The following is a 115,343-nucleotide window of genomic DNA, read 5'->3' as shown; positions in this document are numbered from 1 at the left end:
GTAGGGGTAGTCGACGGCGTTGGCGATGTCCACCGCGTGCACCCAGCACTCGAAGGCCCGGTCGAGCAGCGAGTCCCGCATCGGCAGCGCGAAGTCGCCGTACGACACGGACAGCTCCCCGACGCCGTGCCCGGCGAAGGAGACCGTGCGGATCAGCGTGTGGCTCTGGTCGCGCCACGGCTCGCGGATCGCGCGCGTGGGCGGGTGGTGTGCGGCGCGCCAGTACGCCTCGGTGCGCTCCGACGGGTCGACCGGCGTGGGCGGGCCCGGCGGCTTGCCCGGGGCCTCCGCCACCAGCGGGTCGCCCAGGCCGAGCGCCGATCTGACCAGCCCGTCCACCGCCAGGAGGTGCCCGATGACCCCGGCCACCGTCGTCCGGCGGCCGACCTGCCGCTCCTGCTCGAACCACTTGAGCCGCACCGGCGCGTGCCAGTCCGCGTCACCGATGTCCCGCAGCAGCGCGTCGAGCCGCGCGGTCTCCGCGTCGTACGGGCCGGCCCAGTCGGGCACCGGGATGCGGGCGGGGCGGCGGCCCAGGCAGTTCTCCAGCACGCGCGAGCGCAGCAGCGGGTCGAGGTCCAGGTCCCGCTCGTGGTGGAGCAGCGCCACCGCGTCACGCAGCCGCAGCGCCTCGTCCGCGCACGGCGCGCACTCGGTCAGGTGGGCCTCGACGGCCGCCGTCTCCTCGACCGAGCAGGCCGCCAGCGCCCACGCGCCCAGCAGCGACTTGAGCACCGTGTGCGGCAGCGCCGGTGGCGACGAGGGCGACGACGGCGCCGGCCCGGGCTCCCGAGCGGGCCCCGTCTCCCGTGCGGGCTGCGCCTCCGGTACGGGCCCGGGCTCCCGAGCGGGCGGCGGAGGCAGCGGGTCGTAGTCGTCGGCGGCTCGGCGCGGTGCCGGTATGCGCGGCGCGCCCCGCACCTCGTCCTCCCCGTCGTCCCGGCTGCCGCCGTCCAGAGGCCCCGTCACAGCGCCCGCCCGTCCACCGGCCGGGTGTTCGCCGTGGAGAGCAACTGCAGCCCCAGGCGCAGCCGGCGCCGGGCCTCGTCCTCCGTCACGCCGAGGTCGGCGGCCGTCTGGCGGTAGTCCCGGCGCTGGAAGTACGCCAGCTCCAGCGCCTGGCGCAGCGGCGCCGGCATCGACTGCACGATGTAGTCCGCGCGGGCGGCCACGGCCGCGCGCCGCACCTTCTGCTCCAGCTCCTCCGGCGTGCCCTCGCCGCGCTCCGTGAACGCCGCCGCCTCCGCCTGCCGCAGCCGGTGCACGGCCTGGCTGCGGGTGAGCCGCGCTATCCACGAGCGCATGGAGCCCTCGCGGCGCGGGTCGTACGCGTCGGGGTTCTCCCACACGTAGCCGAAGACCTCGCGCGTCACCTGGTCGGCGGCGTCCTCGTCGGCGAGGACGCGGTGCGCGGTGTTGTGGACGAGCGAGGCGAACCGGTCGTACAGCTCACCCAGCGCGGCCGCCTCGCCGCGCGCGAGGCGCTGCTGCATCCTGCGGTCCCAGCGCGGTGGTGTGTCCTTCGCCATACGGAGCCCTCCCGGTCCGACTCCTTTCGAATGTAGTGGGCGCCACGGACAACGCACCCGCCTTTGCCCAGGAAACCGTCAGACCGTGCGAAGGGGGTTTCAGCGCGGGCGGGCTGGGCAGCAGCCCGCGAAAGGAAGCGACGCCTCCGGTTCGACGACGAAAGGTGCGGCGCGTGACGACGCTCACGGTGAACGAAGCCGAGCACGGCGCCTGGACCGTGTTGCACATCAGCGGCGAACTGGACCTGGTCTCCTCGCCCGTGATCCGCCGCCGTGTCCACGACGCCGTCGCCGCCGGCCGCCACGACGTCGTCCTGGACCTGTCCCAGGTGCTGTTCTGCGACTCCAGCGGCGTCGGCGTGCTCATCGCCGCCCGCCGCCTGCTGCACTCCTGCCGCGGCCGGCTGCGCCTGATACTCCCCGCGCAGGGCGCCGTCGACGGGTCCCACGTCAACCGGGTCCTCGCGGCCCTGGGCGTACGGCGGCTGTTCGCCGTGTACGCGGACGTCGACGCGGCCACCGCCGACGAGGCGGAGCCGCTCTCCGCGTGACGCCGCCCCCTTCGCGACGTACCCTCCCGGGCATGGACGCAGAGGACTTGTACCAGCGCCGGATCGCCGACCGGTTCGACGCCTTCGACCAGGACGGCAACGGGTATATCTCCCGCGAGGACTTCACCACCGCGGCCTCCCGGCTGCTCGACGCGTTCGGCACCCCGTTCCGCTCGGGCAAGGGCCAGGCGCTGTCGGTCGGGGCGGAGGCGTTCTGGCAGGGACTGGCCGGCATCGCCGACGTCGACGGCGACCAGCGGGTGACGCGGGCGGAGTTCGTCCACGGTGCCGTCAAGCGCCTGCGGGACAACCCGGACCGGTTCGCCGAGATCGCCCGGCCCTTCGTGTGCGCCGTGCTCGCGGTCGCCGACCGTGACGGCGACGGCCGCGCGGAGGTCGACGGGCTGGAGCGCGCCCTGCGGGTCCTCGGAGTCGAGCCGCACACCGCGGCGTTGACGGCGGAGTCGCTGGACGTGGACCGCAGCGGGAGCGTCGACCCGGAGGAGGCGGTCACGGCCTTCGCCCGCTACTTCGTCACGCCGGAGGGCTGACGGGCCGGGGGAGCGCGCGACGGTCACCGCCAGTGACCGCGCGCCGATACCGGGTTGTGTCCTCGCCGCACCCGTCACAACCCCGGGCCGCCCTCCCGCTCCGGTACGCTCGGTGAGATGCGAGTGGTGCACAGACCGGGGCGTTCCGGCGCCGATGCGCGCCCCTGTTCGACTACCCGCCGTGTGCGTCGCACAGTATGCCCTACCCGTACTCCTTCGCGCGGGAATATGCCCGAAGCGCTTGTTGCGGTGACTGTACGTCAACCATGCTGTCCCACAGGGAAATCACGTTCAGTGACGGCTGTTTCGGCTGTGGTCGCTGTGAGGCGCGAGGCGATGTGTCCGCCGGTTCGGATGGTGTGAGCGGTGCAGGTGCTTCAGGTTCAGTTGGAGATCGGACCCGATCCCGCGGAGGTGGGGCGCGCACGTAGATGGGCGCGGTCCCGGCTCGCCGGTTCCGGGATAGGGGAGGACGAGCCGCTGGCCGAGACGCTGGTGCTGCTCATCTCGGAGCTCGTCACCAACGCCGTCGTGCACACCGGCTGTCCGGCCGTGCTGCGCATGCTCTTCGGGGCCGGCTCCGCCGACGCCGGGACGGTACGGGTGGAGGTCGCCGACCGCAGCTCCTGCCCGCCGCGCCCCCGCCACGCCGACGGCGACGACACCAACGGGCGGGGCCTGGAACTGGTCGACGGCCTCGCCGACCGGTGGGGCTGGCAGGCCGAGGGGGCCGGCAAGCGCATCTGGTGCGAGGTCGACCGGGGCGCACCCGTGGTGACCCGAGGGGCGCGTGAGCCGGGGGCTTTCGAGCCTTCGTGCGCCGTCACACCCAGGCCCCGCACGGTGCACCCCTCGAATAGCCGTTGACGTCGCGTGGCCGCCTGATCACTCTGGGATCGGTGATACGCGGCGAGGGGACGCCGAGGACGTGACGACACCCGTGTCCTCGTCCTCGGCGAACGCGGATCGCCGCGGTGGCGGCCGCCGTGCCGTGCTCGGGGTGCGCACGAGTGCGCCGCCACCCTTCCCGGTTCCGTCTCCGCCCGTGCGGAACGTACGCCGGTAGACCGTCGGCGGGACGCCCAGCGCGGCCTGGAAGTGCTGGCGCAACGACTGGGCGGTGCCGAACCCGGCGTCCGTGGCCACCTGGTCGATGGAGAGGTTGGTCGACTCCAGCAGGTGGCGGGCGCGTTCGACGCGCTGCTGGGTGAGCCACTGGCCCGGGCTCACGCCGACCTCCTCGCGGAAGCGGCGCGTGAAGGTGCGGACGCTCATCGCCTCCCGCTCGGCGAGGTCGCGCAGTTGGACCGGCTCGTGGAGGTGGGCCAGCGCCCAGGCGCGCGCGTCGGTCGTCGTGGCCCGCTGCGCCGGTTCGGGCACCGGGCGCTGGATGTACTGCGCCTGGCCGCCGTCCCGGTGCGGCGGTACGACGGTGCGGCGCGCGACGTCGTTGGCGACGGCCGCGCCGTGGTCGCGGCGCACGATGTGCAGGCACAGATCGATACCGGCGGCCACCCCGGCGGAGGTCAGGACGTCGCCGTCGTCGATGAACAGCACGTCCGCGTCGACCCTGATCGTGGGGAAGAGCCGCTGGAAGTGGTCGGCGTGCGCCCAGTGGGTGGTGGCCGGCCGCCCGTCGAGGAACCCGGCGGCGGCGAGCACGTACCCCCCGGTGCAGATGGCGACGAGGCGGGTGCCGGGCCGGATGTGGGCGAGCGCGGCGGCCAGTTCACCGGAGAGCCTGCCCTCCTCGTAGACCGGGCCCAGTTCGTACGAGGCGGGGACGACGACGGTGTCGGCGGTGGCGAGCAGCTCGGGTCCGTGGGCGACGGATATGGCGAAGTCGGCATTGGTCTGCACGGGCGCGCCGGTGACACCGCACGTGATCGTCTCGTACAGGCGGTGGCCTTCGTCGGTCCTGGCGAGGCCGAAGATGCGGTGGGGAATGCCCAGTTCGAAGGGGAGGAGACCGTCGAGGGCGAGGACGACGACGCGGTGCCGCTGCGGAAGGGCCATGGCCCGATCATAGTGAAAGCTGTCATTCGGGCCAATGGTCGGCGCTTCAACGGCCCGGCAAGGTGGGTGACGTGACCCAGACAACGCCCGAACAGGCCGTAGCCCCCGACGCCCTTCCCCGTCCCGGCGTCCGTCCTCCTCGCCCGCCCCGCATCCACCGCGCGTGGTTCGTCGCCGCCGTCACCTTCGTGACGATCATCGGCGCGGCCGCCTTCGCCTCGCTGCCCGGCCTGCTGATCGAGCCGCTGCACCGGGAGTTCGACTGGTCGCGCGGCACGATCGGCTTCGCCGTCTCCGTCAACCTCGCGCTGTACGGCCTGACGGCGCCGTTCGCGGCCGCGCTGATGGACCGGTTCGGCATCCGCCGCGTCGTCGCCGTCGCGCTGAGCGTCATCGCGGCCGGCTCGCTGCTCACCGTGTGGATGACGGCGGCGTGGCAACTCGTGCTGTTCTGGGGCATCCTCGTCGGGCTCGGCAGTGGCTCCATGGCGCTCGCCTTCGCCGCGACCGTCACCAACCGGTGGTTCACGGCCCGGCGCGGCCTGGTGACGGGCGTCCTCACGGCGGCCGGAGCCTCCGGGCAGCTGGTCTTCCTGCCGCTGCTGTCCTGGCTGGTGGAGCACGAGGGCTGGCGGCCGGCCGCGGTCACGGTCGCGCTGTCCGCGCTCGCCGTCGTCCCCTTCGTCTGGCTGCTGCTGCGCGACCACCCGGCGGACGTGGGCCTCGCGCCGTACGGGGCACCGGAGTTCGTCGCCAAGCCCGCGCCCGTCCCGGGGGCGGCCCGCCGCGCCGTCACCATCCTCTTCTCGGCCGCCCGCACCGGCCCGTTCTGGCTGCTCGCCGGCACCTTCGCGATCTGCGGCGCCTCGACGAACGGCCTGATGAAGACGCACTTCGTCCCGGCGGCGCACGACCACGGCATGCCCATCACGGCCGCCGCCTCGCTGCTCGCGGTGATCGGCGTCTTCGACGTCGTCGGCACCATCGCCTCCGGCTGGTTCACCGACCGCTTCGAGGCGCGGCGGCTGCTGGCGGTGTACTACGCGCTGCGCGGTGTCTCGCTGCTGTTCCTGCCGATGCTGCTGGCGCCGTCCGTGCACCCGCCGATGGTGTTCTTCATCGTCTTCTACGGCCTGGACTGGGTGGCCACCGTGCCGCCGACGATCGCCCTGTGCCGTGAGCACTACGGCGACGACAGCGCCATCGTCTTCGGCTGGGTGCTCGCCTCCCACCAGGTCGGCGCGGCCCTGGTGGCCTTCGCGGGCGGCGCGGCGCGCGACGTCTTCGGCTCGTACGACGTGGTCTGGTACGCCTCGGGCGCCCTGTGCGCGGCGGCGGCCCTGATGTCCCTGGTGATCCGCCGCCGGAAGGTCCTCGCCGTCGCGTGAGGCGCCGCGATAACGGATCGCGGCCCCGGCCCCCTCGGCACAGAATGGGGTGCGTGACACGCACTTTCGACGACCTGGTGGCCGAGGCCGACACCGTATCGGTGGAGGGCTGGGACTTCTCCTGGCTGGACGGCCGGGCCACCGAGCAGCGCCCCTCGTGGGGGTACCAGCGGCTGATGAGCGAGCGGCTCGCCGACCCCGGCGTGGCCGCCGCGCTGGACATCCAGACCGGCGGCGGCGAGGTCCTCGCCGGGGCCGAGAGGTTCCCGCCCACGATGGCCGCCACCGAGTCGTGGCCGCCCAACATCATCAAGGCGACCCGTCTGCTCCACCCGCGCGGCGTGGTCGTCGTCGCGGATCCGGACGAGCCGCCGCTGCCGTTCGCGGACGGGGCGTTCGACCTGGTGACGAGCCGGCACCCGGCGACCGTGTGGTGGACGGAGATCGCGCGGGTGCTGCGGCCCGGCGGCTCGTACCTCGCGCAGCACGTCGGGCCCGCGAGCGTCTTCGAGCTGGTCGAGTTCTTCCTCGGCCCCCAGCCCGAGGAGATCCGCCGGGCCCGCCACCCCGACGACGAGAGCGCGGCCGCCCGCGCCGCCGGCCTGGAGATCGTCGACCTGCGCAGCGAGCGGCTGCGCACCGAGTTCCACGACATCGGCGCGGTCGTCTACTTCCTGCGCAAGGTCATCTGGATGGTCCCCGGCTTCACCGTCGAGGCCTACCGCGACAAGCTGCGCGAGCTGCACGAGCGCATCGAGGCGGAGGGACCGTTCGTCGCGCACTCCTCCCGGTTCCTGATCGAGGCGCGCAAGCCCGTCTGACCGTGGGGCGGCGGCGGGTTGACGTCAGAGTGCGGCGGTGGCGGCGGTGACCACGGTGATGGCCACCATTGCCGCCTGCATGTTCCGGATGGCCTCGCGGACGCCGTCGCCCGCCCACTGGCCCTCGGCGATCTCCGCCATGCGGGCCTCGACCTGCTTGCGCGGCAGCTCGGGGAAGGCCAGGCGGTGCAGGCGCGCCGCGTGGAGCAGGGCGACGAGGCCGCTGGTGCGGTCGTCCGGCTGCGCGCCCTCCAGGACCACGGACGCGAGGCGCTCGCGCAGCTCGCGCTCCACCGAGCCGTCGGCCTCCGGGTAGCGCCGCAGCGGGAAGAGCCCGAACGCCCGGTGCCGTTCCTCGACCACCAGGCCGCGCGCGCACAGGCTCTCCACCGTCGCCTGCGCCGCCTTCGACTGGTCCTTGGTCAGCCAGTCGGTGACCTTGCGCCCGCGGTTGCGCCGCGTCCACTCCGTGAGCAGCCGCAGGCGCCCGTCGAGCAGGGCGTCTCCCGTCGGCGTGGCGTCGGCCACGGTCAGCCGCCCGTCGGTCACGGTGACGCGCCCCGCCATGGCCAGCTCCAGCAGGATGCCGCCCGCGACCGCCCACGCGGCGGACGACCGTTCCTTCGGGGCACCCGACGCGTCGTCCAGCGACAGCAGCGTGATCTCCTCGCCCAGCGTGACGGCCATGCGTATCCCCCTCGGTCGTTGCGGTCATACATGTCGACGTCGGGGAGGACCGTGGGGTTGCGCCGCTCGGGACGGAACCTACGGCCAGAGCAGCTCTCGCTCCCATGCGGCCCCGGTCCGCCGGTAGCGGAGGCGTACGTGGCGGCGGCGGGCGTCGCCCTGGAAGAACTCGACCTCGTCGGGGTCGAGTACGTACAGCGTCCAGGTCTTCACGTCCGCGTCCGGTTCCGCCTCCGCCCGCGCCCAGGCCGCTTCGCCCGCCTCCGCAAGCGTGGCCGGGGAGTCCAGCACCTCGCTCTGGCGGCCCACCAGCGCGGCCGCCAGCGCTCCGGTCGTACGGGCGTGCAGGTCGGCGTACGCCTCCTCGGCGGGGGCGGGGGTCACGCGGCCGCGGACGCGGACCTGGCGGCCCTGGACCGGCCAGTAGAAGTGGACCGCGGCGTGCGGAGTGGCCGCCAGCTGGCGGCCCTTGGCGCTGGTGGAGTGGGAGGCGAAGTGCCAGCCGCGCTCGTCCGCGTCGTGCAGCATCACCGTCCGTACGTCGGGGTGCCCGTCGGCGTCGACGGTGGCCAGCGCCATCGTGTGCGGCTCGGTCTGCCCGGCGTCCGCCGCGGCCGTGAACCACGCGTGGAACAGCGGCAGCGGCGCCGTGGGCGCGGTGTCCGGGTCGAAGGCGGGCAGCTCGGTGTCCCACACGCGCAGCGAGCGGAGGGTTTCGTGGAAGCGCTCTGTCATGGGGACATCATCCGCGCCGGTGGGCGTCGCCCAGAGGAACGCCGGCGGCGGGCGGGCGCGAGGACCGGCCGCCGCCGGCGCGTGACAGGACGGGCGACGACAGGAAACGGGACGGGAGGGGTGTTACTTCGTGGGCTTCTTGCCGGTGACGCCGAGGTGCACCAACAGCGCGAGGTTGGGCTTGAGTTCGTTCTGCTTCACGCCCCAGGTCTGGAACGCCTTCTGGTGGGAGGCGACCGCCGCCAGCATCGCGACCAGGGCTCCCGCGATCGCCGCGGGGTTGACGTCCTTGTCGACCCGGCCCTTGGACTGGAGCTCCTTGACCGCGTCGGTGAGGGAGCTGGTGACCGAGCCGAGGATCTTCATGCGGAGCTTGTAGAACCGCTTGTCGCCCTCCGCGGCGCCGAGGTCCACCACCCGCAGTAGGGCGTCGTTCTTGCGCCAGAAGTCGAGGAACCCCTCGACCAGTTCCTCCGACGACTGCCATCCCGCCTTGCCGACCCAGGTGCGGCCGGAGGCGAGGTCGGAGAGGGCCCCGCCCTCCCTCGTCATCTCCTCCGCGATCTCGAGGACGGCGCCCTCGACGTCGGGGAAGTACTGATAGAAGGTCGCGGGGGACGTGCCCGCCTTCCGGGCCACGTCGATGACTTTGACGTCCCGGTACGGCGAGGAGCGGAGCATCTCGCTGAGGCAGTCGAGCAGCTTCTGCCGCGTCGCCTGGCCGCGTCGGCCGGCCACACGGCCGTCGACGGTGCGTACTTGTCCTGTCATGCCGTCAGCTTACCGAGGGGGGATCAGGGCGCTATTCGGCCGACTGCAAATGGGGTGCGGGGCTCTCGCGGGACCCTTCACGCACCGTCCGCGGGTGTCCTCGGGTAGCCGCGGAGAGCCCATATGGGCCTGTGGGCAGGGATTCTCCGCCGTGGGCGGCTCCGGGCCCGGTCGGGCCCGTCCTGACTGCCTCGAAGGGCGGTTTCCAGCCAAGTAAGATTATCAACAGGCTGTGGAAAACGTCCGTGGACAAGCGAGCGGTACCGGCGGCGCGCCGTTAACTTGACTGTGGGGCCCGACGAGGAAAGGGATCAGCTCCATGGCCGCATTCACAGAGGGCACGCCGTGCTGGGTGGACGTGCTGCTCCCCGACCTCGCAGCGGGCAAGCGCTTCTACGGCGAGCTCTTCGGCTGGACGTTCGACGGCGGCGACGAAGCCCACGGTGACTACACCAACGCCTACAGCGACGAAAAGCGCGTCGCCGGCCTCGCTCCCAAGCGGGACGGCCGGATGCCCACCGTCTGGGGCGTCTACTTCGCCACCCCCGACGCCGCGGCCACCAGCCGCCGCATCCTGGACGCGGGCGGCCGCATCGTGACGAACCCCGTGCCCGTCGGCGCGTACGGGACGATGGCGCTCGCCGTCGACCCCGGTGGCGCCGTCTTCGGCCTGTGGGAGGCCGGGACGCACAACGGCTTCGAGAAGCAGGGCGAGCCGAACTCCTTCTGCTGGACCGAGGTCTACACGCGCCAGAAGGACCCCGTCGACTCCTTCTACGAGACCGTCTTCGGCTTCCAGGTGCGAGACCTCGACGACGCCTCGATCGACTTCCGCGTCTGGTCCCCCGCCGGTACGCAGGCGAGCGACGAGAACGCCATCGGCGGGCGCAGCGTGATCACCGATGCCTTCCCGGCCGAGATGCCCGCCCACTTCCTCGTCTACTTCGCCGTCGAGGACTGCGACGACACGGCCGCGGCCGCCCAGCGCCTCGGCGGCCGCGTCACCGAGCAGCCGTTCGACACCCCGTACGGCAGGATCGCGGTCCTCGCCGACAACCAGGGAGCGGTCTTCGCCGTGCTCGCCGAGCCCAAGGCCGCCTGAAACCCTCACGGGGGTGTCCGGATCGAGGTGAGACACCCCGATCCGCCCCCGGGTTCGCAACCACCGCCTCGGACAGGAAGAATCAGGGGCGACGGGGCCGTACCTTGATGGCCCCTACGGGGAGGTGGCAGGCAAGTGGAGCAGCTCACGCAGCACGACCCGAGGCGGATCGGTCCCTTCGAGGTGCTGGGCCGGCTCGGTGCCGGCGGCATGGGCCTGGTCTATCTGGCGCGCTCGGCGTCGGGGCGGCGCGTGGCGATCAAGACCGTACGGACCGAGCTCGCCGAGGACCAGCTGTTCCGCGTCCGCTTCACGCGGGAGGTGGAGGCCGCGCGGGCGGTGTCCGGCTTCTACACGGCGGCCGTGGTGGACGCCGACCCGAGGGCGGCGGTGCCGTGGCTGGCCACGGCGTACGTCCCCGCACCCTCCCTCGAGGAGATAGTGAACGAGTGCGGGCCCCTGCCCGCTCCGGCCGTGCGCTGGCTGGCGGCGGGCATCGCCGAGGCCCTCCAGTCCATCCACGGCGCCGGTCTCGTCCACCGCGACCTCAAGCCGTCCAACGTGCTCGTCGTGGAGGACGGGCCGCGCGTCATCGACTTCGGCATCGCGTCCGGCGTCTCCAACACCCGGCTGACGATGACCAACGTCGCCGTGGGCACGCCTGCGTACATGTCACCCGAGCAGGCGAAGGACTCGCGTAGCGTGACGGGCGCGAGCGACGTCTTCTCGCTCGGCTCCACGCTGGTCTTCGCGGCGACCGGGCACGCGCCGTACCACGGGGCGAACCCGGTGGAGACGGTCTTCATGCTGCTGCGCGAGGGCCCGGACCTGGAGGGGCTGCCGGACGAGCTGCGGCCGTTGATCGAGTCCTGCATGCAGATGGAGGCCGCGCTGCGGCCCACGCCCGCCGACCTCCAGGCCCAGCTGGCGCCGCACCTCTTCGGCGGCAGCGACGACAGCGGTACGGCGTCGGCGTGGCTGCCCGCCCGGGCGACCGCGATGATCGAGGCCCGCCGGGGTGGCCGCCCGAGCACCCCGCCGCCCCCGGCCCCCGCACCACCCGCGCCGCCCGCACCGCAGGCGCCGCCCGCCCAGGCCCCCGCGCCCGGCCGGGACTGGGACGCGGCCTGGCGCGCCGACGGCGCCGACGGCCGCAGCGGTGGGGGCCGTGGCGCCGTCGATCCCCGTACGGGCCAGATGGCGCCGCCCGCGCGGCCGGCCGGGGCGGCCGCCGCTCCCGCCCCCGCCGCACCGGTGCAGCTCCCCGGCGCCCGGGTCCCCATCGGCCCCGGGCCACGGGTCTCCGACACGCGCACCGCGCTCGCCGCGGCGGGCTCCGCCGGGCCCTCGACCACCGGCTGGGTCCGCCCGCCCGGCGGCCTGACGAACGGCGCCGACCCCGCCCCGCCCAGCGGCCCGCCGCTCCCGTCGGCCCCGCCCGCGCAGGCCCCGCCGCCCGCGCCCGAGAACGCCGGGCCCGGCCACTGGCGCCCCTGGCGTTTCCGCATGTCGAACGACGTGTGGGGCACGCCCGTCGTCGACGGCGACCTGCTCTACGTCACCTCCTTCGAGGTGCACGCCCTGGACGTGGCGAGTGGCCGCCGCCAGTTCAAGACGCGGGACGTGGCCTGGTCCATGGCCGTGGCCGGAGGCCGCATCCACGCCTCCGACGGGCCGTCCCTGTACGCGCTCGACGCCCTCGACGGCAGCGAGCGGTGGCGGCTGATGACCGACGCCTGGGTGTACGCCCTCCGGGTCGACCGCGGCACGGTCGTCACCGCCACGCGCGGCGGCGGCGTCCAGGGCTGGGAGGCCTCCAACGGCGCGAAGCTGTGGGAGATCACCGGAGCCCAGACCGACTTCGAGACGCCCGAGGGCGGCCCGGCCCTCCACGGCGACACCGTCTACGTCTGGCAGGACGCCCGCCTGCGCGCGCTCGACGCCCGCACGGGCACCGAGCGCTGGTCGTACCCGATCGGCGACGCCGCCTCCTGCGGCGGCGTACCGGTGCGCGTCACCCCGGCGGAGGACGGATACGTCTACGTCGCCGCCGGGACCCGCGTGCTCTCCGTCGACACCATGTCCGGCCGCGTCCGCTGGCACTTCGAGGCCCCGGCGGTCTTCCTTTCGCCGCCCGCCTTCGCCCCGGGCCCGGCGGTCACCGGCGGCGGCGTGTACCTCGCCGACTACCTCGGCACGGTGTACGCGCTCGACGCCACGACCGGCAAGGACCGCTGGCGCATCGCCACCGAGTCCCGCCCGGCGACGGATCCCGTCCTCGTCGTGAACGGGAACATCCACGTCGGCAGCGGCAGCGCGGTCTACACGCTGGACGCGGTCACCGGCACCCCGAAGTGGCGCTTCGCGGCGGGCGGCAGCATCATCGGCAGCCCGGTCGTCGCCGACGGCCGCCTCCACTTCGGTTCGGCGGACCACGTCCTGTACACCCTGGACGCGAGCGGCGGCCAGCTGCGCTGGAAGCTCACCACGGGCGGCGAGATCACCGGCTCGCTGGTGGCGCGCGGCGGTGTCGTCTACGCGTGCAGCAAGGACCGGTGCGTGTACGCGCTGGACGCGGTGAAGGGCACGGCGACGGGGCGGAGCGCCACGCCCTAGGGGCGGTGCGGAGGTCCCGGCCCTTCGGGGCCGGGCTCGCCGTACCTGTCGCCGTACCTGTCGCCGTACCTGTCGTTGTGCCTGTCGTCGTACCCGTCGTCGTACCCGTCGTCGTGCGGGGGCGGGCCCTCGGCGTACGCCGTGCGGCGCCGGCGCGGACGGCCGGCCATCACCGCGGCGCCGAGCAGCAACAGCGCCCCGCCGACCAGGGCGACGACCACGCCCCAGCCCAGCCCGGCGCTGCCGGGGTCGTCGAACGCGAGCCCGTCCGCGACCTGCGCCTGCCGCACCATCCACAGGACGGTGAAGCCCAGGACGACGCACGCGGCCAGCCCGACCAGCACCCGCGACCGCAGCACGACCCCGACGAGCGCCACCAGCGCGCCGAAGGCGAGCGGCAGCAGGATCGAGACCCACAGCTCCGAGCGGCTGTCGCTGATGCCGCTGAAGAGGTCGGCGACGCGGAAATGGCGTCCGAGACGGCCGTCGTACCAGGCACGGAAGGGGCTCCAGACGGCGGCCGTCGCTCCGACGAGAGCGAGGACGCTGCCGATGACGTTGCGGATCATCGTCGGCCTCCTTGCGGTCAGGCTCTCGCCCCCGACGCTACGCCCGCCCCGGGGCCGCCGCCACAGGACGGGGAACGCCGAGGGGCCGGACCCGAAGGTCCGGCCCCTCATGTGTGCCCCGTCCGGCGACCGCGGCGGCTCCCCCTCCGCACCGCCGCGGCCGCACCTCGTGGGTGAAGGTCTACTTGGCCGGCGGCGCCGGCATGTGGTGGTCGCCCATGGTGGTGATGGTCTCGTCGGTGGTGACGGCGGGGTCCTTGGCCGGCGGGGCCGGCATGTGGTGGTCGCCCAGGGTCGTGACGGCGGGCTCCTTGGCCGGCGGCGCCGGCATGTGGTGGTCGCCCATGGTGGTGATGTCGTCGAGGTTCTTCTTCTCGGAACCGCTCATGTTGTTTCCCCCGTGGGATCGCTGTGCTGGTGTGAGCTGTCTTCTGCCCGGCGACTCCCCCGAGGGCCGCCGGACAGAAGATTAGGGGACCGCTTGCCCCCCCGAGCTGGAGGTCCCGGCGATCCGTCCGCTCCCCCGTCGCGACGGATCGACTGGTGACGAGCATGCCGGAGGGCGATAAACGGTTGATGAACGCCCTGATCGGAGCCTCAGGCGATGGTGAGGTCGGCGAGGAGGTCCCGGACCTCCTCGGCCTCCGGAGCGCCCGACTGCTCGTGCAGGGCGAGCGCTTCCCGCCAGCAGGCGCGCGCACGGTCCATCTGGCCGAGGCTGTCCAGCGCCTTCCCGAGCGTGGTCAGGACGTTGCCACGGGTGCGGTCGCCGCCCATGCAGCCGATGGCGAGCGCCTGCTCCGCGTGCTGGGCGGCCTGGGCCGCGCGTCGGGCCGACAGGTGGGCCTCCGCGATGCGGAAGTGGGTCGTCCCCGCCCACAACCGCTGCCGGTTCGTCTCGAAGCCGTGCAGCGCCTTGTCCAGCTCCGCCAGGGCTTCCGCATGGCGGCGCGCCCGGGTCAGCGCCATGCCCAGGGCGTACCGGGCGTTGGCCAGGCGGAGGGTGTGCCCTATCTGTTCGTAGAGGTCCGCGCCCTGCCGGGCGAGGGAGATCGCCTGCTCGACCCGCCCGTTGGAGAGCCGGATGCGGGAGAGGTTGCACAGGGCGCTGGCCTCGCCGGGCTGGTTGCCGTCGAGGCGGCACCTCTCCATCGCCTTGACCAGGTGCCCCTCGGCGTCCTCGTGGCGCCCCTGTATGGCGGCGATGATGCCCCGGTCGTTGTCGGCCCAGTACACCGGCGCCGGGTCCTGCGCCGCGAGCCCGAGGTGCGAGGCCTTCTCCGCCTCCCGGTCCGCCTCCTCGTACCGCCCCGCGACCAGGTGGACGTTGGTCATCGAGGTCCGGGCCCGCGCCTCGACGCGGGGGTCCCCGACGGCGACGGCGGCCTCCAGCGCGGCGCGGGCGGCGGTTTCGTACACCTTGGAGTTGGCGCCGGACTCCGCGAGGTCCTGGGCGGCCCAGAGGAGGTCCACCGCGGTGGAGAGCCGGGGCCCGGCCGTCGACTGGCGTGCGCACGCCAGCAGGCAGTTGGCCTCGGTGTACAGCCAGTCCAGCGCCTGGTGGCGGTCGGTGAACTCCAGGCCCGGGTAGGCGGCGGGCTTCAGGTGGTCCACCATGCGGTCGCCCGGCCGCTGCACGGCGTACACCCGCGCCGCCGTCGCCAGGTAGAAGTCCAGCAGCCGCGACATCGCGCTCTCCCGCTCCGACGGCGGCTGCTCGTCGCGTTCCGCGCACGAGCGCGCGTAGAGGCGTACGAGGTCGTGGAAGCGGTAGCGGCCCGGGGCGGCGGACTCCAGGAGGGAGGTGTCGACCAGGCACTCGAGGATGTCCTCGGCGTCGTGGAGGGGGAGGTCCAGGACCACCGCCGCGGCCGCGAGGGAGATGTCGGGGCCGTCGGCGAGCCCCAGAAGGCGGAAGGCGCGGGCCTGGGCGGGCTCCAGCTGGCCGTAGCCCAGCTCGAAGGTGGCCTTCACGGCGAGGTCGCCCGCCTGGAGCTCGTCCAGCCGGCGGCGCTCGTCGGCGAGCTTGGCCGCGAGGACCGAGACCGTCCACGTGCGGCGTGCCGCCAGGCGGGAGGCGGCGATGCGGATGGCGAGGGGCAGGAAGCCGCACGCGGCCACGACGTCGAGCGCCGCCTCGCGCTCCGCGTGCACCCGCTCCACCCCGACGATCTTCGTGAAGAGCTGGAGCGCCTCCTCCGGCGACATCACGTCGAGGTCCACGAGGTGCGCGCCTGCGAGGTCGACCATGCGGACGCGGCTGGTGACGAGGGCCGCGCAGCCGGCGGTACCGGGCAGCAGCGGCCGCACCTGGGCGGCGTCGCGCGCGTTGTCGAGGAGGACCAGCACCCGCCGCCCGGCGAGCGTGGAGCGGTAGAGGGCGGCGCGCTCCTCCGGCGTGTCCGGGATGGCGGAGTCCGGCGTGCCGAGGGCGCGCAGGAAGGCACCGAGCACGGTCTCGGGCTCGGCCGCCCGCGCGCCCGCGCCCTGCAGGTCGACGTACAGCTGGCCGTCCGGGAAGTGCGGCCGCGCCTCGTGCGCGACGTGCACGGCGAGGGTCGTCTTGCCGACGCCGCCGATGCCCGCGAGCGCCGACACGGCCATGACCGAGCCCTCGGCGGTCGCCAGCCGGTCGCCCAGCTCCCGTACGAACGCGGCCCGGCCGGTGAAGTCCGGCACCGTGGCGGGCAGCTGCGCCGGGCGGGACGGGGTGGGCACGGCGGGCGGCTGTTCGACGGGGCAGGCGAGCTCCTCGTCCGCGCACAGGATGCGCTGCTGGAGCCGCGACAGCTCGGGGCGCGGGTCCACGCCCAGCTCGTCGGCGAGGAGCCGGCGCGTGTCGGCGTACACGGCGAGCGCCTCCGCCTGCCGCCCGCTGCGGTACAGCGCCAGCATCAGCAGCTCCCGCAGCCGCTCGCGCAGCGGGTGCGCGGCGGTCAGGGCGGTCAGCTCGGAGACCGCCTCCGCGTGGTGCCCGCACTCCAGGTCCAGGTCCAGCCGGGTCTCCAGGAGCGTCAGCCGCCACTCCTCCAGGCGGGCGCGCTGCGTCTCGGCGTACGGGCCGGGTACGGAGGCGAGGGGCTCGCCGTCCCACAGGCCCAGCGACTTGTTGATGAGGACCCGCGCCTGGCCCCGCTCGCCGGCCGCCCGGGCCTTCTCGGCCTCGGCGGCGAGCTCCTGCGCGACGTTGAGGTCGAGGGCGTCGGAGCGGCCGCGGATGGCGTACCCGCCGGACTCGCTGACGAGCACGCCGTCCGGCAGCACCTTGCGCAGGCGCGAGGCGTACGTCCGCACCGCCGCGAGCGCCTGCGAGGGCGGTTCGTCGCCCCAGATGGCGTCGATCAGCTCGGCGGCCGTGGCGGTGCGGCCGTCGCGCAGCAGCAGCGCGGCGAACAGGGCCCGCTGCTGCGGCGACCCGGAGGGCAGGGGTTCTCCGTCGTACCAGGCGCGGACGGGTCCGAGCACGGCGAAGCGCAGGTCGCCGCGTGTGTCGGCGGGACCCGTACGCGGAGCGCGTCGCTGCTCCGGCACTCGCGGCCCGTCTTCACGGTCCATAGCTCCCCCTGCCCCGTACCGCTGGATTCGCCCTCGACAGTCTGCCTTGTCGATGGCGTATGCGTCAGCAGGGGGTGACGCTCTGCACAAGGTCGTGACAAGTCCTCCAGCCGGAGCCGGTCGGAGCCAGCCGGAGTCGCCCGGAGCCGGCGAGTCAGGCGGACGCGTCCCGCGCCCGCGCGCCGCGCGGCTTGGCGCGGAAGTGCATGCGCTCCCCCTGGCGGCCGAGCAGGCTGAGGATCTCCACGGGCCCGTCGCCGGTGGAGCCGAACCAGTGCGGCATCCGCGTGTCGAACTCCGCCGCCTCACCCGCGCCCAGGATCAGGTCGTGCTCGGCCAGCACCAGCCGGAGCCGCCCGGAGAGGACGTACAGCCACTCGTATCCCTCGTGCACGCGCGGTTCGGGCTCGCTCTTGTCGGGCGGGATCACGACCTTCAGCGCCTGGAGCGGCCCCGGCTGCCGGGTCAGCGGGACCACCACCTTGCCGTCGTGCGCGTGGCGCGGTGCGAGGCGGACGCGCGGGTCGCCGACCTCGGGGGCGCCGACGAGTTCGTCGAGCGGGACCTGGTGGGCCTGGGCGATGGGCAGCAGCAGCTCCAGGCTGGGGCGGCGCTGTCCGCTCTCCAGGCGGGACAGGGTGCTCTTGGAGATGCCGGTGGCCTCGGACAGTGCGGTGAGGGAGACGCCGCGCCGGGTACGCAGGCGCCTGAGGCGCGGCCCGACGTCGGCGAGGACGTCGGCGATGCCGGAGGACCGGTCGGCGGAGGACCGGTCGGCGGAGGACCGGTCGGCGGGGGTCCGGTCGGCGGAAGGCCGACGTTCGGGGGGCTGGGATGCCATGGGCCCACCTCACCGCGTTTTCCCTCGTACGGCAACGATCTTTGCCGGTTCGGCAACACCCACCGGCCGTCCATGGCGGCGGACGCGTCTGGCCGAAAGAAGGTTCCTCAACGGCCGAAAAAAGTCTTGGGAAATTTTGGAAAGGGGTAAAACGGACACAGCTGCGGTTCCCGTATATCGAACGGCCTTCGGGTCGCCTGTCAATCGGTCGGCCTCAGCCTGAGGGGTCTTTGAATCCTTGACGGTCAGGCGCCCGCTGCCTCGCAATGCAAGGCGAAGATCACGGATTCCGATCTTCCGGATGTGGAAACCGCAGCGCCTAACGTCCCTCCTATGACTCAGGTGGAAGCACAGCCCATGGCTGGAGACACGGTAAGGGGCGTCGCCGCGACCGGCGACCACGACATCAAGACGAAGGGCCTCAGCGGAAACTCCGTCGGCCTGGTGGGCAGCGCCGTCATCGGCATCTCGACGGTGGCCCCCGTCTACTGTCTGACCTCGACCCTCGGCACCACGGCCGGCGAGGTCGGCGTCCAGATGCCGGCCATCTTCCTGGCCGGGTTCCTCCCCATGCTCCTGGTCGCCTTCGCGTACCGCGAGCTCAACAAGGCGATGCCCGACTGCGGCACCTCCTTCACCTGGACCGTGAAGGCCTTCGGCCCCAAGATCGGCTGGATGTGCGGCTGGGGCCTGCTGATCGCGACGATCATCGTCCTCTCCAACCTCGCCGGCGTCGCCACCACGTACTTCTGGCTCCTGGCGGGCCACCTCACCGGTAGCGAACAGATCGCGGCACTGGACGGCAACAAGTACGCCCACATCGCCACCGTCCTCGTCCTGGTCGCCCTCGCGACCTGGGTCAGCTACCGCGGTATGACCGCGACGAAGGCCATCCAGTACGCCCTCGTGGGCCTCCAGATGGTGGTCCTGGTCGTCTTCGCCGTCCTGGCGTTCCAGAAGGCCGGCAGCGGGGCGTTCCCCAGCGGCGTGGACTTCTCCCTCTCCTGGCTGAACCCGTTCGGGATCGACTCCTTCGCCGCCTTCACCGCCGGCCTCTCCCTGTCGATCTTCATGTACTGGGGCTGGGACACCTGCCTCACCGCGAACGAGGAGACCGTCGGCAGCGCCAAGACCCCCGGTCGCGCCGCGATGATCTCGATGATCGTCCTCATCGGCTCGTACCTGATCGTCGGCGTCGCCGCCCAGATGGCCGTCGGCTCCGGCACCGAGGGCCTCGGCCTCGCCAACGAGGAGACCTCCGACAACGTCTTCGCCGCGCTCGCCGAGCCGGTCATGGGTTCCTGGTTCCTCGCCGGCGCGCTGTTCGTCGCCGTCCTGGCCTCGGCCGCCGCGAGCCTCCAGACCACCTTCATCCCGGTCGCCCGCACGGTCCTGTCGATGGCCACCTACGAGGCCATGCCCGCCTCCCTCGCCAAGGTCCACCCGAAGCACAAGGTCCCCGGCAAGGCCACCGTCATCGCGGGTGTCGGCACCGGCGTCTTCTACACGGTCATGACGCTGGTCAGCGAGAACGTCCTCACGGACACCATCTACGCCCTCGGCCTCATGATCTGCTTCTACTACTCGCTGACCGCCTTCGCCTGCGCGTGGTACTTCCGCAAGGAGCTCGGCAAGTCCGTCAAGGACACGCTCTACAAGGGCGTCCTGCCGCTCCTCGGCGGCCTGATGCTCGCCGGCGTCTTCGGCAAGACGCTGTACGACACGCTCGACCCGGCGTACGGCAGCGGCAGCTCCATCGCGGGCGTCGGCTCCGTCTTCGTCATCGGCGTCGGCCTGCTGCTCCTCGGCGCGGTCCTCATGCTGATCATGCAGCGCCGCAGCCCGGCCTTCTTCCGGGGCGAGGTCCTCACGAAGGAGACCCCGTCGCTGGTCGTCGCCGACTGACGACCCACATCAGCATCACGATCACCTGAGCCGGAAGGGCGGCCACCGTGGGACGGCACGGTGGCCGCCCTTCCGTATGCGCTTCATATGCGTAGGAACCGGGCGCGGGGCAAGGTGGACCGTATGTACGACCTCAACGACATCGCCGAGGAACACCTGAAGGCGGCCCACGCCGACGAGCACGGCCGCAGCTCCAACCTCATCCTCCGCGACCCGCCCCTGCGCCAGACCGTCATCGCGCTCACCGCGGGCACCACGCTCGACGAGCACAACCCGCCGCCCGCCTCCTCGCTCCAGGTACTGCGGGGCGTGGTGACGGTGACCGCCGCGTCCGGGGACACGGAGCTCACCATGGGGTCCCTCTACCTGCTGCCGCACGAGCGCCACGGGCTGCGGGCCGTGACGGACACGGCGGTGCTGCTCACGGCCGTGAACGACTGACCTCGCCGAGGAACACCGGGTTGGTGAAGGCCGCCAGCGCGCCCGGCAGCCCGCCCGGCGCACTCGTTCCCGCCCCCGCCCCCGGGTGGCGCACCTCCGCCCGTACGTAGGCGGCGTACGCGGCCGTCGTGGTCCACTCCACCGCGCCCGCCCCCGACGCGGGCAGCGGGGCCGTGTGCAGCAGGCCCTGGTCCGTGACGAAGCGGACGGTGCAGCCCGGCGCGCCCGACACCTCCAGGCGTACGGTCACCGGCGTGTCCGGTGACGCCACCCGCAGCCGCTCACCGATGCCGGCGTGCTCGCCGCGGCCGCCCGACGCCGAGAAGGCGAGCGAGACCGCCGCCGACTCCGCGACGTACGACCGCCCCGCCCGCAGCCCCGCCAGGATCGCCTCGCGCGACAGCTCCTCGGCGAGGACGACGGTCTGCGGCTCGCCCACCCGCTGCGGCTCGCGGTGCGCGTCGCTGCCGCCCATCGCCGGCAGCCAGTCGGCGCCGCCGGTCAGCATGGCGTCCCAGTCGGCGAGCGCGACCTCGTCCTCCGGCGTGTACGGACCGTTCCACACCTCCACCACGTCCGCCTCCGCGAAACCGTACTTCCAGGCGCAGCCGACGCAGGTCGCGTGCGGATGCGCCGGTACGACGAGACCGCCGGCGCGCCGGATGGCACGGGCGAAGCGTCCGAAGCGGTTGTCGCGGGCGCGGTAGCGCCAGTCGACGAAGGTGCCCGGGTCGGTGCCCACGGCCAGGACGTGGCCCGTCCGCGTCGTCACCTCCTCGCCGGTGAGGATCAGCAGGTCGTCGCCCCACAGGCCCTCCCAGGCCGCGTGCGCCGCGTGCGTGTTGTGCTCGGAGGTGTTGAGGAAGTCCAGCCCGGCGGCGCGCGCCGCGGCGGCGATCTCGGCCGGGGTGCGCCGGCCGTCCGAGTACACCGAGTGCAGGTGGCAGTCGCCCCGGTACCAGGACCGCCCGCGCCCCCGCGCCCGCTCCGGCGGGTACACCGGCCGCGGTGCCGGCCCCTCGGCGCCGTAGGCGATCCCCACCGTCACCGTGTAGCTCAGGCCCTGCGGCGCCACCGTGTACGGCCCGAGCGCGATGTGCCAGGTGCCCGCGCGGACGGGCCCCGCCAGGTACCCGGGCGTCGCCGCGTCCGCGCGGAGGAAGAACTCCGACCGGGCGCCGCCCGACCAGCCCCGGAAGCCGCGCCCGCCCAGCTCGGTGCCGCGCTCGTCGAACACGCCGATGTCCAGCGCGTTGCCCTGCGTCCCGGCGGGCACGGCGGGCCGGTCGTACGCGTACGAGACCCTCAGCTCCCGTACCCCGCTCGGCACCTCGACCGGCAGGTACACGTAGTCGGGTGACCCGGGCGGCAGCGTGCCGCGCACGACGACCTCGGTGCGCCCGCCCGCGAAGCTCACCCGCGGAACGGTGAGGAGACCCACGGCACCCGCCACGAACCCGCGCCTGTCCAGCATGCGACCACCCTCCCCGGACGCGGTGAACGCGTCGGCAACGTACGCCGACGGTCTCGGAAATCGCCGCCACACGCCATACGTTGGCCGTATGCGCATCGCGACCACGATCTTCCTGACCGATCAGTCGATCACCCCCGTCCGCCTCGCGCGCGAGCTGGAACAGCGCGGGTTCGCCGGCCTGTACCTGCCGGAGCACAGCCACATCCCCGTCGAGCGGACCACCCCGTATCCCTTCGGCGGCGTCCTGCCGCCCGAGTACGGACGGACCCTCGACGCCTTCGTGGCGCTCGGCCAGGCCGCCGCCGTCACCGAACGGCTCACCCTCGGCACCGGCATCACCCTGGTCGCCCAGCACGACCCCATCGACCTGGCCAAGCAGGTCGCCACCCTCGACCACCTCTCCGGAGGCCGCTTCACCCTGGGCGTCGGCCACGGCTGGAACCGCGAGGAGGCCGAGGACCACGGCGTCGTCTGGCGCACCCGGCGCGAGCGCGTCCGCGACTTCGTCGGCCTGATGCGCGCCCTGTGGGCCGAGGAACCGACCGCGTATGAGGGCGAGTTCGTCTCGGTGCGCGCCTCCTCGGCGTATCCGAAGCCGGCGGGTGGCGCCCCGCGTATCCTCCTCGGCGGCGCGGCGGGCCCCAAGCTCTTCGCGCACATGGCCGACTACGCCGACGGCTGGATCCCGATCGGCGGCCGTGGCCTCACCGAGACGCTCCCCGTGCTGCGCGGCGTCTGGGAGAAGGCGGGCCGCGACCCCGAGACCCTGCGCGTGGTCCCGTGCGGCATCAGCCCCACCCCGGGCAAGCTCGCGCACTTCGCGGACCTCGGCATCACCGAGGTGGTGCTCCAACTCCCCTCCGCCCCCGAGGCGGAGGTGCTGCGGGCGCTCGACGAGTACGCGCAGTACCTGTAGCGGTCCCCGTGCCCGTGGCCGTACCCGTGCCCGTGGCCGTGCTGCCTGCGGGAGCCGGGACTGCGCCGCGGGGGCGGCTCGTATGCTCGGGCCCATGACTGATGACCAGCCCGGACGCCCCGCCGACCACCCCACCAGCCGCCCCACGGAAAACGCCATGCGACGGGCGTTGCGACGAGCCAGGGACGGGGTCGCTCTGGACGCCGGGGAGGCCGCCGTGCTCCTCCAGGCGCGCGGCGCGGACCTGGAGGCGCTGGCCGCGTCCGCCGCGCGGGTGCGGGACGCGGGGCTCGCGGCGGCCGGGCGGCCCGGGGTCATCACGTACTCGAAGAGCGTGTTCATCCCGCTCACCCGGCTGTGCCGCGACAAGTGCCACTACTGCACCTTCGTGACCGTGCCGGGCAAGCTGCGGCGTGCGGGACACGGGATGTTCATGTCGCCGGACGAGGTGCTGGACATCGCCCGGCGCGGCGCCGAACTCGGCTGCAAGGAAGCCCTGATCACGCTCGGCGACAAGCCCGAGGACCGCTGGCCCGAGGCGCGCGAGTGGCTGGACGCGCACGGCTACGACGACACCCTCGCCTACGTACGGGCCATGGCGATCCGCATCCTGGAGGAGACCGGGCTGCTGCCGCATCTCAACCCCGGTGTCATGTCGTGGACCGACTTCCAGCGGCTCAAGCCGGTGGCGCCCTCCATGGGCATGATGCTGGAGACGACGGCGACCCGGCTCTGGTCGGAACCGGGCGGCCCGCACCACGGCTCGCCCGACAAGGAGCCGGCGGTGCGGCTGCGGGTGCTGGAGGACGCGGGGCGGTCGTCGGTGCCGTTCACCAGCGGGCTGCTCATCGGGATCGGCGAGACGTACGAGGAGCGGGCGGAGTCGCTGTTCGCGCTGCGCCGCGTCGCCCGCGCGTACCACGGCATCCAGGAGCTGATCATCCAGAACTTCCGCGCCAAGCCGGACACGGCGATGCGCGGCATGCCGGACGCCGAGCTCGACGACCTGGTCGCCACCATCGCCGTCGCCCGGCACATCATGGGCCCCTCCGCCTGCCTCCAGGCCCCGCCGAACCTGGTCGACGGCGAGTACGCGCGCCTCATCGGCGCCGGGATCGACGACTGGGGCGGCGTCTCCCCGGTCACCATCGACCACGTCAACCCCGAGCGGCCGTGGCCGCAGATCGACGCGCTCGCCGAGCACTCCGCGGCCGCCGGCTTCGAGCTGCGCGAACGCCTCTGCGTCTACCCCGAGTTCGTACGGCGAGGCGAGCCGTGGCTCGACCCCCGTGTACTGCCGCACGTACGGGCGCTGGCCGACCCGGAGACGGGCCTCGCGAACCCCGACGCACCGGTGCGCGGGCTGCCGTGGCAGGAACCCGACGAGGGCTTCACCGCGTCGGGCGAGGGCTCCGGCCGCACCGACCTGCACCGCACCATCGACACCGAGGGGCGTACCGGCGACCGCCGGGACGACTTCGACGAGGTGTACGGCGACTGGGAGGCCCTGCGCGAGGCCGCCGCGCCCGGCATGGTGCCGCAGCGCATCGACACCGACGTGCGCGAGGCCCTCGCGGTGGCCGCCGACGACCCGACGCGCCTCACCGACGACCAGGCGCTCGCGCTGCTGCACGCGGACGGGCCGGCGCTCGACGCGCTCTGCCGGATCGCGGACGACGTCCGCAAGGCGGCCGTCGGCGACGACGTCACCTACATCGTCACCCGCAACATCAACTTCACCAACGTCTGTTACACCGGCTGCCGCTTCTGCGCCTTCGCCCAGCGCCGCACCGACGCCGACGCGTACACCCTCTCCCTGGACCAGGTCGCCGACCGCGCCCAGCAGGCGTGGGACGTCGGCGCGGTCGAGGTCTGCATGCAGGGCGGCATCCACCCGGACCTGCCCGGCACGGCGTACTTCGACATCGCCCGCGCCGTGAAGGCCCGCGTCCCCGGCATGCACGTCCACGCCTTCTCGCCGATGGAGGTCGTCAACGGCGCGACCCGCACGGGCCTTTCGATCCGCGAGTGGCTGACCGCCGCCAAGGAGGCCGGTCTCGACTCGATCCCCGGCACCGCCGCCGAGATCCTCGACGACGAGGTCCGCTGGGTGCTGACGAAGGGCAAGCTGCCGACCGCCACCTGGATCGAGGTGATCACCACCGCGCACGAGCTGGGCATCCGGTCGTCGTCGACGATGATGTACGGCCACGTCGACCAGCCCCGCCACTGGCTGGGGCACCTGCGCACCCTCGCCCGCATCCAGCGGGAGACCGGCGGCTTCACGGAGTTCGTGACGCTCCCGTTCATCCACACCAACGCGCCCGTGTACCTCGCCGGCATCGCCCGCCCCGGCCCGACGGCCCGCGACAACCGCGCCGTCACCGCCATGGCGCGCCTCCTGCTCCACCCCCACATCCCGAACATCCAGACCAGCTGGGTGAAACTCGGGGCGGACGGCGCCGCCGAGATGCTCCGCTCCGGCGCCAACGACCTCGGCGGCACCCTCATGGAGGAGACCATCTCCCGCATGGCCGGCTCCTCCTACGGCTCGTACCGCTCCGTCAAGGACCTCACCGCCATCGCCGAGGCGGCCGGCCGCCCGGCCCGCCCCCGTACGACCCTGTACGGCGAGGTCCCCGAGGAACGGCGGCGCGCGGCGGCCGCGTCCGACGGACACCTGCCGGAGCTGCTGCCGGTGCTGACAGACTGACGGCATGAGGTCGGGAGCGGGGGGCGCGTGGCCGTCGATGCGCGAGCTGATCGAGCGGCGCAGGCGGGCGGGATTCGTCGGCAGGGAGCGCGAAAAGGCGTTGTTCCGCGAGAACTTCGCCACCGCGCCGGACGAGGAACGGCACCGGTTCCTCTTCCACGTCCGGGGCGACGCGGGCGTCGGCAAGACCCCCCTTGTTCGGGAACTCCTCGCCGTCGCCGAGGAGTTCGACGCCGTCACGGCCTATGTCGACGACGACGCCGACAGCGTGCCCGACGTGATGGCGGCGATCAGCGCGGCCTTCGCCCGGCAGGGGCACGCCCTGAAGGCGCTGGACCGGCAGCTGGCGACGTACCGGCAGCGCCGACACGAGGCGGAGCTGTCCGCGATGGAGGCGCAGCCGGACCCCGGCGTGCCGTCGCCGGGCAGCACCGCCGTGGCGCAGGCCGGGCTGATCGCCGCGGGCATGCTGCCGGTGGTCGGCGCCTTCACCGGGGCCGTCGACCCCGCGGCCGTCGCCCGCCGTGCCGACCGGATCAGGGCCGTGCTCGCCGCCCGCTTCCACGACCCCCAGGACGTCCAGCTGGTCCTCGACCCGCTCAAGGTCCTCACCCCGGTGCTGGTGGGCGAACTGGACCGGGTGGCCGCCGAGGTGCCCTGGCTGGCCCTGTTCTTCGATGCTTATGAAAGCACCGGACCCTTCCTCGACAGGTGGTTACGCGACCTCGCTCTGCGCGGCCGGTACGGGGAGCCGCCCGCGAACCTGGTCATCACGCTGGCCGGGCAGCCGCGCCTCGACCCGGCGTGCTGGGCGGACTGGACCCCTCTCGTCGAGGACATGCCGCTGGCGCCGTTCACCGAGTCCGAGACGCGGCGGCTGCTGTCGGGCAGGGGCATCGTCGACGAACCGGTCGTTCAGGACGTCCTGCGCTTGTCGGGCGGTCTTCCCGTCCTGGTGTCCACCCTGGCCGAGAACCCCGGCGAACCGGACGCGGCGGGTGCGACGGCCGTGGACCGCTTCCTGAAGTGGGAGCACGACCCCGAGCGCCGGGCCGTCGCGCTGGCCTGCGCGCTGCCGCGCCGGCTCGACGAGGACGTGTTCGCGGTCGTCACCGAACGGGACCAGGCCGCGGCTCCGGCGCTGTACGGCTGGCTGTGCACGCTGCCGTTCGTCTCCCGCCGCGACGGTTACGTCCACTACCACGACGTCGTACGCGGCCCCATGCTGCGGCTCCAGCGAACCGGCTCACCACGCCGCTGGCGCGAGGCGCACACGCGGCTCGCGGGCGCCTTCGCCGCGTGGGCGGCCGCGGCGGCCGACGGGATCGACGGCCACGAGCCGTGGGAGCACGAGCACTGGCGCGCCTTGAGGCTGGAGGAGCTGTACCACCGGCTGTGCGCCGATCCGCGGGGCGCGTTGCCCGGCGTCCTGCCGGACGGCATCACGGCGTACGACGACGGGGAGATGGCGGGCCGCCGCTGGACCAGGATGCTGGCGGAAGCGGCCGAGGTCACCGGGGAGGCGGTGATGCGCCGCTGGGCGGAGGAGTGCCTGGAGGCGCTCGCCGACCCCGGCCGGGGTGCCCCGGCGGTATGGGGGATGTTCCTCGCCCGGCCGGAGCTGGACGACGGCGACCGGGCCCGCGCTCTCGTCGCCCGGGCGCGGGAGTCACGGATGGCGGGGCGGTTCGAGGAGGCGCTCGCGGACTACGACCGCGCGCTGACGCTCGGACCGGCCTACGCCAAGGCCCACACGGGGCGGGCGATCCTGCACCGGGTCCTGGGCCGGTACGACGATGCCCTGAGGGACCACGACCGTGCCGTGGAGCTGGCGCTCCACCCGGCGAGGGCCCTGGCGCACCGGGGCGAGACGTACCGGCGCGACGGCCGGTACACGGAGGCGGTGGCGGACTTCGACCGGGCGCTGGAGCTCGATCCCCGGCAGGCCTGGCCGCGCGCGAGCCGCGCCCAGGCGAAGTACGCGCTCGGCCGGCCGGCCGAGGCCATGGAGGACCTCGAGATCGCGCTGAGCATCAACCCCGACTACCCGTGGGCCCTGGTCCGGCGCGGCCAGGTGCGACGTGCCCTCGGCGACCTGGACGGTGCCCTGGCCGATCTCGACCGGGTGGAGCGGATGACGCCCGACAACCCGTGGGTGGTGAGCGAGCGCGGCGAGGTGCTGCGGGCGCAGGGCCGCCACCAGGAGGCGATCGGCCTGTACACGCGGGCGCTGCGGCTCGACCCGGCGTACGCCCGGGCGCTCGGCAGCCGGGCCCTGGCGTACGAGGCGATCGGCCGCCGCGCCGACGCCCTGCGCGACCTCGACGACGCGCTGGCCCTGGAGCCCGGCTACACGTGGGCGGCGGAGCAGCGGGAGCGCATCCTGCGGGACCCCATCCTGTCCGGGGGTTCCGGGGGTTCCGGGGACGAAACGGCCACGTGACGCGCGCACCTCGGCCGTCCGGCATCCGTTCGATTACAGTGCTGCGCGCCGGACGCAGGTGACGACGCAGGCGACAGGGACGGAAGGGGCGCGAGGTGTGTGCAGCAGCCACGGCTGTCTGGGGCCGGGCCGAGCAGCAGGACTTCCGGGCCCGGGTGCGGGGGTGCCTGCTGGGGGCGGCCATCGGTGACGCCCTCGGGGCCGGGGTCTCCACGCTGTCCGTGGAGGCGATCCGCGCGGCCCACGGGGCGGACGGGCTCGCCGATCTGGCGCCCGCCTACGGGCGGCGCGGTGCCGTCACGTCGGCCACGCAGCTCACGCTGTTCACCGTCGACGGGCTCATACGGGCCCAGGTGCGCCGCGACACCGGCGCCTGGCACCCGCCGTCCGACGTGCACCGCGCCCATCTGCGGTGGGCGGCCACGCAGCGCGACTGGGGCCCGGACGAGCGGCGCAAGGACAACGGCTGGCTCGCCTGCGAGGAGTGGCTGTACGCGCGCCGCGACCCGGCGCGGGCGACGCTCACCGGGCTCGCCGACGAGGTCCTCGGCACGCTCGACCGGCCGAAGAACCCCGGCGCCCGGGACGCGGGGGCCGTCGTGCGCTCCGCGCCGTTCGGGCTGCTGGTCGGGTGGGAGCCGCAGCTGGTGTGCCAGCTGGCCGTCGAGTGCGCGGCGCAGACGCACGGGCACCCCGCCGCGTACCTGGCCGCCGGGGCGTTCGCCGTCATCGTGCACGGCCTCGCGCGCGGCGAGACCCTCGACGGGTCCGTGCAGCGGGCGATGGTCCAGCTCGCGCCCCGCCCCGGCCACGAGCCGGTCACCGAGGCGCTGAAGCACGCCCTCGGCGCCGTACGGCAGGGCATCCCCGGCCCGGCGAGGATCGCGTCGCTCGGCGACACCGACGGCGAGCACGCCGAGGACGCGCTGGCCATCGCCGTGTACTGCGCCCTGGTCAGCGAGGACGTACGGCACGGGTTGCGGCTCGCCGTGAACCACGACGGCCCGTCCGAGGCCACCGGGTCGCTGACCGGCGCGCTGCTGGGCGCCCTGCACGGCGAGACCGCCCTGCCGCCGACCTGGCTGGCCGAGCTGGAAGGGCGGCCGACGCTCCTGGAGATGGCGGACGACTTCGCCATGGAGATGACCCAGGGCCCGGCCCTGCACGGTCCGGGGGTGTCGTCGCCGGGCTGGCTGGCCCGCTATCCGAGGGGCTGACGCGCCGCGGTCGGGGCGGGGCTGCCGTCGTCGGAGTGGAGCCGGTCGAGCACCCGGTCCCGCTCCGGGGTGTCCTCCGGCTTGAGGAAGCCGATGAGGACGTACAGCACGAGTGAGGTCGCGAGCGGCGAGACGATCTGGATCTGGAGCTCGATGGAGTCGAGCCCGTAGTTCGTCAGCCAGAAGGCGAACAGGCCCGCCGCCCACGACACCAGCGCCGCCGTCGGCCCGGACCGGCGGAAGGCGCGCAGCAGGCCCAGCATGAACGGGATCGCGATCGGCCCCATCAGACCGGCCACCCACTTGATGACGACCGTGATGATGTCCTTGAACGTGGGGGAGTCGACCTGCGTGGCCACCGCCATCGACAGCGCGAGGAACGCGATCGTCGACCAGCGCGCCGCGAGCAGCCCGGCCCGGTGCGTCCAGCCGCGCGCCGTCTTCGACAGGGCGGGCGCGATGTCGCGGGTGAAGACGGCGGCGATGGCGTTGGCGTCGGAGGAGCACATGGCCATCGTGTGCGAGAAGAAGCCGACGATCACCAGCCCGAGCAGCCCGTGCGGCAGCAGCTGCGCGGTCATCAGCGCGTACGCGTCCGACGCGTCCGGCTTCTGGGGCGTGACCAGCAGCGGCGCGACCCACATCGGGAAGAAGAGGACCAGCGGCCACACCAGCCACAGCACGGCCGACAGCCGCCCCGAGCGGGTGGCCTCGCGGGCGGTGGGCGTGGCCATGTAGCGCTGGGCCTGGTTCCACATGCCGCCGCTGTACTCGAAGGTCTTGATGAAGAGGTACGCGAGGAGGAACGTCAGCGTGTACGGCCCGGCCGTCGGGGCCGTGTGCCCCTGGAGCTCGGGCCGGTCCCACACGGTCCACAGCGCGCTGAAGCCGCCGAGTTCCGCCATGACGGCGACGAGCATGGCGATGCCGGCGAAGAACTGGATGACGAACTGGCCCAGTTCGGTGAGGGCGTCGGCCCACAGCCCGCCGACCGTGCAGTAGACGCCGGTGATGACACCGGTGATGAGGATGCCCTGGTTGAGGGAGATCCCGGTGAAGACGGAGAGCAGCGTCGCGATCGCCGCCCACTTCGCGCCCACGTCCACGATCTTCAGCAGCACCCCAGACCAGGCGAGGGCCTGCTGCGTGGGCAGGTCGTAGCGGTTCTTGAGGTACTCGAGGGGCGACGCGACCCCGAGCCGCGAGCGCAGGCGGTTGAGGCGGGGCGCGAAGAGGTGCGCGCCGACGGCGATGCCGATCGCGATGGGGAAGGACCAGGTGACGTACGAGGTGACGCCGTAGGTGTACGCGATGCCCGCGTACCCGGTGAACATCACCGCGCTGTAGCCGGACATGTGGTGCGAGATGCCCGACAGCCACCACGGCATCTTGCCGCCGGCGGTGAAGAAGTCGCCGACGTCGTCCACGCGTTGGTGGGACCACAGGCCGATCGCGACCATCACGCCGAAGTAGCCGATGAGTACGGCCCAGTCCAGACTGTTCATGTGTCCCCTCCAGGGGTCCGCATCGTGAACGTCGAGGCGCTTCGCCGGTCGGTCGTCAGACAGCGGGAAACCCTGTGCGGGAGCGGCGACTTGGGGGATTGAACCGTTTGTTCGCCCGGAGGGTCAAGAGGTTCCGGGTCATGAGTGTGAACATCGGTCAGCGAGGCGGACGATTTTACTCGCTCTTGACCTGGCGGGCCGTTGTTGTGATCGCGAGGGCGGCCCCACGATGTGGGGGCGCTTCGTCGGCAGCGGGGAGGGGCGCCGGGTGCGGACATGACCGAGCCCCCTCGGCCGGGACGGCGGGCCAGTCGAGAGGGCTCATGCGGTGATGCGGTGATGCGGTGACGCCTGCGTACGGTGACGCGGTGACGCGGTGGTGCCGTGACGCGGTGGTGCGGTACGGCGAGGGGGGCTGCTCAGAGCGCGCCCGTGCTCACTTCCCTCACGAACGCGTTCCACGACTCCGGTACGAAGGTGATCGACGGGCCGGCCGGGACCTTCGAGTCCCGGACCGCGATCTCCTGGACCACCGGGGACTTCACCTCGACGCACGCGCCGTTGCCACCCGAGTACGAGGACTTCGTCCAGGTGTCCGTGGCGCCCTGAATAATTGCCATCTTCTTCGCTCCGGTTTCTGACCGCGATGGGTCGCGAGTCGGTCGTGCTGGCGTGATCGACGCTACTCGCCGGCCCCGGAGCGCGGGCCCGTCATTCACTCGACTGGATGGCATATTCCATGGAGGCTTCCCTTGAAGGCCGACAGGGGTGTACCTTGCCGGCCTTCTTGTAGGGGCCCCTGTACATCAGCGTGCGTAGTCCTTCATCACGTCGGTGATGAACTGCCGCGTCTGGTCGGCGTTCAGGGCCTGGGCGCGCAGGTGCTCGTACATCACGCTGTACCGCTGCACGTCGTTCGGCTTCTCCAGGTAGAGGTCACTGGTGACGCCCTCGATGTAGACGACGGACGAGTCCGAGGCGTCCGGGAACTCCAGGATCGCGTAGTGCCCGCTGATGCCCGGGTGCGCGCCCATGTCGAACGGCAGCACCTGCACGGTCACGTGGGGCTGCTGCGACTGCTCGACGAGGTGCTCCAGCTGCTCGATCATCAGCTGCTTGTCGCCGACCACGCGGCGCAGCGCCGCCTCGTCGATCACCGCCCACAGGCGCAGCGGCGGGTCGGCGTCCTTGATGCGGTCCTGGCGGCGGGCGCGGACGTTGACGCGCTTCTCGATGTCGGCCGGCGAACTCTCCGGCAGCGCGCCGGTGATCAGCGCCTCCGCGTACCGCCGTGTCTGCAGCAGACCCGGCACGACCTGCGGTTCGTACACGCGCAGGGAAGCGGCGTCGGTCTCCAGGCCGATGTACACGCTGTACGGGATGTCGCCGAAGGCGTGCCACCAGCCCTGCTGGCGCGAGTCCTTGGCCATTTGCATCAGCGAGTCCACGATGCGGTGGTCCTCGACCTCGTACACCCCGCACAGGTCGCGGACGTCGCGCTGACTGATGGAACGGCGGCCGTTCTCGAGGCGGCTGATCTTCGACTGTGAGACCAGCAGCCGTTCCGCCACCTCCTCCGCCGTCATGCCCTTGAGCTCACGCAGTCGCCGCAGCTCCTGGCCCAATCTGCGTCGCCTGACGGTGGGGTTGACGTTGGACGCCACGGAAACTGCACCTCCGGCTGCCTAGCTGTGACTTGGCGTAGCTCTGCGTATCTACGTCTCAGCAGACTGCCACCAAAGCGCCGGTCTCGCTGGAAAATGGCCAGACGTACGGCGAGCGCGAGCGCGCGGGACGGTCACCAGGGACTGTCCCGCGCGCTTTTGTGCGGCTCCCGAACGGGCTCTTCGAGTTCGTGCTGCGTGGTGCGTGGTGCGGGTGCGTGCTGCTACGCGCTCACGACGCGGGCCATGGCCCCGGTGGCGCGCGACCGCGGCTGCAACGGGACACCACCGCCCGGCGCCTGCCGGGTGGGGCCCCCCGCCGCGGGGGTGCCGCTACGGCGGGGCTGCGCGCCCGCGCCGTTCTGGACGTCCATGACGGCGTGCGCCACGAGTCCGCCCATGGGGTCGTGCCTGATCAGATCCCGCAGCCGGGAACGGGACGAGCGTCCTTCGTTGCCCGGGTACAGGTGCTTGCCGAGCCCGACCGCATGGGCCAGCGCGGCAAGCGCCGCGGTCCGCGGGTCCGGCGGCACACCGGTGCGGATCGCGCTGTCCAGCCGGGCCCTGATCTCCCGGCTGATCGCCGTCTCCGTCGCCTGATAGCGCGTCGTCGGCAGTACCCCGCACATCTGGCCCTCGACGGCATGCACCATGCCGCACCGTTCCAGATGCGAGAGATACGTCTGGCGGAGCCCCAGTCGGGGCCCGCCGATCCAGTGGACGGCGCGCACCGGGCTGCCGCGCCTGCGCAGCAACTCGAGCGCGGAGTCCAGGGTCGGATCTCCGGTCGGCCGTGGCATCACCACGGCGATACGATCCCCGTCAGGGGCTATCCGTCCCGCCAGAGCCAGCTCCACTAGCTGAGCTCCGGCGAGACCGAGGTCGAGCGACTGCGGCTGCGCTGTGGTACCCGTGGCCGGGTCCAGAGCGAGCAGCAGAAGCTCCTCCGGAAGTGTTCTGCGGCTCCTGCCCATCCATGCCTCCCCGCGTGGATGAATGACAGGGTGACCCCTCTCACATTGGTCTGTCGAGAGTGCCTGGGTGCTTCGTACGGGAACCGGTAGGTATGTCGTTCTCGTCTTGCACGGGGGCCAAGCGCTCACACAGGACACTGGTACATGGTTCGGACACGGCGTTTTTGAAGGAGGCACGGTGGCGGGCGAGTCCCCCGACAAGTCGGAGCAGCGGAAGCCGTCGGGGGAGACGGCGTCGGGCGCACGCGACCCGAGGGTGCAGATGCGCGGCGACGGGACGGTCGTCGACCAGCCGACAGCGGTCTTCAAGACGCTCCCGCGCGCGGCGGCGGTTCCGCGCCCGGACGCTGCTTTGGACGACGCCTCGGACGACGCCTCGGACGACGCCTCGAAGGAGCCCGTGGAAGCCGAGGAGTCCGACGAGGCCGAGGAGTCCGAGGCTTCCGGTGACGCCCGGCTGAAGGCCGCGGTGGAGGCATGGGTGTCGCGTGACGCCAATGCGGACGCGGACGCGGAGGGTGAGGGCGAGGGGGCGGAAAGTTCCGCCACGCCCGACGGCGGGGAGGCCGCACCGGACCAGGCCGAGGACGAGGGATCCGACGGCGAGGGATCCGACGGCGAGGCCGACGAGCCCGGCACCGACGAGCCCGGCACCGACGACGAGGCCGACGAAGACGACGAACGCGACGAAAGCGGCGAAGACGACAAGGGCGCGGAGGCCGCCGCTCCCGACGCCGTCACCGGCGATGCAGCTGCGAAGAAGACCGTTCCCGCCCCCGCGTCCGCGGAGAAGGACGAGAAGGGCGAGAAGGGCGAGAAGGGCGAGAAGGGCGAGAAGGGCGAGAAGGTTGAGGGGGACAAGGCTGCCGACGAGTCCGAGGCCGCGCCCGTCGACCAGCCCACCGCCGTCTTCAAGGCGATCCCCCGCAAGGCCGTGGACCAGCCGACCACCGCGCTGAAGGCGGTCGCGCCCAAGTCCGGCCCCGCGTCCGCTCCCGCGTCCGCTCCCGCTCCCGCGTCCGCCGCTCCCGAGCCGGCGGCCGAGCGGACCAGCAAGTTCGTACCGCTGCGGCCCGACATGAAGGAGCCGGGCGCGCCGGCCACGTCCGCGTCGAAGCCCGCGCCGAAGCCCGCACCGGAGCAGCAGGACAAGCAGGACAAGCCGGATACCCAGGACAAGCCGAAGGTCGCGGCGTCGGCGCCGGCGTCGGTCACCGCTCCGGCCTCCCTCACCGAGGCCGAGCGGACCAAGCAGCAGCCCCTCCCGCCCCGCCCGCCGCTGGACCTGCTCGCGGAGCTGACGAACACGCCGCCCCCGCCGCCGACCCCGGTGCGCACGCTCATCCGGCGCGTGAAGATCTGGACGCCGCTGGTCGCGCTCCTGCTGATCGTCTTTGCGATCGTGCAGCTCGTACGCCCGCTGCCCGCGCCCACCCTCACGCTCGCCGTCTCGCCCGCGTACACCTTCGAGGGCGGAAAGCTCACGATGCCGTGGCCCGGCGAGGGCCAGGGTGCCGTCGAGGTCGACGGCGTCGGCATGATCGGCACGTACGGCGCGAGCAAGCCCGCGCCCATCGCGAGCGTCGCGAAGACGATGACGGCGTACGTGATCCTCAAGGAACACCCGATCACCGGCAAGCAGACGGGCCCGCAGATCGAGGTCGACGCGACGGCCGAGAAGGAGGGCAGTCACGACGACGAGTCGAAGGTGACGGTGAAGAAGGGGGAGAAGTACACCGAGAAGCAGATGCTTCAGATGCTCATGATCCCCTCGGCGAACAACATCGCCCGCCAGCTCGCCCGCTGGGACTCCGGTTCGGAGGCCGAGTTCGTCAAGAAGATGAACGACGCGGCCAAGGACCTTGGCATGACCAACACCACGTACACGGACCCGAGTGGCCTGAACTCCACCACCGTGTCCACGGCGGTCGACCAGATCAAGCTCGCCAAGGCGGCCATGCAGAACGACGTCTTCCGCGAGATCGTGAACTCCCCGAACGCCACCATCGAGGGCTCCGTGGGACGGATGGAGAACAACAACACCATCCTCCTCAAGCCCGGCGTGAGCGGCGTCAAGACCGGCTCCTCCACCCCCGCCGGCGGCAACCTGCTCTGGGCCGCCAACGCGCTCGTGGACGGCAAGGAGCGCCGGATCGTCGGCATGGTGATGGGCGCGCAGAACGCCGTCACGCTGCACGACAAGCTGACGCTCGCCATCGAGAAGTACAGCTACGACCTCATCAAGGCGGCGCAGGACGGCATCACCTCGGCCACCATCGTCAAGAAGGGCGAAGTGGTCGGCCACGTCGACGACGGCCTCGGCGGCCGTACGCCGGTCGTCGCCACCAAGGACCTGAAGCCGGTCGGCTGGCCGGGCCTGAAGGTGGACCTGAAGCTGGCGGCCGGCGGCACGCCGCTCCCGCACTCGGCGAAGGAGGGCACCGTGGTCGGTGAGCTCTCCGTCGGCGAGGGCACGGGCAAGGTCGCCGTTCCGGTGGCGCTTGAGCGGGACCTGGTGGAGCCGGGCGTCGGCGACAAGCTGGTCCGGCTCGGCTGAGGTGCGCCGCCCGGCCCCGTACGCGCACGCACATGTGCACGTGCACGCGTACGGGGACGGGGGCCGTCCGAGGACGTGTGCCTCGGTATCGTGTGGGCCATGCCCGGGCCGGGCCCGGGGTGCAGACGGAGAGAGCCGCGGTGACCACCACTGAGCCGACGCGCGCGGAGGCGGGCGACGCCCCGACCAGCCGAGTCGCCCCCCGCCGAGACGCCCCCACCGGACCGCGTGACAGGGCACCTGTGAGCGACGGCACCGGCGGCGCACGCCTCGCGCACCGCCTCCGCCGCCACCCCGTCGCCCTCGCGACGGCCCTCGCCGCGCTCACCCACATCGTCTGGTTCCTGCTCTTCGCGAACAGCGGCGGCGACCTGGCGGCCCAGGACGCGTGGGCCGAGTTCGTCGGGCGCCACCCCGACTCGGCGTACAACCTCGCCTGGTACGGCGGCATGCACCCGGTCTCGTACAGCGTGGTCTCGCCGTACCTGATGTCGGTGCTCGGTGTACGGACGACGATGATGGCGGCCGGCACCGCGTCGGCCGCGCTCACGGCGCTGATCCTCGTGCGGGTGCGGGCGGTGCGCAATCCGCTGGCGTGCGCGCTCGCCGCCGTGTTCGCGCTGCTGTGCAACGCGCTGTCGGGCCGGGTGACCTTCGGCCTCGGCATGATGTTCGCGCTCGGCGCGGTGGCGGCGGTCTTCTGCTGGCCGTACCGCTGGCGCCACAAGCGCTGGGCGAAGGCGGCGGTCGCCGCGCCGCTCGCCGGACTCGCGACCGCCGCCAGCCCGGTGGCCGGGCTCTTCCTCGGGGTGGCGGCCGCTGCGCTGTTCCTCAACAAGCGGCGCCCGGGGGCGTACGCGCTCGGCCTCGCGCCGGTCGCGGTCGTCGCGCTCTCCTCCTGGCTGTTCCCCTTCTCCGGTACGCAGCCGATGTCGTTGGCGTCGACGACGCTGCCATTCCTCTTCGGGGTGCTGGTCTTCGTCCTCGTACCGCGCGACTGGCGCACGGTCCGCACGGGCGCGGCGGTGTACGCGCTGGGCACGCTGCTCACCTGGCTCATCGACTCGCAGATCGGCTCCAACGTCTCGCGGCTGCCCATGCTGTTCGCGGGCGTGGTGCTGCTGGCGGCCCTGCCGTACACGGCGCCGCGCACGGTCCGGTGGTACGCGGTCGTCCTGGCGTTCATCGGCCTCAACGGCTGGATCGGCTTCAAGAGCGTGGACGACGTGGTCCGTACGGCTCCGGACGCGGCGTGGGCGAGGGAGGCGGCGCCGCTGATCAACCAGTTGCAGGTGCGGGGCGCGGAGAAGGCGCGCGTCGAGGTCGTACCGGCACGCAGCCACCGCGAGGCGTCCGCCCTCACGCCGTACATCAACCTCGCGCGGGGCTGGAACCGGCAGGCGGACATGGAGCGCAACCCGGTCTTCTACGACGACACGCTCAACTCCGTCACCTACCGGGACTGGCTGCACCGCTGGGCCGTGCACTACGTGGTGCTGCCCAAGGGCGAGCCGGACACCGGCGCCGAGCAGGAGGCGAAACTGGTGCGGGACGGGCAGCCGTACCTGAAGCAGGTGTGGGCGGACGACAACTGGCGGCTGTTCGCGGTCGAGGACCCGACGCCGCTGGCCGATCCGCCGGCGACGGTGGAGCGGGCGGGCGCCGGGGAGGTGACGATCCGGGTGACGTCGGAGGGGCGGGTGCTGATCCGGGTGCCGTACTCGCCCTGGCTCGCGCTCCTGGACGAGGAGGGGAAGAAGGTCGAGCCGCCGCAGGAGACGGAGGCGTCGAAACTGCGGGACGACGGCGTGAAGTCGTACGAGAACACCGCCGGCTGCCTGCTGAAGGCGGAGGAGGACGCCGAGGGCGACGAGTGGACGGAGCTCCTCGCGCCGAAGCCGGGCGTCTACCGCCTGGCGGCCCCGTACAAGCTCTTCCCCCGCGGCACTCCGTGCCCGGAAGAACTGCGCTGACTCTCCCGTTACCGTGGGTGACGCCTCATAGTGATCGGCTATGGCAAGCGAACGCACCATACGGACGGCGGTTGTTGTCGCGGCGGCGGCCTGCTGCCTCGCGGCCTGCGACCCGGCCGCCGAGGCCCCGCGGAACGACGGGTTCACCCCGCCCGAACGCAGCCTCCCGTCCCGCATAGCCCCCACCGGCGTGCCGGCGTACACGGAGTGGGCCGGCCCCGGCTGCACGACCGACACCGACTACCGCGAACACGGCCGCTTCGAGAACGGCGACGCGGCCTGGTACACGGTCCCGTCCGGCGGCCACCGCGACGACTCCTGCGACGGCCGCTTCACCGCCCTCCCCATGTCGGGCGGCCCCGACCGCGACGGCCCCTCCACCGTCACCTGGACCTGGCCGGTCGGCACCTCCTACGAGCGCTGCGCCCTGGCGGTGTTCATCCCCGACGGCCCGCGTGACATCGATGTCGCGGGCAACCCGACGATCTACCGCATCCTCGCGAACCCGGACGACGACCCGTCCTCCGCGTACGCCGTCTTCGGCATCCGCCAACCGCGCCACCGCGGCACGCTGGTCGAGGTCGGCACGTACGAGGTCCGCTCCTCGACCTTCACGGTGCTGCTGAGGGACCGGGGCCGCGACTGGGGCGACGCCTCCCTGGTGGGGGCGCACCACGCGGCGGGGCAGATGAAGCTGCGCTGCGAGGGGTGACGCCGCTGGCGTGTGACGCCGGGGCGGGTTGACGCGGTTCAGGCCGTGATCCTATGGTCCGCCTTGCGCGTGGTGTTCTGCCTGGCGCCGAAATTCGAGTAGGTGAGGGAAGTCGTGGGGTTGCTGCTCTCGTACCTGCTCCTTTTCCTTGTCCAATGCGGCTTGATGACGTTGCAGATTGCCGGCGCGTTTCTGCTCATGGTGAGTGCGGCTCTCTTTATCCGGCGCTCAGCTACTGCGCGGAAGCGTCGAGCCGACGGCCTTCCTCCGAAAGGGACGCCAGCGGCACCATATGTGCTGGGCGGCATCGGCATCGCCTTGCTGGTTCCTGCTTCGGTGGTGCTCTTCGCCGGGAGGCGGTCGGGGATTTTCGAGACCTGGGCGATATAGGCCGAAACCGTGGTGATCTGCCGGTCGCGCACCGCCCCCACTCTGGCCTGACAGTCAGTGAGAGCCGCGGCCCTTGACACCTTCCGTGCCTGCTTGCAGCCCACGCCATGCGGTCCGCAGCCCTGCGAGTTCGCTGCGCGGAAAGGGGCGGCGCCATTCCGGCTGATAGCCGTCTTCGCCCCAGTCGTACGCGACTCGGTCGAATGCGCGGATGACTGTGCGACACAGCGTGTCGAGTGACTGGCGACTAGACCATAGGACGACCTCCGATTCGGCCGGCGCCTGATGGTCATCAGCCGCCACGACCCAGATGTCCACCGCGGCGCCCTGGAGCGTCCAAGTGAAAGCCGGCGTCGCCATGAGTCCCCCGTAAGATCACGGAGCTTGGGCCCCACCCTAAGGGCTGGCTCCTAACCGTCGGCCTGGCCACTGAAGGGGTAGTCGGGATCTGGGCCCTCGTCGTAGCGTCGGGTGGTCCCGCAGGGAGCTCGGGGGTGGGTCGGCTCCCAGGTGGCTTCGCAAGCCCGGGCATCGCCAACGCGGTGCTTCTCGTCCCCGGCCGTGCGGCGGACTGTGTCGCGTCGCCCTGACTGACCCGGCTGTAGGTAAGTACGGGCGGTCGCCGGCAGAGTGACGTTCGATGCCACCCCCGTGATCCGCTTGTGCCCAACGGAATGCCGGTCTTCGTTGTGGGTTTCCACCTCCTGCCTCGAAGGACCGATCTGGTGATATGTAGTTGATCTGTCAGTTCCTCGGTCTAAAGTCCGTGGCAGGTCCACGGTGTGCGGCGTGACGCACTGCCGAGGCACGTGGGCGATCGATGCTCAGGGGGCATGTAGGTGCGGGTTTGGCAGGGGAACGTTGCCGTGTCGGTGGCCAAGGCGGTGCAGTCGTGACGATGAATCGTGCCGAGTGGGTCCCTGACGCGGCGTTGGTTCGCGAGGTCGACGCGATCTTCGAGCGGGCGATCAACTCATATCGTGCGAATTCGAACCTGATCGCTGAGCATGCCAATCAGGAGGAGTCCATCCGAGTCGGCGGTTACTCGAACCGCACGCTCCTGGAGCTGGTGCAGAACGCAGCCGACGCGATGTCGGGGACCGCCGAACACGAGGACGGAGCCGGCCGGGTCGAGATCGTCCTCGACCTCGACCACCACACGCTGTACTGCGCGAACGTGGGCAGACCCTTCTCGCGAAGCGGGCTCACCACGCTCGCTCACGCACACCTCAGTGGTAAGCGAGGCGACGAGATCGGACGGTTCGGGCTCGGGTTCAAGTCCGTGCTTGCGATCACCGATGCCCCGCAGGTCTTCAGCAGGTCGGTCTCCTTCGAGTTCAACTCCCCCAAGGCGAAGGAAACGATCGCGTCGATCGCCCCGGCGGCCAGGAGACTTCCGATCCTGAGGACCCTGACGCGGGTCGATGCCGAGGTCGAGTTCGACAAGGACCCCATCCTGGCCGAGCTGGCGGAATGGGCGGTGACGGTCGTCAAGCTGCCACGAGCGTCGAAGTTGGAGAGGCTCAGGAGGGAGATCGAGGAGTTCCGTTCCGAGTTCCTCCTCTTCGTCAACGCGGTGCGCGAGGTTCGGCTCCGGGTGATCGGCAAAGACGTGAACTTCGTGACGAGCCATGTGTCGCGTGACCTCGGCGACGGCAGGTTTCGGATCGAGCGTCCCGACGGCGACCATGACGAGTGGTACATCGAGAACGGGATGCACGCCCCCACCCCCGAGGCACGGGCCGAGGTCGGTGAAGCGGTGTCGCGTGACCGGATGAAGGTCACGGTCGCCGTGCCGGCACGCCTCGCCCAGTTGAGGCTCGGAGGATTCTGGTCGTACTTTCCGCTCCAGGACAGAACGTCGGCGTCCGCACTCTTCAACGCTCCCTGGAGCGTGAACGACGACCGCACCACGCTGCTCGAGAACACCTATAACCGCGAGATCCTCGTAACCCTCTCCAACATGTTCGTCGGCATGCTGCCGAAGGTCCCATCCGCCGACGACCCGGCTGTTCACCTGGAGTACATGCCGGCGCGTGGTCGTGAGGCCCACTCGTTCGGCGACGAGATCCTCTGCGCCCACGTCCCACAGATCGCGTCGAAGAAGGCGCTGATCCCGGACGCGACGGGCGTCATGCGGACGCCGCACGATCTTCGTCCTCTCGACTTCGCAGTCAACGGCGTGTCCGAGCGCAACCACGAAGAGTGGATCAAGTCGCCCAACACCGGCGACGACGTACCGCACTGGCGTTGCTACGCCAACAGTCAACGGGCGACTCGTCTGCGGCATCTCTTCATCCACAGCGTGTCCTCCACTTTCGCGGACCCACGACCCAAGGACGAGGCGAAGGCGTTGGAGGGCATCCCCAATCGGGGGATCCTGACGTGGTTGCGCGAGTGGGCGGAGGGCGCCGGCATGCCCTCCGCCGCGAAGGCGTTCGACTTCGTCGTGCTGAATCCCAGAATCGGCGGCATCAGGTCTGCAAAGGTCATACCGACGACCCGCGGAATGCGGGCCGTCGCAGACCATAATGAGGTCTTCCTCAAGCGCGTGGACGATGTCGACATCGAAGGGGCGGACTTCGTCCACCCCGACTTCCTGACGATCCCCGGCATCGAGAAGAAGCTCCGCGAGCAGGGGTTCCGGGACTTGGATCCGCTCGCGATCCTGCAAGCCAGGATGGCCAAGCTGTCCGCGACGTCGGGAGACGAGGAACTCACGAGGTTCTGGGACGCTGCGCTCGACGTCTCCGTTGCACAGGCTCAGAAGGTCGTTTCCCGCGATACGGCCGCCCGAATCAAGGTGCCGACGCGAGATGGCGGCTGGTCCACTCCCCGGCAGGTGCTTGACATCGACGGGGTCGGTGACGGCATTCCCCACCGAATGTTGGACCGTCCGAGATGCGTTCCTGCGGTCGCACATGAAGCGGGAGTCGTTCACGGTCCGGAACCCGCGTATTCGGTCGAGGACGAGGTCTGCTTCGAGGATTACAGGCGATATGTGACGGATCTGCTCAACAGAAGCCTCGGGCCCGGCGAGCGCCCCGTCGAGCGGCTCGAGTTCGACAGGAACGAAGGACCCGGCCCGTTCTCGGTCCTCTTCATGCTGAAAGAGGCGCAGGCCCCCGATCGAGTCCGCGAACAATGGACTCTCGAGCTGCTCCGCTTGGACCAGGGCGAGTACTGGACCTGCGAGGATATCGACACGGGGCAGGCCCACCGGGTCCCTTCCCCGGTTCGGTGGGCGACGGAGCAAGCCGGGTTGCTGAACTCGACCCGCGGCTACCGCGCTCCGGGGCGGGTCGTGTCCGCCTCACTCGTCGAGTTCGAGGGCCTGCTCCCTCTCTTCCGCGGACCGCGTCCTGTCGAAGACGCCTTGGCGCTACCGAAGGAACTGGACAAGGTCCCCGCCACCGTGCTGAGCGAGGCACTCGCGGCTGCAGACTTGATCCCCTCGCAGGTCAGGGACAGCACGCTGACGGTGTTCGTCCTCGCTGCCGCCAGGAACGCGTTCCCAGGTGGGCATCCGGCGCGCATCCCGGCCCGGGTGGGACGCGGCATCGAGGCTCAGCGACCTGACACGGTGTACTTGGCGACCACCGATGAAGAGCTCAAGGTCCTCCGTTCCAAACACAAGCCCTACCTGCGGGCGGATCAGGGTCAGGTGGTGCCGCTCGTCGAAGAGGTCGGATGCCGTCGGTTCGAGGACAGCTTCTCCTTCTCCATGTTGGTCGAGGGCCGGCAGGAGGGGGAGCGGGTCATCGACCTGTACACCGGGCTCCGTGCGATGTTCGTCGCGGACAAGGTCGTGAACGCGATCGTGGCGAGGGCCGTCCACATCGCAAAGCGCGTGACCACCGATGACGGCGTCGACGACGAGTCGCTCGACTCGCATGTGGACGGGCTTACACTCGTGGTCCGCGCGGACCTCGGCGAGCGACGTGTTCTCGAGATCGTCAACGACGCTTTCCGACTGGGACTGACGAACGCCGAGCTGAGTGAGGTCCTTCAGGCCGGTGTCGACCAGCGTCTGGAGGAACAACGCCAGGCCGCGCGCTCGGCACCCAGCGACGCAGAGCGTCTCGAAGTGTTCTTCGGTGACGACACGCTGAAGGAGAAGCTCCCCAAGGGCCTCTGGCAGGCGCTCGAAGAGCAGGACTTGGTGGACGGCTCGACGTCCGTCGCGGAACTCTTTTTGACCGTCCACGGCAGCGACGCGATCAAGCTGCTCAAAGACCAGTTCCAGCAGGAGGGGTACCCGGACGTTCCGACGCAGTGGGCGGGTGGAGCGCCTACGATCGCCTGGCTCCGAAAGATGGGATTCAGCGCCAAGTACGCTGGGCAGCGGGACCAGCGACAGGACGACGAGTTCGTCGTACCGGGTGCCGTGAAGCTCAACCCTCTGCACAACTTCCAGAAGCAGATCAGTCGGCAGCTGCGGGACGTCCTGACACTGCAGGAAGCGGACGGTCGAGCACTCAAGGGCATGGTCGAGCTTCCGACGGGGGCCGGGAAGACCCGCGTCGCCACCGAGACCATGCTGCGGCTCTTCATCGAGGGCCGCATGAGCGGGACGGTGCTCTGGATCGCTCAGTCGGCTGAACTCTGCGAACAGGCTGTGCAGACGTTCAGCACCGTCTGGCGTGGGCTCGGTGACGAACGTCCCTTGACGATCGGCCGACTCTGGGACAACAACACCGTTCACGAACCCGACACCGAGTGCAGTGTGGTCGTGGCCACCGATGCCAAACTCGACGACAGTGTGATCGACGTGCCCGCGTACGAGTGGCTCCGCGGCGCCTCCGCCGTCTTCATCGACGAGGCTCACCGTGCCGGCGGGTCGACCCGCTACACGCGGATCCTGAGGTGGCTCGGTGTCGACGGCCGAAACTGGGAACGGCCACTGGTGGGCCTCTCGGCTACGCCGTTCAAGGGGAGGGCCGACGACGACGAGCGGAACAGAGACCTGGCAGCGCGTTTCGGAAAACGCATCATCAGGGCCTTCGAAGGCAGCAGCGCCTATGAGGAACTGGCCAGGATCGGCGTCCTCGCCCGAGTCAAGCACGAGGTCCTGCCGGGCATCGACGTCGAACTGAAGCCGGGTGAACTCACACAGATCCAGTCCAAGCGCAAGCTGGAACCCCAGGTACTCGACCGCATCGGCAGCGACCAGGCGCGAATGAAGGCTCTCGTGAACCACATCCTGAGCCAGGATCCCGAGTGGCCCATCCTCGTGTTCACGCCGAACATCCTGTCCGCCCAGGTCCTCGCCGCGACGCTTCGTTGTCGACAGGTCGAAGCGGAAGCGGTCAGCGGTCAGACCGGACGGCAGCAGCGCCGCGACGTCATCGAAAGGTTCAAGGCGGGCCGAATCCGTGTCCTGGCCAACTGCGACCTGCTGATCCAAGGCTTTGACGCACCTGGTGTCCGGGCCCTGTACATCGCCAGGCCGACGTTCAGCCCCAGCGCTTACATCCAGATGGCGGGGCGCGGGCTGCGTGGCCCTGAGAACGGTGGCAGTGGGGAGTGCCTCATCGTGGACGTCGCCGACAATTTCGGGGCGGTCAACGACTTCCTCGGATATCGCGCGTACGAGGATTTCTGGCTGGAGCAGGGGTCGTGATCGTTATTCCGGACCTGGCCGAAATCGAGGCGACGACCACAAGCAACGCCGAACGTCGGGTCGCGCGGTTGCTGCAGTCTGTCGAAGGCCCAGGCGATGCGGTGGCCTTCCATTCCGTCAAGCTGCGGAGCCACGCGGTCAAGCAGCAGGGGGAGGCCGACTTCGTCGTTCTTTGGGACGGCGTCGTGATCGTCATAGAGGTCAAGGGCGGGGGCGTCAGGAAGTACGACGGTGTCTGGTACTCCATCGACCGCCACGGTGACTGGAAGAAGTTGCGCGAGTCACCGATGGACCAGGCGCAGTCGGCGATGTATGCGTTGAGGGACATCCTGCACACTGAGGGCGTCGGCTGGTTCGCCAGCGAGGCCGTCGCCGTCACGCCCGACATCGCGGCCCCTCCCGCCGCCGTCGAGTGGAGGGGCAGCCACTGGTGGGCCAAGGACCAGATGAGCATCGCCGCGATGACGAAAGCCCTGGAGCAGGTTGCCGGCGGGGCCAGGACCGCTCCCTCCGGGGTCAGGATCGCGAGGCCGGAGAACCTGCGGGCCCGTCTGTTCGGTGAGTTCACGCGTATGCCCGTCATCGATGCCCAGCGCGGGGCCGTCATCGAGGAGCAGAACCGAGCGACCGAGGGTCAGGCCCGGGTTCTGGCCGCACTCTCTCGTAATCCGAGGATGCTCGTCTTCGGTGGGGCGGGCACCGGGAAGTCCTTGGTGCTGGCCGAAGGCGCGAAGCAGGAGGCAAGCGAGGGAAAGTCGGTCCTCATCACCTTTCACTCGCCCGCTTTGGCCCGATTTTTCAGCCCGCGGATCGCGGGAAGAGGCATCGATCTCCTTCCGTTCTCGGAGCTGTCCGAGGGCAATCAGTACGACGTCGTCTTCGTCGACGAGGCGCAGGACCTCATGAACGCCGAGGGCATGGACAGGCTGGATGCCGTGATCCGCGGAGGTCGCGCAGGTGGTCGTTGGAGGATGTTCCTCGACCCCAACAACCAAGCGCGCGTGGACGGCGAGTTCGACCCGGACGTGTGTGAGTTGGTGCAGCAGGAGGCGCTCCAGTACGACCTCGACCGGAATGTTCGCAACACCCGGGCGATCGTCCACGTCGTGCAGGAGTACCTTGGCGCCGACATCGGTGATCCGGGCATCGTCCATGGCGACCGAGTGCAGTGGCGGTGGTCCGAGGGTGGAGCCGATATCGCAGCGGCCGAAGCCGTCGCGCGTGACCTCGTTGCGAACGGGGCACGCCGCGACGACATCTGGATCATCAGTGTCTCAGCGGATGCCGATCCGCGAAGGAGCAAGGCCGGTTTCCTGGTGATCAACCCGCGGTTCGCGAAGGGGCTGGAAGCGGAGCACGTCATCGTCTGCGAACTACCGCACGAATACGATGATCGGGGACTCGCCGCGTTCTACGTGGCCGTCACCAGGGCACGTGTGACGCTCCATGTGGTCGCGTCCAGGGAGGACAAGAAGCGGCTCCAGGACCTTCTTCGGAAGCAGGTTGGCAAGTGAATCTCACGGCGGCTCAGGAGAAGGCGCTTCAACACCTCCGCACGTCCTACGTCGGGCCTGAGGGTGGAGACGAGGAGGTCACGACGAACCTCCCGCACCGACAGTACGCCGTCGGCATGCTCTTCCCGGCAGAGGTCGGAACTCGTGAGACCGCCGGTGGAGAGAACGCGGATGAAGAGGTCTCCGCCGACGTCCCCCACGGGGATGTCGAGGAGGACGGCGCCGGGATCCCCCTGGCCGAGGACTGGCGGCCATCGTCGGTCGCCATCTCCTTCGTGACCGACGGGGACACCGTCTACGTCGACTTTTCGTGCGGCACGTACTCCGTCGTGGGCGGGGACGGACCGCCGAGGTGGCGCCGCACCCCGTTCTCCACCGACGATCTCGTTCTTCGTCGGGGAGAAGGGCCCGTCGTTCTGACCGTGGGAGAGGTTTCCGTCGAAGTCGGGGCGCGCTGGCGCGACTTCAAGGGCAATTCTCTGGTCACGGTGCACGTCCGGGTCCTCACCGAATCCACCGGGGACGACAAGCTGGACATCGCACGGACACTGTTCCAGGTCCGGTTGGTCGTCACTCCTCCCGTAAGTGATCGGTTCCTGGAATACGACACGACACGCTCCTTCGACGCCGATCTCGAAGCCGCGGAACTGCGTCTGCGGTACCGGAACCGGAAGGTCTTCGCGGTCGGTCACGGCATGGCTGCGGACTGGAGACTCTCCGACGGCCGTTGCACCAAGGTCTTCCTCGAACCCGTACCGGCCTTCGTCGTGCCTGCGATCGAGACCACGGGGTTCGACGCGGGGACGGCCGAGGCCAAGTCCTTGGAACTGATGCACCTCCAGCGGATCGACACCGATCCCGAGGCGGTGCTCCGGTCGCTGGACGCCTTTGTCGACGCGTTCGCCGGCTGGGTTTCCGAGCAGATGCGACGAGCCGAGGCGTTCGACGTCGACAGGGCCGTGGCGATCCGAATCACCGAGCGTTCTCAGACGGCAGTGGACAGGATGCGGGAAGGTGTGAACCTCCTCCGGGCGCCGGAAAGGCAGGACCTCCGAACGGCCTTTTCGCTCGGCATGGCCGCCATGCGCCTCCAGATGAGGCAGGCATCGATCAACCGCGGGACGTCGGAAGATCACGTGCAGGAGCCGCAATGGCGCCCGTTCCAGCTCGGTTTCCTGCTCGTCTCGTTGGCCTCCACCATCGATGCGACGCACAAGGACAGGGATCTCGTCGACCTCATCTGGTTTCCGACGGGTGGCGGGAAGACCGAGGCGTACCTCGGCCTCGCCGCGATCGAGATCTTCCGCCGGCGGCTTGCCCATGGCGTGACCGGTGGTGGTACCGCCGTGATCACCCGCTATACCTTGAGGCTCCTGACCTCTCAGCAGTTCCAGCGTGCTGCGGCGCTGATCTGCGCGACGGAGAGGCTACGGGCCACGGACAAGCGTGCGAAGGGGATGGCGCCGTTCTCGATCGGTCTGTGGGTGGGCAACGAAGTCACCCCCGCCACCCGGAAAGAGGCGCGGGATGCGCTCGAACGCCTTCAGAAGGCCGCACGGCCGGAGGAGGCGAACCAGTTTCAGGTCGAGAGCTGTCCGTGGTGCCTGACATCGTTGGTGCCGAAGGTCAAGGGCAAACCGCAGGACTACGGCATGCGGCTGGTCGGAAACGACGTGGTGCTTCATTGCGTCGACGAGTCGTGCGCGTTCAACGACGAACTTCCGCTTGTAGTCGTAGACGACGTCATCTACGAGGAGCCGCCTACGATCCTGCTCGCCACCGTCGACAAGTTCGCGCGCATCCAGTTCCAACCCAGGGCCGGCAAGCTGCTTGGTATCGGGACCGCGTTCAAGCAACCGTCCATGGTCATCCAGGATGAGCTGCACCTGCTCTCGGGGCCGCTCGGGACCACGGTCGCCGTATTCGACGCGGTCATCCAGCTCTTGCTGAGCCGGTCGGGCGCCAGTCCCAAGATCGTTGCCTCGACGGCGACGATCCGTGCTTCGGAGGAGCAGGTACAGGGGCTCTACGGGCGGGACGTCGCCCTCTACCCACCATCGGGACTCGACGACGACCGCACCTTCTTCTCCCGGCCGGTGGAGAGCGGAGAGGGCCGTCTCTACGTCGGTCTGATGCCGCAGTCGGTCTCGCAGCCGTCCGCCGTCATCTCGGCGGTCACTCCGATGGTGGAGATCCCGGAGACGCTCGCCGCCCACGCTCCGTCCGCCGCATCGCGAGATGCGTACTGGACGCTGGTCATGTACCACAACAGTCTTCGTGAGCTCGGCCGGACCGGACCGCTGCTGGTCGACGACGTCAACGGTCGTCTGGAGCCTCGCGCCGACCGGCTTGGTCTCCCACTGCGTCGGGTCACGGCGGAGAAGGTCCTGGAACTGACGAGTCGCCGCGGTGCCGAGGAGCTGCCGAACGATCTACGCGCGCTCCGAATCAGTGCCGACGAGTCACGGGACGCCGTCGACGTGGTCCTCTCGTCGAACATGCTCTCCGTCGGCATCGACATCCCCAGGCTCGCCCTCATGCTCATGGTGGGGCAGCCGAAGACCACGGCCGAGTACATCCAGGCCACCAGTCGTGTCGGACGTGGACACACGAAGGGCGTCGTCGTCACGCTCTTCAGGTCCAGTAGGGCCCGCGACAGGTCGCACTTCGAGACCTTCCGCGGCTACCACGAGGCGCTCTACCGCAGTGTGGAGCCCACGAGCGTGACGCCGTGGTCCCTGGCGTCACGTGACCGATCCCTGGCAGGCGCACTCGTCGCGTTGCTGAGGCAATCGTTCGTCCCGCTCGCCGAGAACGACACGGCGGACCGGTTCGACCTGGGGGACGACAGGCTCGGCCATGCGGTCGAGCGCCTGGTCGAGCGGTTCCTCGGGTACGTGACGCGTGCCGACCGCCTCGAAGCCGAGGAGACGAGTGACGCTGTCTGGAGCCTGCTAAGAGACTGGGACCGTCGGGCGGCACAAGCACGCGAGGCGGGTGCCCCCCTCTACTACCAGCGGTCTAAGAAGGATCAGGCGGCTCTGTTGAAGAAGTTCGGTCAGTCCGGCGAAGGGTGGCTCGTCGGAGATTCGATGAGGTCCGTGGAACCCAACGTCGCGGTGGAGGTCCAAGAGCCACAGGAGGAGGTGCACCGTGGAGAAGATCAGGCATGACCTGCGCCTCTCCGAGACGATCTCGCCCTTCGGTGTGGGCGCGATCGTCGACGTCCGAGGTGAATCCCTCATGGCGCCCGACACGTCCTGGTGGGACAAGAAGATCGCGCCGGAGATCAGCTGTGAGCGTCTGATGGCCCGCCTCGGGGCCGGTGTCCTGCGGCAACCGCCGACGCACGCGAGCCGTGCCGGGAGGGACACCCCTGCACTGCCGTACTGGCGCTTCCCCGCATGGCGGTTCTGCGAGCGCTGTGACAAGCTCTCGAAACTGACGGGGAAGAAGAAGGGCAAGTGGAGCAACACCTGCGGGTGCGGTGGCCTGCTGGTGCCGATGCGATACATCGCCGTCTGCGAAAAGGGCAGCCACGCTCAGGACATCAACTGGTTCCAGTGGGTGCATCGCGGGCGTGAGGCGAGTCTGAACGAAGCAGTCCGCTTCTGTCGTGATTACAAGTCGCTCAGGTTCAAGAAGCTCGCCGGCCGCGGTGAGGGCCTCGCGTCACTGATGGTGACGTGCCATGGGTGCGGGAACTCGCGCACCTTCGCGGAGCTGGTGGCCAAGGGGGCTCTGCAGCGGGACGGGATCCGTTGCGTAGGGCGGCAGCCCTGGGAACCGGAAGGCTCGGTCAGCAAGCCCTGCCCGCACCAGCTGGTCGCCGTGCAGCGTGGCGCTACGGGCAACTACATGGCCGAGAGGATCTCGGCTCTCGACATACCCGAAGAACGTCCGCGGTCTGTGGAAACGGCGGACAGGATCCGTGGCCACCTGTACTTCGAGAAGGTCGTGACGGACAACGGTGGACCGCAAGCCGAGATGGTGGCGGGATGGATCGCGAATGAGCTCGGGGTAACGCCGGAGACCGTCCTCGCCGTAGCGGCCGGAGAGGAAGCCACCGCTGACGAGATGCTGCTCGACCTCAAGGACGGTGAGTGGGCGGCGTTCCTGAAGAAGCTCGATGGCGGGCGCGACCGTACGGGAGGCGACTTCGTCGTCGACGGACGAAGTCCTGAAGGCATCGCGGGACCGGAGAGTCTGCTCGACAAGATCAGTGGCATCGGGCAGGTGCGCCGGGTCCGTGAGGTCCGTGCTCTCCGCGGATTCCGGCGCCATGATGCAGAAGCGGCTTTCATCAACGCCGACCTGGGGCCGGACCAGTGGCGTCGCCCCACGTATCCGGCGATCGAGCTGTTCGGTGAAGGGATCTTCCTGCGGTTCGACGAGCAGAGACTTGCCGAGTGGGAGGCGCAGCCGGAGGTACAGGCGCGCGCAGGCATCCTCAAAAAACGAAAGGGCGAGTCTCCCTGGGCCGATCGCCTTGACGTTCCCGAGCCCAGGTACGTCGCCCTGCACACGCTGGCACATCTGCTCATCCGCAGGCTGGCATTCGCAAGCGGATATGCCTCCGCCGCATTGCAGGAGCGGATCTATGCCAATTCGGACCGCACGGACAAGACCGCGGGGATCCTGATCTACACCGCCGCTGGAGACGCGCAGGGGACCCTCGGAGGGCTTGTCAGGCTCGGGTCACCCGACAAGTTGATCCCACTCCTGGTATCGGCTCTAGACGACGCCGATTTCTGTTCCAACGACCCGGTCTGCATCGAGAGTGACAGGCAGGGAGCCTCGCATCTGAACCTTTCGGCCTGTCACGGTTGCTCCCTGGTGAGCGAGACCTCCTGCGAAACCGGAAACCGCCTGCTGGATCGGCAGCTGGTCCTCGGTGGAAGTGACGTGAAGGGATTCCTGGACGACGTTCTGACGGAGGTCCGGCGCCCCGGATGACGACTCCCGGTCGACCGTTCCGCGATCCGGAGGAGCGGGCTGGGCTGAGGAACGGCCGTCTTCGGCCGTCGGTACGAAGTGGCCGCCCCCCCACGTCCTACCGACCACCACGGACAGGTACGTCTCGGCCGCATGCGATGCCGACGGACGTCAAGGCCGGCCTGGCCCCCGGCGACCGACTCCTCGCCTACGGCCATGGAGACAGCCGAATCATGCGGCGAAGGGAGGCGGACGCCCTGGACGACCTGCTCAACGGACGTCCGCTCTGAGTACACGGGCCGCCCGGTGTGCCTTCGACTCCTCCAGTCCAAGTCGCACGAGTGTCACCGCGTGCTCGACCGGTGTGTGCTCCCAGACGCGGACCACGAACCAGCCGTGCTCCACCAGGAGTCTGTCCGTCTCCTTGTCACGGCTCTTGTTGCCCTCGATCTTCGCAACCCAGAAGTCTCGGTTCGTCACCGGGACCGACCCGTGGGTAGGGCACCCGTGCCAGTAACAACCGTCCACGAACACCGCCACCTTATGCCTGGTGAAGAGAACGTCCGCGGTTCGGCGGAGCGTCGGCACCGGTCTGGTGGACACCCTGAAGCGCAGCCCTTCGCGATGCAACAAGGAGCGAAGCCGGCGCTCGGGCCCGGTATCGCGTCCCCGATTGGAACGCATCGAAGCCCGAGTGCCCTGCGACGAGGCCCAGGAGTCCCCGAGGTCGTCCTCCGCCAGTAGGCCGGCCTCCTCTGCCAGGCGCCAGGCCGCACGAAGGTTCGCAGCCCGGGTGGAGTGAACCACCTCGCCCAGGGGGTGTCGATGTCTCCGTCGGGCGACTGTCCACTGGAGCCTGGCACTGACACGTCCCGTTCTTCGGACCGGAGCCAGTACGACGGTGGCGGGCACCCGTTCTCCGTCGTCACCCGCGACAAACCGCTTGAAGGCTCCGCCGGCAGCCCTGTCCTGCTCACGTATACGCTCGACTCGAGTCATCCCAGCCCGGGGACGCCAAGCGCGGTCAGGTGGGTACTCGTGGGAGGTACGTCCCTTCCCCGGGGCGTCGACGCTTGCGCCGACCGTGCGTGTGCGGGCCACCCTTCGAGGTTAGTAGGCATGCACCCGGATGGAGCCGTGGGGGTGGCGCAATTAGGAGCCGGCGTAGAATGCCGCCGGGCTGTAGGGTGAATAGATTGCCCTGTAGCCGGCTGGCCGGCTACAGTGCGCCAATGAGCTACGTACCCCCCGAAGTCGGCGTCTCCTGGGAAGAGGTAGGCGGCGACACCTGCCTCCCTCCGCTACGGACGATCGATCTCTTCGCGGGCTGCGGAGGGCTGACGCAGGGGTTCGTAGACGCCCGGCACGATGGTCGAGCCGTTTATCGTCCTGTCGCCGCGGTCGAACTGGACCGAGCTGCAGCGGCGACCTATTCCGTTAATTTCGCCAAGGAATTCGGGGCGCACATTCACCAAGGGGACATCGCCGAGTGGGTCGATCGCCCCGGGTCGATCCCGGAAGCCGACATCGTCCTGGGGGGGCCACCGTGCCAGGGGTTCTCACGACTCGGCAACCAGGATCCGAATGACGAGCGGAACCAGCTCTGGCGCCACTATCTGAAAGTCGTTTCGACCGTTCGGCCGATGATGTTTGTCATGGAGAATGTCGACGCCTTCAGGAAGTCTCCGGAGTTCCGGCTCCTTCTTGACGAAACACGCGACGGGCGTACACTCTCCGATTACCTCATTTTCGATGATCTCCTCAACGCCGCTGATTACGGCGTGCCTCAGCGACGCCTCCGTACCTTCGCGATCGGGGTCCGAAAAGATCTGCTGATGGAGTCGGAGCCGGGGTCGATTCATCGAGTCGAGGAGCTGACGGACCTCGAACTGCAGGCGAAACTCTTTCCGGCTCCTTCGGGCGGCCCTCATCGGACCGTATGGCAGACGATCGCAGATCTCGTATTGCGAAAGCTTTCCCCGGAACTCCCCTTGCGGCGGAAGACTGTGAACGGAAAGAAAATTGCAGGACCCTTCTATATGGACGAGCTGCATCTTAGTCGGAATGGAATAAAACCGATTTCGCTCGCGCGCTACCGATCCATTCCCGAAGGGGGAAATCGGTTCGATATTCCCTTTGAGCTCCTCTCCAACTGCTGGAAGAACCACAAGACCGGCTCCGCGGATGTCATGGGCCGTCTCCATCGGGACAGGCCGTCGGTCACCATCCGTACGGAATTCTTCAAGCCGGAGAAGGGTCGCTACCTCCACCCGTGGCTGCATCGTCCCATCACTCATCTGGAGGCGGCCCGGCTGCAGGGTTTCCCAAAGACCTTTCAGTGGTGCGGGAGTAGGAGCGAGATCGCTCGACAGATCGGCAACGCCGTGCCCGTCGGACTGGGCCAGGCCATCGCCGAACACTTGGCCCCGCTGCTGCTCGCTCAAAGGGAACTACAAAAACGCCGCACCGCAAAGGTACCCCGCGTGCGCAAGGCGGGACGCAGGCTCTCCACAGTCGCTTAACCATAGGGGAAGGGCGCCTGTAAGAAGTGGCCCTGCGAGAGTTGCGTCCTGGGAGGCGGTGTACCGGTTCCCACCTGTTCAGAGTGCTTGTCCGGCGTCGGGACGAGGGGGCCGGATGAGGAAGGTTACCGGCTGATCTTCGAAGTGTGCTGTCGGAAACATTTCGTCCGAAGTTGGTCTCCAAAGCCGTGAGGTCGGCGGAGGGGATTAAGGCTGGCGGGAATGTCGGGTCTAAAGCGCTGGCGCATTGCGACCGAGGCTCACCATGTGGCCACCCGATAGAATCAAACACACCTTCGAAATGCGCCTCACCTGGAGTTTCTCCTCGGTTCGGGGCCAGCATCACCTGGTCTTCCCGCCAGCCTGCTCCGCGGTTGCCGCCGCCACCGTTTCCGTGGTGAGCAGGCGTACGCCGCCCAGGGCGCCGATCAGCGCGGCGTACATCCGAGCCGGCACGTGCCCGGTGCCGATGCCGTTGGAGGCGTGGTGAGTCGAACGATCCGAGCAGCCACTCCCCATGCCCAGGGAGCGGTGAGACCAGTCCCGTCCCGGACGGGGGCCGGCCACATCACCGCCGTCAGGCAACTCGTCGTGGACGGCCGGAAGATGAACGAGGACGACTTCGAGATCGACGCCGGGGCACGCACCACTGCGCTGGACTCCGACACAGTCCGGGCCCTGCGGCGGCACCCGGCGGTTCGTCGAACGGTACGAGGAGATCGGCCCGCCGCCCGTCCGGCTTCACGACCTGCGCCACGGGCCACTCCCCGATCACCATCACGGCCGACAGGTACACGAGCCCGCTGCCCGAGACGGACCGACCCGGCGATCGTCGAAGCTGCAGCACGGCTCGTGCCGCGCGCCCGCGCTACCTCCGTGAACGTCGCTTCCGAGGCGAATGCCGAGTCCGACGAAGCGGAGGTGCCCGGCCGGGATTCCGTCCCGGGTCGTGATGATCCGTTGGGGGAGATATCGGAGATCAACTCTCCGTTCGCTCACGCACAGGTCACGCAAACGGCCCCGGACGAGGGTCCGAGGCCGATCAGAACGCCCTCCTGGGGGGATAAACCCCAGGTGAGCGACGTAACGCGTTGTGCCCCCGGCAGGATTCGAACCTGCGACACCCGCTTTAGGAGAGCGGTGCTCTATCCCCTGAGCTACGGAGGCCTGATTCAGCAATGCGCCAGCGGACTGGCGTGCCGCGGTCAGTGTAGCGGGTGGGGGTACGCAGGCGAGGGGGTCACCCCGCCATCAGAGGGACGGCCGCCCGGCCGGCGGCAGGTCGCGGCTCACGGTCACCTGGCGCCGGCGTACGACCCTGCCAAAGGCTGGGACGCCACCTTGAACTGGCTCCAGACGCAGTGCGGACGATTCCCGTGACCGCCGCACCGCGCTCCGGCGCGATTCACCATGCTGCACGTCGCCTCGAACGGCTACATCATCGAGACGCAGGCCGCCGACACCAGCGAGCCCCGCTGGTTCTCCGCGCCCTGGAACCCGCCCACGTCGGTCGAGGGTGCCGAAGGCGACGCCGAGGCGGCGAGTCGAGGAAGATCCCGGACGTGGTCGCGGTCGAGCAGGACGGGCGGGAGTACGTACTCGCGTATGCGCACGGTCTGCGGGGCAAGGACGCGCTGCACGAGGGGGCGGAGGGGGTGCGGCTCGCCGTATACACCGCTGACGCCTCGGGAACCTCGGCCGAGCCGCTGCGCGAGATCGACGTTCCGGTCTCAGCAGGACCCGGAGAGGTACGTGTGGGGGTGACCGGGGGCGGGTCCTCGTCGCCTGGGGCGAGGTCTGTCCTCTCTCGGCCGCAGTGGTGCACGTGGCGACAGGGAAGGTCGATTCGAACGCGGACCCTGCTGCGCTGCCCTCGCCATGCCGTGACGTCGGCGGCGTGCGCCGGCACTCGAGCGATCGCGGCCACGCCGGACGGACCGCCGGCGGCCATGGGAACCGGAGGCTTCGGCTTTCCCTGATCGCGATGACGACGGCAACGTGAGGACTTCGCTTCGGCGAAACCGCTGGCCTGGGTACGTCAGGTGAGGTGCGAGCTCGGGCGTGGCGGACCGGAACCGACTGCCTCGTCCGGGACCGGATGCCCTGACTGTTCGTCACCACTCCGTCTCTGATAGTTGTTTCAGTGGGGTGCGGGCGCACATGCCCGTGGCGGTGTTCCCCGGCACCGCAGGGAGGACGTACATGAGCACCACCACTCGGGACGAGATCCTCGCCGGCGAGCAGAGGGCGGTGGATCACGCGTACGACTGCTACACCGCGGAACTGGCCGAACTGAGCGGCACTTCGGCCGCCACCGCCTCGGCGAGCGGTAAGGACGGCATCGCCAACCGGGCCGAGGCCGAGGCTCGCGCAGAGGCCTATGGGGGGCTCGGCGACGAAGCCCTGGTCTTCGCCCGCGTCGACGCTCCGGAGGATCCGGGGGGAGACCCTCGCCCGTGGTACATCGGCCGCCGCGGCGTGCACGACGCCTCGCACGAGCCGGTGGTCCTGCTGTGGACCAGTCCCCTGGCGAAGAAGTGGATCGAGGCCCGGCCCGAGAACCCGGGGGAGGTGGTCCTGCGTCGGCAGCTCCGCTGCGTGCAGCGGGTCGTCGAGGGCTACTTCGACGAGATCTCCCGGACGGCCTTCGTTCCCGCGCCCTTGGTCGTGCCCGAGCCCGAGCTCGCCGCCGTACCGGAGCCCCGTAAGGCTGCCGACGACATTGCGGCGGAGGAGACGGAGGCGCTCCCGGTCCCGGAGCGTACGTCGGGTCCCACGCCCGGTGACGTCGTACGGCGGCAGCGGCGGAAAGTGCTCCAGCCCGACGACTTCCTGCTGCGGGAGCTCCAGCGGTCGCGCGGCGGCCGGATGCGGGACATCGTCGAAACCATCCGCCGCGACCAGATGGAGCTGGTCACCGGTTCCCCCTCGGACATCCTCGTCGTGCAGGGCGGCCCCGGTACGGGCAAGTCGGCGGTCGGTCTCCACCGGGTGACCTGGCTCGTCAACAACGAACACTTCAAGGCCCAGGACATCCTCGTCATCGGCCCCCACCAGCGGTTCCTCGATTACGTCGGCCAGGTCCTCCCCACCCTCGGCACCCGGGACGTCAACGCCGTCCAGCTGGACCGCCTGTGGGAGGGCGAGATCCTCGGCACCGACTCGCCGAAGGCGCGCCTCGTGAAGTCGGACGAGCGCATGGCGGCCGTTCTGCGGCGCCGCGTCGAGAGCGACTACCGGCCGGAGGCCCTCGACGGCATCACCGTCGACCCCTCCTTCGAGGGCGATGAGCCCGCGGTCGTCGTCACCGCGGGCAGTACGACCCTTCGCGTGCCGAAATCCCAGATCCTCGCCCTCCTCGACCAGGCTCACGCCGGCGAGGGTCCCTTCCGGGAGCGGCGCGACCGTTTCCGAGGGCTCTTCGTCGACCGGCTCCTTCAGGAGCTCGCCGACATCGCGCCGCGCCGCGGGCAGGCCGGTACGATCCGCCGAGACCTGGAACGCAACCGCCGGGTCGAGCGCCTCGTCGAGCGTGTCTGGCCGTCTCCCGGCCCCCGGGAGGCCTTGCGCAGCCGCTACGACTCGGCCGACCTCCTGCGGGACTGCGCCGAGGGCATCCTCGACGAGGGCGAACAGGCGGCCTTGCTGCGGCCTCGCGCCGTCAGCGCCGACGCCGACCCGTGGACCCTCGACGACCACGTCTGCCTCGAAGAGCTCGGCGTGCTGATCAGCGGCGACACCCCGCCGAGGTACGGCCACATCGTCGTCGACGAGGCCCAGGACCTCACGCCCATGCAGGCCCGCTCCCTGCGGCGGCGATGTGCCGCCAGCGGCTCTATGACCGTCCTGGGTGACCTCGCGCAGGCGACGGGCGCCCACATCCCCGCGGGCTGGGACCAGCTCGGCATGCTCCTCTCCGACCACGGCGACTGGAGCGTCGCCCAGCTCAACACCAGCTACCGCGTTCCCGCCGAGATCATGGATTTCGTCGCCCCTCTCGCCCGAGTGATCGCCCCGTCCCTGCCGTACCCACGGGCCGTCCGTGAGGCGGGAGCGGACGCGGTACGGACCGTGGCGACCGAGCCGTGGAAGCTGCTCGATGACACCGTCACCCACGTGCTCCGGCTCATGGACACCAGTGACGGCAGCACCCCCCGCTCCGTCGCCGTCGTCGTTCCCGACGACTCGGACTGGCTGGACGCCATCAGCCGCCGGATCGCCGAGGACGGCGATATCGGCGACCGGAGCCGTGAGGCCGTATTCGTGCTGGCCGCAGCCCAGGTCAAGGGCATGGAGTACGACCACGTCCTGGTCGTCGAGCCCGCCACGATCGCCGACCGAGGTCCCGCCGGGCTACGCCAGTTGTACGTGGCCCTCACCCGCAGCACCCAGAGCCTCACCGTCCTCCACACCGCCTCTTTGCCGGCGGCGCTCACCGGTTCCGAGGCCGCCCAGACACCGGCGAGGCCCGCTGCCGGGCCGGAAGGCGACGGGGCCGAAAGGCTTCCCCGGATCGGGACCGACGTTCGGGTCGAGGTCGTGGACCGGGCTCCGGGCGGTCGCTACAAGGTCAAGCCGTTGTCGCCGGTGATCGACCGACCACTCGTACTCACCGTCCGCCACGGTTCGGTGCCCCCACGTCGGGGCGAGAAGCTGGACTGTTGGGTGTTCGTCAACGAGACGACCCAAACGGTGCTCACCGCAGACCAGCGCGGTCGGTCGCCCGTTTCGGAGAGGATGGCGGGGCGCTACCTCGCGGCACTGGACGTTCTCGGAGAACTGGCCAGCAGCGACGGCGATGTTCCCGACGCCCGCAGCCGTCTCTCCGAACTCCAGGGCATGGCCAACCGCGTCCTCCGACGGGACCAGGCCGACTGGGTCGACGTACTTCACCTGTTCGGCGATCCGGACAGAGAACGACTCGGAGTTCTCCGCGACCTCGCCGCGACGACCAACCGTGCGCTCAAGGAGGGCGGTTTCGACGCGGGCTCGCTCGCGGAGAGGCTGGCGGCTTCCGGCTGGGCCGACCGCCTCGCCGCAGCGCGGCTAGATCTCCAGGAGCGCTTCGGCACGGCGACGAAGCCGAACGTCGACGATGTGGTCCCCGTCGCCCCGACGCGACCCGATCAGAAGGAAGAAGTGCGGATGACCACCGCGGACACCACCGCCGCAACACCGGGCGCGACCACGAAGGACGGCCTCCTGCGCGCGCTGGAGACCGCCGCCGCGTCCGACCGCACGTGCAAGAAGCATGAAGCGGTTCGCCATGCGCTGAAGGCGTCACTCCTCTGGGCGGACCTCCATCCGACCGACTCGGCGGTCGTCGACGTCAGCTGCGTCACCCGGCACGGTCTCTTCCTCTACGAGGCCTTGGGCGCAGGCTGCTCCACCTATGCAGACCTGCGATCGGGCGCGACCCGCCTGCTCGAGATCAACCACACGCTGCCCGCGCCTGCCGACCGTCTCCACCTCGTTCTCGCCGAACCGCCCGCCGAGGATTGGTCCGTGGACACGATTCGCGACGTCTTCCGCGTCAACGTCATCTGGCGCAGCCCGACTGGCTGGGGAGGCGAGAACGTAGAGGAGGCCTTCGGTTCTCCGGGGTGAGTGATCACTCCTCGCCACGGTTCGGTTCGCTCCCGCGCCCGTGCGCGAACCGGTATGCGGGATTACGGCACTGTGCGGAGGCCTCGGCCCCTACGATCGAGGTATGGCGGATCCCTCGGACTACGAGCTGGCGGCATGACGTGACGTTCAACGGTTCAAGGGACGCCCCCTGTCACGGGTGATGAGGAGCGCCGGCGAACACGTGGCCACCGGCGCCGCGGAACTGGGCAAGCGCGCCACGAAGTACCTGGAGAACCACCCACGGGCCCAATCGGCGGTTTCGCGTGGGCAGGAGATCGCCGCCAAGGGTGCTCGCAAGGTCGGTGCCGGGGCCCGTGGAGCCGCCGATGCCCTCCCGGAGTGGAGCGGCACCGCCTTGCAGGCCGTCCGGCAGACGGTGGGCCGGGTCTCGCGAGCGGGACTCTCCTCCACACGCGTCGTGGCGCTCCACAAGAAGCGCGGCCACGACGTCGCATCGCTGTCCAATCTGCGCCGCCTCGACCTCGAGCAGATCGACGCTGTCCGTGGCCGAGCGGCGAGTTGGTATTACCCGGCCGCCGCAGCGCTCTCGGGAGCGGGTGCGGGGCTTGTGATCTCCGGAGGCCAACTGGCCGTCGCCGCCTCCGCCGGCGCCGCGGCCGCGCCTTCAGGCGGTGCGATCGTCGGCGCTTTCACCGCTGACGCCGCGGTCGTCCTCGGACTCGCGTCTCGCTCCGTCGGCCAGATCGCGCTGCTGTACGGCTACGACCCGGAAGAGCCCGCCGAGAAGCTCTTCGTGATGTCCGTCGTCAACGCCGGGTCGGCGACATCGGCGACCGCCAAGAGCGCTGCGATGGCCGACATCTCACGGCTCACCCAAGCGCTCGTCCGGGGCAGAACGTGGGACGTCCTGAACGAGGCGGTCGTCGCCAAGGTGTCGACGCGGTTCGCGAAGGCATTCGGTTTCCGCCTCACCAAGAAGGGACTTGGCAAGGCCGTGCCCGCGTTCGGCATCGTCGTCGGAGGCACCCTCAACTGGTCCACTCTGGAGGCGATCGTCGACGCCGCCGACACGGCGTACCGGCGGCGGTTCCTCCTTGAGAAGTACCCACATCTCGGTGACGGGGAAGAGTCCGGATCGTTCCCCGACGTCGTCCCGGAGAACCCGGACGAGGCCGACGGGGAGATCAGCCTGCTCGGCGAGCTCGCGGAGGCAGGCGGCCCCGACCTCCGCTGAATCGACGCCGTTCACCCGCCCGGCGCGGGTTGCAGAGGGTGTGGCAGGTCTACGACGTGTCGGTGGACCGGCGCCGCCCCGGGCGAGCTGCCTCGTAACTGCCCCTCGATGTACCGGTTTTGGGCAGGTGTGCTGTATAGGGTGACTGGCATGACAGTGGATCGGGCAGGGGTCGCGGAGGCTCAGTCGCACGTCGAAGCGGCATTGGGGATGCTGACGCTGTGCACCGACGCGGATGATCCGCTGGGGCAGGCGCAGATCAGTGGCCTTCGGTCCGTCCTCTGCCTGCTGCGGAGTCAGCAGAGTGCGCGCGGGGACGAGCGCCGGGACCTGCTGGAGACGTCGCGTGTCCGTGCGCGGGCGTCACTCACGGTGATCGGTTACGTCCTGAGCCAGGAGGCCGTCGGCGCGTGAGGGGCGCCCGGGGTCAGGCGAGGGCGGGTGCGTCGGCCTGTGTCGCTTAGGTGGCGCAGGATGACGCGGCCTCCTCCTCCTTGGCAAGGCAGTAGCCCAGCTGGAGGCGGCTGCTGGCGCCCATCTGCTTGCGGATGCGGGCCAGATGGGTGTGGTACGTCCGCGGGCTGACCCCGAGGCGGCGGGCGATCGCCGCGTCCGTCAGTCCTTCCACGAGCAGGCGTTTGATCATGTCGTGGATGGCCGGCATCACCTCGGTGGAGGCCTGCGTGGTCGGGGCCGGGGTGAACTGGACGGCGCGCTGCCAGTTCCGGTCGAAGACGTCGGCGAGGAAGCGGACCAGGGCCCTGTCGTGGACGACGATGGCCACGGTGCGGTCCTCCCGGGCGGGCAGCAGCGCCTGCTTGCGGTCGATGATGAAGAGGCGCTCGAAGAACTCGTCCAGGGTGCGGACCTCGCCGCCGGCCTCGGTCACGGCGGTGACGTAGGCCTTCGTCGGTTCGCTGAAGCGTGCCGAGTGCTGGTACAGCGTCTGCATGCGCACCCCCCGCCGCAGGTGCTCCTGGGCCAGGGGGAGGGCCGCCTCCAGGATGGCGGCGGACCGGCCACTGCCCGGCTGGGCGGTCAGGATCTCCTCCGTCGCCTCGCGGCTGGCCCGGTCGACGTACTCGCGGATCTCGTTCATGCCGTTCAGGTACTCCACCGGCTGCGGGGCGCGCTCGCGCTGCGCCGCGTACATCCGGATGACCGGCTCCAGCTCGCGCTCGACCTCGGCGGCGCGGAGCTCCGCCTGCCAGGCGCGGTTGCGCCAGACCGAGGTGAGACGGCCCTCCACGCGGCGGGGGTCGACCGCCTGCAGGATCGTTCCGTCGGGAGACGGCTCCAGGAGTCCGAGCTCGACGAGCTCGGCCACGCCCGGTGCGTCCGTGCCGGGCGTGAAGGTCGTTCCCTGGATCGTCCGGTCGAAAGCGTCAAGGGCTTCTGGGGATAGTTCCAGCCGTTGATTGTCCGCCTTCGACCACATATTTCCCCCTCAGTTTTATGCATTGCGATAACCGGACGTGGCCGGTTGGTGGTGATCCTAACGCGGCGACGCCTAGCCTCAAGGAGCTCGAAGTGGGCCGCAGTTGAGCAAAAGCCATGTATCGCGTAAAGGGTGTAAGGGGTAAGAAGATGGAGCACAAGAGTGGGCGAATCCGGCGTTCCGTTTCCCGCCGGGCGGGCGTGGTCACATCGGTCGCCGCGGCAGCGCTCCTCGTGGGTGCCGCTGGTGTCCAGGTGCTGTCCGATCTCGGCTGGGACGCTCCGGCTCCGCGTGACGTCGCCCTCGATCTCGGCTGGGACGCTCCAGCTCCGCGAGCCGCTGCCAAGGACCTCGGCTGGGACGCTCCGGCGCCGAGTGCCGCCGCCAAGGACCTCGGCTGGGACCTCCCGGCCCCGAGTGCCGTCGCTCGTGACCTCGGCTGGGACGCCCCGCCGGCCCGGCGCGCTTGACGGCCTGGCCGGGCGCGCGGCCGGGCCGCGCGCCGCTGTGCCCCATCTGAAAGGAGAACCGCATGGACACCGGCCACGAAGCCCCTCGGTTCGGTGACGTATTGCAGCGGTCGCGCAAACGCGTCGGGCTGACGCAGGAGCAGCTCGCGGGCCTGTCCACGGTCAGCGTCCGGGCCATCAGGGATCTGGAGCTGGGGCGGGCGCACCGCCCCCGGGGCCAGACGGTGCGGCTGCTCGCCGACGCCCTGCGGCTCAGCGGCGCCCCGCGCGTGCTCCTCGAGTCGGCCGCGGGACGGCCGGCGGAGGGCGGCACCCTGGTGCGGATGTACGAGGAAGAGGTAGCCGCGCCCCCTGCCCCGACCGGGCCGCTGTTCGGCAGGTCGGCCGAGCTGGACGTGATCGGCGAAGCCCTGCAGCGAGAGCGCATGGTGGCCCTGGTGGGGCTGGCCGGGACCGGCAAGACCCGACTGGCCCTCGAAGCGGTCCACCGCGCCGGCACCGGCGATCGGGGCCGGGTCCCCGCCGTGTGGATCCCCCGCTCGGGCGCCGCGCCCCGTACCGGCCCGGCTCTCGACCACTCGCGCGCCATGTTCACGTCCTGGGTGGTGGACCGCCTGCGCGGCGCGGGTCCTGTCGAGGAGCTCGCCGCCCTGATCGGCGACCGGCCCACCGTGCTGGTGGTCGACGCGTACGAGTCCTCCTCCATCCGGTTCGAGTCGCTGAGGCGGACGCTCGACCGGTGTCCCGGACTGCAGGTGCTCGTCACGTCCAGGGAGCCGCTCCCCTCTCCGGCCGTCCGGACCGTCCCCGTGCCGCCGCTGCCGCTCGCGGCGGCCGACGGCGCGGGCGGACCCCGCGGCGACGGCCGGGTGTCACCCGCCGCTGAACTGCTGCTGGCGCACCTGCGTTACGCGCGCCCGATGCTGACCCACACCGAGGCCACGCTGGACGCGGTGGCGGCGCTCTGCCGCACGCTGGACGGCATCCCCCTCGCACTCGACCTGGCCGCCGCCTGGTTCCCCGTCTACCTGCCCGAGCAGATGGTCCCCATGGCGCAGGAGGCCCCGCTCGACCTCCTGGAGCCGGTGCTCGGCAACGAACCCGGCGCCGAACCCGGCCTCTGCGCCCCGGTGGCGGAAGCGGTGTCGGGGCTGAGGCCCGGGGAGGCGGCGGTGCTGCGCGCGCTGTTGGGCCGGGACTCCTCCTGCCCCACCGGGCTGCTCGGCGAGCAGCTGGGGCTGCCCCTCGCCGAGACGACCCGGGCCTTGCACGCGCTGCTCCAGCGGGGGTTGATCAGGCAGGAGACAGCGCCCGACGGGGCGGCCTCCGTGGGGGTGCTGAATCTGGTCCGGCATGTCGTGGCGGCTTCACCCGGGCTGTGCGGGATCCCTGTTGCCACCCCTGTGTCCCAGGACCGCGCCCGGCCCTGACCGGGCCGTGGCCGGGCCCTTCTCCAGCTGCCGGTCTCCTGCCGAGCACCTGCCGACCAGTCGGCATGCCGGTCCCTAGGCTGATCGGCGTGTCCCTTTCCGCGGGTGCGGAACGAGTGAACGGAATCCCCGAACATGGCTGTTGCAGAAGTGTGTCCCGACGAGGGAGAGATAGCGTCCGTTCTTCCGTTCGGCGGTTCGTGCCCGCTGCCGGGTGACTGCGGGACGCTGCGGCGCACCGTTCTCCTTCCGGAGGAGTACGAGGACCGGGCGGCCGAACTGCTGCCTGCGGCGGCCTTGGTTCTCGGCCGGAAGTACAGCAACGGCACGGCCTTCCGCATCGGTGTCCGGCGGGCCTCCTGGTCCCCGGACGACGCGAGCGCCGCCCTCGCCGTCGCCATGCCCTCGACGATGACCGCGCAGCAGGTCCGTCAGGAGGTCGCGGACGCGCTCGTCGGCCTGACCGCCGCTCCCGCCGCCCGCCCGGCCGCCGCTCCCGTCTCCCGCCCGGCCGCCGTCCCGCCGGCCCTGCACTGCGTCGTGGACGGGCCCGCCGACGGCCGCCACGGATCCGATCTGTCCCTCTCGCTCGAGTCCCGGCCCGGACGGCGGACCGCACTGCACCTGGACGTCCACGAGCACGTCCACGGCGCCGCTTTCGCCGACCGCATGCTGGGCCACCTCGTCCACCTCATGGGCCGGCTGGACGCGGAGCCGGACGTGACGATCGCCGGCCTCCGGCTGCTCACCGACGACGAGCGGACCCGACTGTGCGCACTGGGCGGCGGCACCCGGCGGCAGCCGTACCCGCGCGAGAGCTCCGTCTACAGCCTCTTCGCCGAGCAGGCCGCCGCCCATCCCGACCGGGAGGCGGTCAGCCACGACGGCGGCACCCTGACCTACGGGGAGCTGCGGGAGCGGGCGCTGGCCCTGGCCGGAGTGCTGTACGCCCGAGGGGTGCGTCCGCACGACCGCGTCGCGTTCCTGTTGGACAAGACGCCCCGGCTGCTCGTGGCCGTCCTGGCCATCCTCCGCCTCGGCGCGGCCTACGTGCCCATCGCCGCCAACCTGCCCGCACAGCGGCGCGCGTACCTCCTCGCGGACAGCGGGGCCCGCCTGCTGCTCACCGAGGGCGCGACGCCCGCGGTGGACGTCCCCGTGCTCGACCTGGCGCAGCCGGACGCGATCCCGGGCGCCGCCGGGCAGGAGCTGCCGGAGCCGTCCACCGGCCCGCTGGACGCCGCGTACGTGATGTACACGTCCGGCACCACCGGTCGGCCCAAGGGGGTACTGGTCAACCAGCGCGCCGTCGTCCGCCTGGTCAGGAACACCGACTACGTGCATCTGTCGCCCGGCACACGGATCCTGCAGACGGGCGCCATCGCCTTCGACGCCACCACCTTCGAGTTCTGGGGAGCGCTGCTCAACGGCGGGACCGTCGCCCTGGTGCCGGGCGAGACGGTCCTCGACGCGGCGGGCCTCGGCGCCGCCCTCACCCGCCACCGGGCCGACACCCTCTTCCTGACCACGGCTCTGTTCCACCAGATCGTGGAGCAGGACCCCTCGGTCCTGGCGGGACGCCAGGTGCTCGTCGGCGGCGAGACCCTCTCCGCCCGGCACCTGGCCACGGCGATGGACGCCTGCCCCGGCAGCCGGTTCGTCCATGTCTACGGCCCCACGGAGAACACGACCTTCTCCGTGGCGCAGCCCCTCACCGAGCGCTACACGGGCAGGGTGCCGATCGGCCGGCCGATCGCCCATTCCACGGCGTACGTCCTGGACCGGGACGGCAACCCCCAGCCCCTCGGTGTGCCCGGAGAGCTGTACGTGGGCGGTGACGGACTCGGCGACGGGTACCTCAACCGCCCCGAGCTCAACGCCGCCGCCTTCGTACGGGGCGGGGCCGGGGAGGAGCCCGAGCGGCTCTACCGCACCGGCGACCTGGCCCTGTGGAACGAGGACGGGCGGCTGGAGTTCCTCGGGCGCACGGACCACCAGGTGAAGATCCGCGGCTACCGGATCGAACTCGCCGAGGTGGAGAGCCAGCTGGCCCGGCTGCCCGGGATCCGTGAGGCCGTCGTGCTGGTGCGCCGCCGTGGCACGGACCTGTCCGTGCTCAGCGCCTACGTCACGGCCAACGGCGCCGTGAGCGGCGAGGCGCTGCGCGCCGAGCTCCTCAAGGAGCTCCCCGACTACATGGTGCCCACGGAGTTCCGCCAGGTCGACGCGATGCCGCTGACCCGCAACCAGAAGATCGACCGCGTCGCGCTCGCCGGACTCGATCCCGTCGCCGACACGGCTGCGGCCGCGGCGTCGCGGCGCGCCCCGCGCACCGCGACGGAGGTGACGGTGGCCGGCGTCTTCGCGGAGGTGCTGGGGGTGCCCTCCGTGTCGCTGGACGACAACTTCTTCGACATCGGCGGTCACTCGCTGCTCGCGACCCGGCTCTGGAGCCGGCTCAGGTCCGCACTCGGCAGGGAGTTCCAGCTGCGGCAGATCCTCGACACCCCCACGGTCGGGGGCCTGGTGGCGAGCCTGGAACGGGACGAGGCGTCCGCGGTCGCCCGTCCGAAGCTGGTCCGCCGGTCGTCTTGACGGCTCTCTTTCTCGATTTGGAGTGGTAAGCGTGTTCCCGTTGTCGTTTGCGCAGCAGCGGTTGTGGTTCTTCAACCGGCTCGAGGGGCCGAGCCCGACGTACAACGTCCCGGTGGTGATCCGGATGACCGGGGCGCCGGACGTGGCCGCCCTGGAGGCGGCACTCACCGATGTCGGCGGACGGCACGAGAGCCTGCGGACCGTGTTCGGAGAAGCGGACGGCGAGCCGTACCAGCGCGTCCTGCCCGCCGCCGAGTACGGGCTGGTGCTGGAGCGGCGGGACGTCGACCGGGAGAAGGCCGACACCGTGCTGCGCGAGCTGGCGGAGCGGCCGTTCGACCTGGACGGTGCCGTCCCGCCGGTCCGGGCGCACCTGCTGCGGATCGCCGAGGACGAGCAGGTCCTGGCGCTGGTCCTGCACCACATCGTCTGCGACGGATGGTCGATGACCCCGCTGCTGCGTGACCTCGGCGAGGCGTACGCCGCGCGGACCGAGGGCCGCGCTCCGGTGTGGGAGCCGCTGCCGGTGCGGTACTCCGACTACACCCTGTGGCAGCGTGAGCTGCTGGGCGACGAGGACGACCCGCAGAGCCAGGTCCGCCGGCAGCTCCAGTACTGGCGCGACACCCTGGAGGGACTCCCGGACGAGCTGGACCTGCCCCTGGACCGGCCGCGCCCGGCGGCCGCGAGCTACCGGGGCGAGGAGATCGGCTTCCGGATCGCCCCGGAGACGCACGCCGGGCTCGCGGACATCGCCCGGCAGACCCGCAGCACCCTGTTCATGGTGGCGCAGTCCGCGGTCGCGGCCCTGCTGTCCCGCCTCGGCGCGGGCACGGACATCCCGCTCGGCACGGCCATCGCCGGCCGCACCGACAATGCGCTCGACGACCTCGTCGGCCTCTTCATCAACACCCAGGTGCTGCGCACCGACGTGTCCGGCCGGCCGACGTTCCGGGAACTGGTCGAGCGGGTACGGGAGTCCAGCCTGGAGGCCTACGCCCACCAGGACCTGCCCTTCGAGCGGATCGTGGAGGAGCTCAACCCGGTCCGCACCCGCTCCCGGCACCCCCTCTTCCAGGTCGGTCTCGAACTGCACGGCGGTTCGCTGGCGTTGGCCCTGCCCGGTGTGGACACCCGGGTGGAACTGTTCAAGATGGCGCTGTCGAAGTTCGACCTGTCCTTCGTCCTCGTGGAGCGGAAGGACGCGGACGGCACCCCGCTGGGGATCGACGGCACCCTCGAGTACGCGACGGACCTGTTCGACGGGGACACGGCGGCCGCGCTCGTGGAGCGGTTCGTCCGCTTCCTCGGGCAGCTGGCCGACGACCCGGACGGCGACCTCGCCACCGTCGACATCCTCACCCCGGGCGAGCGCGATCTGCTGCGGCGGTGGACCGAGACCGCCTCGGAACTGCCGGACAAGACCGTCGGCACGATCTTCGAGGAGCAGGCGGCCGCCACGCCCGACGCGCTCGCCCTGGTGGCCGGCGACACCCGGCTCACGTACGCCGAACTCAACCGCTGGGTCAACCGCTTCGCCCACCACCTGCTGGACCTCGGCGTCGCGGCCGACGACGTGGTGGCCGTCGCGCTGCCGCGGACCGCGGAGGCGATCGTCGCCTGGCTCGCGGTCGGCAAGGCGGGCGGCGTCTACACCCCGATCGACCCGCAGAGTCCGGCCGAGCGCATGCGTACGGTCCTCGCCGACGCCCGCCCCGCCGTGCTCGTCACCACCGAGGACATCGCGGCCGGCCTGCGCGCCACCGTGGAGCTGCCCGCCCTGGTCACCGAGCACCGGCAGCAGGACCGGCCGGAGCACGACCCGACCGACGCCGACCGGCCCGTTCCGCTCGGCCTCGACCACGCGGCGTACGTCATCTACACCTCCGGGTCCACCGGCCGCCCCAAGGGCGTGACGGTGCTCCACCGCGCCCTGACCAATCTGTGGCACTTCCACACCGGCGTCACGTTCCCGCGGCCCACGGGCCCCGGGGACCGCAGGAAGGTGTGCCTGTCGGCGTCGCTGGCCTTCGACACGTCCTGGGAGGGCGTGCTGGCCATGATCGCCGGCCATGAGCTGCACCTGCTGGACGAGCTGACCCGCCGCGACCCCGCCCGCATGGTCGACTACATCGTCCGCCACGGGGTCGCCCAGATCGATGTCACCCCGAGCTACGTGCAGCAGCTGCTCGCGGAGGGCCTGCTGGACGGCGACACCCCGCTGCGGACACTGATGCTCGGCGGTGAGGCCGTCGGCGAGACGCTGTGGAGCGAGCTGCGCACCGCCGCACCGCGGACGACCGTCTTCAACTACTACGGCCCGAGCGAGTTCTGCGTCGAGGCGTCCGGCTGCGCGCTGCCCGAGCACGAGACCGCCACCATCGGCCGCCCCGTCCACAACACCCGGGTGCACGTGCTGGACGAGCGGCTCAACCCGGTGCCGCCGGGCGTACTGGGCGAGCTGTACCTCGCCGGCGCGAACCTCGGCCGCGGCTACCTGGGACGTGCCGCGCTGACCGCCGAGCGGTTCGTCGCCGACCCGTACGGCGCGCCGGGCGAGCGCATGTACCGCAGCGGTGATCTGGCCCGCTGGACGACGGACGGCTTCCTGCGCTTCGCCGGACGCGCCGACGACCAGATCAAGCTGCGTGGTTTCCGCATCGAGCTGGGCGAGATCCAGACGGCCGTCGACGCGCACGCCGCGGTGGCCGAGTCCGCGGTGATCGTCCGCGAGGACGTCCCGGGTGACAAGCGCCTGGTGGCGTACGTCGTCCCGGAGAAGGGCCGCACGGTGGACGTGGCGGCGCTGCGCGCCGAACTGGCCCTGGTGCTGCCGGACTACATGCTGCCCGCCGCCTTCGTCCCCCTGGACGCACTGCCGCTGAACCGCAACGCCAAGCTCGACAAGCGCGCCCTGCCGGTTCCGGACTACGGATCGCTGTCGGCGGGCCGGGCCCCGGTCACCGAGCGGGAGAGGGCCGTCGCCGGGCTGTTCGCCGAGATCCTGAAGATGGAGTCGGTGTCCCTGGACGACAACTTCTTCGAGCTGGGCGGGCACTCCCTGCTCGCGACCCGCCTGGTCAACCGGATCCGGACCGTCCTCGGTGCCGAGGCCAACCTGATGAAGCTCTTCGACAACCCCACCGTCGCCGGCGTGGTGGCGAGCCTGGAGCAGGAGCCGGCCGCCGCGGTGGAGCGCCCCAAGCTGGTACGCCGCGCGGTGTGACGCCGACGGTCGCAGGGCGGGTGCCGCGCGGCGGCGCCCGCCCACCGTGCGCGCGGTCCACGTCAGTTCAGACAGGAGAGAGCAGTGACACCGGAGATCGACGACCATTTCGAGGCCCTCAAGGCGCAGTACGGGAGGGACTCGCTCGACCGGGTCGAGGAGATGCTGGAGCCGCGTCGCCGCAGCGACCTGCGCCATCCCCTCCAGCAGGCGGCCAAGTGGGTGCTGCCCGGGATCCCGCAGCAGCCGTGGCACGACCCGTACGCGTACCCGGAGCTGCTGCCCCTGGTCACGGCACTGGAGGAGAACCACGCACGGATCAAGGCGGAACAGGAGTACGCCTGGGCGCAGCGCCGGGCGAGCTTCTCGGACTACGAGCACTACCTGGTCCGCCAGCGGAACTGGCAGGCCCTGTACCTCTACCGCGACGGCGCGCTGGTGGCGGAGTCCGAGCCGCTGGCCCCGACGGCGTACCAGGTGCTCAAGGAGAACGCGGTCGACACGGGCGTGATCTGCCCGCTGCTGGAATCGCACTTCTCGACGCTGCTGCCCGGCGGCGCCATCAAGCCGCACTGCGACCTGTGGAACTTCAGCATCAACCTGCACCTCGCCATCGACATCCCCGAGGGCGCGGGCATCAGGGTGGCCGAGGAGACCCGGACATGGGAGGAGGGCAGGACCCTGCTCTTCGACTACTCCTTCGAGCACGAGGCGTGGAACCACGGGGACCGCACCCGGACCTGCCTGCTCGCCGACCTGTGGCACCCCGACACCACCGTGCCCGAGCGCGCGGCCCTGACCATGCTCATGACCGAGATCCAGAAGATGATGGCCGGCTGAACGCGGCCCTGCCACGATCCGTACACCCGTTTCCTCACAAGGGGCCCCTGTGACGTTGACCCTCTCCGCCAAGGCGGTGCTCGACCAGATCGACCTCGCCGATCCGCAGCTCTTCGCGGACCCGGGGCACCACCGGGTGTTCCGGCTCCTGCGCGACCACGCACCGCTGCACTGGAACCCCGAGCGGTCCGAGCCCGGCTTCTGGTCCGTCACGCGGTACGAGGACTGCCTCGCGGTGCAGAAGGACGGAGCCACCTTCAGCTCGGCCGGCACCAACACGCTGGGCGCGCAGCGCTGGACCGGGGACGAGGGTTCGGGCCGGATGCTCACCCACACCGACGGCCCCCGCCACACCGAGCTGCGGCGGGTGGTCAACCGCGCCTTCACGCCGCGCGCGGTCGCCGCGCTGGAGCCGTACATCCGCTCGGTGATCCGGCAGTCGCTCGACGAGGCCCTGGAGCAGGGCGAGGTCGACTTCGTCGACACCGTCGCGCTGCTGCCGGTCGCCTCGATCGCCGCGCTGCTCGGCGTACCGCGGGAGGACTGGGCGCTGCTGCTCCGCCTGACCACGGCCGCGTTCGGATCCGCCGACCAGGACCTGCAGACCTCGCCGAGCGCCCGCGCCAGTGCCGCCATGGCCCATGCGCAGCTGCTCCTGTACTGCCAGGACCTCATGAGCCAGCGCCGGGTCTCGCCGCGCGAGGACATCGTGACCTCCCTGGTGGAGGCGCAGGACGAGGGGCTGCTGGACGAGGAGGACGCCATGCTCTTCTTCGACCTGCTGCTGCTCGGGGGCAACGAGACCACCCGGCACGGCTCCGTCGGCGCGCTGATCGCCTTCATCGAGCACCCCGAGCAGTGGCAGCGGCTCCGCGAGGACCGCGGCCTGCTGAACACCGCGGTCGGGGAGGTCCTGCGGTACGTGTCGCCGAGCCAGCACGTGCTGCGACGGGCCGAGCGCGACGTGGAACTGCACGGCCGGCGGATCAAGGCCGGCGACGACGTGGCGATCTGGCACTTCTCCGCCAACCGGGACGAGCGCGTGTTCGCGGACCCCGACCGCTTCGACATCGGCCGGACCCACAACCCGCACCTGGCGCTGGGATCCGGTCCGCACTACTGCCTGGGGGCGTCCCTGGCCACCATGGAGCTGCGCCTGTTCCTCGACGAACTGTGCGAGCGGGTGGGCTCCGCCACCATGATCGAGCCGCCGGCGCGGCTCGCGTCCACGGTCATCAGCGGGTTCAAGCACCTGCGCGTCCAGCTGCTCCCCGCATGAGCACGCGAGGAACGGCGTCCGTGACCGCCGCCGACCCGGCCGCGCCCGCCGTCCCGTTGTGGCGCAGCAGGAACTTCCTCCTGCTCTGGGGCGGCCAGACCGTCGGCGAGCTGGGCGCGCGGATCTCCGGCGTCGCGGTGCCGCTGCTGGCGGCCACCACGCTGAACGCCTCCGTCTTCCAGATATCCCTGCTGTCCTTCCTCGGCTGGCTGCCGTACCTGCTCTTCTCGCTCCCCGCCGGGATCGTCGCCGACCGGGTCGACCAGCGGAAGCTGATGATCGTGTGCGACCTGGTGCGCATGGCGCTGATGCTGTCGCTGCCGCTGGCCGCCTTCGTCTGGGAGCTGAGGCTCTGGTACCTGTACCTGGTCGTCGGCGTCAGCGGTGTGTTCACCGTGCTGTTCAACGTGGCGTACAAGAGCATGCTGCCGAGGCTGGCCGGACCGGGGCAGTTGGTCGACGCCAACGCGAAGATCGTGATGAGTCAGGAGTTCGCCGAGCTGATCGGGCCGACCCTCAGCGGTCTGCTGATCGGTCTCGTCGGCACCGCGCGGACCTTCCTCGCCAACGGGGTGGCCTTCCTCGTCAGTGCCGTGACGCTCTTCCTGCTCAGGGAGGCGCCCAAGCCGCCGGCCGCGGAGCCGGCCGACGGCGGCGGGGAGAAGGTGCGGCTGCGGGCCGAGATGAGGGAGGGCCTCGCCTTCGTCCGCAGCCGCCCGATCCTGCTCGCCATCCTGGCCTGCACGGCCACCTCCAACTTCTTCGTCATCGCCAAGAGCTCCATCGAGGTCACGTTCCTCGTACGCGAGCTCCACGCCTCGTCGACGGCGGTCGGTCTCGTCTTCAGCGTGAGCGCCGTCGGCGGGCTGGCCGTGGGCGCCGTGGCGGGCCGGCTCTCCCGCCGGATCGGCACGGCCCGCATCATCTGGGTCGCCATGGCGGTACCGGGCCCGCTGTACGCGCTCATGCCCCTGGCCCGGCCGGGCTGGGGGCTGCTGCTGTACGGCTTCGGCCTCGCCGCGTTCTCCGCCAACGTGGGCCTCTACAACATCGCGGCGACCTCCTACCAGCAGCAGATCACTCCGTCCCACCTGCTCGGGCGGGTCAACGCGGCCTTCATGTGGATCTGCCTCGGCGTCATCCCGATCGGGGCGCTGTTCGGCGGAACCCTCGGGAGTGCGCTGGGCCTGCGCACCGCGCTGTGGATCTGTGTGCTGGGCACCTGGAGCGCCGCGCTCTTCGTCGTTTTCTCACCGCTGCGGACGATGCGGGACATGCCCGCGGAAGGGGCCTCATCCCCGTGAGCACCAAGACACTGCACGCCTGGTTCACCGACAGCGTCCGGCGGGTGCCCGACGCACCCGCACTGACCATCGCCGGGCGGAGCCTCACCTACGCCGAACTGGAGGCGGTCTCCCGGGACGTCGCCGGCCGTGTGTCGGCGGCGGCCCCCCGGGCGGGCCGCGTCGGGCTGCTGGCCTCGCGCAGCGTGGCGGCGTACGCGGGCTATCTCGGCACGCTGCTGGCGGGCGGTACGGTCGTGCCGCTCAACGAGGCCTATCCGGCCGAGCGCAACCGGCGGATCCTCGAACTCGCCGGTCTGGACGTCGTCCTGGCCGACACCGGACAGGACGCCTCGTTCGCCGACGGGACCGGCGTCCCCGTCGTCCACGTCGGCGCCGACGACGTGGCGCGGGCCGTGCGGGAAGGCGGCCCGGCGCACGCCCCCGCGGGAGAGCCGGGCGACCCCGACGACATCGCCTACATCCTGTTCACCTCGGGATCCACCGGCGTGCCCAAGGGCGTGCCGATCCGCCACCGCAATCTCGACGCCTTCCTCCGCCATCACATCGCCCGCTACGACGTGGGGCCCGGCTGCCGGCTCTCGCAGACCTTCGGCCTCACCTTCGACCCGTCGGTGTTCGACATGTTCGTCGCCTGGGGCGGCGGCGCCGCGCTCGTGGTGCCCACCCGCGAGGAGCTCCTCGACCCGGTCTCCTTCGTGGCCGACAACGCGCTCACCCACTGGTACTCCGTGCCGTCGCTCATCTCGCTCGTCCGGATGGGCGGCTCCCTGACGGCGGGCAGCATGCCCTCGCTGCGGCGGAGCCTGTTCGCCGGTGAGCAGCTGACCCTGGACCAGGCGCGGGCCTGGCGGGAGGCGGCACCGGGCAGCACGGTCGAGAACCTGTACGGGCCCACGGAGCTCTCCGTGACCGTGACGGCGTACGAACTGCCGGGCGACCCGGACGACTGGCCGGCCACGTCCAACGGGACGGTGCCCATAGGCACCGTCTACGGGCATCTCGACCACCGGATCGACCCGGGCACGGGCGAGCTCCAGGTACGGGGACCTCAGCGGTTCGCCGGCTACCTCGACCCGGCGGACAACCGGGGCCGCTTCGCCGAGCCCGGTCCCGGCCGGGAGCCGGAGGCGCCCAGCCCGGACGCCTGGTACCGCACCGGGGACCGGGTGGCGGTCGAGGACGGGCAACTCGTCCACCTCGGACGGCTCGACCAGCAGGTCAAGATCATGGGGCAACGGCTGGAGCTGGGGGACGTCGAGTCGGCCGTCCGTACCTGGGGCGGACTGGGGGACGTCGTGGTCGTCGCCGCCCCGGGGGCCTCGGGGGAGTACCGGCTCACCGCGGTGTACAGCGGCGAGGAGGTGCCGCCGGCGGAGATCCGCGCCCGTCTGCGGGCGCACCTGCCCTCCCACATGCTGCCCAAGCGTTTCGTCCACCGCCCCGCGCTGCCGCTCAATGCGAATGGGAAGTTCGACCGCAATGCGTGCAGCCTGTTCTGATCAGCCGTGGCCACGTGCGCCTCGGCGGAAGAGCGGAAAGCGCCTTGCAACTGCCTGCAAGCCACCCCCTGAGGTGCCTCTTGGGGGCGCGCTTTCTCCCTAGCCTTGAACTATTCAAGGTAGTTGCGAGAAAGGGAATGGCATGCCGAATCCGTTCGATGACGAAGAGGGAGTTTTCCTCGTCCTGGTGAACGACGAGGGCCAGCACTCCCTGTGGCCCGCGGCGCGTTCCGTACCGGCCGGCTGGCAGTCGGTGTTCGGGCCCGGATCCCGGCAGCGCTGCCTCGACCACGTCGAGGTGAACTGGACCGACCTGCGGCCGGCGAGCCTGGCCCGGTCGGCCGGGTGACCGAGGTGACGACAGCGATACCGCAGCGCATATTCGAGCGCTCCCGCGTCACCCCGCGCGACCAGGGTGCGTTCGTCGCCAAACTCGGCATCGCCGCGGCGATGGGCGCGGCCGGCGGCGCCCTCGTGCTGACGCAGAATCCTTACGGTGTCGTCGCGGGCGTCCTTATTCTGGGAATTCTCTATACGCACATGGTGGAGCTCCAGCACCAGTGCCTTCACCATTCCGCATTCCTGAAGGTCGGCCTGCACCGGACGGTGGGCCTCGTACTGGGCCTGCCCATGCTGGTCTCGTACAGCCATTACCGCATTCGGCATCTCCAGCACCACCGCTTCCTGGGCACCGATCAGGACACCGAGTTCTTCGGCTTCGACACCCGGCAGCCGCTGACCCCGGCCGTCATGCTCCGGGGCCTGTTCGACTACCAGCGGCTGGGCACGGTGGCCGCCGAGAGCTGGCGCAGCTGGCGCGGCACCTGGCAGTACGACAACGGCCAGGTCTCCGAACGGATCCGCCGCGACAGCATGGCCGAGTACCGGCTGATGGCCGTCCTGGCCGTCGCCGCGGTGGTGGCCTCCGTCGCGGGCCAGGGCGTGCTCGTGCTGGAGCTGTGGGTGGCGCCCCTGCTCCTCGTGGCGACTCCGATGCACTTCCTCGTCGAACTGCCCGAGCACATCAAGTGCGACAACGACACCACCGACGTGCTGCGCAACACCCGGTCGATCACCGGGAGCCGGTTCAGCACGTGGCTGACCAACGGGAACAACCTGCACGTCGAGCACCACGCCGCGATGACCGTGCCGATCAACCGGTTGCGCGAACGCCACGACGAGGTGAAGGAGTTCGCCGCGTTCGTCGACCACAGCTACTGGACCTTCTACCGCGCGGTGCTGCGCGAAGTGCTGGCCAACGCGCGGCGGCACCGCCGCACTCCGGCCGAGGGATAACGGCTCGGGGCACCGCAGCCCACCAGGCCAGGACCAGGACCACAGACCTCAATGAAAGGTAACGCAGCGATGCCCATTGCCCCCGCCAAGGAGGCGTACCCGGCGGACGCCCAGGAGCCCGTGGACCCGCGGGAGTCCCTGAGGACCGTGCGCTATCTGCCGTCCCTGTCGCTCGACGGGTACCGGAAGGACGTCGTCGCCGACAGCCCGCTCCTGCGCTCGGTGGTCGACTTCGGGCGGCCGGGGGCCGAGCTCGCGCTGTCGGTCCTGGAGCGGACGACCACGGAGTTCGACACCGACGAGACGGGCCGCGGCGATTCGTACCGTACGGCGCAGAGGGACGCGTCGGTCCGCTGGACGGGCGCCCGGCAACTGCTGGAGCTGTGTGCCCCGGCGGGACCGGCCGTGGTGCTGGACATCCTCGGCGGGGACGGAACGCTCGCCCGCGCAGCCGACGAGCTGGGCGGCGGCACCGCCTCGCGCATCACCCTGCTGACCTCGGACATCTCCGGGGAAATGATCAAAGAGGCGCTGGCGCAGGGCCTGCCCGCCGTGCGGCAGGCGGCCGACTTCCTCTTCGTGCGCGAGGAGTCGGTGGACGCGGTCCTCCTCGCCTACGGCACCCACCACATCGCACGCCAGGACCGCCCGGCCGCGGTGAGCGAGGCCCTGAGGGCGGTCCGGCCGGGCGGACGCGTCGTCCTCCACGACTTCGACGAGACCAGCCCGATGGCCCGGTTCTTCACGCAGGTGGTCCACCACCGGTCGCCCGGCGGGCACGACTACCCGCACTTCACGCGCGGCGAGCTCGTGCGGCTCTTCGCCGAGGCCGGCACGCCGGCGCGGGTCGTCGACGTGTACGACCCGCTGGTCGTACGGGCCGACTCCGTGGACGGCGCGCGCGAGGCCATGTGCTCCTACGTCGGCGGCATGTACGGGGTCTCCCGGTACTTCGAGGAGCTGGGCGGCGTCCAGGAGGCCTGGAGCCTGCTGGAGGAGGTCTTCGACCACACCGAGTACCTGGCGGGGCTGGGCCGCGCCGGGGACTTCCCCGCGGCTCCGCGGATCCGCGCCTCGAACGGCTCCTTCCTGGCCGAGGTGCCCCGCCTGTCCATCGTCGCCGTCGCGCAGAAGGCGGTCTGAGCCATGGGCCATTCGCATCTCCTGGACCTGCTCGCGGCCTCGCGCACGCTCGGTGACGAACGTCCGGCGATCGTCAGCGCCGACGGTGAACTGGGCTACGGGGCCCTGTGGCGCCGCGTGGACGAGACCGCCGCACTGCTGGCGCGGTCCGGCGTCGGGGCCGGCGACCACGTGGGGCTCTACTTCCCGCGGTCGGCGGACTATGTGACCTCCCTGCTGGCGGCCCTGACCGTGGGCGCGGTCGGTGTGCCGCTCGACCCGGAGTACCCGGCCGAGCGCATCGACCAGATCATCACCGCCGCCGACCCTCGGGTCATCCTGTGCGACGGCACGAGCCGGCACGGCGACCAACTGCTGCGGCCCGGCCGCTGGGTGGATGTCGGCGGGCCGGACGGCGGCGACGCCGGTGCCGGCGCCGATGCCGGTTCCGTGCCCGGTTCCGTACCCGGTTCCGGTTCCGTGTCCCGGCCCGCCGGTACGACCGCGCAGGATCCGGCCCTCATCCTCTTCACCTCCGGATCGACCGGGAAGCCCAAGGGCGTCGTGCTCCAGCACGGCGGCCTGACCAACCGCCTGGCCTGGGGCCACGAGAGGTACGGCATCGCCGCCTCCGACCGGGTCCTGCACAAGGCCTCGATCGCCTTCGACGCCTCCCTGCACGAGATCTTCTCGCCGCTCATCGCGGGCGGCACGCTGGTCATCGCCCCGCCGGGCCTGCAATTCGACAGCCGCGGCCTGATCCGGCTCATCCAGGACGCGGGCATCACCACGGCGCACTTCGTGCCGTCGATGCTCCGGCACGTGCTGGAGGAGGACGAACTGGAGTTCTGCGACGGTCTCCGCCGGGTCTTCTGCGGCGGCGAGGCACTGGACATGGACCTGGTCGGCCGCTTCCGCAAGGCGCTGCCGCTGTGCGACCTGTTCAACCAGTACGGCCCCACCGAGTGCTCGGTCAGTGTCACGTACTGGGACGCCTCCGAGGAGTTCCACGGCGCCATCGCGCCCATCGGCCGCGCGGTCGCCGGAGCAGAGCTCCACGTGCTGTCGGACGACATGACCCCGGTCGCCGACGGGGAGACGGGTGAGCTGTGGATCGGCGGCGTCCCGGTCTCGGCCGGCTACCTGGGCGACGCGGAGCAGACCCGGGAACGCTTCCTGCCCGACCCGTTCGGTCCGGCCGGCCGGATCTACCGCACCGGTGACCTGGTGCGCCGTGCCCCCGCCGGGTACCTGGAGTTCCGCGGGCGCATCGACGACCAGGTGAAGGTCCGGGGCATCCGGGTGGAGCCCGGCGAGGTCGGGGCCGCCCTGCGCCGCCATCCGATGGTGCAGGACGCGGCGGTCGTCGCCGTGCCCGACGAGGACAGCGGTGTGCGCCTGGTCGCCTACGTCGCCGCCAAGCGGAGCCATGCGCCCGTGGTCAACGGGCTCCAGCGCATCCAGCTGCCCGGCGGCCTGGCCATCGCCGCGCCCTCCGCCGACGAGGCGCTCTTCCTCCACCGCCAGATCTTCGAGGAGGACGAGTACTCCCGCTTCGGCGTCCACCTCACCGAGGGCGCCGTGGTCGTCGACGTCGGGGCGAACATCGGGCTGTTCTCCCTGTGGGCACACCGGCAGGCCGACGGGGTCCGGCTGCTCTCGGTGGAGCCCAATCCGGACGTCCTGCCCTTCCTCCGCTCCAACCTCGAACTGAACGCCGTGGCGGGCGAGGTCGTCCCGGTGGCGCTGACGGACCGGGTCGGAAGCGAGGAGCTGACCTCCTTCCCGCAGCTCACCTACCTGTCCGGGCTCGGAGCCGGCCGGGAGCGGGCCGCGGCCGGACTGGTCCGCTCGCACTACCGGAACACGGTCATCGGCGACGGCGACCTGGCGGAGGAGGAGCTGTCCTCCCTCCTCGTGTCCGCCGAGAACCGGCTCGCGGCCACCTCGCACACCGTGGCGACCACCACCCTGTCGGCGCTCTTCGACGAGCGGGGCATCGACCGTGTGGACCTCCTCAAGATCAACACCGAGGGGGCGGAGCTCGAAGTCCTCCGCGGCGTGCGCCCCGAGCACTGGTCCCGCGTCCGCCAGGTGTGCCTGGAGGTCGAGCGCGCCAGCGTCGTCGGAGAGGAGATCACCTCCCTCCTGACCGATGCGGGCTTCGAGGTGAACGAGGTCGACGACTGGTGTGTCGGGACCGACGCCGACGTCACCTACGTCTACGCGACCCGGGGGGCGGACCGCGCCACCCCGGCCCCCGTAACCCCGGCCCCCGTAACCGAGACGCCCATAGCCGAGGCGCCGGAGACGCTGCTGACCGCGCGCGCCGTACGGGCCTACCTGACGAACGCCCTGCCGCCCGCCATGCGCCCCGAGCAGATCGTCTTCCTGGAAGAGCTGCCCCGCCTGCCCAACGGCAAGGTCTCCAAGCACGGCCTCCCCGAGCCTCCCGCGCCGCACCGCTCCTCCGGGCCGGACACGGCGGGCACGGCCGGCACCGCGGACCGGCTGCGCGAGATCTGGCGCCGGATCCTCAAGGTCGACGCGGTCACGGACGACGACGACTTCATCGCCCTCGGCGGGCACTCCCTGATGGCGCTGCGCATCTGCGGCCGCGTCCGCGAGGAGACCGGCATCCGGATGGCGCCGGAGAGCTGCCTGCGTGCCGCCACCTTCGGGGCGTGGCTCGCCGAGGCGACCCGGCCGGCGGGCGTGTGACGCGATGACCCTCACGCTGCGGGCCCACGGACAGCTGTCGGACATGCAGCAGTCCATGCTCGCCCACGAATCCATCGGGGGCCTGCCCCTCTACAACATGCCGCTGTGCTTCGAGATCAGCGGGGCGGTCGACGCCGCGGCCCTCGAAGCGGCGCTGCACCACGTCGTCCGACGGCATCCGGTGCTCCGCTCCACGTACGCGGACGGCCGGGCCGTGCCGCTGCCGGACTCGGCGCCCCTCCCTCCGCTCGACACGGCCATCGAGCGCTGTCCGGAGGGCGGGATCCCGGCCTCCCTGTCCAGGCTCTGGGAACAGCCCATGGACCTGCGCACGCAGGCCCCGGTGCGGGCGAGGCTGGTGTCGGTGTCGCCGGAGCACCACTACCTCGGCCTCTGCGTGCACCATGTCGCCGGTGACAGCTGGTCCCTCGCACTGCTGCTGGAGGAGGTCGGCTCCGCCTACGGCGCCCTGCGCCGCGGCACCGGACCCGAGGCAGGTCCGGCGGCGCCGGACTTCTTCGCGTACGCGGCCGAAGAGCAGAGCCGGAGCTGGGACTCCACCTGGTGGCGGTCCCGGCTGGAGGGCGTACGGCCGCAGTCCCACCCGCGCACGGACCCGCCGGGCCCGGCCGAGCGGGGCACCCTCCTCGAAACGGACCTGGGGCTCGGCGCCGCCGAAACCCGTGGTGTGCGCGAACTGGCCCGCACCGCACGGGTGTCGCCGACCGCCGTGCTGCTGACCGCGGTCAGCGTGGCCGTCGCCGACACCGTGCCCGACGCCGGCGGCGCGGAGCGCACCTCCACGGTCGGGCTGCCGGCCGCGCTGCGGGACACGTACGCGCTCCAGTCGACCATGGGCCCCCTGCTCAACACCCTGCCCGTGCACGGCACATGGCGGGAAGGGGCGTCGAGCGCCGAGCTGGTCCGGGTGCACGCCGAGGCGATGACCGGGGCACTCGCCCACAAGGACGTCCCGTACTCGCGGGTGCTCAAGGCGTCCGGCGTGCGGCGCAGGCCCGGGTCCGCCCCCCTCTTCCTGCACGTGGTCAACGCCGACAACGAGGCGCCGCGACTGCGCCTCTCGGGGGTGCGCACCGTGCTGCGGCCCGTCACCCCGAAGTGGGCCATCTTCCCCGCGCAGTGGGAGTTCAGTTGGAAGGCGGTCGGGAACATCCGCGGAGTCCTCCAGGTCTCGGCGGACGTCTTCACCGCGGAACAGGCAACGGACTGCGTCGGCAGGTTCCGTTCGAGCCTCACGCGTCTGCTGGGCTCGGAAACGAAGGGTTTCTCGTGAGTTCGTCGCCCCCCACCGTATGCGCCCCCGTCGTCGAGGGCCCTCTCGAAGAGGTCCTGAGCGGCCTGTTCGCCGAGGTGCTCGACCTCCCGCGGGTCGGAGTCGACGAGGACTTCTTCGGCCTCGACGGCGACTCCCTGACCGCCATGCGGCTGATCAGCAGGATCCGGGCGGTGCTCGGACTGGAGCTGAACATCCGCACCATGTTCACCGCCCCGACGGTGCGCGGCGTCGCCCGCGCCCTGGCCGAGGCGGCGGCCGGGGCGCGCGAGGCGTCGCGGCCGGGCACCGGGCCGGTGAAGGCCGACCGCCCGGAGCGGGTCCCGCTGTCCTCCACCCAGGAGGGGCTCTGGTACCTGTCGCTGCTCCAGGGGCCCAGCCCCACGTACAACATGCCCCTCACCGTACGGCTGACGGGCAGCGTCGACGCCGCGGCGCTGGAGGCGGCACTCGGCGACGTGGTGGAGCGCCACGAGTCCCTGCGTACCGTGTACCCGGAAGACCTCGGGGTGCCCTACCAGAAGGTGCTGGCACCCGAGGAGGCACGGCCGGCGCTGCGCCGGGTGTCGTGCGAGCGGGCCGGCCTGGACGCGGCCGTGGCCGACGCGGCGCGGGACGTCTTCGACATCACCGCCGAGGCGCCCCTGCGGACGTGGCTGTTCACCGCCCGGGACGACCCCGCCGAGCACGCCCTGCTGCTGCTCATGCACCACATCGCCGGCGACGGCTGGTCCCTTCGCCCCCTGATGCGGGACCTCACCGAGGCGTACCGCGCCCGGCTCGAGGGGGCGGCCCCCGGGTGGGAGCCGCTGCCCGTGCAGTACGCGGACTACACCCTGTGGCAGCGCGACTCGCTGGGCGAGGAGAAGGACCCCGCGAGCCTCCTCTCGCGGCAGGTCGCCTACTGGCGGCGCGCACTCGACGGACTCCCGGAGCGCCTGGACCTGCCGGCGGACCGGCCGCGCCCGGCCGTCGCGAGCCACCACGGCGCCGCCGTGGACGTCGTCATCGGCCCCGCGGTGCACGAGCGGCTGGCGCGGCTGGCCCAGGCGCGCGGCGCCACCCTCTTCATGGTCCTCCAGGCGGCGCTGGCGCTGGTGCTGACCCGTTCCGGAGCCGGTGAGGACATACCGATCGGCACGCCGGTCGCGGGCCGCTCCGACGACTCCCTCGACGGCGTGGTCGGGTTCTTCGTGAACATGCTGGTCCTGCGGACGGACACCTCGGGGAACCCGACGTTCGGCGAGCTGCTGGAGCGGGTGCGCGTGACGGACCTGGAGGCGTACGCACACCAGGAGATCCCCTTCGACCGGCTGGTGGAGGCGCTGAACCCGAAGCGCTCGGCGGCCCATCACCCGCTGTTCCAGGTGGCCCTGGGCTTCGGCGGCCGCGGTTCGGCCGCCCTCCGGGCCCCGGGGCTCCGGGGCACCGCCGGGCTGGCGCCCACGCCCGTGGCCAAGTTCGACCTCGGCCTCTACCTGGACGAGGTGCCGGGCGACGACGGATCCCCGCAGGGCGTCGCCGGGGTGCTCGAGTACGCGACGGACCAGTTCGACCGGGCCACGGCCGAAGCGCTGGCAGCGGACCTGGTGCGGCTGCTGACGCGGGTCGCCGAGGACCCGGACGCCCCGGTGGGCACGGAGGGATAGGACCATGCAGCAGACCGGAACAACCCCCGTGCGCTACTACGCGGAACTCGGGTCATGGGTGATCGCCGACCGCGATGTCGCCCAGACCGCCCTCGGGCATCCCGGGCTCTCGTCACGCACCGCCGAGAACGGCATCTACCTCCCCGCCGACATGCGCGAGGAGTGCGGCGAGCTGCTCGACGTCATCGGACGGTGGTTCGTGCTGCTCGACGGCGAGGCGCACCTGACCGGCCGGCGCGCCGTCCAGCGCATGTTCTCGCCGGGCAGGATGCGCAGGATCCAGGAGGAGATCCGCGCCATCGTGGCCCAGGCCGTCGAGGAGTTCCCCCGGGACGGCACCGGTGACGCGGTCACCCGCCTGGCCAACGTGATCTCCGCGCGCACCATGGCCCACCTCCTGGGGCTCCGTGACGTGCACGTGGACCAGCTGCACGAGTGGGCCGCGGCCCTGGCCGACTTCCTGGCCGCCTCGTACCGCAGGGACTTCGCGGTGCGCGCGCAGCGGGCGCTGCGCGAGATGGGCCGGGCGCTGCGGAGCGTCGACGACGAGGACGGCATCTGGAACCTGGCCGTGGGCGACGACCAGGACCGCCTCGCCACCTGCTCGATGGTGCTCTTCGGAGGCCTGGAGACGACCGCCTCACTGATCGGCCTCTCGCTCTGGTACGTGCTGGAGAACGACCTGTCCGGCCTGGTCCGCGACCCCGCCGGAGCGGCGGAGACCGAGTCCCTCATCGAGCGGGTGCTGGAGCTGTACCCGCCGCTGGGCCACGTGGCGCGCACCGCCGTCACGGACGTGGAGATGGGCGGCTGCCCCATCGCCGCCGGTGACCTCGTCCTCGTGTCACTGAACGGGACCGACCCCTTCGCGGCCGCGGCGGCCCGACCGGACCGCCCGGCGGCCCACGCGCCGGGGGCCGAGCGGCCGGGCCATCTCGCCTTCGGGCACTCCCTGCACTACTGCATGGGCGCGACGCTCGCCCGGATGGAGGCGTCGATGCTCCTCGCCCTGTTCTGCGAGCGCTTCCCGACGGCCCGGGTCGGCGCCGTGAAGTGGAGCCGGAACCGCACCTACCGCGGTCTCGCCCACCTCCGTATCGAGCTTTGACAACATTCCGTGCTGGTGAAATGGGGAAGTCAGAAACAGTGGTCACCGTATACACGACCTTTCCGTCGGCGACCGATCGCTCCTCGTGGGAATTCCGTGAGCGTCTGACGCGGGAGGCCAAATGGGCCGAGGCGGCCGGCGTCCGGGGCATGCTCGTCTACAGCGACAACACGCTCCTCGACCCGTGGGCCGCCGCGCAGCTCCTCATCGAGAACACCGAGCGGTTCGTCCCGCTCGTGGCCGTCAACCCGGTGTACATGCACCCGTTCAGCGTCGCCCGGATGATCAGCAGCATCGGGTTCCTGTACGAGCGCGGTGTCGACCTGAACTACGTCACCGGAGGGTTCCACCGGCACCTGCGGGAGCTCGGCTGCGGCCTCGACCACGACCGGCGCTACGACCGGCTCACGGAGTACGTGGAGGTCGTCTCGCGGCTCCTGGACGGTGGCCGCCCGGTCACCTACGACGGGGAGTTCTTCCAGCTCGACCGCGCGGCCGTGACACCGCCGCTCGAACCGGCCCTGCGGCCGGGGGTGTTCGTCTCGGGCACCTCGGACGCCTGCCGCGCGGCCCAGCGGAGGCTCGGCGCCACCCGGCTGTCCTACCCGCGCGAGATCGGCGCGTACGGGGACGGGCAGCCGCTCGCCGGAAGCGGCATCCGCCTCGGCATCATCGCCCGTGACACCGCCGAGGAGGCCTGGGCCGTCGCCCACGCGCGGTTCCCCTCCGACCCCCTGGGCGAGGAGGTCCACGAGATCGCCGCCGAGACCGTCGAGTCGCAGTGGCACCTCAGCCTCTCCGAGGACGCGTTCCGCTCGCACACGCCCAAGGACGCCTACTGGCTCTACCCGTTCCGGGCGTACAAGACCTTCTGCCCGTACCTCGTCGGCACCTACGACCAGGTCGGCGAGCTGCTCGCGCGCTATCTGGCGCTCGGCGTCACGACCCTCATCCTCGACGAGATCACCGAAGAGGCGGACCTGCACCACTCGATGCGCGCGCTGCGCCACGCCCAGGGGGAGACCGCATGATCCCGCTGTCCCACGCCCAGCGCAGGCTGTGGTTCATCGACCAGCTCGAAGGGCCGAGCGCCACCTACAACATCCCGGTGGTCCTCCGGCTCTCCGGCGACCTGGACACGGACGCGCTCCACGCCGCGCTCGCCGACGTGGTGGACCGGCACGAGGTCCTGCGGACCCTGGTGGGAGACGCCGACGGCGAGACCGTGCAGAACATCCTGCCGCGGGGCGTGGCCGAGGTGCGCCTGGAGGTGTCCTACGTGTCCGAGGAGGAGCTGGAGGACGCGGTCACGCACGCGTCCTCGTACGTCTTCGACCTCGCCGCCGAGATCCCGGTGCGCGGCTGGGTGTTCTCCACCTCGCCGACCGAGCACGTCCTCGTCGTCCTCGTCCACCACATCGCGAGCGACGGCTGGTCGACCGGTCCGCTGCTGCGTGACCTGTCCGAGTCGTACGGGGCGCGCCGCGAGGGCGCGGCCCCGGCGTGGCCCGAACTGCCCGTGCAGTACGCCGACTACACCCTGTGGCAGCGGGAGCTGCTCGGCGACGAGGACGATCCGGACAGCCTGGTCGGCAGGCAGCTGGCGTACTGGCGGGACCAGCTCGCCGGGCTGCCCGACGAGCTGCGGCTGCCGACCGACCGGCCGCGCCCCGCCGTCCCCGGCCATGGCAGCCGGATCGTCGAGTTCCGGCTCGACGCCGAGGTGCACGCACGCCTCGACGCGCTCGCCCGGGACCGCCAGGCCACGATGTTCATGGTGGTCCAGGCGGCGCTCGCCGCCCTGCTGACCCGGTTGGGCGCGGGCACCGACGTGCCCGTGGGCTCGGTGATGGCCGGGCGGACCGACAGCGCGCTCGACGACTTGATCGGGTTCTTCGTCAACACCCTGGTCCTGCGCACGGACACGTCGGGCGACCCGACGTTCACCGAACTGCTCGACCGCGTGCGGCGTACCGACCTGAGCGCCTACGCGCACCAGGACGTTCCCTTCGAGCGCCTGGTGGAGGTGCTCAACCCCGCCCGGCACACCGGTCGGCACCCCCTCTTCCAGACGCTGCTGGTCTTCCAGAACAACGACGAGGGTGCCCTGGACTTCCCGGGCGTGGACGTGCGTCCGTGGGAGGGCACCGCGCAGGTGGCGAAGTTCGACGTGAGCCTCGGGATGTCCGAGACGCGCGGACCCGACCGGGAGCCGGCCGGACTGTACGGCGGGTGGGTGTTCGCCGCGGACCTCTTCGACGAGGAGACCGCGCAGGCCGTCTCCGCGCGCTTCGTGCGGCTGTTGGAGGCGTTCGCCGCCGACCCCGGGCTGCGGATCGGCGCCGCGCCGCTGCTGGACCCGGCCGAGCACCACCGGCTCGTGCACGCGTGGAACGACACCGCGCGGCCGGTGCCGCAGGAGGGGCTGCCCGAGCTGTTCGACCGGCAGGTACGGCGTACGCCGGAGGCCACGGCGCTGGTGTGCGGGGAGACCCGGCTGACCTACGCCGAGCTCGACGCCTGGTCGAACCGGCTCGCGCGGCGGCTCGTACGGGAGGGGGCCGGGCCCGAGACGCTGGTGGCCGTGTCGGTGCCGCGCTCCGCCGAGATGGTCGTGGCGGTCTGGGCGGTGCTCAAGGCGGGCGCCGGCTATCTGCCCCTCGACCCCGACCTGCCGGCCGGGCGGGTGGAGACCGTCCTGGCGGACGCGCGTCCCGCGCTGCTGCTCACGACGGGCGGCGCCCCACCGGGATCCGGACCCGCCGCCGGACTGCCGAGGGTCCTGGTCGAAGAGGCCGCCGGGGACGGTGCCGAGCTGTCGGGCGCCCCGCTCACCGATGCGGAGCGCCGCGGCCCGCTGCTTCCGGACCACCCGGCGTACGTGCTCCACACCTCCGGGTCGACGGGCCGCCCCAAGGGCGTCGTCGTCCCGCACCGCGCGGTCCGCGCCCTGGCCGTGTGGGCCGGCGAGGGGTACGGCGCCGGACGCCTCCGGCACGTGCTGGCCGCGACCTCGCTCAGCTTCGACGTGTCGGTCTTCGAGATCGTCGTCCCGCTGCTGTGGGGAGGCCGCGTCGAAGTGGTGCGCGACCTGCTGGAGCTGGCCGAACGCCCCGGCTGGTCGGCCACCCACGTCGGTGGCGTTCCCTCGGCCTTCGCCGCCCTGGCGGGGCGCGAGGAGCTGGACGTCGAGGCCGCGACGCTGGCGCTGGCCGGCGAGGCACTCACGTCCGGAGTGGTGCGCAGGCTGCGCGCCGCCCTGCCCGGGGCGGAGGTGGTCAACCTGTACGGGCCCACCGAGGCCACCGTGTACGCCACGGCGTGGTTCGGCGGGGTCGACTCCCCGGCCGGGGAGACCGCCGAGGCGGTCCCCATCGGCAGGCCCTTGGACAACACCCGCGCCTATGTACTGGACGAGCGCCTCCAGCCCGTCCCGGTGGGTGTGACCGGCGAGCTGTACCTGGCGGGCGCGGGGCTGGCCCGGGGGTACCTGGGCCGGCCGGCTCTGACCGCGGAGCGGTTCACGGCCTGCCCGTTCGGCGAGCCGGGCGAGCGCATGTACCGGACGGGCGACCTGGTCCGGCGGCGGCCGGACGGCCAGCTGGTGTTCCTGGGCCGGGGCGACGACCAGGTGAAGGTGCGCGGCCACCGCATCGAGCCCGGCGAGGTGGAGTCCGCCCTGCTGGACCACCGGCGGGTCGGATCCGCGGCGGTCGTGGTGCGCGAGGACGTACCGGGGGACCAGCGTCTGGTGGCGTACGTGGCGCCGTCCGACGCGGTGCCGTCCGCGTCGGCGGCCCTGGACGCGGGAGCCCTGCGGACGTACACGCGCGAACGCCTGCCCGCCTACATGGTGCCGTCGGTCATCGTGGTCCTCGACGCCCTGCCGGTGACGGTCAGCGGCAAGGTGGACCGGGGGGCGCTGCCGGTGCCGGAGAGCAGCGGGTCGGTCTGGCGGGGCCCGAGCACGCCGCGGGAGGAGACGCTGTGCGCGATGTTCGCCGAGGTGCTGGGCGTCGAACAGGTCTCGGTCGACGACGACTTCTTCGAACTCGGCGGCCACTCGCTGCTGGCGATGAACCTGGTGGCCCGGGTGCGCTCGCTCTTCTCGGCCAACGTGAGGTTCCGGGACTTCTTCTACCACGCCACCGTCGCGGACCTGGCGCGGATGGTCGACCGGCATGCCGGGGCGGGGGGTGCGGCCGGTGCCTAGCCCGACGAAGCCGCTCCCGCCCGCCCGTCTGATCCCCCTGGGGTCCGCGGCCGACCGGCCCCCGCTGTTCCTCGTCCACGCCATCGGCGGGACCGTCCACGCGTACGCGGCGCTCGCCAAGTGCCTGGAGGACAGCTACGCGGTGACGGGCATCGAGGCCTTCGGCATCCGCGATGACGATCCCCCGGTCAACACGCTGGGGGAGATCGTCGGCCGCTACGTCGAGGCGGTGCGGGCCGTGTCGGAGCCGGGTCCGTACCGGCTCGGCGGCTGGTCGATGGGCGGCATCGTGGCCTTCGAGATGGCCCGGAGGCTGGAGGCGGAGGGCGAGGAGGTCGAGTTCGTCGCCCTCCTGGACTCCCCGGTCTCGCTGAGCCGGGCGGACCTGGGGTACGCGGGCACGGGCGGCGGACGTTCGCTGCCGGCCCGGTTCACCGAGGACGTGTCGGATTCGCTCGGCTGGAGCATGCCGGCGGCCGGACTCGCGGACACCGATCCGCTGGGGTGGCTCGCGGCGGCCATCGCCGGTGGCCACGGAGAGGACGCGGCGGACCAGATCGCCGTCGTGCGCGACGAACTGGAGCGGCGCTTCGCCGTGTTCCGGGCGCACGCCGAGGCCCTGACCGCCTACCGCCCGAGCGGCCCGGTAGCCGCGGAGCTGCGGGTGCTGATCCCGGACGACTCGCCGAACCTCGGCTCGGCCCCGCGCTGGGCGGAGGTGACGCGCGGCCGGTTCCGGCACGCGGCGGTGCGCGGCGACCACTACACCTTCCTGCGGCCCCCGGTCGTCGCCGACGTCGCGGCGTTCGTGGCCTCCGCCCCCCGGGCGGCGGCCGCGGAGGGCCCTGCGACGGCGACGGGCGCGTGCGCTGCGCCACGCCGGTGAGGAGCTCCGATGCCGGCCGTCATGTGCGCGGGAGGGTCAGTCGCGCTGGCTCGGGCACGACACCCACGTCACCCTCGACGCCTCGACGGCCTGCCACGACACCTCGCCCGGCTCCGTCACGTCGAGGGCGTCGCCCGCGTCGAGCGTGTAGTCGGTGGAGTCCACGCGGACGACGACGGTGCCGCTGATGACGTAGACGAACAGGCCCCGGTCGTCGAGGTCGACCGGGCAGGCGCCGTGGTCGCCGGGGAGCGCGGAGACGACGCAGCCGCGCAGCGAGAGCAGGGGGTGCGAGATCTCGGTGAGGCCCCGCGGCCCGTCGGGGACCTTGGCGCGGCGGAGGGTCTCCTGGCCCTCCTGGGCGAGCACCTCCGGGATGGTCACGCCGAGGGCCTCGGTGATGGCGGCCAGGGTGTGCAGCGAGGGGTGGTTGACGCCCTTCTCGACCGCGGAGAGGTACGACACGGAGACGCCGCAGACCTGGGAGAGCGCCGCGAGCGTGAGCCCGCGCTCCTTGCGCATGCGGCGCAGCTGTCCGCCGACGCGGGCGGCGAGGGTGTTCTGGTCGTCCACGTCTCTCTTCACAGGATCGCCGGGGTGACGGCCCACAGGATCACCGCGGGGTCGTCGGAGGTGACCGTGAGCGTGTGCTCGGGGTGGGAGGAGTAGTGCAGCGTCTCACCGGGGCCCAGCCGGAGGACCGTGGCCCCGATGCGGGTCTCGATCTCCCCCTCCAGCACGAGCAGGAGCCTTTCGCCGAAACAGGAGTAGGGCGCGGTGGTGTCCGGTGGTTCGATCCGGTCGAGCAGGCCCGTGAAGGCGGGGGCGACCGAGCGCGCGGACAGGACGGTGTAGGTCCGCTTCAGGCCGGTCACCACCCGCATGTGGTTGGTGTCGGCGGCCCGGTGGACGTGCACGGTCTCGCGGGCCACCGGGGGAAAGAACGCCGACATGTCGGTGCCCAGGACGGCCGCGAGGGTCGACAGCGCGCTGAGGCTCGGGGTGGTGACCCCGTTCTCCACGTTGGCGAGGTAGCCGCCGGTGAGGTTGGCGCGGTCGGCGAGGTCGGCGAGCGTCATGCCGCGGGCGCGGCGCAGCCGGCGGAGCCTGCCGCCCACCTGTTCCACGAGCTCGTCCATGCGCCGTCCCCGAATCGTCGTTCCGCTCCCGCCCTGCCGTGCTGCCAAGAATAGGCGGGGCGCCGCGGACCGGGGCCTCGGCCTCTTCCCGTGCGGGAAGCGCGCGGAAGGCGGGGCGCGGTGTGCCGCCGCACCCCCGTGACGCCGGCACACCTCACCCCGCCCGCCGCGCGCTCCGGTCGGCCGTGCGGACCTCCCCGCTCTCAGGCGCCGTCGACGCCCGGCTCCCGCGGACCCGCCTCCCGCTGGGCGGCGAGCCACGCCTCCACCTCGTGCGACGCCGTCGGCAGCGCCTCCGTCAGCAGCCGGGAGCCGCCGGCGGTGACCAGGACGTCGTCCTCGATGCGTACGCCGATGCCGCGCAGCTCCTCCGGTACCAGCTCGTCGTGGGGCTGGAGATAGAGGCCCGGCTCCATGGTCAGCACGTGGTTCTCGCGCAGCCTGCCGCTGCCGTAGTGCTCGGGCCGGGCGTGCCCGCAGTCGTGGACGTCGAGGCCGAGCATGTGCCCGAAGCCGTGCAGCGACCACCTGCGGTACGCCATCGTCTCCGGGTCCAGCACCTCCTCCAGGCTCCCCTTGAGCAGGCCGAGCCCGCGCAGTCCCTCGGCGAGGACCCGGTTGCAGACGTTCTGGACCTCGGCGAACTCCACGCCCGGCGCGATGGCCTCCAGGCCCGCGGTCCGCGACGCGTACACGATGTCGTACACGTCGCGCTGCGCCCGGCTGAAGGTGCCGGAGACCGGCAGGACGCGCGTCACGTCGGCCGTGTAGCAGTGGACGTTCTCCACGCCCATGTCGAGGAGCAGGATCTGTCCCGGCTCCACCGCCGCGTCGTTGCGCGTCCAGTGCAGGATCGTGGAGTGGGGGCCGCCGCCGACGATGGAGCTGTAGCCGACGCCGTTGCCGGCGACCCGCGCACGCCAGGAGAAGACGCCCTCGATGTACCGCTCGGACGTCGGGGCGTCGGGCCGCAGTCGCCGGGCGACGTCCTCGAAGCCGAGCACGGTGGCGTCGACCGCGTCCTGGAGCTGCGCGATCTCCCACTCGTCCTTCTCCAGGCGCAGTTCGGACAGCACGCTCGCGAGCAGCGCGTCCCGCTCCTCGTTGTCGGGCGTGACGGGCAGCGCGCCGCGCTCCATGCCGCCGTCGATGCCGGTGTCGTACCCGCGCAGCACCCGCAGCCGGTCCGACGCCGCCAAGGAGGAGAGGACCCGGGGCAGTTCGCCCAGCGGGCGCGTCTCGATCCCGAAGAGGACGGACTTCTCGCGCGGCGAGTAGCGCCGGCCGTGCCAGATCTCGCCGTCCATCCGGTCGAGGTACTGGGCGCTGGTCGAAGCGTCCGAACGCGGCTGCGCGTACAGCACCGCGTCGTGCCCGGTGGCCGTCGGGTGCAGTACGAGCACCGAGTTGGGCTCCTGGTCGCCGGTCAGCCAGAGGAAGTCGCTGCCCGCGCGGAACTCGTACGGCGCGCCGAAGGTGCGGGAGCGGATGTTCCCCGTGGGGATCACCAGGGTGTCGCCCGGGAAGGCCGCGGAGAGCAGCGCCCGGCGCCGGGTGAGCTGCTTGACGTGGGGGACCGGGGCGACGTCGGCCTCGTCCTTGCTCCAGCCGGTCGTCATCAGGTCAAGGAACTTCCGGGGGATGGCCCGGTCGTGCGTTCCCGAGGTCTCTTCCCGCCCGATGTTGCCCATGGTGTGTCCCTCTTCCGTTGTCGGGGGCTGACGCTGCGCGCAACTCGACAGGCGGGCACCGCCGTGGGCGCGGCCCGCACATTTCCTGTAAAGAAATAGCTCCTATCGGTGGCCAGGAAACTAGCGACGGCGCTTCGAGCGTGTCAAGGTGTTCACAGGCCGTCAGGACGCCGGTCGGACACGGGACGGACACGGGGCGGGCCGACGTCAACCGGCCGCCTTGACCGGCCGGTTGGGGGCCTTGCCCGTACGGAGGGAGTTCCTTTGCACGAACGAGTACGTCGCGTCAGCGCGGTCCTGCGCGAGAACGGCGGTTCCGCCGAGATCGTCGAGCTTCCGGCCCCCGCCCCCACCGCCGCGGCGGCCGCGGGCCAACTCGGCTGCCCCGTGGGCGCGATCGCCAACAGCCTCGTCTTCCTGGTCGACGGCGCCCCGGTGCTCGTGCTGGCCGGCGGGGACCACCGCGTCGACACCCGGCTGATCGCCCCCGTCCTGGGTGTCGCCCGCAGCAGGATCAAGCGCGCCGGCCCCGACGCCGTCCTCGCCGCGACGGGGCAGGAGGTCGGCGGCGTGGCGCCCGTCGGCCATCCGCAGCGCCTGCGCACGCTGGTGGATGTCGCCCTCGACGCGTACGACCATGTGTGGGCCGGCGCCGGCATGCCGCACACCGTCTTCCGTACGACGTTCACCGAGCTGCTGAAGCTCACCGGCGGCGAGGCCGTGGTGGTCTCCGAGGGGTGAGGCGGCGGTCGCGTACGCGATGCGCTTGCGCGAGCGGAGCGGCACTCTCTGTTATATGCTCCGGCACAAAGTGAAGGTAGGGGATCATGGACGCGACTGATTCGCCCGCCCCGCTCATCTCGGTGCTGGCGGACGTCAGCGCCCTGAGCGACGCAGAGCTGGCCGAGCTGCCGGACACGGTGTTCGGCGCCATGGTGGCGCGACTGCGGGACGACGCCCTCCATCCCTCCTGCGAGCCGGTGTCGGCGTTCGGCTCCGCACTGGTCGAAGTGGGCCGGCACCTGCAGTGATCCCCCGTCAGTTTCTGTTGAAGCTGCACGGGCGGTGCAACCTGTCCTGTTCGTACTGTTACGTGTACGAGGCGGCCGATCAGAGCTGGCGGACCAAGCCCCGGCGGATGGACTCCGCGACCGTGCGGCAGGTCGCCCGGCGGATCGCCGAACACCGGCGGGCCGACGCCTCCCTCCCCGGCGCGGGCATCTCGGTCGTCCTGCACGGGGGCGAACCCCTGCTCGTCGGCGCCCGGCACCTCGACGAGACGCTGAGCGCCCTGCGCGAGGCGCTCGGCAGCGGCCCCGACGTAGCGCTGGGGCTGCAGACCAACGGGGTGCTGCTGCGCGAGGCGGCGTTCCTGCGGGTGCTGCGCCGGCACGAGGTGCGCGTCGGCGTGAGCCTGGACGGCACGGCGCGGAACCACGACCGCAACCGGCGGTTCGCGGACGGCCGCGGCAGCCACGCGGCCGTCGCCGAGGGCCTGCGGGCGCTCGCCGCGGCGGAGAACCGGCACCTGTACGCAGGGGTGTTGTGCACCGTCGACCTGGCCCACGACCCCGTCGAGACCTACGAGGCGCTGCTGGAGTTCGCGCCACCGCGCATGGACCTGCTGCTGCCGCACGGCAATTGGAGCGCCCCACCGCCGGGCCTGGCGACCAGGGCGCTGCCCGCGGCGCCGCCGGAGCCGGACGGCACGGCGGCACAGGCACCGCCACCGGCACAGACGCAGGCACCGACTCCGTACGCCGACTGGCTCCGCGCCGTCTTCGACCGCTGGTATGGCGCGCCCCGGCGCGAGACCGGCATCCGGCTCTTCGAAGAGCTCATCATGGCGCTGCTCGGCGGCCGCGCCGCCAGCGAGATGGTCGGCACCGGCGCCCCCGACCTGGTGGTCGTGGAGACCGACGGCACCCTGGAGCTCGCCGACAGCCTGAAGGTGGCGTACGACGGGGCCGCCGCCACCGGGCTCGACGTCTTCCGGCACTCCTTCGCGGACCTGGACCGCCATCCCGCCTTCCGTACGCCCCCTCGGGCGGCGGTGTGCGGCCGCTGCCGGCTGGAGCGGGTGTGCGGGGGCGGGCTGTACGCCCACCGCTACCGGGCGGCCGCGGGCGCGGAACCCTTCGGCCACCCGACGGTGTACTGCCAGGACATGGCGGCCCTCATCCGGCACATCCAGGGCGCGCTGGAGCGCGACCTCGCCGCCCTCGGGCACACCACCGGAGCGGCCCGGTGACCCGGGCGCGGCCGCACGTCATCCCCCGCGACACCTTCCTCGCGCTGGCGCGCGGGCGCGGCGGCGCGGCGGCCGTCGCCGTCCTGCGCGCCGGGCAGCTGTCCAAGCGCAGGCTGCTGCTGGGCGCGGTGCGCCGGGCCGCCGAGGAGCGCCGGCCGCGCGCCGCCCGCGCCGCGCGGCTCGACGAGACGTACGACCGGCTGGAGCGGCTCCGCCGCCGCTCGCGCGCCCGCTGGGAGGCGGCGCTGCTGGAGCCGTACGTCGACCTGTGGGCGGCCGAGTGCCTGCGCGCGCTGTACGCGGACGACGGCGCGGAACCGCGGCTCGGCGGGCTCGCGGAGCTGCTGGCGGGCGCGGGGCACCCGGTGCGGCTGGAGGCCGCCGGGCACACGCTCACGCTGCGGATCGCCGACCGGGGGCCGTACCGCGAGGCGCACGGCGAGCCCGTGCCCGGGCCCCTCGGCGCCGGGGAGCTGCACCGCTGGGAGCGGGCCCTCGCGGCGGCCTGGCACGTGCTGGCCCACCGGCACCCCTGGTACGCGGAGGCCGTCGCCGCCGGACTGACCACGCTCGTGCCGCTGCGCCCCCGCCCCGACGGCACCGGTGTCTCCTCGGCGGTGCGCCGCGCCTACGGAGCGGTCGGGGTGTCGCTGCCGCCCGACCCGGAGCGGCTGGCGCTGGCGCTGGTCCACGAGTTCCTGCACGTCCAACTGGGCGCGCTGCTCGACCTCGTACCGCTGCACGGCCCCGACTCGGGCGCCCGCTACCACGCGCCGTGGCGGACCGACCCCCGGCCGGCGGGGGCGCTGCTCCAGGGGACGTACGCGCACCTGGGCGTCTCGGACTTCTGGCGGGTGGAGCGGGGGGCGTACGCACGCGAGCAGTACGCGCACTGGCGCGGCCGCACGCTGGCGGCGGCCGGGACGCTGCTCGATTCAGGCGAACTCACGGACGAGGGACGGGAGTTCGTGGCAGAGTTGCGGCGGACGATGGCCGCGTGGGGCAGCCCGTAGGCGAGTTCTGGCCATAACGTGACACGCCGCCCGCCGCTTGTGTCCGCGCCGCAATAAGGGGTGGGCACCGGGGGTATCCCCCCGGTGCCGGGGGCGTGCCGACCGTGAGCAAGGGCGAGTGAGCCGAAGGGGCGTGGCGGTGTCGAAAGGGAGAACGCGCGGAGGGTCGTGAGGAACGAGCGACCCGAGCACGATCGACTGTCGACACCGTCTTAGGCGCCCCGGAGGTGAACCGAGCCACGAGAAAAAGGGGCTGGGGGCGCGGGTGGGGCCGTACTTTTTCCTGAGCTACGCCAGGGTCGACGACAAAGACGCCTACGTGCACCAGTTCTACGACGACCTGTGCGCCCAGATCATCGAGCTGTCCGACTCCTCCGCCCAGGTGCCCGTCGGCTTCCGGGACAACAGCTCCATCCGGCTCGGCGAGCACTGGAGCGAGCAGCTGGAGCGGGCCCTCGGCAGCTGCCACTCCATGGTGGCGCTCTACTCCCCGGCGTACTTCCGCAGCGAGTGGTGCTCCCGCGAGGCGGGCGTGATGCTGCGGCGCGCCAACCAGTACTTCGTACGGACGCGGAAGGGCTCCTCGGCGCTGATACCCGTGCTGTGGCAGCCCGTCGAGGTACCGCAGGAGGTCGCGCACATCCAGTACGTCACCGACGGCCTCGGGTCCTGGTACGCCGACGCCGGGCTGCAGCGGCTCCTCCAGCGCGACCCCGGCGGCGACGACTACGGGAACGCCGTCCGGCTGATCGCGCAGCGCGTGCTGGACGTCGCCCGGAACGAGAAGCTGCCCGCGCCCGAGCACCCGGTGCGCCTGGCCCACGAGCCGCTGTCGTTCCAGCCGCGCACCGAGCCGGTCCGGCCGGGCAGCACCGTGCGGTTCTTCGTCGCCGCGAGCACCGCGGAGACCGCGCCCGAGGCCCGGCGCGGCGCGCCGTACTACGGCCGGGCCGGGCTCGACTGGAACCCGTACCACCCGCAGGAGGAGTACCCGCTCTACCAGCAGGCCCAGCGGCTGGTCACCGCACAGGGGTACGGCACCGCCTACCACGAGGTGCGCACCGGGCTCACCCGGCAGCTCAGCCAGGCGTGGCGCGACGACCAGGTGACGATCCTGCTGGTGGACGCGTGGAGCGCGCCCGCCGCGCCCTACCGGCGGCAGCTGGAGGACTTCGACCGCACCGAGCACCCGGCGACGGGCGTCCTCGTGCCGTGCCACCCGCAGGAGGAGCGGGACCACCACGAGCTGTGGAGCGGCGTCACCGAGATCTTCGAGCGCAAGGCGTCCCGGGGCACGCACGACCGGCAGTTCCAGTTACGGGTCTGCTTCCCGGACTTCAAGCGGGCGCTCGGGCAGATGGTGTCGTCCGCCCAGAACAACCTCATCCGCAAGCGGCAGGCCGCCGTCGGGCCGCCGCTCGGGCCGGACGGCGAGGCGGACACCGCGCCCGCGTCACGGCCGATCCTGCGGGGGCCGACCGGCGGTTCCGCCGCGCGCCGCCCGCAGGCCCGCGCCCCGCAGGCCCGCGCCCCGCAGGCCCGGCAGCAGCACCAGCCGCCGCCCCGCTGGGCCGACGAGCGCGGGCCGCGCATCCCGTACAACCCCTACACCCCGTACGAGCCACCGCAGCGGCGTGAGCCCGGCGGCGAGGGAGGGCCTCCACGATGAGCAGCTCCGCCACACCGGCAGCGCCCGGCACGGTCGTCACCTTCTACTCGTTCAAGGGCGGGGTGGGCCGCACCATGGCCCTGGTCAACACCGCCTGGATCCTCGCCAGCAACGGGCTGCGGGTGCTGATGGTCGACTGGGACCTGGAGGCGCCGGGTCTGCACCGGTACTTCCACCCGCTGCTCGTCGACCCCGAACTGAGCTCCACCGAGGGCGTCATCGACCTCATCCGCGACTACGCGCTGCGCGCCGACGAACCGGGGGCCGAGGGCTACGAGGACCGGGCGGCCTGGTTCCGGGACCGCTGCGACGTGGACCGCTGCATCGTCGGCGTCGGCGTGGACCTCGACGGCGGGGGGCGGCTGGACTTCCTGCCGGCCGGGCTCCAGGACGACGGGTACTCGGCCGCCGTCTCCACCTTCGACTGGGACCACTTCTACACCCGCCTGCAGGGCGCCACCTTCCTCGCCGCCCTCCGCGACGAACTGCGGGGCCGCTACGACTACGTCCTCATCGACAGCCGCACCGGCCTCTCCGACATCGCCGGCATCTGCACCGTCATCCTCCCGGACGTCGTGGTCGACTGCTTCACCCTCAGCGCCCAGTCCATCCAGGGCGCGGCGGCGGTCGCCGAGTCCATCCGCGCCCAGGTCGGCCGCCGCCCGGTGCGCATCCTGCCCGCGCCCATGCGTGTGGAGTACGCCGAGCAGAAGAAGCTGGAGGCCGGCCGCGACCTGGCGCGCGGCCGCTTCGCGTCCTTCCTCGGCTCCATGAGCCGCGAGGAGCGCGACCGCTACTGGGGCGACGTCGAGATCCCGTACCGGCCCTTCTTCGCGTACGAGGAGATCCCCGCGCCCGTCGGCGACCGGCCGCACCAGGGCAGCAGCCTGCTCGCCGCCTCCGAGCGGCTCACCGGGCGGATCACCGAGGGCCGGGTGACCCGGCAGCGGGCGATGCCCGAGACGATGCGCCGGGCGCTGCTCTCCTCGTACGAGCGGACCAAGCCGCCGATCCCTTCCGACCTGTTCCTCAGCTACGCGCCCGCCGACCGCATGTGGGCCGAGTGGATCGCGGCCCGGCTCACCGGCCTCGGCTACGAGGTGGCGCTGAGCGGCGCGGCCGAGCACGCGGGCTCCGGGGCGCTGACCGAGGTGCGGCGCGCGCTGGAGGGCTCGGGACGGATCGTGGCGCTGCTCTCCCCGGACTACGTACGCCTGCCGCACGCGCACGAGGTGTGGAAGGCGGTCGCGGCCCGCGACCCGGAGGCCTCGCAGCGGATGCTGATCCCGATCCGGATCCACGCGGCGCCGCTGCCCGCGCCCTTCGCCGACCTCGTCGCCGTCGACCTCGTCGAACGGGACGGCGCCGACGAGGCCGAGGCCGCGCTGCTGGCCGCCGTCGGCCGCCCCGGCGTCACGGCCGGGGACGGGGCGCTCCGGCCGCTCCCGCCCGACGAGGACCGCAGCCCGCGCTACCCCGGCACACCGCCGCCGGTGTGGCAGGTGCCGCCGCGCAACGCCGCGTTCACCGGGCGCGGGCGGGTGCTGGAGGAGATGCGCGACGGGTTCGCGGCGGGCGGTCCGCTGGGCGGGCCGCCGCAGGCCGTGTTCGGCATGGGCGGCGTCGGCAAGACGCAGGTCGCCATCGAGTACGCGCACCGGTTCGCCGCCGACTACGACGTCGTGTGGTGGGTCAACGCGGGCCAGCCCGGGCTCGTACGGCAGGGGCTCGCCGCCCTCGCGCCCCGGCTCGGGCTGCCGTCCGGCGAGGGCGAGGACGTGACCGTGACGTCCAACGCCGTCCTGGAGGCGCTGCGCCAGGGCCGCCCGTACCGCAGGTGGCTGATCGTCTTCGACAACGCCGAACAGCCCGAGGCGCTTGCCCCGCTGCTGCCCACCGGCCCGGGACACGTCCTGGTGACCTCGCGCAACCGCACCTGGGGCGAGCGGGCGACCCAGATCGAGGTGGACGTCTTCGCCCGGGACGAGTCGGTGCGGCTGCTCCAGACGCAGAACCCCGACCTGCCGGACCCGGACGCGGGCCAGGTCGCGGAGGCGCTCGGCGACCTGCCGCTGGCCGTGGCGCAGGCGGCGGCGTGGCTGGAGCAGTCGGCGATGCCGGTGGAGACCTATCTGGAGCTGCTGTCCACGCAGTTGGCGACGATGCTGGAGCAGGAGTCTGCCACCGCCTACCCGCGCTCGGCGGCGGCCACCTGGCTGCTGTCGCTGCGCGCCGTACGCGAGTCGATGCCGGCCGCCGCCCAACTCCTGGAGCTGTGCGCCTTCTTCGGCCCCGATCCGATCCCGATGTGGGCGCTGTACGGCAACCGGGCCGGGGAGCTGCTGGCTCGCCACGACCCGCGGCTGATCGACCCGATGCGGATGGGCACCCTCTTCGCGGAGATCAACCGCTACGGCCTCGCCCGCACCAACCAGAGCGACAAGACCATCACCCTGCACCGGCTGGTGCAGGAGGTGCTGCGCTCCCAGGTGCCGCAGGAGGAGTGGGACGCCCTGCGCGCCCACGTCCACGCCATCCTCGCCGAGGCCAACCCCGGCAACGCCGAGGACCCCGCCTTCTGGGACCGCCACGCCTCCCTGCTGCCGCACCTGCGGCCGTCGCGCGCCTTCACCAGCCGGGACAGCCGGGTGCGCCGCTGGATCGCCGAGTCCGTGCGCTACCTGTGGCGCCGCTCGGACTACTCCGCCGCGCAGGAGACCGCGGAACGCGCCCTCGCCGCCTGGGTGCCCGTCTTCGGCGAGGACGACCCGCTCGTGATCTACCTGCGCACCCAGTACGCCAACGTGCTGCGCTCCAGCGGGCGCATCGAGGAGGCGTACGCCATGGACGAGGAGGCCCTGCGGCGCGCCCGCGAGGTCCTCGGCCCCGACGACCACTACACCCTGGTGGCCGCCGCCAACCTGGGCGCGGACCTGCGCAACAAGGGCGCCTACACGCAGGCCCGCGACATCGACCAGGAGACCTACACGCTCTGCCGCCGCGTCTTCGACGACGACCACCCGCGCGTGCTGTTCGCCGCCAACAACCTCGCCGTGTCGCTGTACCTGGTCGGGGACCGGCTGGCGGCGCGCGAGATCGACCGGGGCGTGTGGCAGGCGCGCCTGCGGGTCAGCGGGCCCAACCACCCCGACACGCTCAACTCGGCCAGCAACTACGCGCGCGATCTGCGCGAGACCGGCGCGCAGACGGAGGCGCTGAAGCTGATCCGCGAGACCGTGGAGGCCTTCCGGCAGAAGACCGGCGAGCGCCACCCCGCCACGCTGCGGGCCTCCCGCAACCTCGCCGCCACGCTGCGCCGCCTGGGCCGCTACGAGGAGGCCAGGGCGCTCAGCGCCGACATCCACGAGGCGTCGATGTCGGTGCTCGGGCCCGACCACCCGGACACCCTGGCGGCCGCCATGAACCTCGCCTGCGCGCTGGTGGCCACCGGGCGGGCGGAGATCGCGCGGGCCCTGGCCGAGGACACCCTGGACCGCCACCGCACGCAGCTCGGCGGACGGCACCCCTTCGCCCTCGCCTGCGCCAACAACCTCGCCATCTACCTGCGGCTGACCGGGGAGCGGGCGGCCGCGCTGGCGCTGTCGCGCCGGACCGTGCAGCAGTACCGCGAGGTGCTCGGGCCCGACCACCCGTACACCCTGTGCAGCGCGATGAACCACGCCACCGACCTCGGCGCGGACGGCGGCCCGGCGCGGGCGGAGGAGGCGATACGGCTGGAGCGGGAGGTCCTGGACGGGTTCACGCGGGTGCTCGGCGCGGACTACTACGACGCGATCGGCTGCGCCTCCAACCTGGCGATCGACCTGCGGGCGGCCGGGGCCGAGGACGAGGCGGAGGAACTGCACCAGGAGGCGCTGCGGCGGGCGCGGGCGACGATGGGGCACGACCATCCGACGACGGAGGCGGTACGCGGGTGGGTGCGGCTGGACGCGGACATCGAGCCGCCCGCGACCTGACGGAGCCGGGAGGGACTCGCGGACCTGGGAGTTCGGGTGGCGTCCGGCCGTCCGGACGCTTGTTGACCAATCCCCGGGGGCGGTCTACGTTGCCCCTCGGCCGGGATCTTCCCGGCCCGGGGGAGGGGCCGGGACATGCTGCCGGGGGGCAGGCCGCTCGACGGGTACGCGTTCGCCATGCTCGACCTGCTGGCCGCGGAAGCGCCCGCCGAGCGCCTTGAGGACGTCGTACGGCAGGCCCGCGCGGCCGGTGCCACCGAGGACGAACTGGCCCGGGTGACCGCGGCGAAGGACCGGGCGCTGTCCGTGCGGCGGCTGTTCAGCCGGCGCCGGCAGCGCGAGGCGGGCCTCTCCGCACTGGTCGACACCGCGCGCGACCTCACCCTCCCGTACAACCTGGACACCCTGCTCAAGGTCATCACCCGGCGGGCCCGGCTCCTGCTCGGCCTCGACATGTCCTGGGTGACCCTCCACGACGCCGGGGACGGACTGTCGCACGTACGGGCCGCGGACGGCCACGCCTCGGCGATCACCGTGGGGTTCACGGTCCCGGTGGGAGGCGGCGTCGGCGCGCACGCGCAGCAGCGGTCCGCGCCGTTCTGGACCCCCGACTACCTGAACGACGACGGCTTCACGCACAACGAGACGATCGACGGGGTGGTGCGCACGGAAGGGCTGCACGCCATCCTCGCCGTGCCCCTGCAGCACGAACGGGCCACGTTCGGCGTGCTGTACGTCGCGGACCGCGACGTCCGGCACTTCGCACCCGACGAGATCTCCCTGATGACGTCGCTGGCCGACCTCGCGGCCGTCGCCATCGAGCGGACCAGGCTGCTGGAGCGGGTCCGGGCGGAGGTCACCGAGCTGGAGCGGGACACGACCCGGGCCCGGAACTCCTCCGCCGACGCGCGCCGGCTGCACGGCACCCACAGCGGCCTCATCGACCTGGTGCTGGGCGGCGCCGGCCTGCCCGCCCTGCTGGACCGGGCCGCGGCCGCACTGGACGGGGACCTGCTGGTGCGGGACACCGTCGGCGAGCCCCTCGCCCGCAGCGCCGGCTTTCCGGCCGGGACGGCCGAGGAGCGGCTCGACCGGGCGTGCTTCGACGCGCACGCCGAGCGGGGCCCCGTGCGGTGCGCGGACGACCTGTGGGCGTGCCCGGTCACCGGCGGCACGGAGGACCTGGGCACGCTCGTCCTGTACCGCACGGTCCCGGAAGCCCCCGACACGCAGGTGCGGTTGCTCGGGCTGGTCGCCCAGACCGTCGCCGTCCTGCTGCTGATGCAGCGCAGTACGGCGGTGGCCGAGGGTCAGGTCCGCGACGAGCTGTTCCACGCCCTGCTCCACGCCTCCCCGCTGTCGCCGGGACACCTGGCCGCGCAGGCCCGGCGGCTCGCGGTCGACCTCGCCGAGCCGCACGTCGTGGTGGTGGCCCGGCCCGAGGGCGGGTCACAGGGCCGGGCGGTGGTGTGGGCGTCGTCGTACGCGCACCGGATGGCGGGGCTGAAGTACGCGGACGGCGGCCGCATCGCGCTGCTGCTGCCGGGCCGCGACCCCGGCGCCGCCGCCGAGGCGGTGTCCCGCGAGCTGTCCTCGGTGCTGGGCCACCCGGTGACGGCCGGCGCGGCAGGCCCGGTCACCGGACCCGAGGCCGTCCAGCGCACCCACGGGGAGGCGCAGCGCTGCCTCGACGCGCTCACCGCCCTCGGCGGCACCGGCGGTACGGCGTCGCCGCGTGAACTCGGCTTCCTCGGGCTCCTGTTGTCGGACCAGCACGACGTCGACGGGTTCGTCCGCATCGCCATCGGCCCCGTACTGCACTACGACGGCCGGCAGTCCACCGAGCTCCTGCGCACGCTGGAGTGCTACTTCTCCTCCGGCAGCAGCCCCACCCGGGCGGCCGAGCTGCTGCACGTCCACCCGAACACCGTCTCCCGGCGGCTGGAGCGGATCACCGAACTCCTCGGCGCGGACTGGCAGGAGCCCGCACGGGCGCTGGAGGTGCAGCTGGCGCTGCGGCTCCAGCGGGCCCGGCACACGCTGGTCCCCGGCGGACCGGACGGCCCCGGCGACCCCGGCGGGCAGCCGCGGCCTCAGGCGGGCACCCCCGTGGCGTAAGCCTCCACGGCGCCCGGGTACGCCGGCCCGCTCGCGTCGGCCAGGATCCGTGCCGCGTGCGCCACCGAGGCGAGCGTGATGTGCCGGTGCCAGCCGTGGAACGAACGGCCCTCGAAGTCCCGCAGGCCCACCTGCCCGCCCACCGCCAGACTGTCCGCCGCCACCCGCCGGCACAGCTTCGTCAGCCGCAGCAGCGCGGGCACGGGCGTGCGGTCCATGCCGGTCAGCCAGAACTCCGCCGGCGGGCGACGCGGGTCGTGCCACTCCCCGAGCAGCAGCAGCCCCCGGGACCGCGTCGCCCCGCCGGGGCGACCGGGCCGCGGCCGCACCGGCCCGGCGGCATCGGGCAGCGCCACGCGCGCGGCCACCACCAGGGAGCCGCGCACGGTGGCCGGGCCACCCTCGGGTGACGCCCACCGCACCGGCCGGCGCAGCGCCGTGACGGAGTCGAGGATCTGGTGGGCGGTCAGCCGGCCCGCGCCGAAGCCGGGCATCGACGGATCGGCCACGGTGAGGCCCGTTGTCGCGGGGATCCGCATCAGTAGCGGCACGTCGGCGGCGGCGAACCGCAGCACGGCCGCCCGCACCTCGGCGGCCGCCCGCACCTCCATGGCCGACCGGTCCTCCGCGGCCGCGCCGCCGAGGACCACCGGCGTGCGCGGCAGGCCCCACGACGGCATGGAGTCCAGGACCGCCGCGGCGGCGCCCTCCTCCAGCGTCTCCTCCACTGCCTCCTCGGGGATGTCCGCCCGGCGGCGGCGCTCCGTCTCGCGCAGCCAGTGCGGCGGCAGGTGCAGCCGCCAGTTGACCGGGGCGCTCGTCCCCTCGGAGGCGAACCACACCCCGAAGGCCCGCTGGCCGCCGGCCGACTGGCCGGGCCGCGGCGTGCACCCGCGGTCCACGCCCACCGAGTGCTCGCCGACCTTGGGGATGGACATCGGCTGGACGACCCACGCCTGCGGTGGCATGACGTGCTGCAGGTGGCGGGCGAGGGCCGCGCGCATCGCCGCCCAGTCCCACGTGGAGTCCGTGATGAAGTGGTGCAGGCCCTGTTCGGCGGCGGAGCCGCCGACGACGCGGGCGATGTTGCGCATGGACTTGCGGCCGTCGACCGCGAGCAGCCCGCGCACGTACTGCTCCGCCCGCCGGCGCTGGTCCCTCCTGCGCAGGACCGGGGGGAACAGGGCGCCGGCCAACTCCGCCACCACGCGCTCCGGCCCCGCCCCGGCCCGCTCGTACCCGTACCCGTGCCCGTACTCGTATCCGTATCCGTGGACAGCTCTCATCACCACGCCCCCTGTTCCGCCTCCGTGGCCTCACTGAACCGGGAGCCAGCCTGGTCGCCGGGAGCCCGCGCCGAGGAGGTGGCACGGGAACCCGATCACCGCCCGCAGCGGTGGCCGGACCACCACGGGAGGGGCTCAGGGCCGCCGGTACGGGGCCGGGCCGGCGTCCGGGGTGTGGTGGGACCACCACCATGGGTTCGCGACGGAGCGGCCGGAAATGAGTGGTGCCTACACGCACTTGCTTGACGGGGTGGTGTGGTCACGCATAGCGTCGCCGGACAGAGACTGAGCAAGCGCTTAGGAGGGCGAGGGTGTCACACCCCGAACGGTCCACGGACGACCCGGCCGCCGCGTTGACCGCGCCCGGCGCGCCCTTCGCCGTCACGGCGGGCGAGGACGGCCGGCTCGTGTACGCCGCCGGGCCGCGCACCCTGCGCGAGGTCGTCGAGGTCACCTGGGCCCACGGGGAGCGGCCGTTCCTCGTCGCCGAGAGCCGGAGCTACACGTACGCGGAGTTCTTCGCGGCCGCCTGCGCGCTCGCCCGGCGGCTGACCGGGGTGTACGGGCTGCGCCGCGGCGACCGGGCCGTCGTCGCGATGCGCAACCACCCCGAGTGGCAGATCGCCTTCTGGGCGGCGCAGCTGGCCGGCCTCGTCGCCGTACCGCTGAACGCCTGGTGGACCGAGGAGGAGTTCGCGTACGCCCTCGACGACTGCCGGCCGGGCGTGCTGCTGGTCGACGGGGAGCGGGTCGCGCGCGTACGGGAGTGGGCGCGGGGCGCGGGCGTGCCCGGGGTGGTCTTCCACGGCGGTTCCGGGCCCGGCGACGCGGCGGACGGGTTCGAGCGGTACGAGGACCTGCCCGCGCCCGATCCGGCGCTCGGGCCGCCGGACGTGGAGGTCCGGCCCGAGGACGACGCCACCATCATCTACACCTCCGGCACCACCGGCCGCCCCAAGGGCGCGGTCGCCACGCACCTCGCGCAGGCCGGGGCCGCGATGAACCCGCGCTACCAGGCGGCGGACGCCGCGCTGCGGCGCGGCGAGGTGCCGGGACTGGGGCCGGCGCCCGTGACGCTGATGACCTTCCCCTTCTTCCACGTCGCGGCGTTCACGGCGTTCTACTCCGCCATGGCGGCCGGCGGCACGCTGGTGCTCCTGCGCAAGTGGGACGCGGCCAAGGCCCTGGAGCTGATCCACGCGCACGGGGTCACGCACTACGCCGGGGTCCCGGCGACCGCCCTGCAACTCCTCGACGCGGCGGAGGAGAGCGGGCGGGGCCTCGGCCCCCTCACGCATCTCAACACCGGTGGCTCCGCCGCCCCGCCCAGCCTGGTCGCCCGCTGCCCCGCCGGCGTCGAGCCCCGCAACGGCTACGGCCTCACCGAGACCAGCGGCGGCGTGCTCGCCACGTACGGGGACGAGTACCGCCGCTTCCCCGGCGCCGCGGGCCGGCCGACGCCCGTGACCGAGGTGCGGGTCGCGGGCCCGGACGGGCGGCCGCTGCCCGACGGCGAGGTCGGTGAGCTCTGGCTGCGCGGCCAGACCCTGGTGCGCGGCTACTGGGGCGACGACAAGGCGACGGCCGGGGCGTTCACGGCCGACGGCTGGCTGCGCACCGGCGATCTGGCGACGGTCCACGACGGGCGGGTCAGCGTCGTCGACCGGCTCAAGGACATGGTCATCCGCGGCGGCGAGAACGTGTACTGCGTCGAGGTCGAGGGCGCGCTCCACGCCCACCCCGACGTGCTGGAGGCGGCGGTGCTCGGCGTCCCGCACCCCGTGCTCGGCGAGGAGGTCGCCGCCGTGGTCCGGCTCCGGGTGGGGGCCGGGGCGGGCGCCGAGGAGCTGCGGGCGCACGCGGCGCGGAGCCTGGCCGCCTTCAAGGTGCCCGCCCACGTCCTCGTGCAGGAGGGGCCGCTGCCCCGCAACGCCACGGGGAAGGTGCTCAAGCGGGAGCTCAGGACGTGGTTCCCGAGCGGGTGACGCGGATCCGGTAGGTGCCGGAGCGGCGGTTCTCGGCCAGCACCGTGATGCGTATGCCGTTCTCCCGGTCGGTGAAGGACTCGCCCGGCCGGAAGGGCGCGTCCGACAGCTCCGCGTGCACGTTGGGGCGGCGCGTGCAGCCGCCGCTGTCGCGGTCGCTGTCCAGGACGGTGACCGGGCCCTCGCCGGTGTTCACGTCCGACCGTACGTGGTAGATGAGGACGCCCGGCTCGCAGACCGCCTCGTCGTTGCCGTCCCGGGTGCGGACTTCGACCGCGTACCCCGTCTCCTCCGTCAGCGGTATGACCGCGAGCTTGGTGCCGTCGCCGCGGAGGGGGAGCGGGGCGAGGTCGTAGACCCGGCTGCCGGGGGCGGCGGCGCACCGCACCTGGTCGTTGTCGAGCCAGCCGAGCTTCCACTTGTGCCAGCCCAGCAGGTCGTTGTTGGCACCCCAGTCCTCGGACATGATGTCCCAGTGCCCGACCGCGCCGCCGCCGTCCGCCGTGTAGAGGTCGGGCAGGCCGAAGACGTGGCCGTTCTCGTGCGGCAGGACGCGGAAGCCCGTCTCGTGGTACGTGCCGGAGCCGTCGTCCTGGCGGCTGTAGACGAAGGACGTGTGGGCGAGCGGGGTGCCGTCCGCGTGCGGGGCCTCGGTGTTGCCGGAGAAGGTGACGGACAGGACGGTGTCGAGCGCGGAGGGCCCGGCGTTGGGCGTGACCAGGATGTTGACCAGGTCGTACGCGCTGAAGTCGACCTTCGGGTCGGCGGCCGCCACGATGTCCTCGACGAGCTTGCGGTAGCCCGGCTCGTACGGCGAACCGCGCTCTATGCCGTACTCGGCGAACGGCATCGGCATCCGCAGCCAGTCGGGGAGCGGCGCCTCGGGCCGGTAGACGAGCCGCCCATACGAGCTGACGCGGAACCAGTCGGAGGTCTGCGGGAAGAACTCGGCGTACCGCTCCATCGCCGGGCCCTCGCCGGGCGCGTCCGGGAAGTCGATCATCAGGTTGAGGGCGCGTACCTCGCCGGTGGAGCGGGCGTAACCGGACGGGGTGGGGATGCCCTCCGACATCTGTACGCCCACGGTGGCCGAGATCCGGCACGGGCCGAGGGCGGCGAGCTCGTCGGTGGCGTTCTCGGCGGCGACGGGGCCCGCGGAGGCGCGGGAGGGGTCCGGGAGGGTCGAGCTCGCCGTGGCCAGCGTGGCGAGGGCGAGCGTGGTGGCCGCCCCGAGGGCGACCGGTCTGCGTATCCGCCGGCGCGTCCGCTCCATAGGTGCTGATCGCCTTCGGTCCGCGGCAGGCGGCCGGTTCCGCTCTGCGCTCTTGTCCGATCAGCCTGGGCCGGACGGGGCGCGGGCGCGCGCCGGGTGGCCCGATCGTGGGTTTTTCCGCGGATGGGTGAGGGAGGGTGGGCTGTACGGGTTGCGGAAACGGCCGGGAACGGTCCTTTCCCGCACCCAATTTCTCCTTATGCTTTCGACCGTGTTCGATTCCCGGTACATCAAGACCTTCCACGAGGTCGTCCGCACCGGTTCGTACACCGCCGCCGCCCGCGCCCTCGGCTACACCCAGCCGGCCGTGAGCCAGCAGATGAAGGCGCTGGAGCGGGACGTCGGCACACCGCTGTTCACCCGCGTCGGCCGCGGTCTGCGCCTCACCGAGGCGGGCCAGGCCCTCACCCGCCACACCGGCACCATCCTCGACACCCTCGCGGCCGCGCAGGAGCAGATCGACGCCATCGCGCGCCTGCGCTCCGGACGCGTACGGGTGTGCGCCTTCCCCAGCGCTGGGGCGACGATCCTGCCCGAGGCGATGGCCCGGATGGCGGAGGAACACCCCGGGATCCGCATCGAGCTGACGGAGGCCGAGCCGCCGGAGTCGCTGCGGATGGCCGCGCGGGGCGAGTGCGACATCACGCTGGCCTTCAGCTACCCCGGCCTGCGCGTCGAGGTCCCGGACGAACTCGCCGAGTTCAAGCTCCTGGAGGACCCGCTCACGGTGCTCCTGCCCACCGGCCACCCCCTGGCCCGGCGCCGCGCGGTCCACGTCGGCGACCTCCGGCACGAGCGGTGGATCGCCGGCTGTGCCCGCTGCCGCGCGAACTTCCTGCACGTCTGCGCCGAGGAGGGCTTCGCCCCCGACATCGCCTGCACGACGGACGACAACCTGGTGCTGCAGAGCCTGGTGGCGGCGGGGATCGGCGTCGCGCTGGTCCCGGCGCTGGTGCTGTCGTTCCTCTGCCACGCGAAGGTCACCGGCCGCATGGTGGAACCGCACACCCGCCGCCAGGTGTACGCGTACGTCCTCCGCGAGCACCTGCGGATCCCGGCCACCGCGCTGGCGCTGGAGGCGATCGTCGCCGCGGCGGAGGCGAAGGTCGGCTGCTGAAGCCGCCTTCCATAAGGGGGGGTTGGCCCCCCGGCAACGAACCCTCCTTGGACGGGCCCGGCCCGGCGGCCGGACGCTGCCGCCATGACGACCACCCCCCTCACCCCCCTCACCTCCCCGGAACCGACGGCCACCGCCCGTCTGCGTACGCTCGTCGGCGAGGTGCGCGCCGCCGCGGCCCGGGGCCTGCCGCCCGGGCCGACGGCCCGGCTCGTGGCCGAGCGCCTCGCCCCGCACCTCGGCGCGCCCGACCTGCTCACCGACGCCCAGTGCGAGGGCGACCCCGCCCGGTACCGCCAGCACGTGCTGCACGCCGAGCCCGACGGCTCCTTCTCGCTCGTCGCCCTCGTCTGGCTGCCCGGCCAGGCCACGCCGGTCCACGACCACGTGGCGTGGTGCGTGACCGGCGTCCACCGCGGCGAGGAGCACGAGCGCCGCTTCCGGCTCGTCCCGGACGGCGAAGGGGCGCGGCTGGTCGCCACCGAGGACGTGGTCAACGCACGCGGCACGGTCGCCGCGCTCGCGCCGCCCGGCGACATCCACCTCGTACGCAACGGCGGCACCGAGACCGCCGTATCCCTGCACGTGTACGGCGCCGACATCACGCGGCTCTCCACGAGTATCCGGCGCGTCTACCGGCTGCCGGTGGACGCGTGATGGCCCTCCTCGGCGCGCGGACGGCTCCCGTCGCCCTGACGGCCGGGCCGCTGCCCGGGCTGGCGCTCGCCGCCGGGGGAGTGGGCGCCGCGTGGCTGGTGCACCGCGCGCTGCCCTCCGTACCGATGCTCACCGCCGCGGTCGTCCTGGGCGTCGCCGCCGCGCACGCCCCGGGGCTGCGCACCGCCGTACGCGGCCGGGGCCGGTGCAGGACCGGGCTGGCCCTGGCCGCCCGGCGCCTGATGCGGCTCGGGGTGGTGCTGCTCGGACTGAAACTGAGCCTGTCCGACGTGCTGGGCCTCGGCTGGCGCACGGTCGCGATGGTGCTCGCCGTCGTGGCCGCCACCTTCGGCGGCACCTGGTGGCTGGGCCGCCGGCTGCGGCTCCCCGGCGACCAGCCGGTGCTCATCGCCGCGGGGTACGCGATCTGCGGGGCCTCCGCGATCGGCGCGGTGGGCGCCGTGCGCGACAGCGACGAGGACGACGCGGCCGCCGCCGTCGCGGTGGTGACGCTGTGCGGGACGCTCGCCATCGCCGTACTGCCGCTGCTCCAGGGCCCCTTGGGCCTGACGGACGAGCAGTTCGGGCGGTGGGTCGGCGCCGGGGTGCACGACGTGGGCCAGGTGGTGGCCGCGGCCCAGACCGCCGGCCCGGCCGCCCTCGGCGAGGCCGTCCTGGTCAAACTCATGCGGGTGGCGCTGCTGGCCCCGCTGGTGGCGGCCCTGGTCGTCGCCGCACGCCGCCACGACCCGCGCCCCGCCCCCGACGGCCGCCGCCCCCCGCTGGTCCCGCTCTTCGTCGCCGGTTTCCTCGCCATGGTGGCGCTCCGCACCACGGGCCTGCTCCCGGGCCCCGCCCTCACGGCCGCCGCGACGGCCCAGGAACTGCTCCTTACCGCCGCCCTCTTCGCCCTCGGTACCGCGGTCCACCTCCCGACCCTGGCGACCCGGACGGGCGCGCGCATGGCGGCGCTGGGCCTCGCGGCGTGGGTGCTGGTGGCGACGGCGGCGTACGCGGGGGTGGCGCTGACGGCGTAGCCGGTGCAGCACGTCGGCTAGGGCCTGTCTTTCGGATCAGGCCCTGGTCAGCGTCGCCAGGGCAGGTCAGCCCAGCCGACTAACGCCGCCAGGGCAGGTCCGCCCCCGGCTCCGAGGGCTGGAGGCCCTCCGCCATCAGCCGCATGATCTCGCCGAGCTGCTCGACCTGCTCGGGGCTGAGCCGGTCGAACATGGCCTGCCGTACGGCGGCGACATGGCCGGGGGCGCTGCGCTTGAGGACCTCGTAGCCCTCGTCCGTCAGGTAGGCGTTCTGGCCCCGCTTGTCGGAGGGGCACTCCTCGCGGCGCACCCAGCCGCTCCGCTCCAGGCGCGCGATGGCGTGGGAGAGGCGGGACCGGGTGATCTTGGCGTCCTTGGCGAGCTCGGTCATGCGCATCCGGCGGCGCGGTGCCTGGGAGAGCTGGACGAGGAGGCCGTAGTAGATGTGCGGCATACCGGCGTCGCGCTGGAGCTGGCGGTCGAGGTGGTCCTCCAGCAGCGTGGTGGCGTGCAGATAGGCGCGCCAGACGCGCTGCTCGTCGTCGCTGAGCCAGCGCGGGCCGTCGTGGTCGTCGCTCATGCGTCCCACTCTACTTCTCTTGAAAGTTTAACTAGATAGCTGTTACGGTCGGGTCGTGTAGAGCTTTAAGTTTCAAGTACTGGTTCGGCGTACTGTCGGAACCAACGACCCGGGAGTCGATCGTCATGGCTCGCATGCCCGCCCTCTACCTCTCCCACGGCGCGCCGCCCCTCGCCGACGACCCCGTCTGGCCCGGTGAGCTCGCCGCCTGGTCCGCCCGCCTGCCCCGGCCCGCCGCGATCCTCGTCGTCTCCGCCCACTGGGAGGAGGCCCCGCTGGCGCTCGGCGCGACCACGACCGTGCCGCTCGTGTACGACTTCTGGGGCTTCCCCGCGCACTACTACCAGGTCCGGTACGCCGCCCCCGGCGCACCGCACCTCGCCGAGGCCGTGCGCAAACTGCTCCGCGGCCCCGGCACCCCCGTACAGGACATCCCCGACCGGGGCCTGGACCACGGGGCGTACGTACCGCTCGTCGAGATGTACCCGGACGCCGACATCCCCGTCCTGCAGATCTCCATGCCGACGCTCGACCCGGCCGCGCTGATGGACATCGGACGCAAGCTGGCGCCGCTGCGCGACGAGGGCGTACTGATCGTCGGCAGCGGGTTCTTCACGCACAACCTGGCGGCGCTGCGCCACCAGGGCGTGCCGGGCTGGTCCGCGGAGTTCGACGAGTGGGGCCGCCTCGCCCTGGAGGCCGGCGACGTGGACGCGCTGCTCGACTTCACGCGTAAGTCCCCGGCCGGGAGGCTCGCGCACCCGCGCACCGAGCACTTCGCCCCGCTGTTCGTCACGCTGGGCGCCGCGGACGCGACGGCGGACCTCACCGCCGGGCGGAGCGTGATCGAGGGGTTCTGGATGGGCCTGGCGAAGCGGTCGCTCCAGTTCGGGTCCGGTGAAAGTGCGGGTGACGCGTACAACCTCCCTCCCGCCTCGTCGGTCTGAGCGGGCAGTGCGCACTGATGTGCGTACCGCTCGCTCATCAGGAGGGACTTACTTGTCTTCCGTACGCACCACCCGACGCCGGCTCGGTGCCTCCGTCGCCACCGTCCTCGCCGTGACGGTCGGTGCCGGCGTCCTCGCCGCGCCCGGCGCCGTGGCCGCTCCGGCAGCCGCTCCCGCGGCCGCCGCCCAGGCCGGGGCCGCCGCCGCCGCCGTCACCGCGGCCACCCTGCCGCTCGACGCGGAGATCGTCAGCACCGGCGACACCGGCTACCTCACGTCCCGCACGGACGACGCCGGCCATCCCGTCCTGGAGTGGCACAGGTACGCCGACGGCTCGGTGCTGCCGATCACCACCGGCACCGTCGGCCACGGCAGCAACTCCGACATCGTCGTGACCAGCGACGGTGGCACCACGGTCTACCTGCGGGACATGGCGGACGGCGGCACCCTGTCCGCCTCCTTCGACCTCGCGGCCGAGTTCAAGCCCGGCGCGAAGCTCGTCGGCGTGGTCGGCGCGAACCTCTTCGTGCGGGTCCCGACGGGCAACCAGGACTACCACGAGCTGTGGCAGCTCACCCCGGTCGACGGCCTCGCCAGGAAGACGCTGCGCCTGGGCGGCGGTTACGGCCTCGACTTCAAGGTCGTCGCCTCCACGAGCGACGCCATGCTCCTCCTCAGCAGCAACCGCGTGTTCCCGAGCCCGGCGACCCGCAAGACCGAGTTCTGGGCGACGCGCAGGAACGTCGACCCCGACTCGACCGTCAAGGAGGGCGACAGCGCGAACACCGCCCTGTGGACCCAGGCCTCGACGGGCGCCTTCAGCGCGGACTACGAGTCCTGGGTCGAGTACCGGAGCGGGGCCGCCACGCTCCGCGTGGAGGGCGTGTACGTCCACCGGACGTACACCCTGGACAGCTCCATGAGCGGGGCCGTCATCGCCGGCGTCCTCCGGGACACGCTGCTCTACGGCGTCCCCGGCAAGGCGGCGGCGGCCGGCGAGGCGCCGAGCCCGCTGTACGCGCGGAACGTCAAGAGCTCCACCGCCGAGCCGTACAAGCTGCTGGAGCACTTCTCCAGCGTGGCCCAGGCGCCGGACGGCGCCCTGCTCGTGCGCGGCGCCACGGCCGAGGCGGACGGCCTGTTCCGCATCTGGCCCGGGGACGACGGCCGCCCGACCGCCACGCTGGTGGCGGACACGGGCCGGGTCCTGCCGGTCCAGGTGACGGCGTCCAAGGTCCCCACCGCGGTGAACCTGGAGACGCCCGGCACCACGGTCCCGATGGAGTGGACCCTCTCCCGCGCGAACGCCACCGTGGACGTCACGCTCACGCACACGGCCACCGGCAGGAAGCACACCCAGCGCCTGGCGCAACCGGTCGCCGACAAGCGCTTCGCCTTCGCCTGGGACGGCGTCCTGGACGGCATCAGCGCCCCGAACGGCGCCTACACCTGGCAGGCCACCGCCACCCCGGCCGACGGCGTCGGCGCCCCGGCGACCGCCTCGGGGAGCTTCCAGGTCACGCGGCAGGCCAACCCGCACGACTTCAACGACAACGGCTCGACGGACGTCCTCGCGCGGGACGCCTCCGGCGTGCTGTGGCGGGACGACCTCTTCGACTGGCCGTCGGGCGGCCAGGTCAAGACCGCCCAGCGGACGAGGGTCGGCTCCGGCTGGCAGATCTACAACCAGATCGAAGCCACGGGCAACCTCGCCGGCACCCCCGTGGGCGACCTGATCGCCCGCGACACCTCGGGCGTCCTGTGGCTGTACCAGGGCAAGGGCGACGGCACCTTCACGACCCGCGCCAAGGTGGGCACCGGCTGGCAGATCTACAACAAGCTCACCGGTGGCAGCGACCTCACCGGCGACGGCCGCGCCGACCTCCTCGCCACCGACGCCTCCGGCGTGCTGTGGCTCTACAAGGGCACCGGCAGCCCGACCGCGCCCTTCGCGACCCGCGTCAAGGTCGGCGGCGGCTGGCAGATCTACAACCAGCTCACCGCCGTCGGCGATATCGCGGGCAGCGCGGCCGGCGACCTGGTCGCCCGCGACTCCGCCGGTGTGCTCTGGCTCTACCAGGGCAACGGCGCGGGCGGCTTCGCCACCCGCGTCAAGGTCGGCAGCGGCTGGAACGCCTTCTCCCAGCTCGTCGGTGCCGGCGACGTCACCGGCGACGGCCGCCCCGACCTGATCGCCTACGGCACGAACGGTACGTACGTCTACCGCTCGACCGGCTCGGCGACGGCCCCGTTCAGCCGGCTGACGACCACGCTGTACGCGGGCGAGGGCGGGAAGTTCAACTCCGTCGCCTAGGGCCTGGCCCTAGCGCTGGGGGGTCGCCTGGCCGAGCTCCTTCTCGTACCAGGCGACGTCCCAGTACCGCCCGAGCTTCCGCCCCACCTGGGTGAACGTCCCGGTGTGACGGAAGCCGAAGCGGGTGTGGAGGCGGACCGACGCGTCGTTCGGCACCGCGATGCCCGCGTAGGCGCGGTGCACGTCCTCGCCCGCGAGGGCGTCGAAGAGCCGCTCGTACAGCAGGGTGCCGACGCCCCGGCCGACGGCCTCCGGGGCCAGGTAGACGCTGACCTCGACGGAGGTGGAGTACGCGGCCTTCGGCCGGAAGGGGCCGGAGGTCGCGTACCCGAGCGGGTGATCGCCTTCGTGGGCAACCAGAAGCCGGTGCGGGCCGTCTTCAGGGTGGGAGCGCAGCCACGGAAGGCGCTCTTCGGGGGTGAAGGGGACCGCGTCGAATGTGATCGCCGTCTCACGGACGTAGTGGTTGTAGATCTCCGTGAGGGCGCCGATGTCGGCCTCCGCCCCCGCTCTGACCTGCAGATCCGTTCGCCTTTGCGGCATCGACCCTCCCTCGGTGGCCCGTGAGGATACTGCAAGATCGCGAAAATGGGTGGGTGTCATGGGAATTCTGTCCTGATTCCGGTCGTTGTTTCCGTCGGATGCAGGGCACCCGGAAGGGTGTCGCGACACCTACTCAGCAAGGGAGCTCGCATGGCAACCCGTGCCGTCGCCCAACGTCAGTCGGGAGCGACCCGGTCCGCCGGGGGCGGGACCGACCGGGGCAGCAGCGCTCGCGCCGTGGGCGGGGAGATCGCCGACCGCGACCTGGTCGGCATGTACCTGGACGAGATCGCGCGCACGCCCCTGCTCGACGCCGCGAAGGAGGTCGAGCTCTCCCAGACCATCGAGGCGGGCGTCTACGCCCAGCAGATCCTCGACGGCGAGGTGGAGAGCGAGGCGGGCGGAGCGACCCGTGAGGAGCTGGAGGCGCTGGTCGCCGCGGGCGAGCGGGCGAAGGACGTCTTCATCCGGTCCAACCTGCGGCTCGTCGTCGCGGTCGCCCGGCGCTACCCGCGCAGCGGCCTGCCGCTGCTCGACCTGATCCAGGAGGGCAACGCGGGTCTGGTGCGCGCGGTGGAGAAGTTCGACTACACCAAGGGCTTCAAGTTCTCGACGTACGCGACGTGGTGGATCCGCCAGGCCATCACGCGCTCGATCGCCGACCAGTCGCGCACGATCCGGCTCCCCGTCCACCTGGTGGAGGAGCTGGGCCGCATCCGGCGCGTGCAGCGCGAGTTCAACCGCGAGCACGGCCGCGACCCGGAGCCCGCGGAGATCGCCGAGGAGCTCGGGTCCTCGGCGGAGCGCATCACCGACGTCCTCGACTGGGCCCGCGACCCCGTCTCGCTGAACATGCCGGTGGACGACGCGGGCGAGACGCAGTTCGGCGACCTGCTGGAGGACACGTCGGCGGTGTCGCCCGAGCAGTCGGTGCTGACGCTGCTGCGCAGCGAGGAGCTCGACGACCTGATCGACAAGCTCGACCACCGCACGGCCTCGATCATCCGGATGCGGTACGGCATCGAGGACGGGCGCGAGCGCACCCTGACGGAGGTCGGCAAGGAGCACGGCCTCACGCGCGAGCGCATCCGCCAGATCGAGAAGCACGCGCTGCTGGAGCTGAAGCGCATGGCCCACGACACCGGCTTCGACGCGGCGGCGTAACCCTGCGGGGCGCCGCCGCGGCGCTGGTTCCTGTCGCGCCGTGCTTGCTGCCCGGTGGGCTTGCGCTGCGCGGGGGCTCGCGCCCGGTGGGCGGCTTTCCGCTGCGCGGTGCTTGCCGCCCGGTGGGCTTGGGCGGGTGCCGGGGGTTCCGGTGGGGGGTGGTCGGACTCTCGTTC

General features: G+C 71.9%; 81 protein-coding genes and 1 tRNA gene (1 of these 82 running past the window's edge). 56 read left to right on the top strand and 26 right to left on the bottom strand.

Features of this window, described 5'->3' with window-relative positions; translation table 11 throughout:
- On the bottom strand, window positions 1-969 hold the 5' portion of the coding sequence (locus ACZ42X_RS23965; RefSeq protein ID WP_468293676.1) for a maleylpyruvate isomerase N-terminal domain-containing protein. The gene continues 375 nt to the left of window position 1, outside the view; 969 of the gene's 1,344 nt are visible here — the first part of the coding sequence; the start codon lies at window positions 967-969; its stop codon lies beyond the left edge, outside the window.
- Window positions 966-1,529, bottom strand: coding sequence for a sigma-70 family RNA polymerase sigma factor (locus tag ACZ42X_RS23960; RefSeq protein WP_468293673.1), 564 nt, complete (start codon window positions 1,527-1,529; stop codon window positions 966-968). Before ACZ42X_RS23960 ends, ACZ42X_RS23965 begins: the two co-directional genes overlap by 4 nt.
- Window positions 1,530-1,702: 173 nt before the next feature.
- Here ACZ42X_RS23960 and ACZ42X_RS23955 point away from each other — a divergent pair, with 173 nt between their 5' ends.
- The 3 genes from ACZ42X_RS23955 to ACZ42X_RS23945 all read left to right on the top strand — a co-directional run bounded on the left by ACZ42X_RS23955 (window position 1,703) and on the right by ACZ42X_RS23945 (window position 3,498).
- On the top strand, window positions 1,703-2,080 hold the full coding sequence (locus ACZ42X_RS23955; RefSeq protein ID WP_361417768.1) for an STAS domain-containing protein: 378 nt from the start codon (window positions 1,703-1,705) through the stop codon (window positions 2,078-2,080).
- 32 nt (window positions 2,081-2,112) lie between these two features.
- Complete coding sequence (locus tag ACZ42X_RS23950; RefSeq protein ID WP_468293670.1) at window positions 2,113-2,631, top strand: EF-hand domain-containing protein; 519 nt, start codon at window positions 2,113-2,115, stop codon at window positions 2,629-2,631.
- Window positions 2,632-2,997: 366 nt separating this feature from the next.
- Window positions 2,998-3,498: an ATP-binding protein gene (locus tag ACZ42X_RS23945; RefSeq protein WP_468293667.1), complete on the top strand. Its 501-nt coding sequence runs from the start codon at window positions 2,998-3,000 to the stop codon at window positions 3,496-3,498.
- 18 nt (window positions 3,499-3,516) lie between these two features.
- Here the strand turns inward: ACZ42X_RS23945 and ACZ42X_RS23940 are convergent, their stop codons facing one another.
- Window positions 3,517-4,647 carry a GlxA family transcriptional regulator gene (locus ACZ42X_RS23940; RefSeq protein WP_468293665.1) on the bottom strand — a complete coding sequence of 377 codons (1,131 nt, stop codon included), beginning with the start codon at window positions 4,645-4,647 and terminating at the stop codon, window positions 3,517-3,519.
- 71 nt (window positions 4,648-4,718) lie between these two features.
- On the opposite strand from ACZ42X_RS23940, the gene ACZ42X_RS23935 reads away from it, so the two are divergent.
- Together ACZ42X_RS23935 and ACZ42X_RS23930 are read left to right on the top strand one after the other, a co-directional pair.
- On the top strand, window positions 4,719-6,035 hold the full coding sequence (locus ACZ42X_RS23935) for an MFS transporter (protein ID WP_468293662.1): 1,317 nt from the start codon (window positions 4,719-4,721) through the stop codon (window positions 6,033-6,035).
- 44 nt (window positions 6,036-6,079) lie between these two features.
- Entirely contained in the window at window positions 6,080-6,856 is a 777-nt protein-coding gene (locus ACZ42X_RS23930) for a class I SAM-dependent methyltransferase (RefSeq protein WP_468293659.1), read from the top strand.
- A 24-nt stretch (window positions 6,857-6,880) separates the two neighbouring features.
- On the opposite strand, the gene ACZ42X_RS23925 is transcribed toward ACZ42X_RS23930, so the two are convergent.
- The 3 genes from ACZ42X_RS23925 to ACZ42X_RS23915 form a co-directional block, all read right to left on the bottom strand.
- Window positions 6,881-7,543 carry a GOLPH3/VPS74 family protein gene (locus ACZ42X_RS23925; protein ID WP_468293656.1) on the bottom strand — a complete coding sequence of 221 codons (663 nt, stop codon included), beginning with the start codon at window positions 7,541-7,543 and terminating at the stop codon, window positions 6,881-6,883.
- Window positions 7,544-7,621: 78 nt separating this feature from the next.
- A complete protein-coding gene (locus tag ACZ42X_RS23920; protein WP_468293653.1) occupies window positions 7,622-8,278 on the bottom strand; it encodes a pyridoxine/pyridoxamine 5'-phosphate oxidase in 657 nt (218 codons plus the stop codon).
- Window positions 8,279-8,401: 123 nt separating this feature from the next.
- Window positions 8,402-9,049, bottom strand: a complete 648-nt coding sequence (locus ACZ42X_RS23915; RefSeq protein WP_468293651.1) for a TetR family transcriptional regulator — start codon at window positions 9,047-9,049, stop codon at window positions 8,402-8,404.
- A 319-nt stretch (window positions 9,050-9,368) separates the two neighbouring features.
- Here ACZ42X_RS23915 and kbpA point away from each other — a divergent pair, with 319 nt between their 5' ends.
- Together kbpA and afsK are read left to right on the top strand one after the other, a co-directional pair.
- Complete coding sequence (gene kbpA, locus ACZ42X_RS23910) at window positions 9,369-10,151, top strand: AfsK-binding protein KbpA (RefSeq protein WP_468293648.1); 783 nt, start codon at window positions 9,369-9,371, stop codon at window positions 10,149-10,151.
- A 135-nt stretch (window positions 10,152-10,286) separates the two neighbouring features.
- Entirely contained in the window at window positions 10,287-12,767 is a 2,481-nt protein-coding gene (gene afsK, locus ACZ42X_RS23905; protein WP_468293645.1) for a protein serine/threonine kinase AfsK, read from the top strand.
- Here the strand turns inward: afsK and ACZ42X_RS23900 are convergent.
- The 4 genes from ACZ42X_RS23900 to ACZ42X_RS23885 all read right to left on the bottom strand — a co-directional run bounded on the left by ACZ42X_RS23900 (window position 12,764) and on the right by ACZ42X_RS23885 (window position 17,732).
- A complete protein-coding gene (locus ACZ42X_RS23900; protein ID WP_468293642.1) occupies window positions 12,764-13,336 on the bottom strand; it encodes a hypothetical protein in 573 nt (190 codons plus the stop codon). The genes afsK and ACZ42X_RS23900 overlap by 4 nt on opposite strands.
- A 181-nt stretch (window positions 13,337-13,517) precedes the next feature.
- A complete protein-coding gene (locus ACZ42X_RS23895; protein ID WP_468293639.1) occupies window positions 13,518-13,724 on the bottom strand; it encodes a sigma-like protein in 207 nt (68 codons plus the stop codon).
- 209 nt (window positions 13,725-13,933) lie between these two features.
- The gene (gene afsR, locus ACZ42X_RS23890) at window positions 13,934-16,891 is read right to left on the bottom strand and encodes an SARP-family global regulator AfsR (RefSeq protein WP_468293635.1); all 2,958 of its coding nucleotides are present in this window, start codon (window positions 16,889-16,891) and stop codon (window positions 13,934-13,936) included.
- Between the two features lie 154 nt (window positions 16,892-17,045).
- Window positions 17,046-17,732, bottom strand: coding sequence for a helix-turn-helix domain-containing protein (locus tag ACZ42X_RS23885; protein WP_468293632.1), 687 nt, complete (start codon window positions 17,730-17,732; stop codon window positions 17,046-17,048).
- Between the two features lie 333 nt (window positions 17,733-18,065).
- Here ACZ42X_RS23885 and ACZ42X_RS23880 point away from each other — a divergent pair, with 333 nt between their 5' ends.
- Both ACZ42X_RS23880 and ACZ42X_RS23875 read left to right on the top strand, forming a co-directional pair.
- A complete protein-coding gene (locus ACZ42X_RS23880) occupies window positions 18,066-19,637 on the top strand; it encodes an APC family permease (protein ID WP_468293629.1) in 1,572 nt (523 codons plus the stop codon).
- A 123-nt stretch (window positions 19,638-19,760) separates the two neighbouring features.
- The gene (locus ACZ42X_RS23875; RefSeq protein ID WP_468293626.1) at window positions 19,761-20,078 is read left to right on the top strand and encodes a cupin domain-containing protein; all 318 of its coding nucleotides are present in this window, start codon (window positions 19,761-19,763) and stop codon (window positions 20,076-20,078) included.
- Here the strand turns inward: ACZ42X_RS23875 and ACZ42X_RS23870 are convergent.
- Window positions 20,059-21,552, bottom strand: coding sequence for a CehA/McbA family metallohydrolase (locus tag ACZ42X_RS23870; protein ID WP_468293623.1), 1,494 nt, complete (start codon window positions 21,550-21,552; stop codon window positions 20,059-20,061). The two genes, ACZ42X_RS23875 and ACZ42X_RS23870, sit on opposite strands and share 20 nt — an antisense overlap.
- A gap of 88 nt (window positions 21,553-21,640) precedes the next feature.
- Between ACZ42X_RS23870 and ACZ42X_RS23865 the strand changes: the two genes are divergently transcribed.
- The 4 genes from ACZ42X_RS23865 to ACZ42X_RS23850 all read left to right on the top strand — a co-directional run bounded on the left by ACZ42X_RS23865 (window position 21,641) and on the right by ACZ42X_RS23850 (window position 28,841).
- Window positions 21,641-22,468 carry an LLM class F420-dependent oxidoreductase gene (locus tag ACZ42X_RS23865; RefSeq protein ID WP_468293619.1) on the top strand — a complete coding sequence of 276 codons (828 nt, stop codon included), beginning with the start codon at window positions 21,641-21,643 and terminating at the stop codon, window positions 22,466-22,468.
- A gap of 94 nt (window positions 22,469-22,562) precedes the next feature.
- Window positions 22,563-25,181, top strand: coding sequence for a bifunctional FO biosynthesis protein CofGH (locus tag ACZ42X_RS23860; RefSeq protein WP_468293615.1), 2,619 nt, complete (start codon window positions 22,563-22,565; stop codon window positions 25,179-25,181).
- A 4-nt stretch (window positions 25,182-25,185) separates the two neighbouring features.
- A complete protein-coding gene (locus tag ACZ42X_RS23855; RefSeq protein ID WP_468293612.1) occupies window positions 25,186-27,624 on the top strand; it encodes a tetratricopeptide repeat protein in 2,439 nt (812 codons plus the stop codon).
- Between the two features lie 95 nt (window positions 27,625-27,719).
- Window positions 27,720-28,841 (top strand): ADP-ribosylglycohydrolase family protein, encoded by a 1,122-nt coding sequence (locus ACZ42X_RS23850; protein WP_468293609.1) that lies wholly within the window; start codon window positions 27,720-27,722, stop codon window positions 28,839-28,841.
- Here ACZ42X_RS23850 and ACZ42X_RS23845 read toward each other — a convergent pair.
- The 4 genes from ACZ42X_RS23845 to ACZ42X_RS23830 all read right to left on the bottom strand — a co-directional run bounded on the left by ACZ42X_RS23845 (window position 28,826) and on the right by ACZ42X_RS23830 (window position 32,984).
- On the bottom strand, window positions 28,826-30,346 hold the full coding sequence (locus tag ACZ42X_RS23845) for a sodium:solute symporter family protein (RefSeq protein ID WP_468293606.1): 1,521 nt from the start codon (window positions 30,344-30,346) through the stop codon (window positions 28,826-28,828). The two genes, ACZ42X_RS23850 and ACZ42X_RS23845, sit on opposite strands and share 16 nt — an antisense overlap.
- A 419-nt stretch (window positions 30,347-30,765) precedes the next feature.
- Window positions 30,766-30,966, bottom strand: a complete 201-nt coding sequence (locus ACZ42X_RS23840) for a DUF397 domain-containing protein (RefSeq protein ID WP_355367641.1) — start codon at window positions 30,964-30,966, stop codon at window positions 30,766-30,768.
- Between the two features lie 186 nt (window positions 30,967-31,152).
- Window positions 31,153-32,010, bottom strand: coding sequence for a helix-turn-helix domain-containing protein (locus ACZ42X_RS23835; protein WP_468293603.1), 858 nt, complete (start codon window positions 32,008-32,010; stop codon window positions 31,153-31,155).
- 224 nt (window positions 32,011-32,234) lie between these two features.
- Window positions 32,235-32,984 (bottom strand): GOLPH3/VPS74 family protein, encoded by a 750-nt coding sequence (locus ACZ42X_RS23830; protein ID WP_468293600.1) that lies wholly within the window; start codon window positions 32,982-32,984, stop codon window positions 32,235-32,237.
- Between the two features lie 178 nt (window positions 32,985-33,162).
- Between ACZ42X_RS23830 and ACZ42X_RS23825 the strand changes: the two genes are divergently transcribed.
- The 7 genes from ACZ42X_RS23825 (at window position 33,163) to drmB (ending at window position 50,709) form a co-directional block, all read left to right on the top strand.
- Window positions 33,163-35,541, top strand: a complete 2,379-nt coding sequence (locus ACZ42X_RS23825; protein WP_468293598.1) for a D-alanyl-D-alanine carboxypeptidase family protein — start codon at window positions 33,163-33,165, stop codon at window positions 35,539-35,541.
- 140 nt (window positions 35,542-35,681) lie between these two features.
- Window positions 35,682-37,514, top strand: a complete 1,833-nt coding sequence (locus ACZ42X_RS23820) for an MFS transporter (protein ID WP_468293596.1) — start codon at window positions 35,682-35,684, stop codon at window positions 37,512-37,514.
- Between the two features lie 40 nt (window positions 37,515-37,554).
- On the top strand, window positions 37,555-38,226 hold the full coding sequence (locus tag ACZ42X_RS23815) for an adhesin (protein ID WP_468293594.1): 672 nt from the start codon (window positions 37,555-37,557) through the stop codon (window positions 38,224-38,226).
- A 1,288-nt stretch (window positions 38,227-39,514) separates the two neighbouring features.
- A complete protein-coding gene (locus tag ACZ42X_RS23810) occupies window positions 39,515-44,239 on the top strand; it encodes a DEAD/DEAH box helicase (protein ID WP_468294403.1) in 4,725 nt (1,574 codons plus the stop codon).
- Window positions 44,236-45,753, top strand: coding sequence for a nuclease-related domain-containing DEAD/DEAH box helicase (locus ACZ42X_RS23805; protein WP_468293591.1), 1,518 nt, complete (start codon window positions 44,236-44,238; stop codon window positions 45,751-45,753). Before ACZ42X_RS23810 ends, ACZ42X_RS23805 begins: the two co-directional genes overlap by 4 nt.
- Window positions 45,750-48,926, top strand: a complete 3,177-nt coding sequence (locus ACZ42X_RS23800; RefSeq protein ID WP_468293588.1) for a helicase-related protein — start codon at window positions 45,750-45,752, stop codon at window positions 48,924-48,926. Before ACZ42X_RS23805 ends, ACZ42X_RS23800 begins: the two co-directional genes overlap by 4 nt.
- Window positions 48,907-50,709, top strand: coding sequence for a DrmB family protein (drmB, locus tag ACZ42X_RS23795; protein WP_468293585.1), 1,803 nt, complete (start codon window positions 48,907-48,909; stop codon window positions 50,707-50,709). The genes ACZ42X_RS23800 and drmB overlap by 20 nt, the downstream gene beginning before the upstream one ends.
- 249 nt (window positions 50,710-50,958) lie before the next feature.
- Here the strand turns inward: drmB and ACZ42X_RS23790 are convergent, their stop codons facing one another.
- On the bottom strand, window positions 50,959-51,687 hold the full coding sequence (locus ACZ42X_RS23790) for a very short patch repair endonuclease (protein ID WP_468294400.1): 729 nt from the start codon (window positions 51,685-51,687) through the stop codon (window positions 50,959-50,961).
- A 233-nt stretch (window positions 51,688-51,920) separates the two neighbouring features.
- Between ACZ42X_RS23790 and ACZ42X_RS23785 the strand changes: the two genes are divergently transcribed.
- Entirely contained in the window at window positions 51,921-53,210 is a 1,290-nt protein-coding gene (locus ACZ42X_RS23785; RefSeq protein WP_468293582.1) for a DNA cytosine methyltransferase, read from the top strand.
- Window positions 53,211-54,304: 1,094 nt separating this feature from the next.
- Here the strand turns inward: ACZ42X_RS23785 and ACZ42X_RS23780 are convergent.
- Window positions 54,305-54,377 (bottom strand) — tRNA-Arg (locus tag ACZ42X_RS23780).
- 266 nt (window positions 54,378-54,643) lie between these two features.
- Window positions 54,644-54,850, bottom strand: a complete 207-nt coding sequence (locus ACZ42X_RS23775; protein ID WP_468293579.1) for a hypothetical protein — start codon at window positions 54,848-54,850, stop codon at window positions 54,644-54,646.
- Window positions 54,851-55,412: 562 nt separating this feature from the next.
- On the opposite strand from ACZ42X_RS23775, the gene ACZ42X_RS23770 reads away from it, so the two are divergent.
- From ACZ42X_RS23770 to ACZ42X_RS23760, 3 genes are all read left to right on the top strand, one after another.
- Window positions 55,413-58,817: a HelD family protein gene (locus ACZ42X_RS23770; RefSeq protein WP_468293576.1), complete on the top strand. Its 3,405-nt coding sequence runs from the start codon at window positions 55,413-55,415 to the stop codon at window positions 58,815-58,817.
- 202 nt (window positions 58,818-59,019) lie between these two features.
- The gene (locus ACZ42X_RS23765) at window positions 59,020-60,033 is read left to right on the top strand and encodes an EcsC family protein (RefSeq protein ID WP_468293573.1); all 1,014 of its coding nucleotides are present in this window, start codon (window positions 59,020-59,022) and stop codon (window positions 60,031-60,033) included.
- Window positions 60,034-60,183: 150 nt separating this feature from the next.
- A complete protein-coding gene (locus tag ACZ42X_RS23760) occupies window positions 60,184-60,447 on the top strand; it encodes a hypothetical protein (protein WP_468293570.1) in 264 nt (87 codons plus the stop codon).
- Between the two features lie 46 nt (window positions 60,448-60,493).
- On the opposite strand, the gene ACZ42X_RS23755 is transcribed toward ACZ42X_RS23760, so the two are convergent.
- A complete protein-coding gene (locus tag ACZ42X_RS23755) occupies window positions 60,494-61,471 on the bottom strand; it encodes a LuxR C-terminal-related transcriptional regulator (RefSeq protein WP_468293567.1) in 978 nt (325 codons plus the stop codon).
- 233 nt (window positions 61,472-61,704) lie between these two features.
- On the opposite strand from ACZ42X_RS23755, the gene ACZ42X_RS23750 reads away from it, so the two are divergent.
- The 18 genes from ACZ42X_RS23750 to ACZ42X_RS23665 all read left to right on the top strand — a co-directional run bounded on the left by ACZ42X_RS23750 (window position 61,705) and on the right by ACZ42X_RS23665 (window position 88,406).
- Complete coding sequence (locus tag ACZ42X_RS23750) at window positions 61,705-61,941, top strand: hypothetical protein (RefSeq protein ID WP_468293564.1); 237 nt, start codon at window positions 61,705-61,707, stop codon at window positions 61,939-61,941.
- Between the two features lie 62 nt (window positions 61,942-62,003).
- Window positions 62,004-63,371: a helix-turn-helix domain-containing protein gene (locus ACZ42X_RS23745; RefSeq protein WP_468293561.1), complete on the top strand. Its 1,368-nt coding sequence runs from the start codon at window positions 62,004-62,006 to the stop codon at window positions 63,369-63,371.
- 135 nt (window positions 63,372-63,506) lie between these two features.
- A complete protein-coding gene (locus tag ACZ42X_RS23740; RefSeq protein ID WP_468293559.1) occupies window positions 63,507-65,966 on the top strand; it encodes an amino acid adenylation domain-containing protein in 2,460 nt (819 codons plus the stop codon).
- A gap of 40 nt (window positions 65,967-66,006) precedes the next feature.
- A complete protein-coding gene (locus ACZ42X_RS23735; protein WP_468293556.1) occupies window positions 66,007-69,192 on the top strand; it encodes a non-ribosomal peptide synthetase in 3,186 nt (1,061 codons plus the stop codon).
- A gap of 84 nt (window positions 69,193-69,276) precedes the next feature.
- Window positions 69,277-70,032 (top strand): aspartyl/asparaginyl beta-hydroxylase domain-containing protein, encoded by a 756-nt coding sequence (locus ACZ42X_RS23730; protein ID WP_468293552.1) that lies wholly within the window; start codon window positions 69,277-69,279, stop codon window positions 70,030-70,032.
- 49 nt (window positions 70,033-70,081) lie between these two features.
- Entirely contained in the window at window positions 70,082-71,311 is a 1,230-nt protein-coding gene (locus tag ACZ42X_RS23725) for a cytochrome P450 (RefSeq protein ID WP_468293549.1), read from the top strand.
- Window positions 71,308-72,615: an MFS transporter gene (locus tag ACZ42X_RS23720; protein WP_468293545.1), complete on the top strand. Its 1,308-nt coding sequence runs from the start codon at window positions 71,308-71,310 to the stop codon at window positions 72,613-72,615. Before ACZ42X_RS23725 ends, ACZ42X_RS23720 begins: the two co-directional genes overlap by 4 nt.
- The gene (locus ACZ42X_RS23715; RefSeq protein WP_468293543.1) at window positions 72,612-74,117 is read left to right on the top strand and encodes an AMP-binding protein; all 1,506 of its coding nucleotides are present in this window, start codon (window positions 72,612-72,614) and stop codon (window positions 74,115-74,117) included. Before ACZ42X_RS23720 ends, ACZ42X_RS23715 begins: the two co-directional genes overlap by 4 nt.
- Window positions 74,118-74,259: 142 nt before the next feature.
- Window positions 74,260-74,466: an MbtH family protein gene (locus ACZ42X_RS23710; protein WP_468293540.1), complete on the top strand. Its 207-nt coding sequence runs from the start codon at window positions 74,260-74,262 to the stop codon at window positions 74,464-74,466.
- A gap of 5 nt (window positions 74,467-74,471) precedes the next feature.
- Complete coding sequence (locus ACZ42X_RS23705) at window positions 74,472-75,413, top strand: fatty acid desaturase family protein (RefSeq protein WP_468293537.1); 942 nt, start codon at window positions 74,472-74,474, stop codon at window positions 75,411-75,413.
- Between the two features lie 69 nt (window positions 75,414-75,482).
- The gene (locus ACZ42X_RS23700; protein ID WP_468293534.1) at window positions 75,483-76,556 is read left to right on the top strand and encodes a class I SAM-dependent methyltransferase; all 1,074 of its coding nucleotides are present in this window, start codon (window positions 75,483-75,485) and stop codon (window positions 76,554-76,556) included.
- A 3-nt stretch (window positions 76,557-76,559) separates the two neighbouring features.
- Window positions 76,560-79,256 carry an amino acid adenylation domain-containing protein gene (locus ACZ42X_RS23695; protein WP_468293531.1) on the top strand — a complete coding sequence of 899 codons (2,697 nt, stop codon included), beginning with the start codon at window positions 76,560-76,562 and terminating at the stop codon, window positions 79,254-79,256.
- A gap of 4 nt (window positions 79,257-79,260) precedes the next feature.
- Window positions 79,261-80,550 carry a condensation domain-containing protein gene (locus ACZ42X_RS23690; RefSeq protein WP_468293528.1) on the top strand — a complete coding sequence of 430 codons (1,290 nt, stop codon included), beginning with the start codon at window positions 79,261-79,263 and terminating at the stop codon, window positions 80,548-80,550.
- Window positions 80,547-82,199 (top strand): condensation domain-containing protein, encoded by a 1,653-nt coding sequence (locus ACZ42X_RS23685; protein ID WP_468293525.1) that lies wholly within the window; start codon window positions 80,547-80,549, stop codon window positions 82,197-82,199. The genes ACZ42X_RS23690 and ACZ42X_RS23685 overlap by 4 nt, the downstream gene beginning before the upstream one ends.
- Window positions 82,200-82,203: 4 nt before the next feature.
- Complete coding sequence (locus ACZ42X_RS23680; RefSeq protein ID WP_468293523.1) at window positions 82,204-83,307, top strand: cytochrome P450; 1,104 nt, start codon at window positions 82,204-82,206, stop codon at window positions 83,305-83,307.
- Between the two features lie 20 nt (window positions 83,308-83,327).
- Window positions 83,328-84,338: an LLM class flavin-dependent oxidoreductase gene (locus tag ACZ42X_RS23675; RefSeq protein WP_468293520.1), complete on the top strand. Its 1,011-nt coding sequence runs from the start codon at window positions 83,328-83,330 to the stop codon at window positions 84,336-84,338.
- Entirely contained in the window at window positions 84,335-87,520 is a 3,186-nt protein-coding gene (locus ACZ42X_RS23670) for a non-ribosomal peptide synthetase (RefSeq protein ID WP_468293517.1), read from the top strand. Before ACZ42X_RS23675 ends, ACZ42X_RS23670 begins: the two co-directional genes overlap by 4 nt.
- Window positions 87,513-88,406 (top strand): thioesterase domain-containing protein, encoded by an 894-nt coding sequence (locus tag ACZ42X_RS23665; protein WP_468293514.1) that lies wholly within the window; start codon window positions 87,513-87,515, stop codon window positions 88,404-88,406. Before ACZ42X_RS23670 ends, ACZ42X_RS23665 begins: the two co-directional genes overlap by 8 nt.
- Window positions 88,407-88,442: 36 nt before the next feature.
- On the opposite strand, the gene ACZ42X_RS23660 is transcribed toward ACZ42X_RS23665, so the two are convergent.
- From ACZ42X_RS23660 to ACZ42X_RS23650, 3 genes are all read right to left on the bottom strand, one after another.
- On the bottom strand, window positions 88,443-88,979 hold the full coding sequence (locus ACZ42X_RS23660; RefSeq protein ID WP_468293511.1) for a helix-turn-helix domain-containing protein: 537 nt from the start codon (window positions 88,977-88,979) through the stop codon (window positions 88,443-88,445).
- 8 nt (window positions 88,980-88,987) lie between these two features.
- Window positions 88,988-89,545 carry a helix-turn-helix domain-containing protein gene (locus ACZ42X_RS23655; protein ID WP_361417903.1) on the bottom strand — a complete coding sequence of 186 codons (558 nt, stop codon included), beginning with the start codon at window positions 89,543-89,545 and terminating at the stop codon, window positions 88,988-88,990.
- 203 nt (window positions 89,546-89,748) lie between these two features.
- Complete coding sequence (locus tag ACZ42X_RS23650; RefSeq protein WP_468293506.1) at window positions 89,749-91,236, bottom strand: aminopeptidase P family protein; 1,488 nt, start codon at window positions 91,234-91,236, stop codon at window positions 89,749-89,751.
- Window positions 91,237-91,500: 264 nt separating this feature from the next.
- Here ACZ42X_RS23650 and ACZ42X_RS23645 point away from each other — a divergent pair, with 264 nt between their 5' ends.
- The 7 genes from ACZ42X_RS23645 to ACZ42X_RS23615 all read left to right on the top strand — a co-directional run bounded on the left by ACZ42X_RS23645 (window position 91,501) and on the right by ACZ42X_RS23615 (window position 102,264).
- Entirely contained in the window at window positions 91,501-91,977 is a 477-nt protein-coding gene (locus ACZ42X_RS23645) for a YbaK/EbsC family protein (RefSeq protein WP_468293503.1), read from the top strand.
- A gap of 86 nt (window positions 91,978-92,063) precedes the next feature.
- The gene (gene fxsA, locus ACZ42X_RS23640) at window positions 92,064-92,267 is read left to right on the top strand and encodes an FxSxx-COOH cyclophane-containing RiPP peptide (RefSeq protein WP_468293500.1); all 204 of its coding nucleotides are present in this window, start codon (window positions 92,064-92,066) and stop codon (window positions 92,265-92,267) included.
- A complete protein-coding gene (locus tag ACZ42X_RS23635) occupies window positions 92,264-93,487 on the top strand; it encodes a radical SAM protein (RefSeq protein ID WP_468293497.1) in 1,224 nt (407 codons plus the stop codon). The genes fxsA and ACZ42X_RS23635 overlap by 4 nt, the downstream gene beginning before the upstream one ends.
- Window positions 93,484-94,500 (top strand): aKG-HExxH-type peptide beta-hydroxylase, encoded by a 1,017-nt coding sequence (locus ACZ42X_RS23630; protein WP_468293494.1) that lies wholly within the window; start codon window positions 93,484-93,486, stop codon window positions 94,498-94,500. The genes ACZ42X_RS23635 and ACZ42X_RS23630 overlap by 4 nt, the downstream gene beginning before the upstream one ends.
- A gap of 265 nt (window positions 94,501-94,765) precedes the next feature.
- The gene (locus ACZ42X_RS23625; protein ID WP_468293491.1) at window positions 94,766-96,169 is read left to right on the top strand and encodes a TIR-like protein FxsC; all 1,404 of its coding nucleotides are present in this window, start codon (window positions 94,766-94,768) and stop codon (window positions 96,167-96,169) included.
- The gene (gene fxsT, locus ACZ42X_RS23620) at window positions 96,166-100,146 is read left to right on the top strand and encodes an FxSxx-COOH system tetratricopeptide repeat protein (RefSeq protein ID WP_468293488.1); all 3,981 of its coding nucleotides are present in this window, start codon (window positions 96,166-96,168) and stop codon (window positions 100,144-100,146) included. The genes ACZ42X_RS23625 and fxsT overlap by 4 nt, the downstream gene beginning before the upstream one ends.
- Before the next feature lie 135 nt (window positions 100,147-100,281).
- Entirely contained in the window at window positions 100,282-102,264 is a 1,983-nt protein-coding gene (locus ACZ42X_RS23615; RefSeq protein ID WP_468293485.1) for a helix-turn-helix domain-containing protein, read from the top strand.
- Here the strand turns inward: ACZ42X_RS23615 and ACZ42X_RS23610 are convergent.
- A complete protein-coding gene (locus ACZ42X_RS23610; RefSeq protein WP_468293482.1) occupies window positions 102,240-103,550 on the bottom strand; it encodes an IS701 family transposase in 1,311 nt (436 codons plus the stop codon). The two genes, ACZ42X_RS23615 and ACZ42X_RS23610, sit on opposite strands and share 25 nt — an antisense overlap.
- A gap of 311 nt (window positions 103,551-103,861) precedes the next feature.
- On the opposite strand from ACZ42X_RS23610, the gene ACZ42X_RS23605 reads away from it, so the two are divergent.
- Window positions 103,862-105,535, top strand: coding sequence for a class I adenylate-forming enzyme family protein (locus tag ACZ42X_RS23605; protein WP_468293480.1), 1,674 nt, complete (start codon window positions 103,862-103,864; stop codon window positions 105,533-105,535).
- On the opposite strand, the gene ACZ42X_RS23600 is transcribed toward ACZ42X_RS23605, so the two are convergent.
- Window positions 105,510-106,808, bottom strand: coding sequence for a M6 family metalloprotease domain-containing protein (locus ACZ42X_RS23600; RefSeq protein ID WP_468293477.1), 1,299 nt, complete (start codon window positions 106,806-106,808; stop codon window positions 105,510-105,512). The genes ACZ42X_RS23605 and ACZ42X_RS23600 overlap by 26 nt on opposite strands.
- A gap of 211 nt (window positions 106,809-107,019) precedes the next feature.
- Between ACZ42X_RS23600 and ACZ42X_RS23595 the strand changes: the two genes are divergently transcribed.
- The 3 genes from ACZ42X_RS23595 to ACZ42X_RS23585 all read left to right on the top strand — a co-directional run bounded on the left by ACZ42X_RS23595 (window position 107,020) and on the right by ACZ42X_RS23585 (window position 109,619).
- Window positions 107,020-107,925: a LysR family transcriptional regulator gene (locus ACZ42X_RS23595; protein WP_468293474.1), complete on the top strand. Its 906-nt coding sequence runs from the start codon at window positions 107,020-107,022 to the stop codon at window positions 107,923-107,925.
- Window positions 107,926-108,009: 84 nt separating this feature from the next.
- Window positions 108,010-108,582, top strand: coding sequence for a cysteine dioxygenase family protein (locus ACZ42X_RS23590; RefSeq protein WP_468293471.1), 573 nt, complete (start codon window positions 108,010-108,012; stop codon window positions 108,580-108,582).
- Window positions 108,582-109,619 (top strand): YeiH family protein, encoded by a 1,038-nt coding sequence (locus ACZ42X_RS23585; RefSeq protein ID WP_468293469.1) that lies wholly within the window; start codon window positions 108,582-108,584, stop codon window positions 109,617-109,619. Before ACZ42X_RS23590 ends, ACZ42X_RS23585 begins: the two co-directional genes overlap by 1 nt.
- Window positions 109,620-109,698: 79 nt before the next feature.
- Here ACZ42X_RS23585 and ACZ42X_RS23580 read toward each other — a convergent pair whose 3' ends face one another.
- Window positions 109,699-110,199, bottom strand: a complete 501-nt coding sequence (locus ACZ42X_RS23580) for a MarR family winged helix-turn-helix transcriptional regulator (RefSeq protein ID WP_361417939.1) — start codon at window positions 110,197-110,199, stop codon at window positions 109,699-109,701.
- A gap of 125 nt (window positions 110,200-110,324) precedes the next feature.
- On the opposite strand from ACZ42X_RS23580, the gene ACZ42X_RS23575 reads away from it, so the two are divergent.
- Both ACZ42X_RS23575 and ACZ42X_RS23570 read left to right on the top strand, forming a co-directional pair.
- Window positions 110,325-111,146 (top strand): dioxygenase family protein, encoded by an 822-nt coding sequence (locus ACZ42X_RS23575; RefSeq protein WP_468293466.1) that lies wholly within the window; start codon window positions 110,325-110,327, stop codon window positions 111,144-111,146.
- A gap of 52 nt (window positions 111,147-111,198) precedes the next feature.
- Window positions 111,199-113,460, top strand: a complete 2,262-nt coding sequence (locus tag ACZ42X_RS23570) for an FG-GAP repeat domain-containing protein (RefSeq protein WP_468293463.1) — start codon at window positions 111,199-111,201, stop codon at window positions 113,458-113,460.
- Window positions 113,461-113,469: 9 nt separating this feature from the next.
- Here ACZ42X_RS23570 and ACZ42X_RS23565 read toward each other — a convergent pair whose 3' ends face one another.
- On the bottom strand, window positions 113,470-114,003 hold the full coding sequence (locus ACZ42X_RS23565; protein ID WP_468293460.1) for a GNAT family N-acetyltransferase: 534 nt from the start codon (window positions 114,001-114,003) through the stop codon (window positions 113,470-113,472).
- Between the two features lie 150 nt (window positions 114,004-114,153).
- Between ACZ42X_RS23565 and ACZ42X_RS23560 the strand changes: the two genes are divergently transcribed.
- Window positions 114,154-115,167 carry a sigma-70 family RNA polymerase sigma factor gene (locus tag ACZ42X_RS23560; RefSeq protein WP_468293457.1) on the top strand — a complete coding sequence of 338 codons (1,014 nt, stop codon included), beginning with the start codon at window positions 114,154-114,156 and terminating at the stop codon, window positions 115,165-115,167.
- Window positions 115,168-115,343 lie beyond the last annotated feature (176 nt).

Source organism: Streptomyces sp. NPDC030862, from assembly GCF_055571835.1.
Note: the sequence above shows the minus strand (reverse complement) of the source record. Positions and strands in the feature narration are given on the sequence as shown.

Excerpts from the sequence above, each read along its gene's own strand:
- ACZ42X_RS23960 (WP_468293673.1), bottom strand. The coding sequence starts at position 1,529 with ATGGCGAAGGACACACCACCGCGCTGGGACCGCAGGATGCAGCAGCGC.
- ACZ42X_RS23950 (WP_468293670.1), top strand. The coding sequence starts at position 2,113 with ATGGACGCAGAGGACTTGTACCAGCGCCGGATCGCCGACCGGTTCGAC.
- ACZ42X_RS23940 (WP_468293665.1), bottom strand. The coding sequence starts at position 4,647 with ATGGCCCTTCCGCAGCGGCACCGCGTCGTCGTCCTCGCCCTCGACGGT.
- ACZ42X_RS23930 (WP_468293659.1), top strand. The coding sequence starts at position 6,080 with ATGGGGTGCGTGACACGCACTTTCGACGACCTGGTGGCCGAGGCCGAC.
- ACZ42X_RS23925 (WP_468293656.1), bottom strand. The coding sequence starts at position 7,543 with ATGGCCGTCACGCTGGGCGAGGAGATCACGCTGCTGTCGCTGGACGAC.
- ACZ42X_RS23920 (WP_468293653.1), bottom strand. The coding sequence starts at position 8,278 with ATGACAGAGCGCTTCCACGAAACCCTCCGCTCGCTGCGCGTGTGGGAC.
- ACZ42X_RS23915 (WP_468293651.1), bottom strand. The coding sequence starts at position 9,049 with ATGACAGGACAAGTACGCACCGTCGACGGCCGTGTGGCCGGCCGACGC.
- kbpA (WP_468293648.1), top strand. The coding sequence starts at position 9,369 with ATGGCCGCATTCACAGAGGGCACGCCGTGCTGGGTGGACGTGCTGCTC.
- ACZ42X_RS23900 (WP_468293642.1), bottom strand. The coding sequence starts at position 13,336 with ATGATCCGCAACGTCATCGGCAGCGTCCTCGCTCTCGTCGGAGCGACG.
- ACZ42X_RS23895 (WP_468293639.1), bottom strand. The coding sequence starts at position 13,724 with ATGAGCGGTTCCGAGAAGAAGAACCTCGACGACATCACCACCATGGGC.
- afsR (WP_468293635.1), bottom strand. The coding sequence starts at position 16,891 with ATGGACCGTGAAGACGGGCCGCGAGTGCCGGAGCAGCGACGCGCTCCG.
- ACZ42X_RS23885 (WP_468293632.1), bottom strand. The coding sequence starts at position 17,732 with ATGGCATCCCAGCCCCCCGAACGTCGGCCTTCCGCCGACCGGACCCCC.
- ACZ42X_RS23880 (WP_468293629.1), top strand. The coding sequence starts at position 18,066 with ATGACTCAGGTGGAAGCACAGCCCATGGCTGGAGACACGGTAAGGGGC.
- ACZ42X_RS23875 (WP_468293626.1), top strand. The coding sequence starts at position 19,761 with ATGTACGACCTCAACGACATCGCCGAGGAACACCTGAAGGCGGCCCAC.
- ACZ42X_RS23870 (WP_468293623.1), bottom strand. The coding sequence starts at position 21,552 with ATGCTGGACAGGCGCGGGTTCGTGGCGGGTGCCGTGGGTCTCCTCACC.
- ACZ42X_RS23865 (WP_468293619.1), top strand. The coding sequence starts at position 21,641 with ATGCGCATCGCGACCACGATCTTCCTGACCGATCAGTCGATCACCCCC.
- ACZ42X_RS23860 (WP_468293615.1), top strand. The coding sequence starts at position 22,563 with ATGACTGATGACCAGCCCGGACGCCCCGCCGACCACCCCACCAGCCGC.
- ACZ42X_RS23855 (WP_468293612.1), top strand. The coding sequence starts at position 25,186 with ATGAGGTCGGGAGCGGGGGGCGCGTGGCCGTCGATGCGCGAGCTGATC.
- ACZ42X_RS23845 (WP_468293606.1), bottom strand. The coding sequence starts at position 30,346 with ATGAACAGTCTGGACTGGGCCGTACTCATCGGCTACTTCGGCGTGATG.
- ACZ42X_RS23840 (WP_355367641.1), bottom strand. The coding sequence starts at position 30,966 with ATGGCAATTATTCAGGGCGCCACGGACACCTGGACGAAGTCCTCGTAC.
- ACZ42X_RS23830 (WP_468293600.1), bottom strand. The coding sequence starts at position 32,984 with ATGGGCAGGAGCCGCAGAACACTTCCGGAGGAGCTTCTGCTGCTCGCT.
- ACZ42X_RS23815 (WP_468293594.1), top strand. The coding sequence starts at position 37,555 with ATGGCAAGCGAACGCACCATACGGACGGCGGTTGTTGTCGCGGCGGCG.
- ACZ42X_RS23810 (WP_468294403.1), top strand. The coding sequence starts at position 39,515 with ATGAATCGTGCCGAGTGGGTCCCTGACGCGGCGTTGGTTCGCGAGGTC.
- ACZ42X_RS23790 (WP_468294400.1), bottom strand. The coding sequence starts at position 51,687 with ATGACTCGAGTCGAGCGTATACGTGAGCAGGACAGGGCTGCCGGCGGA.
- ACZ42X_RS23785 (WP_468293582.1), top strand. The coding sequence starts at position 51,921 with ATGAGCTACGTACCCCCCGAAGTCGGCGTCTCCTGGGAAGAGGTAGGC.
- ACZ42X_RS23770 (WP_468293576.1), top strand. The coding sequence starts at position 55,413 with ATGAGCACCACCACTCGGGACGAGATCCTCGCCGGCGAGCAGAGGGCG.
- ACZ42X_RS23760 (WP_468293570.1), top strand. The coding sequence starts at position 60,184 with ATGACAGTGGATCGGGCAGGGGTCGCGGAGGCTCAGTCGCACGTCGAA.
- ACZ42X_RS23755 (WP_468293567.1), bottom strand. The coding sequence starts at position 61,471 with ATGTGGTCGAAGGCGGACAATCAACGGCTGGAACTATCCCCAGAAGCC.
- ACZ42X_RS23745 (WP_468293561.1), top strand. The coding sequence starts at position 62,004 with ATGGACACCGGCCACGAAGCCCCTCGGTTCGGTGACGTATTGCAGCGG.
- ACZ42X_RS23740 (WP_468293559.1), top strand. The coding sequence starts at position 63,507 with ATGGCTGTTGCAGAAGTGTGTCCCGACGAGGGAGAGATAGCGTCCGTT.
- ACZ42X_RS23720 (WP_468293545.1), top strand. The coding sequence starts at position 71,308 with ATGAGCACGCGAGGAACGGCGTCCGTGACCGCCGCCGACCCGGCCGCG.
- ACZ42X_RS23710 (WP_468293540.1), top strand. The coding sequence starts at position 74,260 with ATGCCGAATCCGTTCGATGACGAAGAGGGAGTTTTCCTCGTCCTGGTG.
- ACZ42X_RS23700 (WP_468293534.1), top strand. The coding sequence starts at position 75,483 with ATGCCCATTGCCCCCGCCAAGGAGGCGTACCCGGCGGACGCCCAGGAG.
- ACZ42X_RS23695 (WP_468293531.1), top strand. The coding sequence starts at position 76,560 with ATGGGCCATTCGCATCTCCTGGACCTGCTCGCGGCCTCGCGCACGCTC.
- ACZ42X_RS23690 (WP_468293528.1), top strand. The coding sequence starts at position 79,261 with ATGACCCTCACGCTGCGGGCCCACGGACAGCTGTCGGACATGCAGCAG.
- ACZ42X_RS23680 (WP_468293523.1), top strand. The coding sequence starts at position 82,204 with ATGCAGCAGACCGGAACAACCCCCGTGCGCTACTACGCGGAACTCGGG.
- ACZ42X_RS23675 (WP_468293520.1), top strand. The coding sequence starts at position 83,328 with ATGGGGAAGTCAGAAACAGTGGTCACCGTATACACGACCTTTCCGTCG.
- ACZ42X_RS23670 (WP_468293517.1), top strand. The coding sequence starts at position 84,335 with ATGATCCCGCTGTCCCACGCCCAGCGCAGGCTGTGGTTCATCGACCAG.
- ACZ42X_RS23655 (WP_361417903.1), bottom strand. The coding sequence starts at position 89,545 with ATGGACGAGCTCGTGGAACAGGTGGGCGGCAGGCTCCGCCGGCTGCGC.
- ACZ42X_RS23650 (WP_468293506.1), bottom strand. The coding sequence starts at position 91,236 with ATGGGCAACATCGGGCGGGAAGAGACCTCGGGAACGCACGACCGGGCC.
- fxsA (WP_468293500.1), top strand. The coding sequence starts at position 92,064 with ATGGACGCGACTGATTCGCCCGCCCCGCTCATCTCGGTGCTGGCGGAC.
- fxsT (WP_468293488.1), top strand. The coding sequence starts at position 96,166 with ATGAGCAGCTCCGCCACACCGGCAGCGCCCGGCACGGTCGTCACCTTC.
- ACZ42X_RS23615 (WP_468293485.1), top strand. The coding sequence starts at position 100,282 with ATGCTGCCGGGGGGCAGGCCGCTCGACGGGTACGCGTTCGCCATGCTC.
- ACZ42X_RS23610 (WP_468293482.1), bottom strand. The coding sequence starts at position 103,550 with ATGAGAGCTGTCCACGGATACGGATACGAGTACGGGCACGGGTACGGG.
- ACZ42X_RS23600 (WP_468293477.1), bottom strand. The coding sequence starts at position 106,808 with ATGGAGCGGACGCGCCGGCGGATACGCAGACCGGTCGCCCTCGGGGCG.
- ACZ42X_RS23590 (WP_468293471.1), top strand. The coding sequence starts at position 108,010 with ATGACGACCACCCCCCTCACCCCCCTCACCTCCCCGGAACCGACGGCC.
- ACZ42X_RS23585 (WP_468293469.1), top strand. The coding sequence starts at position 108,582 with ATGGCCCTCCTCGGCGCGCGGACGGCTCCCGTCGCCCTGACGGCCGGG.
- ACZ42X_RS23580 (WP_361417939.1), bottom strand. The coding sequence starts at position 110,199 with ATGAGCGACGACCACGACGGCCCGCGCTGGCTCAGCGACGACGAGCAG.
- ACZ42X_RS23575 (WP_468293466.1), top strand. The coding sequence starts at position 110,325 with ATGGCTCGCATGCCCGCCCTCTACCTCTCCCACGGCGCGCCGCCCCTC.
- ACZ42X_RS23565 (WP_468293460.1), bottom strand. The coding sequence starts at position 114,003 with ATGCCGCAAAGGCGAACGGATCTGCAGGTCAGAGCGGGGGCGGAGGCC.
- ACZ42X_RS23560 (WP_468293457.1), top strand. The coding sequence starts at position 114,154 with ATGGCAACCCGTGCCGTCGCCCAACGTCAGTCGGGAGCGACCCGGTCC.